This is a genomic window from Ruegeria sp. AL3, assembly GCF_056536065.1.
Genome location: NZ_JBQFJG010000002.1, coordinates 399473 through 514815, shown reverse-complemented (window position 1 = coordinate 514815; position 115343 = coordinate 399473). Strand labels below are relative to the sequence as shown.

The window sequence follows — 115343 nt, the reverse complement described above, 5'->3', positions numbered from 1 at the left end:
TGTCTGTGCGATTCCCGAAGCCACCTGATCGGGCAGCAGGCTGAGCCCATCAGTAGCAGCGGCCCGGATTGCCTTGGCGAACAAAGTCACATCGATGTCCGTGGCCACGAATGTTGCCCCCAGATCCAGGCATTTTCGCTGCATGACCGGGTCCAGTGACAATATCCCTGCCGGCTTGCCTGCCGCAACGATGCGCCGGATCGCATCAAGAACGGCCTCGATCACGTCCGGGTGCCCGGCATCGCCGATATGGCCCATATCTGCGGCCAGATCCGACGGGCCGACGAACACCCCATCGACGTCGGTCGCCAGTATGTCGTCCAGCGCCTCCAGCCCAAGCCTGTTTTCGACCTGCACCAAAAGACAGATCTGCTCGTCCGCCGTTTTCAGATAATCCGGGATAGCCGCAAAACGCGAAGCCCGCGCCAAAGCGGAACCTACGCCCCGAACGCCACGAGGTGGATACTGCACGGCCCGCACCAGTTCGCGCGCCTGATCGCCGCTTTCCACCATCGGCACCAGTATGTTCTGCACACCGGCATCAAGATATTGCTTGATCAACCAGGTTTCGCCAATCGGCAGGCGTGCGACGGGGGTACTGCCAGATCCTTCAATCACCCTCACCTGCTCGAGGATCGAGCGCAGATCGTTTGGTGCATGCTCTCCGTCAACCAGCAGCCAGTCAAACTGCGCCGTTGCGGCGATCTCGGCCGTATAGGCATTGGCCAGCCCAACCCAACACCCGATCAAAGGGGTTCCCGCCCTCAGCGCGGCCTTGAACGAATTGATTGGCGCAGGCATTGGCGCTCCTTTCAGGCGAAATTGATATCGACTGAGCCGAACGGCCCGAAATCCGCGTGGATTTCTGTTCCCAGGGGGCATTCGACCGGGCGGATGAAGCTGCCGGACAGAACGACCTGGCCCGGCGCGATGCTCTGACCGTATTGCGCCATGCGACGCGCCAGCCACACGACGCTTTCGACCGGATCGTTCAGCACCCCCGCACCCAGACCGGTTTCTTCGATCTCGCCATTGCGGAAGGTCAGCGCGCCAACCCATCGCAGATCAAAGGCATCCACCCTGTGGCGATCGTTGCCCAAAACGATACCGGCATTGGCGGCATTGTCACTGATCGTGTCAAAAACCGTGCGGACCGCGCCGGTTTCGGGATCCACCCGTTGAATCCGCGTATCCAGAATTTCGATGGACGGCGCGACATAATCCGTCGCCGCGATGATATCTGCGCGGGACACGTTTTCCCCGCCTATGGCCGATTTCATGACAAAGGCAATTTCGGCCTCAATCCGCGGCTGAATGAAACGCCCGGCCGGAACGGTGGCACCCTGTGCAAACACCATGTCGTCAAACAGAATTCCACTGTCAGGAATATCGATGTTCAACGCGTATTGCATGGCTTTCGAAGTCAGGCCGATCTTCCACCCGATCACCTTGCGCCCTTCGGACAGTTTCTGGCGAGAGATGGCGTTCTGCACCTCGTAAGCGTCATCCATGCCCATCTCGGGGTGGCGCAGGCTGAGCAGGCCAATCTGCTGATGCGTTCGTTCCGCCTGCAAAAGGTCAGCGGCCGCGCGCGCATGGTCTTCGGGCGTCATACTATTTCATCCTCAACCGTGTTTCGCAGAATACCGATACCGTCGACCGAGACCTCGACCACATCACCGGGTGCCAGGTATTTTGGCGGGTCGAACCGCGCGCCCGCCCCAGTCGGTGTACCGGTCACAATGATATCGCCGGGCTGAAGCGTCATGAAAGTCGAGATATATTCGATCTCGCGCCGGATCGGGAACATCATGCGGTTCAGCGTATCATCCTGTCGCAGCTCGCCATTCACGCGGGTTTGAAGACGCGCCTCATCCAGCTGAGCCACATCCGTGAACGGAACCAGCCACGGGCCAATGGCCCCGGACCTGTCCCAGTTCTTGCCTTGTGTGACATTGAACTTGGCGTGCCGAACCCAGTCTCGAATGGTTCCCTCATTGCACAACGTCAGCGCGGCGATGTGATCATACGCGTCTTCCTGTGGAATGCGGCGGCCAGCCTTGCCAATCACGATGGCCACTTCGCCTTCGTAATCCAGCGTGTGGTTTTCCGGCGGGCGGATCAGAGGCCGGTCATGGCCTGTAAAGCCACTGGCGAAACGCGGAAACAGGGACATGTATTTGGGTTGCGCGCTGCCATCTTTGTATTCTGCGTTCCGGTCAGGAAAGTTCACCCCGACGCAAAGGATACGTCGCGCGTCCGGCATCACCATGTCGTAGATGAAATCGGGATGGGTGACAGGTTTCCCCCCGGCCGCCTCTGCCAGTTGATCGAACGCCCCGGCCGCGATCACCTCATAAAGGCTGTCGTGTTCCGGGAATTCCTGGTTCAAGGCAATGGCACCACCGTCGGTGATTGCCCCGAAGAAACGTTCTTCGCCCGATACGAAAGTGGCAAACCTCATTTCATGGTCTCCCACACGTCCCGGATCACGTCCGCAGCCATCAACACGTCGTCGCGGGTGGTATCGAACTGCCCGACCTGAAAGCGGATGATCTTGCGGCCGTCGAACATGCCCTGCGTCAGGTAAATCCGGCCATCGTCATTCAGCGCGTCCACCAGACGCTGCTGCTGAGCATCGTCCCCTGGGCAGCGGAAGGAAAACAGGCTGAGGATAGGGCCGGTTGTGATCTCGAACCCCTCGATCGCACCGATCTTCTCCGCCAGTTCGCCGGCCCATGTCACGTGATTGCGGATGCGTTCGCGCAATCCCTCCAACCCGTATGACCGCAACAGGAACCAGATTTTCAACGCCCGGAACCTGCGGCCCAGCGGGATAGTCCACTCTGAGTAATTCGTCACCTCGGCTCCGGTCGTCTTGAGGTATTCCGGCTCGATTTTCAGCGTATCGAGCTGCGGCGTGGCGTCCCTCAGGAACTGGATCGCACAATCGAATTGCGCACCCATCCACTTGTGCGGGTTGAAGACGATGCTGTCATAGCGGTTGGCGCCCTGCCACAAAGCCCTGCGGAATTCGGGGCAGATCATGGCCGAACCCGCCCAGGCGGCGTCAAGATGGGTGTAGAGGTCGTATTTTTGGGCGATATCAGCCACGGCCATCAGATCATCGCAGGCCCCCACACCTGTGCCACCGGTAATTGCAACAATCCCGGCCGGGATATGTCCGGCGGCGACGTCATTCTTAATGGCGGCCTCAAGCGCCGAGGGAACAATCCCGAAATTCGACCCCTGCGTGGGCAACTTGACCAGATTGTCCTGACCGATCCCGGCAACCCAGCATGCCCGGTCAATCGACGAATGCACCTGATCGGAACAATAGATCCGCAACGCCCCCTTCGCGTTCAGGCCCTCCCGGTTGCCGGTAAAGCCGGTGGCCCGTTCCCGCATGGTCAGTACCGCCGACAAGGTGGCCGAAGAGGCGCTGTCCTGTATGACGCCGGTCATACCCTCGGGCAATCCAAGGGCCTGCCGCAGCCAGTCGACCATGACGCCCTCGACCTCGGTCGCGGCAGGCGAGGTCTGCCACAACATGCATTGGGCCGCGATGGTCGTCACCAGCATCTCGGCCAACATGGACGGGGGTGCAGCGTTGGCCGGGAAATACGCAAAAAAGCGCGGATGCTGCCAATGGGTGATGCCCGGCATCACGATCCGTTCGAAATCGGCCATGATGGCGTCCATCGGCTCGCCTGTCTCGGGTGGAGTTGCAACAAGCTGGGCCGCGATTTCCCCCGGCGCGGTCTGCGCCCGCACGGGACGTTCAGCAAGTGTCTTGTGATAATCCGCCGCCCATTTCGAGATGTGCTGACCCCAATACGAAAACGTGTCCCAGTTCATCTACTGATTTTCCTTTGTGACGGGATCACCGCCAAATCCTTTTGTTCCGTTGCGTGCGTCACACCGAAAAGCTGACATTGGCCTGACCGGTGCCAGAGCTGCCGAAATACGGGGTGTAGATGTCGATCTCACCCTTGTAGCTTCCCCACCCCAACGCACCAAACAGCAAAGCAGTGTCATTCATGGCGCATTCACCGGTGCATTTTTTTGCATAGTCCGGCAGCATTTCCAGAAACTCTTCAAATCGGCCCTGCTGCCACAGCTCCAGAACGCGCATGTCCATCTGGCGGTTGAACTCGCCATTCACGGCATTCAGCCCGTCGACCGAGCGTTCATTCGGCGTAAAGTCGTGGCTGAGCGAGCCGGACGCCAGAATGGATACATTGCGGTCCGAACGTCGGATACCCTCGGCAATGGCCTCGCCCCAGGCCCGGTTTTCCGCAATCGACGAGAATTGATTGACCGCCACCGGCAAAACCCGGGCATTCACGCCATCATTGATGAAATGCATCGGCAGCAGGGTGCCGTATTCCATGCCCATGTCGGGGTGCGAATGGCCCAGCGCCCGCTCTCCCCGTTCGCGCAGAACGTCAAGGATGGTTTCCCCAAGTTCATGATCGCCGCGATAGTCGAACTCCATATCCGCCAACATATGCGGCAGTTCGTGACTTATGAACCGGCCCTTGTGATGTTCCTTCGTGTTCAGGTGAAACCCTTGATTGGTGATCCAATGAGTGTCGAACACGATGAACGTCTCGACCCCGCGGTCGATCGCGTCCTGACGCAGGCGTGCATATCCATCAATGGCGGATTGCCGGATGCCCTTGTACTTTTGCATCGTGTGGGACATCCAGATGCTGGGTACATGCGTGATCTTTGCGGCCTGTACTATCTTTCCCATGGCAATTCCTCCTCGTGTAATGGGCTTGCCCCGGCCGGGATCGACCTGCGTGATCTATTTACCCAACTGCATGATCTTGTGCTGACCGGTGGCAAAGCCGATATGTTTCTGTTCCATATAGAATTCAAAGCTCCAGTCGCCGCCATCCCGGCCAATGCCGGACGCCTTGACCCCACCGAACGGCGTGGGCAGGTGACGCACGTTCTCGGAATTCACCCAGATCATTCCAGCCTCCAGCCTGTCTGTAAACCGAAGCGCGCGGGTCAGATCATTGGTCCAGACATAGCCGGTCAGGCCATATGGCGTGTCGTTGGCGATCTCCAGCGCCTCATCCTCGGTCGAGAACGGGATCGAGGTCAGGACAGGACCAAATATCTCTTCACGCGCAATGCGCATCTGGTTGGTGGCATTGGTGAACAGGGTCGGCCGGACGAAATAGCCCGCATCCCCCACCGTGACGCCGCCAGCGGCGACAGTTGCGCCATCTTCCTTGGCGATGTCGAAATAGCTCGTGACCTTGGTGTAGTGTTCTTCGGTCACCAACGGCCCGATCTCGGTCTCGGGGTCCAAGGGGTGCCCCACCTTGATGTTGTTGACGCGCTCAATCAATCTGGCTTCGAAGTCTTCCTTGATCGTGTCCTGCACCAAAAGCCGCGAAGACGAGGTGCAGCGCTCGCCATTGATCGAATAGATCATGAAGATCACGGCATCCAAAGCACGGTCCAGGTCCGCATCATCAAACACGACAACCGGGTTTTTTCCACCCAGTTCCAAATGGTTGCGCTTATGGGAATCTGCGCCTTGCTTGACGATCAGACTGCCGGTGCGGCTTTCGCCCACAAAGGCAATGGCCTTGATCAGCGCATGCTCGCACAAAGCCTTGCCAGCGTCGGGGCCAAACCCGTTGACCGTATTCAGCACACCTTTGGGCAGCCCTGCCTGCTCGGCGATTTCCACCAGAAGACGGGCCGTCAGAGGGGAATCCTCGGCGGGTTTGTGAACCACCGTGCAACCCGCAGCCAGGGCCGGTGCTATCTTCCAGGTCGACAGCATGAACGGCGTGTTCCACGGGGTAATCACGCCAACCGGGCCAATCGGCACACGGGTCGTCACATTCATCAGCGTCGGAGACTTCAGGTGCTGCCCATCCCGCGCCTGAATCACCTGATCCGCGAAATACCGGAAGTTCTCTGCCCCGCGCAAAGCTGCCTTTGACATGAAACGCAGGGTCTGCCCCGTGTCCCAGCACTCGCACAGTGCAATTTCCTCGGCGCGCGCTTCAATGGCATCAGCCACATTCAACAAGATGCGACGGCGTTGGGTGGCGGGCATGTCTCGCCACTCTGCAAAGGCTGCGTGGGCGGCCTTGGCTGCCGCGTCGATGTCATCTGCCGTGCCATGGGCAACATCACAGATCACGGATTTGTCGACGGGTGAGACCGACTGAAACACTCCGGCGGATCCGTCCCGGTCTTCACCCGCTATACGGTTGCGGATGCCCGTTTCCCGGAACCGGTCCAGAAAGCCGTTCAGCTTTTCGATGTTTGTGTCCAGTGCACTCATGCGTCAGGTCTCCTGCGTGGTCGCCGACAGGTGTTCGCGGATCGTACCGGCCTTGGGCGACAGCTTGGGGTCGATGTCACGCATCTCAAGCGAGAGCGCGATGGAATGCTGTGGAAAAACCGGCACCAGGTATGTTTTGACCGCCTCGAATATGCGCTGTGTCGCATCTTCCTTGACATCCGCGGATCGGCCCGCCCGCAGGCGGATCGAGATATCAATGAACCCGTGCGCCGGGTTGCCGTCCGCTATGGCGTAATGATCGACCCGTGTCGCGCGCACACGAATACCGGGCATGGGAAAGGTCTCGATCCCGGCCGCCGTTGACCGAATGCACTCGCACAGGCCATCCATGTCGATCCTGTCTTCAAGATTTCCGGAATATTCGACATGGAAGTGAGGCATGGTCTCTCCTTTATTAGTTAACATGTTTAGTTTTTAATGCGCCCCCTGTCAAGAGATTGCTTTGTTAATCTTTGCAATTCCCAAAACGGCGTTCTAGAAGGCCGCATGAACACTCAAAGCCACTCCAAAAGCACTGCCCGGTCCCTTCCGATCGCGTTGCTGCGTGCCCGCGAAACCGTCATGGCTCCGATCCGGGATATGCTGCAAGGCATTCAACTGACCGAGCAGAAATGGCGCATCCTGCGCGTTCTGGACGAGTTGGGCGAAGTGGAGCAAAGCACCATCGCGCACGAGGCGTGCCTGTTGCTGCCCAGCGTGACCCGCATTTTGCGCACGATGGAGGCTGACGGCCAGATTACCCGCCGTCAGGATAGCGAAGACAAACGCCGCACCATGGTCAAGATCACCGAAGCAGGCCGCACCATCCTCAGGGAAAACCTGGCCACTTCACTTGCGATCTCCAGCAATATCGAAGCGCAGATGGGCAAGGAGAAACTGGATCAGTTGCTGGACCTGCTCGAGGATCTGCAAGCTATCAAAGTCTGACCCCGCCAGGTTCCGAAGGGGTCGGTTGACCGCCTACAAAGTGGCAAGACCGGTATCCAGCGCCGACAGAATTTTGGCCACGTCTTCCGAAGTGACGATCAGCGGCGGCGACAGAATGATGTTGTTGCCAGACACACGCACCATCACGCCATCTTCATATGCGGCTTTCTGAACCTGAAGCGGCAGGTGTTTTGCGACAGGCGCCTTGGTCGCCCGGTCCGAAACCAGTTCCAATGCGCACATCAGTCCCTCGCCGCCCCGCACGTCCCCGATAGCGTCATGCTTGTCGGCCAGCTTTTGCAAGCCGTCAAACAACTCATCCCCACGCGCAGCAGCGTTTTCCCAGATCCTCAGCCGGTTGATCTCGGACAGGGCGGCCAAGGCCGCGGCCGCCCCGACCGGATGGCCAGAATAGGTGTACCCCTGATCCACGGATGCCAGGCCCGTGGTATCGCTTTCAAATACCTCTGCGACCGCACCGGAAATCATGGCCGCGCCAAAAGGGAAATACCCGTTGGTGATCGCCTTGGCCGTCGTCATGATATCGGGCTGAACACCCCAGTGCCGCGCACCGCTTTCGCTGCCGGTGCGACCAAAAGCGGTGATGATCTCGTCCGAGATCAGCAGGATGCCATGTTTCGAACAGACCTCGCCCACCATGGGCATGAAGCTCTTGTGTGGCGGGATCACACCGCCCGCGCCCAACACCGGCTCCATGATGAAGGCGGCAACAGTGTTTGCACCTTGAAAAGCGATCTCGGCCTCAAGCGCCTTGACGCAAAGCTGCGCCAGACGCTCGGGGTCGGTTTCGTCAAACGGGTTGCGATAGGTCCACGGCGCCGGCACGTGAAAACAGCCGGGCATCATCGGCTCATACACCGCGCGGAATTTCTGGTTGCCGTTGACGGAAGCGGCGGCAAAATGGGTGCCGTGATAACCCTGCTTCAGGCTGATGAACTTGGTGCGCCCTGCTTCACCCCGAACCTTGTGATATTGACGCGCAAGCTTCAGCGCAGTTTCGACGGAATCCGACCCGCCCGACGTAAAGAATGAACGGGTCAGCCCGTCGGCCTCGAAGAACTGGGCCAGCTCATAGGACAGCTCGATCGCCTTGTCGTTGCTGGTGCCGCGAAAGGTCGAGTAATAGGGCAGCGCGTTCAGCTGATCCGCTATGGCCTGTTTCACCGGTTCACAGGAATAGCCCAGATTGACGTTCCACAGCCCCCCTACGGCGTCCAGCGCCGTGTGACCATCGACATCAGTGATGTTGACCCCTTCACCACCGCTGAGAATGGTCGGCGGGTTCTTCCGGCTGTCGGCGGGGTGCGCCATCGGGTGCCAGAAATACCGGGCGTTGTTTTCCTTCAGAAAGTTGGAGTCTTTCATGTCGCGGGTCTCCGAGTATTGAATCCGCCCCGGGTCACGGGTGGAATCCGGTTGGAAAGGAGTCGGGCAACTGGCCGCCAAAACCAGCAGTCAGATCAACCGAAAGTGAATGCAACGTGGACAGTATTGCCGGAAGGCGGTCGCTGGTTGCCCGGGTTTCCGGGACAGCTATCGCGATGGTTCCCAATGCGACCTGATCGATGCCGAAGATCGGCGCGGCATATCCAAAAACACCTTCTTCGTAACTGCCACGGCTGTCGGCCCAGCCTGAAACTCTGATCTTTGCGACCCGTTCCCTGATAAGCTTCGGATCAGTAAGCGTCGCTTGCGTAAACCGTGCCTGCACGTGCTGATCCAACTGCTCCAAAAGGTGAGCCGGCCCGAAACTGAGCATGCAAAGACCTGATGCCGTTGCATTGAGCGGAAGCATCTCGCTGGGATCCAGACTGACGCGGACACTGTGCTGCGTTGTTTCCACCACAAGCGCCGTCTGCAACCCCGTTTTCTCAAGCAAAGACAGATGCAGGGATTCACCGACCACCTGCATAGCGGCCTGCATCTTTTGGCGCGCGCCCTCAATGCCGGGCCTGGCGATCTCTCGCAGCGCGGCCAAACGCAAAGCCGCCGGCCCGATCGCATAGGATTTCGTCATCGGATTCTGTTCGATCAACCCGAACTCCTCAAGCGCGCGCAGGTGACGCAATGCCGTTGCTTTGTTCAGCCCGGACAACCGCGCAAGGTGACTCAACCCGATCTCTGGGCGGGCATTGGAAAAGTAGTCCAGCATTTTTAAGGCGTTAAGGGCTGTACCCATGTGCGTGTGGTCCTCTTGCTCAGGTATTACTTGACAGAACTAACTTAACAAAGCAACATTATTATTGTTAACGCGGTTCAATTAATGAACCAGTATCGGGAGGTGTCAATGAAGAAATTTCTAACAGCCGCCGCTTTTGCGGCTTCGGCCACTGCCGCACTGGCTGAATACCCTGAAAAGCCGGTAAGTTTTGTCGTCCCCTGGCCTCCGGGTGATCTGGAAGATGTCCTTACCCGGATGATCGCCGACGAATTCCAGGCCATGTACGGTGTGCCTGCCGCTGTCGTGAACAAACCCGGCGGCGGAGGCGGCCCATTCCCCGGCGCGGTCGAGGTGGCAACCGCTCCGGCGGATGGCTACACCATCGGCTCATTCGTCATCGGCGTACCTGTCATCGGCCCCGAAATCGGAATTCCCGAACTCAACCCGAATCCTTTTGATCCAATTGGTATCTTCCTGACCTATCCCTTCGTCATCGCGGCCAGCAAAGACGCGCCGTTTTCAAGCTGGGAAGAACTGGCCGAACACGGCAAGGAAAATGACGTGGCGCTTGGCCATTTCGGATCGGTTCTGCCCCCCACTCAGGTCACATTTGCAGCTGCGGTCAGCAGCGGGTTCGACTTTGCCAGCGAAGCAGCTTTCGACGCCCTGGATTGCAACACGCTGGCCTCAGGTGACGTGGATGTCATCAATACGACGCTACAGCTTATCCTTCCCTGCCTTGATCAGGTGAACGTCCTTGCCAGCATCGGCGGCGAGCGGATTTCACTGGTTCCGGATACGCCGACGATCGTGGAACTCAATCCGGATCTGCCATTGGCCCTTTGGAACGGGCTGTTCGTGCACAAGGACACGCCCGCCGACGCGCGTGAAAAGATCTCGGCTGCCGCGCAGAAAGCGTTGTCCTCGGACAAGGCCAAAAAGCTGGCTGAGGAAACGGGCGCCCTGATCTACTGGCAGGACCCGGACGCTTCGAATGCTCAGATCGAGCAGGACAAAGCCTCTTTCGCCAAGATCGAAGAGATTCTGGGCGAATAATCCGAAACAGGCCCGGCCAGATCGAACAACGCCGGGTCTGTTTGATTCAAACAGGAGGCCAAGATGATAGCAAAGACGCTGCAAGACATGTTCCGACGGTATCGACGTCCTGGCGATATTGTCTTTGCCTTCCTTTTCTTCGGCTTCTCCCTGTTCCTTCTCAGCCAGATCGGCGCTGAGACTCAGGCCGTCAAACGAACCAAGTGGTTTGCCCAGCCCGCCCTTTGGCCCAAGATCGCGATCTGGGGCATGGTTTTGTTCAGCGGCCTCCACTTGCTGGGCTCCTTCCTGTCCCCACGCATTCCCGGACGGTTGCGAGAGGTGACGTTCTGGTTGATGTCCCTCGAATACGTTGCCTACTTCCTGATCTATGTCGTGGCGGTTCCGTGGCTTGGATACCTGCCATCGACCATGCTTTTTGCAGCCCTGCTGACGATACGATTGGGGTTTCGATTGCCCGGGGCTTTTTGCGTTGCACTTGGCTTCGGCGCGGTCGTGGCAGTCGTTTTCCGCGCGTTGCTTCAGGTGAACATTCCTGCCGGTCGGATATACGAATATCTGCCCGACGGGCTGCGCGCCTTTGCGCTGACCTACTTGTGAGGCCAAGATGGACAATCTGATTTCCGGCTTTGCAATTCTGGCACAGTGGCAGGTCGTCGTGGCACTGATCATCGGATCGGTGGGCGGGGTCATCATCGGCGCGTTGCCCGGCGTCGGCGCCGCTGTCGCAATTGCCATCCTGCTGCCCGCCACCTTCGCGTTCGAGCCCATCGTCGGCCTGACCCTTCTGTTGGGCATCTACGGGTCGTCCATGTATGGCGGCGCAATCCCCGCCATCCTGATCAACACGCCCGGTACGGCCGTCAACGCACTGACCACCTATGACGGCTATCCCATGACCAAGCGCGGCGAGGGCCACCGGGCCCTGTCGCTGGCCTATTCAGCGTCGTTTTTTGGCGGCATCTTCTCGATCCTCTGTCTGATCATCCTGTCGCCCGTATTGGCCTGGGTTGCCCCGCATTTCGGCAGCCGCGAGATTTTTCTGGCCGCACTCATGGGCATCCTTCTGGTGATCCTGGCCCATCGAGGGCAAACCTTCTCGGCCGCGATGCTGGCGTTCTTCGGCATCTTCCTCAGCACCGTCGGTCTGGAACCCGTCAAATACACCAAACGTTTCACCTTTGACCAAACCTGGCTTTCGTCAGGTGTCGATCTGATCGTGGTGGTTCTTGGGCTGTTCGCCATCAGTCAGGCGCTGCTGTTGCTGGTCGACAAAGAACACGCGCCGGGCCAAGCCCATGTGCGCGGCAGCATCTTCGCGGGCCTCAAAGAGCTGCTGGGCCTGAAACGAATAGCGACGGTTTCGTCATCGCTGGGTGTGCTCATGGGCATGATACCGGGCACAGGCGAATTCACATCACAGTTCCTGTCATACACATATGCACAGAAAACCTCTGAGGACCCGGACAAATTCGGCGATGGGTCACCCGAAGGTCTGGTGGCGTCCGAGGCGGCCAACAATGCCGTTCCCGGGGCCGCGATGATTCCACTGCTGGCGCTGGGTATTCCGGGCGAGGCGCTGACCGCGATGATGCTGTCCGTCTTCTACGTTCACAACGTGATCCCCGGACCGCAGCTTTTTGCCGACCAGATGGATTTTGTCATGGCGCTGTACATGTCGCTGATCCTGCTCAACGTGATCGTTCTGGTCTTTCTTTTGTTCTCGACCAACCTGCTGCTGAAGATCATTCAGATCCCGACGCGCTTTCTGGGGATCATGATCCTGACGCTGTCCTTTGTCGGGGTATTCAGCCTGCGCAACTCAGTCACGGACTGCGCTATTGCCGCCGGGTTCGGCGTGTTCGGGCTGATCCTGAAGCGCCTGAACCTGCCCATTGTTCCGATCATTCTGGGCATGGTTCTGGGCGGGATCATGGAAGTCAAACTGCGCAGCGCCATGGCGCGGGTGAAGTCGCCACTTGATTTCATCGACCGACCGATTGCAGCAATACTTTTCATCATGATCCTTGGGATCCTTCTGCTGCACGTTCGCTCACTGATCAAGGAACACAAGGAACGTATCAGACCGCAGCCGGTTCTCGACGAAGACTCAACTCAGCAAGGATAACCCCATGGACCAATCCTCGATTGATGCGCTGCGTGCGCAGGACATTGCTCCGCGCGGGCATTTCATAAACGGCCGCAGTCAGGATGGCGAAACCGGGGCCCGGCATCAGGTTCTGTCTCCGATCAACGGCCAACCTCTGGCGCTGATCGCCGAAGGCACACCGGCCGATGTCGACATGGCCGTGCGCGCGGCACGCAGTGCTTTCGAGGACGGGCGATGGTCGCGCATGGCCCCTGCCGGCCGCAAGAAAGTGCTTCTGAAGCTGGCCGACCTGATTGAAGCACGCGCGCTTGAACTGGCCGTGCTGGGCGTGCGCGACAACGGAACCGAAATCACCATGGCCTACAAGGCCGAGACGCTCTCGGCGGCTGCCACTTTCCGGTATTATGCCGAGGCGATCGACAAGATCTACGGGCAGATCGCCCCGACAAGCGGTGACGTTCTGGGTCTTGTGCATAACGCTCCGGTCGGGGTTGTCGGGACCATCGTGCCCTGGAACTTCCCACTGATGATCGGCAGCTGGAAAATTGCACCGGCACTGGCCGCCGGCAATTCCATCGTGCTGAAACCTGCCGAAAGCGCCTCACTCAGCCTGCTCAAGATTGCCGAGCTTGCCGCGGAAGCCGGAGTGCCCGATGGGGTGTTCAACGTCGTGACCGGGCGTGGCTCGGTCGTGGGTGAGGCGCTGGCCCTGTCGATGGATGTTGACATCATGGTGTTTACCGGGTCGGGTACAACCGGGCGGCGGCTGCTGGAGTATTCGGCGCGGTCGAACCTGAAACGCTGCTATCTTGAACTGGGCGGAAAATCCCCGAACATCGTTTTTGCCGACGCCCCTGATCTGGCCGAAGCGGCCAAGGTTTCCGCGGCGGGCATCTTCCGCAACTCTGGTCAGGTCTGCGTCGCCGGATCGCGCCTGTTGGTCCAGCAAGAGATCTACGAGGACTTCGTCGCCGAGATCAGCCGCCACGCCGAAGGCTTTCGCGTCGGCGACCCGCTGGATCTGAACAGCCAGATCGGTGCGGTCCACAGCCTGCCAGAGCTTCAGGCCAATCTGGATTTCGTCACCAAGGCCGAGGCCGAAGGCGCCGAGCGCCGTACCGGCGGAAACCGCATTCTGACAAAGACCGGAGGCTATTACATGGCGCCGACCGTAATGGCCAACGTGAAAGAGACCGACACCCTGTTCCAGAATGAGGTCTTTGGCCCTGTTCTGGCCGTCACACCCTTTGCGGACGAAGACGAAGCGCTGCGCCTTGCCAATGCCACCGTTTATGGGCTGGCCGGTGGTGTCTGGACCTCGAACCTCAGCCGCGCGCATCGCATGGTGGGCGGCATTCGCGCCGGCGTTGTGCATGTCAATACATATGGCGGTGCCGACCTGACCGTTCCGCTGGGCGGCGTTCGCCAATCCGGAAACGGGCACGACAAATCGCTGCACGCGATCGAGAAATACTTCGATCTGAAAACCGCATGGATAAAACTCTGAGAAAAGGCCGCCCGCATGACCCTTTCAGCGAAATCCGCGGAACTCATTGAACGCAGGGCCCGGTTGCTGGGGCCCAATGTATCGACCTTCTATGACGAACCCGTTCATTTCGTGAAAGGGGAAGGCGTCTGGCTGTGGGATGCGGACGGGCGCAAATATCTGGATTGCTACAACAACGTGCCTCATGTGGGGCATTGCAACCCGCGCGTGGTCGAGGCGATCTGTCGTCAGGCGCGCACACTCAACACGCACACCCGGTATCTGCATGACGGGATTCTGGACTATGTGGAAAAACTGACCGGAACGATGGACGAATCCCTGGATTCGGCCATCCTCACCTGTACCGGCTCCGAGGCAAATGACATTGCTCTGCGAATGGCCGAGGCGATGACCGGAAAACGAGGGATCATTGGCACCGACGCCACCTATCACGGCAATACCGCGCTGGTCAGCCAGTTGAGCAGATCGAACATCCCGACAGTCGGCTTCGGTCTGGGCCGGTACTTCCGCTTTGTCAGCGCGCCCGACAGCTATCGCCATCCCGACCCGGACGGGTCAAAATTCGCCGATGCGGTGGCGGAACAGATTGCGGAACACGAAAAGGCCGGCATTGGTTTTGCCGCATTGATCCTCTGCCCTTACTTTCTGAACGAGGGGTTTCCCGACAACCCGGACGGTTGGCTGGCACCCACGGCCAAGGTCGTCCGCCAGGCCGGGGGCCTGTTGATCTGCGACGAGGTGCAATCAGGCTTTGGCCGAACCGGCACCCACATGTGGGCGCATCAGAAGTTGGGCGTTGTGCCGGATGTCATGACCTTGGGCAAACCCATGGCCAACGGCCATCCGGTGGGCGGCGTGGTCACGGGTTCCGAGATCATTTCGGCATTCCGCAAGGGATATAGGTACTTCAACACGTTTGGCGGAAACCCTGTTTCCTGTGCCGCTGCGATGGCGGTTTTGGAAGAGATCGAAGACCAGAGCCTGGTCGCACATGCCAGATCCGTTGGCGACCACGCGCGAAAACGGCTGAATATTTTGAAAGAAAAGTATGACGTCATCGGAGACATACGCGGCTCGGGGCTGATATTCGGGGCTGAAATGGTCCTTGATCACGACACCAAGGAACCCGCCGGTGAATTCACTGACCGTATCATCAACGCCATGCGCCAGCGCGGGATCATTCACTCCAAGCTTGGGCGTCACAAGAATACTCTGAAAATTCGCCCGCCCATGACATTCTCTGTCGAAAACGCGGATCTTCTTTTCGACACGCTGGACGACGTGTTGGCGGAAACGCCACGGGTCGCATGAAGCAGATCGTGGAACATGCGCTGTCCCTTTGGGGGCTGGCTGATGGCCAGGCGTCTCTCGTGGCGGCTCGGGAAAACCGTGTCTATCGCGTTCAGGCAGGCCAGACCGTCTATGCCCTGAGACTGCATCGCAAGGGCTTGCGAACGGATGCCGAACTCCGGTCAGAGCTACAGTGGATGGCCGTTCTCGGCAAAAACGGGGTCCGGGTTCCAACGCCCGTCGCGGCCGCGGATGGGCGCTATCTGCATCTGGTGGACGGCATTCAGGTCGACATGCTCGACTGGCTGCCGGGCCGCCCTCTGGGTGCGACCGAAAAGGCTTTGACGCATCAGGACCGGACAGGCGTCTTTTGTTCAATTGGCCGGGAAATGGCACGGCTGCACCACATCAGCGACCAATGGGCACCCCCTCAGGGCTTCGTGCGTTGGTCATGGGATCGCAGCGGGCTGCTTGGAGCCGCCCCTGTCTGGGGTCGTTTCTGGGAAAACCCAACGCTTGGAAAAACGGACCGGGCCCTTTTCCTGGCGTTTCGGGATATCGCAGATCGTGACCTTCGGCGCGCGGAAAATCAGTTGGATTACGGGCTGATCCACGCCGATCTTGTCCGCGAAAACGTCATGGTTGACGGTGACAAACTGTGGCTGATTGACTTCGACGATGCCGGGTTCGGTTTTCGCCTGTTTGATATCGCAACGACGCTTCTCAAGAACCTGCACGAACCTGATTTCAACCGGCTGCGCGGTGCTTTGCTGGCGGGGTATCGATCTGAACGAACGATCTGTACCCAACAACTCGACCTGTTCATGGCACTGCGCGCCGTAACCTATGTGGGATGGGTTGCATCCCGACTGAACGAAGATGGATCGGGCTTACGCAATGAGCGGTTCATTGAAACCGCCCGGGCGTTGATGTCCCAATACCTTCAACAGCACATCTAGACAGGAGGCACCGATGGCCGAAAAGACAATCCTGCTGATTGGTACGTATGATACGAAAGAGCCCGAAATGCGGTTCATCGAAAAGGCGGTCAGAGCGCAGGGCGCTGACGTGCTGACCATGGATGTATCGGTTCTGGGTGATCCGTCCGAACCGACGGATATCTCGAAACACGACGTTGCCGCTGCCGGTGGCATGACAATAGAACAGGTCATCGCGCAAGGAGACGAGAACAAAGCCTTTCGCGTGATGTCCGCAGGGGCCGCAAAAGTTGTTGCACAGGCCTATTCAGAAGGTCGATTTGACGGGTTGCTGGCCACGGGCGGGACCATGGGCACAGACCTTGCACTTGATTGTGCACAGGCTTTGCCGATGGGGGTTCCCAAATATATCGTGTCAACGGTCAGCTTCTCGCCTCTGATCCCTCCGCACCGGTTGGCGCCGGATGTTCAGATGATCCTGTGGGCCGGCGGCCTGTATGGCATGAATTCGATCTGCAAATCGTCGCTCAGCCAGGCTGCCGGGGCCGTCGTGGGCGCAGCCAAGGCGGCGACCGCCCCCGATCGCAGCAAACCTCTGATCGGGATGACCAGCCTTGGTTCGTCCTGCCTGCGCTACATGAAAATTCTGAAACCGGCACTGGAAGACCGCGGCTTTGAAGTGGCCGTGTTCCACTCTACCGGCATGGGCGGCATGGCCTATGAAAAACTGGCGGGCGAAGGCGCGTTTGCCTGCGTGATGGACTTCTGCATGCAGGAATTTGGCAACCTGATGGCGGGCTCTGTCGTATCCAGCGGCGATGACCGGGTCACCAATGCCGGGCGCGTAGGAACGCCCCAGATGGTGGCGCCCGGTGCGCTGGATCTATTGGATTTTGCGGGTTGGCAGGACATCCCCGAACAATATGCCGATCGCCCGTTCCACGAACACAACCGCCTGATCAAAAGCTCGGTCTTCAACGGCGCCGAACGGCGCGCCTGGATTCGGGAACTCGCCAAACGGCTGGAAGCCGCAACCGGGCCGGTGCATTTCTTTTTGCCCGTTCAGGGTGTCGAGGCCTGGGACAGGGAAGGCGAAGAGGCGCATGATCCAGAGGCTCTGGCCGAAATGGTGGACGAGGCGCGCAAGGTCATGCCCGGCCGGGTGCCGATGACCGAGCTGGATGTTCACATCAACGACGCGGCTTTCTGTCAAGCTGTTCTGTCGCGATTTGACACGTGGGTGGAAACCGGCGTCATCCGAACAGACTGAACGCCATTGGCAGCATCGGGAAACGGAAAATCTCCCTGCGCTTTGTCTGACAGCGAATTGTGGCACCTGTCCGGGTTGTGCATGTCGGTTCCGTGAACCTTGGGCACCCAGTCTTCTGGCGGACGGTTCCAGAACGTGTTGGGGTTGTCTTCATCCATCCTGGCCCGGTGCAAGCTGCGCCACGCGGACCGGATCAGAATGACCGGTTCTTCATGCGGATGTTGCGTAAAAAGCGTCTCCACAACGTTTTGAACGATTGGATCATCGGCTTACCGCCACCCCCAAGACGATCAATCAGCCAAGGGCGTTTCTTGAACAATTGATCCATGCTTTAGCCGGGTACGGGCCCGTGTCCGTTGCCGGTGGAATTTTTTTATGGATGTTGGATCCAATATCCTTTATTCGTGATCGCATCTTTGATTCAGGGAGGATCACATGCTCAAGAAACTCGTCGCTTTGGCGGCCTTCACCACTTTCACAACAGGTCCTGCGATGGCGGACACGCTCGACGATGTCGTGGATCGCGGTACTCTTCGCTGCGGCGTTGTTCTGGACTTTCCGCCGATCGGGTATCGCGACGCCAACAACGAACCGGCGGGTTTTGACGTGGATTACTGCAATGATCTGGCCGCGGCGCTTGAAGTCGAGGCGGAAATCCTGCCTTTGACCTGGGCCGAACGCCTGCCGGTCATCGTGACCGGGCGCGCCGAAGTCGTGTTCGGCGCAACCTCGGACAGCCTTGAACGGGCGCGGACCGTGGGCTTTACCATTCCTTATGCAATCTACTATGCGCAGGGCGTCGTAAACGCGGACAGCGGAATCGAAACCTTCGAAGACATCCGCGGCAAACGCGTCGCCGCCGCGATTGGCACCGTGCCGGAACAGGAATGGCTGAAGATTGCCGCCGAATGGGGTGAGGAAGGCAATTATCAGGGCTATCAGTCGGAAAACGAGGTGTTTCTGGCGGTCGCGCAGGGCAAGGCCGATATCGGCATCACCACCAACACCGCTGTTCTGCCGATCACCCAGCAGTATGAAACGGTGCTGGCCGGCCCCCGTATGCCCTGGACGACCGACTATACCTCGGTGGTGGGCAAACGACAGGACGTCACCTGGCTGAATTTCCTGAACCTGTTTGTCACGCATCAGGTGCGCTCGGGCCGGTACCAGGAACTGTGGGGCAAATATGTCGGAGGCGAAGCACCCGAGCTGCGCATCCCCGGCGTGATGTACTGATTTCACCCCCCAGTGCTCTTTCGTCGGGTTTCGGCCGGGCGAAAGAGCCGGTCAATTCGGAAAAAACCTGTGTTCGATTACAACTTCCACTGGCGGCCGGTCATGAAAAGCCTGCCGGACTTGCTTGAGGCATCGCTGCTGACTCTGCAAGTCGCGGTTCTGGCGATGATCCTGGGCATCCTCATCGGCCTGTGCCTTGCACTGACGCGGCTGCACCTGAAGGGGCCGCTGTGCTGGTTCGCCTCGGCCTGGGTCGAACTGGCCCGAAACACGCCCGCCCTGTTTCAGCTGTTCTTTTTCGGCTTCGGGCTTGGCGCATTCGGCCTGCACCTGTCGCCATATTTCATCGTTCTGGCGGGTTTGACCTTCAATTGCGCCGGCTATCTGGCCGAGAACTTTCGCGGAGGTTTTCAGGCCGTCCCCGAGACGCAGTTACGGGCCTCTCGTTCCCTGGGCATGACCGCGTGGCAGGCTTACACACGCGTGGTGATCCCGCAGGTGTTTCGCATCGTCTATCACCCGATCACCAATCAGATGGTCTGGGCCGTGCTCATGTCCTCGCTGGGCATGCTGGTCGGTTTCCGCGAGCTGTCCGGCGAGACGCAGTTCTTTGCCTCGCGCACCTTCCGCATCTTTGAATATTTCGCCGTCACCGCGGTCATTTATTACGTGATCGTCAAAATCATCCTTCTTGCCTCGCGCCTGCTGGCGTCCCGGCTTTTCCGCTATTGAAGGAGGCACAGATGCAACCCACTGTCAGCTTTTTCAGCGGCTTCACCATCAATGATCTGTGGTTCCTGGGCGAAGCTGCCCTGCGGACACTCTGGATTTCGGTTCTGTCGATATCCATCGGAACGCTTCTTGGCGTGGTATGCGGGTGGATCCTGTACGAGGGCAAGCTGGCCGCAGCCCTGACAGTGGCCCCGTTTCTGGATGTCTTCCGATCCGTCCCGCTGATCATCCAACTGGTGCTGTTCTACAACTTTGCGCCCATTGTCGGGCTCAATCTGGACCCCTTCGCCTCGGGCGTGGTGATCCTGTCGATCTACACGGCCGCTTTGGTTGCGAATGTCGCACGCGGAGGGATCGAGGCCGTCGGTGCGCCGATGCGCCGTGCCGCGCGCAGTCTGGGCATGACCTATTGGCAGGATCTGCGCTATGTCGTCTTCCCGATTGGCGGACGCGCGGTGTTCCCGGCCTGGGTCGGTGTCGCACTGGGAGTGATGAAGGACAGCGCGTTGGTTTCGGTGCTGGGCTATGTCGAACTGCTCAAGGCCAGTCAGATCCTGATCACCCGGACGCAGGAACCTTTCCTGATCCTGACAATCGCGGGCGCGTTCTATTTCGCGCTCAGCTATCCGATTTCGCGCTATTCCGCGTCTCTTGAAAAAAGGTGGGCCCAATGATCGAAATTCGCGACCTGCACAAGTATTTCGGCGCGCTGCATGTGCTGAAGGGCATCGATCTGGATGTGCAGAAAGGAGAGGTCCTGTCGGTGATCGGCGCATCGGGCTCCGGCAAATCGACCCTGCTGTATTGCATCAACGGGCTGGAACCGATCCAGCAAGGCTCGGTCAGGGTCGATGGCACAGATGTTCATGCCAAAGGCGCCGATATCAACAAGCTGCGCACAAAGCTGGGAATGGTGTTTCAGCAATGGAACAGCTTTCCTCACCTGACCGCATTGGAAAACGTCGCGCTGGCCCCCAAGATCGTCAAAGGACTGTCAAAATCAGAAGCCCGCGATATCGCCGCCCGCCAACTGACCCATGTTGGCCTGGGCGAAAAGCTGGGCGTCTACCCATCTGCCCTTTCGGGTGGCCAGCAACAGCGTCTGGCCATCGCCCGCGCGCTGGCGATGGAGCCGGAATACATGCTTTTTGATGAGGCGACGTCAGCGTTGGATCCCGAACTGGTGGGCGAGGTTCTCGACACGATGCGCCTTTTGGCCGAAGAAGGGATGACCATGATCTGTGTCACGCACGAGATGGGTTTCGCACGCGATGTGTCGGACCGAGTTGCTTTCTTCCATCAGGGCGTGATGGAAGAGATCGGCCCGCCCAGGCAGATATTCGGTGCTGCGCAATCCGAACACACCCGTAAATTCCTGGCCAACGTGCGCTGAGTGCACTGGCCCCCAGAAACAACGAGGAAGATCACCTTCATGTCCAAGAATATCTTCACCGGCACCATGCCAGCCCTGATGACCCCGTGCAAAGCCGACCGGACCCCGGATTTCGATGCCCTGGTGAAAAAGGGCAAGGAAATGATCGAGGCCGGCATGTCGGCCGTGGTGTATTGCGGTTCGATGGGCGACTGGCCGTTGCTGTCGGATGCCGAACGTATGCAAGGTGTCGAACGCCTGATCGACGCCGGCCTTCCTGTCGTCGTCGGCACTGGTGCGATAAACTCGAAATCTGCCGTAGCGCTGGCCGCACATGCGCAAAAGGTCGGCGCGGCAGGGCTTATGGTCATCCCACGTGTGCTGTCGCGCGGATCGTCCATCCCGGCACAGCGCAACCACTTCAAGGCAATCCTGTCAGCCGCGCCGGATATCCCGGCCATCATATACAACAGCCCCGTCTACGGCTTCGCCACCCGCGCTGATTTGTTCCTGGAATTGCGTGCAGATCATCCGAACCTTGTCGGGTTCAAGGAATTCGGAGGCAAAGGCGACCTGCGCTACGCCGCGGAACACATCACCTCGAAAGATGATCAGGTCACGCTGATGGTGGGCGTGGACACCGAGGTTTATCATGGCTTCGTCAACTGCGGCGCCACGGGCTCGATTACAGGTATCGGCACCGCCCTGCCCAAAGAAGCATTGCTGCTGGCCGCCCTGTGTCAGAAAGCGGCGGCGGGCCATGCCGAAGCGCGCCTGCGCGCGCGCGAGCTTGAAGAAGCCTTTGGCGTGCTGGCCAGCTTTGACGAAGGCACCGATCTGGTGCTGTACTACAAGCACCTGCTGGTCTTGAACGGTGAAGAGGAATACCGCTTGCACTTCAACGAAACCGACGAGCTGACGGATGCCCAGCGCAACTATTGCGAACACCAATACAAACTGTTCCGCACCTGGTTTGCCGACTGGTCCAGCCAGGGCGGGGTCATCGCTGAATGCATGTGATCGACAGCCATACCGGAGGCATGCCCACGCGGGTCATCCTGAACGGCGGCCCCGATCTGGGGTCGGGCCCGCTGGCCGAGCGTGCGCAACGCCTGGCCACCGAGCACAAGGCTTTCTACAAATCGGTCCTTCTGGAACCACGCGGTCAACCCGGCATGGTCGGGGCGCTTCTGGTCGCCCCGGAAACGTCTGGCTGCGAAACCGGCGTGATCTATTTCGATGCCGACGCCGTTCTGGGCATGTGCGGTCATGGCACCATCGGCCTTGGGGTCACTCTGGCCCATCTGGGCCGGATCGGTCTTGGGACGCACAGGGTCGAAACGCCGGCCGGCGTCATCTCGGTTGACCTGTTGGACGCCAATACGGTGCGCGTCACCAATATCGAAAGCCGCCGGGTCAAGGCTTCGGTGTCGGTTGACGTCGAAGGCCATGGAAAAGTGACCGGCGATCTGGCCTATGGTGGCAACTGGTTCTTCATTGTCGATCCCAGCCCGATGGACGTGACGCCCGGCAACATCCGTGCCCTCACCGATCTGACCATTGCAATTCGCAAAGCCTGCATCGACCAGAACGTGCGTGGCGAGAACGGGGAACCGGTGGACCACGTGATATTGCAGGACAAATCCCCGGACAAAGACGTTCACAGCAGGAATTTCGTCCTGTGCCCGGACGATCAATATGACCGATCGCCGTGCGGGACCGGCAGTTCGGCGCGTCTGGCCTGTCTGGCGGCGGATGGGGTTCTGGTTCCGGGGCAAGAGATCGTGCAGGAAAGCGTGATCGGCAGCTCTTACCGGCTGAGCTATCAGCCCGGTCCCAACGGCGGCGTCATTCCGACCCTGACCGGGCAGGCGCATATCATGGCTGAGGGCACATTGATTTTCGCGCAGAACGATCCGTTTCGCGGTGGGATCCTTCTTTGACAAAATTATCGGGGACTGGCGCAATCCAGCCCCCGGAACCGAGCCACAGTTTGAGAAGATCTGGCCATGCTGCAAGACAACCCGACGGATATCGTTGTGATCGGTGCCGGTATCATCGGCATCAGCACCGCACTTGAATTGCAAAAACGCGGCCGGCGCGTGCTGGTGCTGGATCGCGAAGGCGTTGCAGCCGGGGCGTCAAAGGGCAACGCCGGAGCCTTTGCCTTTACCGACATCGTGCCATTGGCCACCCCCGGGATCATGCGCAAGGCTCCGAAATGGCTGTTTGATCCGCTGGGTCCGCTTTCAATTCCACCCTCCTACGCTTTGAACATCGCGCCGTGGATGCTGCGGTTCTGGCGGGCCAGTTGGCAGGATCGCTATGCTGCGGCCTTGTCTGCGCAGGCTGCTTTGATGGATCACAGCCGCACGGCGCTGGAACGCCAGATCGCGGATGTCGACGGCCAAGCGCTGATGCAACGCGACGGCCAGTTGCAGGTGTTCGAGGGTGAAGGTGAATTCCGCGCCAGTCTGCCCACATGGGACAGGCGCAAGGATCACGGCATCCCCTTTGACCTGCTGGACAGCCCCGACGCGATTGCGGAAATCCAGCCCGGGCTTGACCGACGATTTACCCATGCGGGTTTTACGCCCACCTGGATGAACACGGTCGATCCGGCCAGCTGGACAAGACATTTGGCCACCCGGTTCACCGCCCGTGGCGGTCAGGTCGAAATCGCGACAATCAGCGCGCTCACGCCCATGGATGCGGGCGTTCGCCTGACGACTTCGATCGGTGAAATTGATGCAAGACAGGTGACCGTGGCTGCCGGGGCGTGGTCTAATCACTTGGCGAAAACCCTGGGCGATCGCATCCCTCTGGAAACCGAGCGAGGGTACAACACGACCCTGCCCCAAGGGGCCTTTGATCTGCGCACCCATCTAACATTCGGTGGCCACGGCTTTGTGGTGACGCGGATCAACGGCGGCGTGCGCATCGGTGGCGCGGTCGAGTTGGGCGGGCTGGAACTGCCACCCAATTACAAACGCGCCGACGCGCTTCTGGCAAAGGCCGGGCGCTTCATGCCTGGCCTGAACTTGGAAGGCGGCACGCAATGGATGGGCTTTCGGCCGTCACTGCCCGACAGTTTGCCGCTGATCGACCGCTCGGCGCGTGCGCCACAGGTATTTTACGCCTTCGGACATGGCCATCTGGGTCTGACGCAATCCGCAGGCACGGCGGAACTGGTCGCGGATCTGGTCACGAACACAAAGCCCGCGCTCGACATGAAGCCTTTCGCATCCACACGCTTCTGATCAGGAGAAAACCTTATGAAAATCACTGCACTGAACGTATATCAGGTGGATCTGCCGCTGAAGGAAGGCCGCTACAGCTGGTCCAATGGCAACTATGTCGAGGTCTTCGACAGCACCGTTCTCGAGATCATCACGGATGAAGGTCTCAAGGGGTATGCCGAATGCTGCCCGCTGGGATCGGCTTATCTTCCGTCCTTTGCCCTGGGCGTCAGGGCCGGGCTGGCGGAATTGTCGCCACATCTGATCGGGCAGGATCCGCTGAATATCGGCCAGATCAATCGCACCATGGATGCAGCCCTGCGTGGCCACCCTTATGCCAAGGCGCCTGTTGATATTGCCTGCTGGGATCTGCTGGGCAAGGCGACCGGGCAACCCCTTTACACCCTGTTGGGCGGCGACGCGCAACAGGACGTGGTGCTGTATCGCGCGATCAGCCAGGAAGCACCGGAAATCATGGCGCAAAAGATCGAAGGTTATGCGGCCGAAGGCTACACGAAGTTTCAACTGAAAGTGGGCGGCGACGCCAATGACGACATCGACCGCATTCACGCCACCCGCGCGGTTCTGAAAAAGACCGACCTGCTGGTGGCGGATGCCAACACTGGCTGGACCCGGCACGAGGCCGCGCGTGTCGTAGGCGCCATCGCGGGCATGGATGTCTATGTGGAACAACCCTGTTTGACCTATGAGGAATGCGTGTCGATCCGCCGGCGCACCGCGCTGCCCTTCGTGATGGATGAGGTCATCGACACGCCCAACACATTGGTCCGCGGCATAGCCGAAGACGCCATGGACGTGATCAACCTGAAAATCTCCAAGGTAGGAGGTTTGAGCAAAGCAAGGCTGATGCGCGATCTGTGCGTCGCGCATGGTATCCCGATGACCATCGAAGACACTTGGGGGGGCGATATCACCACCGCCGCCATCGCTCATCTGGCGCGGTCGACACCGTCCGAGTTCACGTTCTCGGCCACCGATTTCAATTCCTATGGTACCGTGGACATCGCCGAAGGCGCGCCAAAGCGTGTCAATGGCCGGATGACCGCAGCAGATCGTCCGGGTCTGGGCGTGACACCGATCTTCGACGCGCTGGGTGCCCCCGTCGCGCAATATAGCTGAGGTAAACATGCGCAGCAGAAAAACCGTACATGTGATCTCGGCCCATGCCGAAGGTGAGGTTGGAGATGTCATCGTTGGGGGTGTCGCCCCACCGCCGGGCGACACTCTCTGGGAACAGCGAAGCTTCATTGCGCGGGACCAGACCCTGCGCAACTTTGTTCTGAACGAACCACGCGGCGGTGTGTTCCGGCATGTCAACCTTCTGGTTCCGCCAAAACACCCCGAGGCAGACGCCGCCTGGATCATCATGGAACCCGAAGACACGCCGCCCATGTCGGGGTCCAACTCGATCTGTGTCTCAACCGTGTTGCTGGATGGTGGGATCATTCCAATGCACGAGCCGGAAACCCACATGGTGCTCGAGGCACCGGGTGGGCTGGTCCGGGTACGTGCGGAATGCCGCGATGGCAAGGCACAACGCATCTTTGTCCAGAACCTGCCCAGCTTCGCCGACAAGCTGTCCGTCCCGCTTGAGGTATCCGGACTGGGCACGATCACGGTAGACACCGCCTATGGCGGCGACAGTTTCGTGGTCGTCGATGCGCAGGCGCTTGGGTTCACAATCCTCGACCACGAGGCCCGCGACATAGCCCGGCTGGGGGTAAAGATCACAAACGCCGCCAATGAGCAGCTTGGATTCTCGCATCCCGAGAACCCGGACTGGGATCATATATCGTTCTGCGCCTTTTGCGGCCCGTTGAATGAAACGGAAACCGGTCTGAGCGGCAAGTCCGCCGTGGCAATCCAGCCGGGTAAGGTCGACCGTTCGCCGACGGGCACCGCAGTGTCCGCGCGCATGGCCCTGATGGCGGCCAAGGGGGTGATGAAACCCGGCCAGACCTTCGAGGCTGTCTCGATCATCGGATCACGATTCACCGGGCGGATCATTGACACTGCGCAGGTCGGTGGCCGCGCGGCGATCGTTCCTGAAATCAGCGGTCGCGGTTGGATCACCGGAATTCATCAGCACATGTTGGACCCCGCAGATCCATGGCCCGGTGGATATCGCCTGTCTGACACCTGGGGTGTTTGATGTCAGTAGGCACGTTTTTCAAAAACGGAGAAGTCTGAAGATACGCGTCCTCGTTACGGTTTCATCATCAGATTCAGGCTTTTTCCAAATCTCGGACAGGATTCGAACATGGGTCGAAATCCAAGTTCGGCTTGGAAAAGTTGGTGATTACGGGTAATTGTATCCAAAAAACCGTGGCGGGATATTGGAAATGGCAGGAAAACGCGCGATCACGAAACAAAGCCTACCGGACGTCATCGCAAATGATCTGCGTGAACGTATCCTGAGCGGCGAACTCGCCGAGGGTGAAACGATCCGGCAGGAAGCACTGGCCGAGGAATATGATGTCTCTCGCATGCCGATCCGCGAGGCGCTGAAACGCCTGAATGCCGAAGGTCTGGTGCAATGGGCCAACAATCGCGGCGGCTCGGTGACCAAGCATTCCCTCGACGAAATCGGTGAAATTTTCGATCTTCGCATCCTGATCGAAGTCGATCTGTTCCGCCGGGCCATCCCGAATATGGGCCCAAGGGAATTTGCGCGTTGCGACGAAATCCTCAAGCAGATGGAAGCGTCATATGATGAAAATGACGTCGGCAAGTGGGGGATATTGAACTATCAGTATCACTCGGCGCTTTATGCGGCATCACAGCGGAAGCTGACCAACGAATTGCTGGACCGCGTCAACCTGCAATCGGATCGCTATGTCAGGATGCACCTGAGCGTGATGAAACAGCGCGAACCCGCAAAAAAGGAACATCGTGATCTGTTGCGGCTAGCCCGGGAAGGCAATGTGGACAAAGCCTGCGAGGTCTTGGCGCAGCATATTCGCCGGACCAAGGAACAGCTTCTGGAAATGATCGCCTCGAAGCGCGGGACAGACGAACCCTAGGGCGGTCTTGCATGTCCTGTCACTTTGGATACATTATCCATTAATCTGGATATCCCGAAATACGAGGCCCAAATGACCTTTACTCCGCATGGCAAACATCTGATCGCCGGCAACTGGCTTGCCGGTGACGATTTCTTTGCATCACAACCCGCACATGGGCCATCGCATGACTTTTCGAAAGGTCGAGTTTCAGACGTCGACGCCGCTGCGCAGGCCGCGGAAGAGGCGTTTTGGAGCTATGGCTATTCCACTCGGGAAGAACGCGCCGTCTTTCTGAACGCCATTGCCGACGAGATCGAAGCGCGCGCCGATGAAATCACCGAGATTGGCACTCAGGAAACCGGCCTGCCCGAGGCTCGGCTGCAAGGTGAACGGGGCCGCACGTCGGGGCAGCTGAGGCTGTTCGCAACGCATATCCTCAGCGGCGATTATCTGGACCGGCGCCACGACAGCGCGTTGCCGAACCGTGCACCCCTGCCCCGGCCCGATCTGAAAATGATCCAGCGCCCGATCGGCCCGGTCGCTGTGTTCGGCGCATCAAATTTCCCGCTGGCATTTTCCACCGCCGGGGGGGACACGGCCGCCGCACTGGCTGCCGGCTGCCCGGTCGTCGTCAAAGGCCACGGCGCCCATCCGGGCACCGGCGAGATCATCGCCGAAGCCATCCTTGCGGCCATCCGCCGTTGCAACATTCATCCCGGCGTTTTCAGCTTGATCCAGGACGGCGGACCGGCTGTGGGTTCAGCCTTGGTGCAGCACCCTCTGATCAAGGCGGTCGGGTTCACCGGATCGCTTGCGGGCGGTCGCGCCCTGTTCGACCTGTGCGCCGCGCGCCCCGAACCGATTCCGTTTTTTGGTGAGCTTGGATCGGTAAACCCCATGTTCATTCTGGACGCGGCACTGGCAAACCGGGGTGAAGATATCGCCAAAGGCTGGGCCGGCTCGCTGACGATGGGCGCTGGTCAGTTCTGCACCAACCCGGGCGTCGTCGTGATGCCAGCAGGTGAAGCAACGGACCGTTTCGCCGAGATCGCGCAGGCCGCATTGACCGAAGTTCCGGCGCAGACCATGCTGACCGACGGCATCGCCAAAGCCTATCGCAACGGTCAGGCCCGTGTTGCTGAAACCGCTGGCGTTCACGAGGTTCTGGCTTCGACATGCGATCAGCGCAATGCGACCCCTTTCCTTTACCGAACAAGCGCCGCAACCTGGCTGGCCAACACATCCCTCGCGGAAGAGGTGTTCGGCCCGCTGGGCATCATCGTGACCGCCGAGACACCCGACGAAATGCACGACGTCGCACGCGGATTGCACGGGCAGCTGACCTGCACCCTGCATATGGACGAGGCCGACATGGGTATGGCGCGGTCCCTGCTGCCGATCCTTGAACGCAAAGCCGGGCGCGTGTTGGCCAATGGCTTCCCTACGGGGGTCGAGGTATGTGACAGCATGGTCCATGGCGGCCCCTACCCGGCTTCGACCAATTTCGGTGCCACATCCGTGGGCACATTGTCGATCCGACGTTTCTTGCGTCCTGTCTGCTATCAGAATCTGCCGGATGCATTGCTGCCGGAACACTTCTCATAGGGAAATCAGTCGACACCCGCCGATACCCTGAAAGCACGACGCGCAGCAGGGTGTCGGCGGTTGCAACTGCGCAGTGTCAGGGGCATGAGGCACACGCCCCTGGATTCAATTGCACAGTTTCATTTGGGTAACAGTGCTTTTGTTCATTCGGTTCAGGGCAACAATCCCGGCCCGATCCGTTGGCACTTTGGTGAACTACCTGTATGAAATGACCCGTGTTGCCCAGTAGCAAAACCAATTCGCCACGACCCATGAGATGATCGCCCCATTCGAGATCAATTTCCTCGCTGCATGCACCTCTCTTTTCATATCTCAAGAAAGGTAAACCTGATGGCTAACCCTCTGTATGACGGCCTGTTCGGCATCCACGCCGGCAAAGGCACACCTTTTTTGCAGCTGCTGGACGGGACAACGATCTCTCACCAGGATTTCCTCGGCAAAGCGGCGCAGATTGCGCATGTGGCCAGGCATCTGGGCCTGAACCCCGGTGACCGCGTTGCGGCGCAGGTTGAAAAAACCCCCGAGGCGCTGGCGCTTTATGCTGCCTGCGCCCAGGCCGGTCTGGTGTTCCTGCCGCTGAATACCGCCTACACGGTCGATGAATTGACCTATTTCATCGAAAACAGCGGGGCCTCGCTGATTATCTGCGACACCGAAAGAGAAGGAAAACTCACCCCTGTCGGCGCGCAGCTGGGCGCCCGGGTTGAGACGCTGAACGCGGATGGCACCGGGTCTCTGACAGATTTGGCCGCGACCATGCCGACACGTTTCGAAACCGTCGCCCGCGATGGCGAGGATCTGGCAGCGTTCCTTTACACGTCGGGAACCACAGGCCGGTCCAAGGGCGCCATGCTGACCCAGAACAATCTGCTGTCGAACGCACGGACACTGGTCAAGGAATGGCGCTTCACCTCGCAGGATGTGCTGCTGCATGCCCTGCCGATCTTTCACACGCACGGGCTGTTCGTCGCGACCAATATCATGCTGGCCGCAGGTGGATGCATGATCTGGCTGCCGAAATTCGATCTGGACCAGATCATCGACAAATTGCCCAGTGCCACGTCGATGATGGGCGTCCCAACCTTCTATACGCGCCTGTTGGACGACCCGCGTTTTACCAGGGAACTGGCCACCCATATGCGCCTTTTCGTTTCCGGATCGGCACCGCTGCGGGCGGAAACCCATGTGCAGTTCGAAGAACGAACGGGTCATCGCATCCTTGAACGCTATGGCATGACTGAAACCAACATGAACACGTCAAACCCATATGACGGCGAGCGGCGCGCCGGAACGGTCGGGCACCCGCTGCCCGGGGTCGAACTGAAGATCTGTGATTCAGACGGCAATACCCTGCCTGCGGGCGAGATCGGCACAATTGAAGTGCGCGGGCCCAACGTCTTCAAAGGGTATTGGCAGATGCCTGAAAAAACCGCTGCCGAACTGCGCGACAACGGCTTTTTCATCACCGGCGATCTGGGCCGCATCGACGAGGATGGGTACGTCCATATCGTCGGTCGCAACAAGGATCTGATCATTTCGGGCGGCTACAACATTTACCCAAAAGAGATCGAGATGGTTCTCGATGATCAACCCGGTGTTCTGGAAAGCGCCGTGATCGGCGTGCCACATCCCGATTTCGGTGAAACGGTTGTTGGTGTCATCGTGGCAGAGCCCGGCCAGACCCCTGATCCGGAGGCGATATCGGGCGCGGTCCGCGAAGGTCTGGCCCGGTTCAAGCATCCGCGCAAGCTGATCGTTCTGGATGAACTGCCCCGCAACACGATGGGGAAGGTTCAAAAGAACATTCTGCGTGACCGATACAAAGATCTCTTCATGACCGTGTGAGCGAGGCTCGGCAAAGCGGGGATCAGCGGATGCACCCCCTGAAAAGAAAATCAGGCGAGGGTGTCCCCGCCTGATTTATTACATGATTCAGGCAACCAGATCGAACCGGTCGTTGTTCGTGATCTTGGTCCATGCCGCCACAAAGTCGCGCACGAACTTCTCGGCATTGTCGTCCTGGGCGTAGACCTCAGCATAGCTGCGCAGGATCGAGTTCGAACCGAAGACCAGATCTGCGCTGGTTGCGGTGAACTTGACCTCACCCGAGGCGCGGTCGCGCAGTTCAAAGGTGCCTCCGTCAACCGGATGCCAGCTCAGCGACATATCCGTCAGGTTGACGAAAAAGTCGTTTGTCAGTTGGCCCAACCGGTCGGTGAAGACGCCATGCGGCGATCCGCCATGGTTGGCACCCAGCACACGCAGACCACCGACCAGAACGGTCATCTCGGCCGCGGTCAGACCCAGCAGTTGCGCACGATCCAGCATCATCGCCTCTGGCGAGACCGCGTATTCCTTCAGCTGCCAGTTGCGGAACCCGTCCGCCAGCGGCTCAAGTACCGAGAAGCTGTCCACATCGGTCTGCTCGATCGACGCGTCGCCGCGACCGGCCGAGAACGGAACCGCCACGTCAAAGCCTGCGGCCTTGATCGCCTGCTCCAGCCCGACGTTGCCCGCCAGAACGATCACGTCGGCAACCGAGGCGCCGGTTTCCGCCGCGATCGGCTCCAGCACACCCAGCACTTTCGCCAGACGTTCGGGTTCGTTGCCCGCCCAGTCCTTTTGCGGCGCCAGTCGGATGCGCGCCCCATTTGCGCCGCCACGCTTGTCCGAACCGCGGAAGGTTCGGGCACTGTCCCAGGCGGTGGTGATCATCTCGGCGATGGTCAGGCCGCTGTCTGCGATCTTGGCCTTGACGGCATCTATGTCGTAATCTGTCGAACCCGCCGGGATCGGATCCTGCCAGATCAGATCTTCTGACGGCACGTCCGGGCCATAATAGTTGACGCGCGGACCCATGTCTCGGTGAGTCAACTTGAACCAGGCACGTGCAAATGTATCGGCAAAATAGTCCGGATCCGCCATGAATTTCTGACAGATCGCGTTGTAGGTCGGGTCGACCTTCATCGCCATATCCGCATCGGTCATCATTGGCATGCGACGAACAGTGGGGTCGGTCGGGTCGACCGGCTTTTCGTCTTCGGGCATGTCGACGGGCTGCCACTGATGGGCACCTGCGGGTGATTTTCCCAGTTCCCACTCGTAACCGAACAGGTAATCGAAATAGCCCATGTCAAATTTCAACGGCTCTTTCGTCCACGCCCCTTCGATCCCCGAGGTAAAGGCGTTGGCCGCTTTACCGTTCTGATCAGGGTTTTCCCATCCCATACCCTGGCTGGACACGGGGCAGGCTTCGGGCTCGGCGCCGATATTGTCACCGGGCATCGCACCATGGGCTTTGCCGACGGTATGACCCCCGCAGGTCAATGCTGCGGTCTCTTCGTCATTCATCGCCATACGCGCAAAGGTTTCACGGATATGCAGCGCGGTTTTGGCCGGATCCGGATTGCCGTTCACGCCTTCGGGGTTCACATAGATCAGGCCCATATGCACCGCACCCAGAGGGTTTTCCAGCGTGCCGGGGGTTTCCAGATCGCCATAGCGATTCTCGGACGGGGCCAGCCACTGGTTTTCAGAACCCCAGTAAACATCTTTCTCGGGGCCCCAGATGTCTTCGCGACCAAAACCGAAACCAAAGGTCTTCAATCCCATGGATTCATAGGCCACCGTGCCCGACAGAACGATCAGATCGGCCCAGGACAGCGCGTTGCCGTATTTCTTTTTCACCGGCCACAGCAGACGGCGGGCTTTGTCCAGGCTTGCATTGTCCGGCCATGAATTCAGCGGCGCGAACCGGATGTTGCCCGAACCGGCGCCACCTCGACCATCCCCCAGACGGTAAGACCCGGCCGAGTGCCACGCCAGACGGATCATCAGCCCGCCATAGTGACCCCAGTCAGCCGGCCACCAGTCCTGGCTGTCGGTCAGCAACGCCTCGACATCGGCACGAACCGCCTTGAAGTCCAGCCCCTTGACCGCTTCTCGGTGATTGTAATCCGCATCCATCGGGTTGGTGCGCGTGTCGTGCTGGCTCAGAATGTCCAGGTTCAGCGCATCCGGCCACCACTTGGTGACGGAATTGCCCGTACCAGTATTGCCGCCATGCATGACAGGGCAGCCGCCGGATTGATGATTGTGGGGGGTACCGTCCATTGTAAATCTCCTGAGTATTTACCTAGGGGTTCAGATATCTTGACTCGTACCCCACGGCTTCGATAATTGGAAATTTGTAATTACTATCGTTGTGATTAATTTTTCATATGAAGGCACTCACCCTCAAACATCTGCGCTATTTCGAGGCGCTCGCCACGCACGGCCACTTTGGCAAGGCCGCCGCGGCCAGTGCAATATCGCAGCCCGCGCTTTCCATACAAATCAAAGAGCTGGAGGCAATCATGGGGGGGCCGCTCGTCGAACGCGCGGCCCGGCAAACCCGCCTGACAGCACTTGGCGAAGACGTGCTGAAACATGGCCGCGAAATCCTGACCCGGGTCGAGGATTTGGGGAAATTGGTGCAATCTCCCTCGGGCGCCCTGTCCGGCCGCATCAGAATCGGGGTCATTCCCACGGTCGCGCCCTATCTGCTGCCCTCGATCATCAAAGCTCTGTCGCAGCGTTTCCCACAACTGACCATCGAACCCAAGGAAACGATAACCAAGACGTTGATCGGCGAAATTCTGGATTCCAAACTGGATTTCGGTGTCGTTGCCCTGCCCGTCTCGGAACCCAAACTCCGAGAGTTCTCGCTGTTCAACGAAGATTTTCTGCTGGTTCGCCCGGCGCAGGATGCCAACCTGCCGATGCCAAGTTCCTCGCAGCTCAGAACCATGCGCCTGCTGTTGCTGGAAGAAGGGCATTGCTTCAGGGATCAGGCCCTGTCCTTCTGTTCGATCCGCAACATCGAACCGCAGCACATCATGGAGGGCAGTTCGCTTTCCACACTGGTTCAGATGGTCGGCGCCGGCATCGGTGTGACCCTGATACCGGAAATGGCGGTCGGGCTGGAAACCCGATCCGCGGATGTGTCCATTGCCCGGTTTCAGGACACGCCGCCGACACGGACGATTGGTCTGATCTGGCGAAAGACCAACCCGCTCAGCGAAAACTTGTTGAAGATCGGTGCGATCATCCGCAAAACAGCCGAAGAAAACACGTGGGGCGTGAAACCGCCACAGCCTGAAATAACAGGCTGACCCGCCCGAAACGATGTTCCTCGGCACGAAGGCCAGACCCGGCGTAACCCGTCAGTCGTCACCTTTGTAATAGCCGATCACATCATTCTCGGTCGTTGCACCCAACCCGTTCAGCAACCGGTTTGAATAGTTGAAATAGGCGCAGACCTGATTGACCTCCAGGATCTCGCCATCCTCACAGCCTGCAATCTTGAGCGCTTCGAAGTCGGACTTGACCATTTTGCCAACATCCGTCGTCAGCTTGGCGGCATAGCGCAGCAGCGCCAGTTCCTTGCCCTCGAATTCATCCTCGGGCCGATGCGCCTTGAGCGCGACGAAAATCCGGTCGCTGCGCGGCTGGTCCTTCAGCAGGTTGCGCACGTTCATGAAGTGATGGGTCAGTGAATAGGTGCAATCGTTCAGGATCGAGGTATAGCTGGCGACAACCTCGAGAAACCAGAATGGCAACCGGTTGTCATCGGAATGCAGGACCGAACGGTACAGCGTCACATGCCCGTTCATCGTTTCGGGCCGCAATGAATGCACACGCATAACTGTGTCCACGGTGCCATGAGGGGTGCGGGCCTTGTCCAGCAGCTCTTTCAGGCGGCCGTTGGCCTTGTCGTCCGAGATCATCTCGATCCAAGCGCTCATTGCTGTGTCTCCTGTCCTGTTCGGGCTCAGCTTATGTACAAAGCCCACAGGCATGTCAGTTAATTTTTTTCTTAAGGTGAAATTTTTCTGGATCACAGAAACGTGAAAGATGTAAAATATCAGCGCGAGGGATTTGTTGAGGATCGACGCGAATGCACAGTCCAGAGCTTATGGCGGGTGCCGAAAACCTGTTGTTCAGATGCGGTGGCCTGACGGCGGGCGACCAGTTGCTTGTGGTCTGCGAAGATGCGGCCAACGGGTATTACGATGCCGAGATCACCGAGGCTATCGTGGACTGCGCCCGGGAAAACCGGATCAAGACCGCAGTTCGAACCCTTGCATTTGATCCCATGGGTTCATCGCTGCCAGCGGATCTGAAAACGGCGATGGAAACGGCGGATCGCACCTTGTTTCTGTCCCGCACCGGCGATCAGATTCGTTTCGACGCGGGAATGAGGGACGTTCGACCCATCATGTCATATGCGCTGGACGCCGGAATGCTGGCCTCGGGTTTTGGGCGCGCCAACTACACCGGGTTCGTTGAACTGAAAAACGCGGTCAACCGGCTGCTGGCCAGTGCCGGGCACATCCACGTAACCTGCCCATTGGGCACCGACTTCGCTGGCCCCGGCGCCGCCTTCCCCCCAGCAGGTGCCGCGGATGTCAGCGTGGCGCGTTTTCCGATGTCGGTCTTTGCCCCGGTTCCCGTACAGGGGTTTTCCGGAGTGCTGGTTCAGGACGGGTTTCTGGTCGGCACCGGTTCGAAATTCTACGAACCATACGGCTGTGATCTGCGCGAACCGCTGACCATACGGTTCGAAAACAACCGCCTGACCGGCTTTGAGGGCCATCCCATGGATGTGCATTGCGCGCAGATGCATTACGAAAAAGTCGGCAAGATGTTCGACCTTGACCCCCTGACCATGCATTCCTGGCACGCAGGCATCCACCCGGGCTGCGCCTACAAGACCCCGGCCCGAAGCAATTTTGAACGTTGGAGCGGGTCGGCCTTTGGCAATCCGCGTCTGCTGCACTTTCACACATGCGGGCATTACGCGCCGGGTGAGATTTCGCTGAACGTTCTGGACCCGACGATCCGGGTGGATGGCGTTGCGATCTGGGATGCCGGTGTTCTCCGGGCCGATCTGTTGCCCGGTGGGGCTGAAATTCTCGACCGGTATCCCTGCATCAAAGCGGTGTTCGACGCCCCGGCCCGACACGTGGGCCAGGGCGCGAACGGGCGCTTGTCGGCCTGATGATCAGCCGGCCTGCTGCGCGATCAGCTTTGCAACCCGTGCGCGAAACCGCATCGCGCCTGCGTCCAGCCCGAGGTTGATATAGCCGGTCTTGCGCCGCGCCATGCCGGTTTGAACGTGTTCCAGAACCTCTTTGTCCTCGTTGAAAGCCATGACCGCGCCTTCGAACATGCGCTGCGACATGGCTGTGTCATCCGCGTGCATGTTGCGGTGCTGGAACCAGAAATACCGAGATGTTTCCGCATCTACCGGTGTGATGAAGTTGTACGAAATATTGACAAAGGCATTGGGCGACATCGGCCGGTCCGCCCCTCCTTCTCCGGCCGGAGTGTAAATGGACATGTTGATCGCAGTGGACGGCAGACGGCATTCGTAATGCTGCTTGCGGTCGCAGCTTGGCCCGAACGGCAGTATCGGCGCATAGTAGGGCGGCGCGGGTTCATCCGCGATCCAGCGCGAAACAATGACGCCGCTTTCGGTTTCTTCAAGATCCAGCGGGCGGTTGTCGGTTCCCGCCCCGGCAAACGAGGTCAGATGCACCCAGGCCACATGGCTTGGATCCAGCAGGTTATCGATAATGTAAAGGTAGTGGCACGCCATCTCCATCGCACCGGTCCGGGTCCTGCCCCAAGACAGGCTGTCGAAATTGGGGATGTCGATGATATCGTCTGTGCTGGCTTTGTCCGAATCCCCCATCCAGAGCCAAAGAAATCCCCAGCGGTCTTCGGCCGGGTATGCATGCACGGCGGCGCGGCGCGGAGGATTGTCCAGCTGTGTCGGGGCGCTGACACATTCACCGCCGCAGCCGAATGTCAGACCGTGATAGCCGCAAACCACATGATCCCCTTCGATGGTGCCCCGAGACAGCGGCAGCTTTCTATGCGGGCAAGCATCCTCCAACGCGATCGCTTTGCCCGCTGTGTCACGATAGATTACGATCTCATCGCCCAGCATTCGCACGGCGCTCAGGCTGCGGCCAAAATCCTCGGACCGTCCGGCGACGTACCAGCTGTTGCGAATAAACCCCTCTGCTCCGGCCAGATCAGGACGCATGTTTCTTACTCCGAAAACTCATCAAAAGCCTTGAGCGCCTTGGCGCTGTAGGCATAGGACGGCCCCCCGCCCATATAGGTGGCCATGGCCAACGCCTCGCACATTTCTTCGCGGGTGGCGCCCAGCCGAACCAGCGAACGCACGTGGAATCCGATGCAGCTGTCGCAGCGGGTCGCGATCGCAATGCCGAGCGCCATGAACTCTTTGGTTTTCTCGCTCAGCGCCCCGTCAGTCTTGGCCGCCTTGCCCATGATGCCAAAGCCGCGCACGGTTTCCGGCACTTCTTTCGAGAAGGTTCCGATATTGGCCTCGGTCTCGGCCATGAAATCTTTCCAGTTCATTTCTTCACTCCTTATCCGCGCTCGTCCGCGCCCATGCGACGCTCCAGCCAGCGCACCCCGGCTGAGATGATCAAAACCAGGATCAGGTATTCAAAAATCAGCAGGGTATAGATTTCCAGCGGGCGGTATTCCGTCACCACCAGTTCATTCGCACGGCGGGTCAGTTCCTGCATCCCGATGACGCTGGCAAAGGCGCTCATCTTGACGATGTAGATGAACTGGTTTGCCAAAGGCGGCAGAATGCGCCGGATCGCCTGCGGCAGGATCACATAGCGCATGGTCTGCACATAGTTCAGCCCGATGGTCTGCGCCGCCTCGCGTTGTCCACGCGCAATGGATTGAATACCTGCGCGATAGATCTCGGCCGTAAAGGCGCTGTCTGAAATCGCCAGCGTTATGATTGCCCCCCAAAAGGGATCGATGGGGATGTTCAGACCCATCGACTGAAACACGATGGGCAAGCCGTAAAACACCCAGAACAGCATCGGCAACAGGGGAATGGCGCGGATGAACTCCACGTAAACCCGGTTCACAACCCGCCAGCCACGTTTTTCGGACAATCCCGGCAGGGCGACCAGCAATCCGATGACGATCGACAGAACGGCGGCGATCAGGGAAATCTGGATCGTCGCGCCCATCCCCGAGATCAGGAATTTCACATTGGTCCACCCCGAGGCCGTGGTCGGATCGATAACGTACCAGCCCCAGGTCTGTGACGACGAACAGCCTGCCAGCAGAAGCAGAGGCAATATGAGAAGAAGTTTTTTCATCGGCCGCTCTCAGTGTTGCAGGATCTGGGACAGGAATTTGCGACACCGATCGGACTGAGGATTGGTGAAGAAATGTTCGGGGTTGCCTTCTTCGACGATTTCACCGGCATCCATGAAGATCATCTTGTCGGCCACCTTTCGGGCAAACCCCATCTCATGCGTGACAACCACCATGGTCATCCCCTCATTGGCCAACTCGACCATCACGTCCAACACTTCCGAGATCATCTCGGGGTCCAGTGCCGAGGTCGGCTCGTCAAACAGCAGCACACGCGGCTCCATGCACAGCGACCGGGCGATGGCGACGCGTTGCTGCTGACCACCCGACAACTGAATGGGCTTTTTGTCGGCCTGATCGGGAATGTGCACCCGGTCCAGATAGTGACGTGCTTTTTCCTCTGCCTCTTTGCGGCCGAGACCGCGCGCCTTGATCGGGCCCAAAGTCAGGTTTTCCAAAACGGTCAGATGCGGGAACAGGTTGAACTGCTGGAACACCATTCCAACCTCGGACCGGATCCTGGCCACGGATTTCTCGTCATCCGTCAACTCGATCCCGTCTACGCGGATGGTTCCTTTCTGATGCTTTTCCAACTGGTTGATACATCGCACAACGGTGGATTTTCCTGACCCGGAAGGCCCGCAAATCACCACCTTTTCGCCGCTGTTGACCGTCAGATTGATGTCCTTGAGAACGTGAAACGTGTCGAACCACTTGTTCACGCCCACAAGTTCGATTGCGGCGTCTGGCATAAGATGAACTGCCCCTGTTTTAGTCCCAGTATAATATTTTCTTGAGGTTATCTTTCCCTTTGGGCTTAAATCAATGAAGAATACGGCCACAAGATCGAAACGCCACCAACGGGAGAAACCGATGAACACTTTTTGGAAAGCTGCGGCAGCCGCTGCGTTTGGACTTGTCTTGTCAGGCGCTGCGCAGGCGCAATCGGCACTGAACGAGGTGCTGGATTCCGGCGTGCTCAAGGTGGGCACCACGGGCGATTGGAATCCCATGTCGCTCCGCGACCCTGCAACCAACAGCTACAAAGGGTACGACATCGACATCATGAACGAGCTGGCCGCCGATCTGGGGGTCGAGGTCGAATATGTCCCCACCGACTGGAAAACACTGGTCAACGGTGTGGTGGCAGGCAAGTATCACCTGACCGGATCGGCATCGATTTCGCCGCCGCGCATGAAGGTCGCAGGTTTTTCCGACAGCTATATTTCGGTGGAACTCTTCCCCTATACGACCAAGGACAAGGCCGACAAGTTCGACGGTTATGACTCGATCAACCAACCCGGAGTAAAAGTCGCGACCACCCTGGGCACAACATTCGAAAAGCGCGTCCGCGAATGGTTCCCGAACGCAGAAATCAAGGTGGTCGAGGCCCCGGCCCGCGGTTTTCAGGAAGTAATCGCAGGACGCGCGGATGTCTTCATTACGTCGAACATCGAAGGTTCGACCCTCGAGGCGAAGTTTCCGGTGGTACGCGTGAAGAACGCAGGCCCGCGTTCGCCGTCACCCATAGCGATGATCCTGCCACAGGCCGATCAGGTGTGGATCAACTATGTAAACAACTGGATCGAAGTCAAAAAGGCGCAAGGGTTCTTCGAGGAAAATCGCAAGAAATGGGGTCTCTGACTCTTCTCGGATCACCTTGATTCCCAAACGCCCGGCCCGGTCGCCGGGCGTTTTTCAATTGTCGCCCGACACGGCCTTGGCAACCACGGTGACAAAGCTGACCGTGTCAGTTTTCAACTCCAACGGCCCATGAGTGGCGTTTGAATCAAAACTCAGACTGTCGCCCGGCCGCATGTGATAAGCGGCTTCACCGCAGCCATAGACCATCTCGCCGGCGGTGACGTGGATGAATTCTACACCCTGATGTTGGTAAAGCGGGCGTTCGTCCAACGGACCTTCCAATGTAACGCTGAAACTCTCGAAACTGACATGTTTCGCTTCCGCCCGACCGATCAGCTTATAACTGTGCCCGAAACCGGTGCCCAACCGTTGCACGGTTACACCTTCACCCGCAGCCACAAATGACACATCCGTGCGTTCAACCGTGCCGGCAAAGAAGTTGATCAACGGAACGCCGATTCCGCCGGCCAGGGCCTCAAGCGTCGCCAGTGAGGCTGACACCTGACCGCGCTCGATCTTGGAAATCATCGCCGTGGACACGCCGGACCGCTGAGACAGTTCGGCCAGAGTCAATCCGGCCAGCGCGCGATGCGTTTTCACTGCGGCCCCGACCAGGTGATCCAGCGGCGGTTTTTCGGCGGAAAGCACAGGTGAATCTTCCATTTGCGAAGCCTATCGACACGTATGAAAAAGGCAAAAGAAATGTCACCGAACCACTCGCACCAGTTCGGCGGCAAACTCTCAGCGTCCGTTCAGGATGTCTCCTGTAAGATCATTCAACTTTGCCAACCCGTTGCGCAGATGATCTTCGGGCAGGGCCGAGCTGAACCGAAAATGGTTCTCGACCCCGAACCGTGACCCCGGAATGACCAGCACATCTTTTTCGCGCAACAGGCGCATGCTGAACGCCTCGGATGCGATCGGTAGATTGAACCGCACGAACGACATGGCCGACGCCTGAGGTGGTACAACGGAAAACACCCCCTGATGCCGCGCCAGTTCTTCCGTCAGAACGTCGAACCCCGTGCGGATCAGACGGCGCGCGCGGGCCTTCAACTTGGACCGTGCCGGTTCGGCAAGCGCCTTGTCCGCCAGCTCCATCGACAACATGGATGCCGCGATCGAGGCATATTCGTGCCGCCGCCAACAGTGCTGAATGATGTCTTCGGGCCCAACCAGCCATCCCAGCCTCAGCCCCGGAAGCCCATAGGCCTTGGACATGGAATTCACCACAAGAACCCTGTCCGTACTTTCCCAGAACGAAGGGGTTTCTGTGTCACCTTCCCGCTCGGTTCCGGCATAAACCTCGTCTGAAACGATCCAGGCGCCAACGCGCTCGGCAGCCGATACGATACGGGCGCGATCCGCTTCGGTCAGAATACGGCCCGTTGGATTGTTCGGGTTCACCACATGGATGATGCGGGTCCTGTCATCGACCGCCCGCTCAAGCGCCTCTGCGTCTATGGCCCACTCTTCGGATTCGATCAGATCTACCCAACGCACTTCGTTGCCTAGATTGGCGGCGTTTCCTGAAATCTGTTCATAGGTCGGTCGGAAACACACAACATTGTCGCCGGGCTCCAACAAGGTGTTGGCCACCAGAGTGTTCGCTTCGGTTGCGCCGACCGTGACCAATACCCCATCTGCCGAGGCCCCCGGATACAAGCCTGCGACGGTGTCGCGCAGGGATTGCTTTCCATTGACTTGCGGATAGTCGATCATCGTCTTCAGCAGAGCGCCGAGATCAATCCCGGCCAGTTCTACCAATCCCTGCAACGACATGGGATGAACGCCGCTTTCCGAGAAATTGAAGACCACCCCGTGTTCCGTCTCGGACAGGAACTGTTCGACCCGAAATGGTTGAAAATTTCGGTTGATCATGATGCATCCTTTGCTGGGCCGTGCTGCGCACCTGACAGCCTCAATCGGCTGCGTTTACATGAACCGTTCTGATACTGGGATCGACGCGGCTATAGGCGGCCAGCAAACGTGCCGTCCACTTCTGTGCAATGTAATCAGCCATGAACCGCGAGGGGGCAACCAAAATGACGCGCCCCCCTGCCCTTTCCGACTCGGACAGATGCTGGAACCAACTTGCCCACAACTCGGGATCGCGCCCGTGAAGGATTGACTGCACCTGCGACCAGACATCCTCGGGCTTGGCTTCGGGGGTGTCGATTTCTGGCCCCTGGGGTTTTGCCGCGAAAGGCACGACATTTGTAACGGGCTCAGAATCCTCGGTCATCCGGGCCTGGAAATCGGAACCTATGATCGACCAGACCTCCTGTGTATCGATCATGATCTGTTTGAGGTCGATTTCATAGACCGCGACCCGACCCCGTGCAGCAGGCCGTTTGACCGTTACCCAACCTAATGCGCGAAATCTGGCCATTTCGCGCTTTACAGTCCTTTCATTCACTGACCAAAGGCGCGAAATTTCTTCGCGCCCAATCGATACTTCGTTGTTTCGCCAGTTATATCGTGTCGTAATCAATGCGATGATACGAAGTACGCTGCGTTGCCGATGCTTGTCGCCTGACAACGCATATATGGTGAGCGCAGAAAGTATATCGTATTTTAAGGCCGCCGCATTTCGCCCGACCGGTTTAGCCAGCTGCATACCCGTTCTCACCGCTCTGTCTGCCTCAGACGGGTGTGTCCCGCCGTTCTTGCGCTGTTTGCCAACGCTTTTCGTCATCTTGGCCTAATTAGCGTCCAAAGCTTCGATTCTGTCAAGAAGAGTCTGAAACAGGTCAGAAAATTGCGCCAATCCAGATCAAAAAATAAAAGAAATCTGGTGAAGTATTGGTGATGGGGGACATTCTGTATGACCCCTTATTTGCCTGTTATGTCCCCCTATATGTCGCCGGTCCTGGAAGAATGCCCCCCTAAATACGGTTGAGGACGTGTTGCGAATCGTCACCCTTCTTCTTCTGCACTGCCGAATCGGCGATGGCCTTGCAGGGCCTTGTTTTCTTACCCGTGGGTAAGATTTGAGTTTCATCATATTTTCTTTTGCGTAAAGCGCAAATCGGGCGTAAATAAGAAACGAACATAAATTTACGTTCCAAACAAAGAGACATGAGGCATGTACACGCACGAAGACCTGAATGCATTGCGCAATCAATCTCTCAAACTCCAGGGGTGGATTCGTCAGCAGACCTTTAGCCCGGAGATGGAGAAGACACTCCGCCGGTTTTCGAGCTGGGAAGTGTCCGAGCTGATCTTCCGGGTCAACCAGTCAACCTTTCGCGGAAAGCTGGCCGCTGATCCGTCTCTGCCCGGAGGCGAGGTTGAGCCCGAGGGGCGGCAGCGCTGGTTCAGCCTGGAAGAGGTGAATGAGTTGCGGCGGCGGCTCAAGGTGAACCGCAAGTCCCTCATGCCGCCGCGTCCCGAGGGCAAGCGGGCTATTCGTGCAGCCGTGGCGAACTTCAAGGGCGGGGCGGGCAAGTCAACGGTGGCATTGCATCTTGCGCATGCCGCCGCGCTTGATGGGTACCGTGTTCTTGTCGTTGACTTCGACCCGCAGGCCACGCTGAGCCATTCAATGGGCCTGACCGATGTCGCCGAGGATTACACTGTCTGGGGGATCATGGCGCGTGACCTGATCCGCGAGACCGAGCGCATGAACAACCGGCCTGCCGCGGCCGAGTCCGGCACCGCCCTGCCCCGCCGGGAATTGCCCCCGGCGATCACCGATATGGGGCTTGGAGATCTGCGGATCAGCGATTTCATCAGACGGACGTCTTGGTCCACCATCGATGCGATACCTTCCTGCGCGAACGCAGCCTTCGTCGAATTTGCCTCGGCACAGTATCGCCACTTGAACCCTGAATGGTCTTTCTTTGCCGCAGTGTCCCGGTATCTGGATCAAATTCCCGACGACGCCTATGACCTGATTCTGTTCGATTGCCCGCCGGCCATTGGGTATCAGTCCATGAACGCGGTGTTCGCGGCAGACATGTTGTACATCCCGTCCGGACCGGGATACTGGGAATACGACTCGACCACGTCCTTTATAGGTCAGCTGGCAGAAGCTTTGGAGGACCTGGCCTACGGGTTCGACAAAACCTTACCCACGGGTAAGATTGGTCTTCCCAAAACCTTCTGCGAGCTGCGGTTCCTGCTTACACGGTACGAGCCCGGAAACGCGTTGCATCTGGCGATGTTCGACGCGTTTCAGAAGGTTTTCGGAGACCACGTCGCCCAGCACCCTGTTGAAATGACCCGCGCGGTCGAACAATCCGGCCGTTTTTTGAGCTCGGTTTACGAGATGGATTACCGAGAGATGACCCGTGAAACCTGGCGTCGGGCCCGCTCGACATTCGACAATGTTTACGAAGAATTCCGGGGAGTGATGCTGTCTGCCTGGGACAAGCTGGAGGATGACGCATGAGCCGCAAGCGCAGAATGTTTGATATCGACCTGCCTGCAATGGATGACATTCCTGTCGGCAAGGTTCCGGACAAGGTTCTTGAAAAGCGGCGGGGCCCGATGGCTGCGGCCATTTCGGAAAATGCCGATGCGCTGCGCGACCAGCAATCGACGGAAGAAACCATTCGAGCAGAAAACGATCGTCTTGCGCATGAACTTGTGCGCCTGCGTTCCGAAGGTCTTGTGACCGAACGCGTAGCACTGGATGACATTCTGTTTGAAAAGCTGACGCGGGATCGCAAACCAGGGCCGGATCCGGAACTGGACGAGCTAAAAGCGTCAATTCAGGAAATTGGATTGTCCAACCCCATCCGACTTGAGCGACGCTCAGATGGACGATTTGAACTGATCCAGGGGATGCGGCGCCTGTCTGCCTATCGGGCGTTATATGAAGAAACGGGCGATGAGTCCTATGCCGGAATTCCAGCCGGAATTTCAGAGGCGGGCGATCTCGACAGCAGCTACCGGCGCATGGTGGATGAGAACCTGATCCGCAAGGATATCTCGTTTGCGGAAATGGGTGCTTTGGCACGCGCGTATGCCGAGGACCCGGCAAATGATTGCCCGGATGTAGACAAGGCGGTGTCCACGCTGTTCAAATCCGCCAGTTACACAAAGCGGAGTTACATTAGGTCATTTGCCAGTTTGCTGATGATGTTGGACAAGGTTCTGAAACATCCGAACGACATTCCGCGCAACGTAGGCGTAGAGCTGAAGCGCAAACTGGATGCAACGCCCGGTTTGGTGCGCCAGGTGAGTGCCGCGGTCATGAGCGAGCCGGACCGTGACGGAGCGCGTGAGGTTGCTATCCTCAGGTCATTTCTGGGCGCGCCGGAAACAAGCGTGGCGAAGAAGGCTCCGGTTGAAAGCGCCGATAAACCACGACGTGCAAAGACCACGTTTCAGGTATCAGGGCGGGCAGGGATCGCCAAGTGCTCGGCATCCAGTGGTCGAATTGAGTTGAGATATGATTTGGACTTTACGCGTGTTGATCGCAGCAAACTTGAGGCGGCAATAGCTGCTTTCATCGATGCTCTTCCCGAGGAAGACGATCTTACCCACGGGTAAGGTTTGGTTTGAAGGTCTGAGAAAAGGCGCCGGTCGAATCCGGCGCCGTTGTCTTGTCGCAAAAGCCAGGGCGTTCTCAGCAGTGGATTCCTGCCATATGTCTTCTTGCCTTGAAGCTGTGACCTGAAACCGGCGGGGCAGGGACTTGAGGTCGAGGCATGTGGAATCAGCCATTAACGTTGGTTCTGGAACAGTCGGTTTCGCGGAGTGCTGTCGGGGCCTAACATCACGGCGTCTTGTCCGGGTTCGTACGTTCAGGTCACGGTAGGAGCCGCGATTCTGGCTCGAGATTGCAATTTGCAATATGTGACGCGAGAACACGGGTGACATGGCGGCCACTCTGCGCGCAAATCGGCGGGAAATCAATAACACGTAATAAGGGATACTTATCAAGTGTAAAAGCAAATTTAAAAGGCGGCGGATGTAACGAGCAAAAAAGCAAAATTTTGCGCGGCGAGGGGGTAGGGACCTGCAACACATCCACTAAAACTAATCATTTTTTCGAGGAAAGATCAGCGTCGTTGCCAAAAACACTACAGCCGAGACACTAAACCCGGTGGAGGCCAAGCCTAGCGGCTGAAAAGGACTGTTTCCCGCGTAAAACACAAAGACCACAGCTGCCAGGCCACTAACTTGCGTTAGAATAACGCCGATGGCGCTCACTTTTGGCCAAACTGTACCGAGCAATGGCCACAGCGCCAGTGTCGCAATTGATGCGCTCAAGGTGACCAATGGAAGGATCGTTCGAGTACCAAACTCGGTCACAGCAATTAAAGTGGCCAGGGCCATAATAAGCAAAACCAGAACTCGCGAAATTGTGGAATTGCGCACTTCGTCGCCAGATTGCGTTGTTTGTGACAGAAAATCGCGCGACACGATTGATCCGGACGTCAATACAATGCTGTCAATCGTGCTCATGGCGAGAGCAAGAATAGCGACGATAAGAATAGTTCCACCAACTGGCCATAGCGCAGACAACGCGGCCGGTACCAAGCGATCCGGATCAATTTGAACATCGCCAAAGTGCACCGTCGCGGCCATCGCCGTAGCTAGAATGCAGAGTACGACAACGAAATAGGACAGACAGCTCATGGTAGCGACGCACCGGATGCGAGTTTCCTTTCGCGCCATCAACAGGCGCTGGAACATGTGCGGCCAGAGAAAGAACGCAAATGACCAGGACAGACAGTTATCTATGAAGGGCGGTAAATTGCTTGCGGAGAATACGATCTTGTCTGGCATTGACAGGCTAATTTGGGTGAGAACCTCAACTGCTCCCCCTTGCGCACTGATCAGAACAAAAGCGGCGGCGAGTAGGAATATGAGGATGATGATGCCCTGCAGAACATCGCTCGCGACGACGGCTCTTGCACCACCAAAGAAAACGTAGACCGCGATGCCGAGTGCACAACTCATCACTCCAGTTTCAAACGGGATTTGACCGCCGGAAACTCCGGCGAGAATTTTGCCGACGCCGACAATCTGCGTGGCCAGGAACGGGAGCAGCGACAGAAGTCCCAGCAGGGCGGCCAATAATTGAACGTTCCGGGATCCGTAGTGACGGCCGAAATACTCGGCCTGGGTGACACTTCCACCTTGGCGTCCCTGCTTGGCGATCGTTGGTCAAAAGGACCAAACGAGTGCTGACGTCACAAAAACTGCTACAAACATCTGCGAGAATAAAACACCACCAGTGTAGAATAGCGCTGGGGTTCCGGTGACTGCGAGAGCATTCACCGCGGAGGCAACGAGGGTGGCCGTCAGGGCAAACATGCCGATATCGCGGTCAGCGAGATAATAGCTCTCGATTGTTCCGCGGCGCTTCGATCTCGCCCAAATAGCAACGCCGATATGCGCTAAAAAATATACCGCAAGAGCGTAGCCAGTAGCTGCGTTCATAGAAGTTGACTACCCGAACGAGCATGTGTTTTACCAAATTGCTCCTTTCGGGCCCTCAAAATTTCATTGTAGTTACCGACCTCGCGTTCAAGCAAGATAACGGTTTGGGGTGCCTTAGGTATCCCGGTCGGGCGTTCGTGCGAACGATCCAAACGCCGGACGGGAAGAAGCCGTGTCAGATTGCAGTCTCGATTTGCTTTGAAGAGTTCGAACAATCTCAAAATACTGTTTCGTTGGTTTCGATGAGGCCTGTAGATGATCTTGGCTTAGTAAGATTGAAACTCATATCGTCCTTGGCGGTGTGCACGGTTCCAACTTAACTTACAAGAGGCTTGCATGGTTTCGGTCAGCCAAGAAACTTCCCGTCTCTTGGGCGCCATGCTGGTGTAACCGGTAAGACGATGGCTAAGGTGCGATATTTGTAGTCCGTCTCAAAGGTATATATCTGGTAAATCGACTTACTCCCCGAACTCCGACCGCAATATCTGCCAAAGCACATCCAAAGATTTGAAGCGGTGGTTTCTTCGGCGCGCGAAACAGATATTCCATTGAATTTCAGTCTGAGTGGCTACCTGTTTAAGGCGTTCAAGTTTTGCATGTTCCGCAAACGCTTCGGTCATACCGCCACAGACAATGTCGCATCGGCACGCCAAATCGATGAGCATTCCATAATCGTCGCATTCGATCTGAGGGAGTCGCTCCGCAAGTTCACTAGCTTCGGCATCACCTCCAAGGATTTCTGCAAACGTTGCCCGCCAATGCTTATGCAAAAATGGTGCCATCAGTGGCTGCCGAAAGAGTTTGTCTAAAGGCACCGGTACTTCTGCGTGAATAGGATGCTCTGGTCGCGCCCAGAATGAAACGGGCCTACGGTGTGCTACCTGGATCTCAAGGTCACTCAAGTCCGGTGTATGGGTAAGGTCGCATACGGCAATGTCGATGCGGCCGCTGCGCAGAGCTTCTAGCGGCTCTTTGGTGGCCCTCACATCGATCCGAACCCGCAGTCCGGGCATCTCAGAAAGGAGTTTTTCGAGGCTGGGGGAGATAATGGTTCGCGTCGTCAGTGGCCCACACCCGATCGCAAGAAGACTTGCGCCTTCATTGCGCAAAGCCGCGACGCCGCGTTCAAAGGCATTTCCGGCCGTGTCCAAATCGGATAAGAGCTGAAGAAACTTTTGCCCGGCATCAGTCAGAGTGGTCCCGTTTCGGCTGCGCTCAAATAGACGTTGTCCCGCATATTCTTCTGCTAGTGAAATCCGACGAGACAATGTGGCTGGCGAAACCCCGGCAGCTGCGGCTGCTTCACGAAAGCCTCCCAATCGCGCGAGAGCTTTAACGGCAACGGCCAACTTCGTGTCAATCATGTTTGTTGCCCTTCGACGGCCACGGATACTGTGGCGAGTTTCCATGCGACAATCTGGGCCGCAATATCAATTTCAAAATTTTACACACTCGTTCCAAAAAGTGAAACCTTGGCTGCAGGCTATCGCAACGACAGCTCTAATACGCAACGATAAGCTGTGTTGCGCTTCTAGAAGTGCGCTTAAAACGGCAATTGTTGTGAGTTTGGTATGAGACGATATTTCCCCCAGTTTTTCGCTTTGGCGGCGCTTGGTTTTTCATCTGCGGCTGCGCAAGAAGATAACCGCCCAAATTTCCTGATTCTGATTGCTGACGACATGGGTTTCTCTGACGTCGGTGCATTTGGCAGCGAGATTGAGACACCAAATATCGACCAACTCGCAGCACAGGGGATGTTGTTTACCAATTTTCACGTTGGTGCATCCTGTTCACCGACACGTACAATGCTCATTAGTGGTGTAGACAACCACCTGGCGGGTCTGGGCAACATGCTTGAGATCCAAGCCGACAATCAATTTGGAAAACCAGGGTATGAAGGGCACCTGAATGACGGCGTAGTGACTGTCGCCACATTGCTGCGTGACGCGGGCTACCACACCTATATGGCCGGGAAATGGCATCTGGGGCATGATGAGGACACCATTGCTTATGCGCGTGGTTTTGATCGATCCTTCATGCTGGGCGAAAGCGGCGCGGACAATTGGGTTGAACAGCCCTATGCGCCATTTTACGAGCGCGTTCATTACTATGAAGACAACGAACTCGTGTCTTTGCCCACTGAAGACTACTTTTCAACTGAGCACTACACCGACACCATTATCGACTACATCGACAGCAACATAGATGATGGAAAGCCTTTCCTGGCCTGGGTGGGCTATCAAGCGGTGCACTATCCCCACCAGGCCCCAAAGCCCTACATCGACAAGTATGACGGTGTCTATGACAGTGGTTTTGCCGATTTGCGTGAAAAACGGTTGGCCCGTCAGGTGGAACTTGGAATCGTTTCTCCGGAGGTCGCTCTCGACACTTCAATGGACAAAACCAGCTACGAACCTTGGCGGCTTGAGGATTGGGACGCGCTGTCCAGCGAAGAGCAGGCTTTCCATGCCCGTCGGATGCAGACCTATGCGGGAATGCTCGACAACATGGATGAAAACATTGGAGAGATTTTCGCCTATCTCGAGGAAAAGGGTGAACTGGACAACACTGTCATCCTGTTTCTGTCTGACAACGGACCAGATCCTAACCAACTGACGCTCTCACCCGACTACCGTGAGTGGTATGAGACCAATTACGAGACCGTTTGGATGGAAGACTACGAGGGCGACTTTTCGTCGATGGGACAGAAGGGTGTCTACGCAGACTATGGTCCGAGTTGGGCAGCAGCTGCAGCGACACCAGCCAGTTATTACAAAACCTTCTCTACAGAAGGGGGTCTGCGTGTCCCGCTGATTGTGCGTTACCCGGAAATGGTAGCCGCAGGCACAAAGATTGAAAGCTTCGCCTTTGTCCTGGACGTTGTCCCTACCTTGCTCGAGCTGGCAGGTGTTGAGACACCAGGCTCGACCTATGACGGTCGCGAGATCAACCCACCCAGTGGGATTAGCATGGTGCCAGTTCTAACAGGTGCGCTCGATACGGTCCGCAATGAAGACAACCCAGTCGGCTACGAGCTGGCCGGTTCCAGTGCTGTGTTCAAAGGACGCTACAAGCTGTCCCAAAATCCACCGCCAAAAGGCACAGGAGAATGGGAACTCTACGATACCATTGCTGATCCGTCCGAGATCAATAACCTGGCTGCTGAGATGCCGGACCTCGTCGCAGAGATGCAGGTGTTTTTTGATGAATACGCCGAAGAGGTCAATCTCGTCCCGGTGCCAGAAGGCTACAACCCGTTGGAGCAAACTGTAATCAACGCGCAACGCGGAGGTGGCTTGCACTGAAACAATAGCAGCGTTCCAAGTCGTTGGAATGCTGTGGCGTAAGATCGTCGATCTGGTCAGGTTCTGGGTGTCCAAGCCAGACCAGATGCGGCCAGCTTTTCAATCTTAACTCATCGACAAAATGGGACATATGTTTCGGCTATTCTCTAGTGTTACCCTGATTGGCTTCTTGCTTTTGGTCGGGCCGCTGCACGCGCAGGTACCGACCACGTCATCTACGGATTCACCCGCGGCGGTCTCAATTCCCGAAGACTTGACGCCCGAGCAAGTCGACGATCTGGTTGCACGCATGTCTGATGATCAGGCATGCGTCATGAACGCTCAACCAACACCACCACAAGGCTGGACCTTGGCGAATGCTCCAGTGCCCACTGCGGCACAAAATGACCCCCGTGCTTCCCAATCGACCCGCACATCGCCTTGAAATATGATACAAAAGATGGCCATCCGAAGTGTCCTTGAGCAGAACCGGGCCAAAGCGGAAGCAAGCGCGTGAGTTTTGCGGCGATGGCCAACCTTCCAAAAAGGACAGACGCGACACCGCCATTCACATCAACACGGGTCCCGTACGCGCCATCCTCTCGACGACAGATGCGCAGCCGCAACCAGCGAGTTTATGCCTGCTTCGACGATGATCGCGACAGGGTTCATGCCGCTTGGCCTTTGACCGCGAATGAAGCGACTGTTTTCAGCGCTCCGTCTAGCGCTGCGCCCTTTTCATCGCCAAGCGCGGCCTCTCGCAATCGCCGAACCCAGTCGGCAGCATCGTCGCGCCCCTTCAACATATCAATCGCGCCTATTACTCGGTCGAACTTGGAATTCGACCGCTTATGAGTATCCGAATACCCTTTGATCAGGCGACGGCAGCGCAGAACCTCTGCCGCCAGCCTGTAATCGCTCCCGGCAAGATTCAGCGCCAAACCGAGCCAGCTTTCCAGATGCTCCATCTCTTGTGCATGGCGCAGGGTTTTCAACCGCCATCCGCGCAATCCACCGAGGATATGCAGCATGAGGAACCCGCGGAAACTGTCCGAGCGTACTCGCCGGCTCTTGTTGAACAGCCGGTCAACCAAGGCCATACGACTTGGGTTCACCTCCCATCGGCGACCCATCCTGGCGGGTAAAAGCCCGACGATTTCTTCCGCCCTTGGATGCATGAACTCGGTAATTTGCAAGACCGAACCGGGAGCGGGGCGTATTTCGTTGCGCAGCCGGTCAAAGCGGGATGCCCGCGTTTTCAGGTCGGCCACTCGGATGACATCGTCATAGGCCATCGCTTTGGCGATGTACTTCGCAGCCTCATTGGAAAGTTCCCAGTTGTGTTCGGCACTGTCGATTTGATGCACGCGCATCAAGTGATCAAGGTAGTCGCTACCATAGCTCGGCCCCTGATAGTCCACGACGGCCTGCAATCCCACCGTGGCCATTGCGTGAACCGCTTGAGGAATTTCGCCAAGACGGACAATCAATTTGTCCCAATCGCGTTGCAGGCGACACGGAGAAGTTGCGCTCTTGAGTTTTTGGTCACTGCCTCGCCCCGTTCCAGCTGGGTGTTGTATGCTCTCAACGCTGGCAAGCGCATAGGCCTCATCAAATGCACGTAGACTGGCCTCGACTCCCTTGCCACCTCTGCGGATCGAAGCTTCAAAGGCTTCGCGCGGGAAGGGTAATGCCCGTGATCCGGCCAGTGCCCCAAGCAACGAGGCTGAAATCACTGAGCCATTTTCCACGGCAACCCGTTCCAGATCAAACAGGAACAGCCTGTTCGCTGCGATCTCGGCTGCCGCCAGCACCTGGTCTGGTCCGATCACCCCGTCTCCCGGAACGGTTTTCTCTGCGATTGAGATTACGCGATGCGTCGAGCCGATCAGAACGGTGCGGTCCGGAGTGACAAAGCCCCGCATGATCGCTCGGCCGGTTTCCATCAGTTCCGCCCCGACAACGATATCCAAATCTCCCTGCGACGGGGCCAGCGAAAAAACTGGGGTCTGTTCGCTTTGCGGCGCCATCTCTATGTAATAGACGGTTGAACCGGTGCGCTGAGCCACCCCCGCAACAGACGTCGCCTGGCAGACATAACCTTGGCTGCGTGCAGTATTTTCAATCCAACCGCCCAGAACGCCGCCGCCCTGACCGCCAACGGCCAAACAAGCCATCTTGATGATTTCCCCACGGGTTTGTACGTGGTTGTCGGCTGACAGATTGTTCATCACACTCATGCCTCGCCTCCCTTGAATTGGATCCGTTTTTTGTTGCGCCGGCTTTGAAGCCAACTGATGACACTGCTGCGCCAGTTGGCGATGCGCCGGTCCCAACCGCTTGGGTTATGGATGACATCTGCGCGATAAAAAGACGGACACAGAACGGCGGCATCTGCGACTTCGCCGCAATTTCCGCAGCCCACGCAGGTCTGATCAATCGACGCGACTGGATCATCGCGCAATGGATCATCCAAGTGTTTTAATGACAAGCTCGGGCAACCGGACAGCCGCATACAAGCGTGATCGCCTGTGCAAACATCTTCATCGACGCCAAAACGGGGAACTTCGACCCGTGTGCCGTCCTTGATCGCAGCGGCGCGAGCTGGTTTTTCTCGGCGCTGACGGTTCAACATGCATTCCGACGACATGATGATGACCTTTGGACCACTATAATCGGTCGTCAGCGCCTCTTTCATCGTGTCGCGTACTTTGCCGACATCGTAGGTCCGGTCAATTTCGCGCACCCATTTCACGCCAATCCCACGAACAGCATCCGCGATTGAATTATTGGTGGCGTTTCCAGTGCTATTGGCGCGCGAGGAGAGGACATCTTGTCCGCCGGTTGCGGCGGCATAAAAGTTGTCGACGATTACCGCTACGGTGTCGGACTTGTTATAAACCATGTTGCCGATGGAGGAGTTGAGCCCATTGTGCCAGAACCCGCCATCCCCGATGATCGAGATGGCGCGTTTCTCTCCACCGCCGCCAAAGGCCGCATTCGACGCCGGCCCAAGCCCATAACCCATTGTCGCTCCACCGATTTCAAACGGAGGAAGAGAAGCAAACAGATGGCAGCCGATATCACCCGAAATCTGGTGTTCGCCTAACTCGGCCTGAGCTAGTTTGATACCGGCAAAAATCGGACGCTCCGGGCATCCAGTGCAAAAGCTCGGGGGGCGTACGGGGATGGTTTTGGACAGGTCTGGAATGTCGTTCTCGGGTGCATTCGGCGCGCGTCCTTGTCCTGGTAACATATCTGGTGCCACGGACTTCAGATAGGCGGCAATTGAATCTAACATTACCTGACCAGTCAGCTCTCCTGTCTGGGGAAAGACATTCTTGCCATAAACCTTCAGGCCATTTTCAGCCCGATAAGTGATTGTCGAAAGCTCCTGTTCGATGAATTCCGGGCTGCCCTCCTCCACAACGAGAATGGATGACTTCCCTTCGCAAAATGCTGCGAATTCAGATTTCACGATCGGATAGGTGACGTTCAGGCAATATATCGGTACCTGGGTATCGCCATAGATATTGGCCAACCCCATTCGCTGAAGGGCTCTGATAACACCGTTATACATTCCCCCTTGGCACACGATCCCCAGCGGTGCCTTTTCAGGTCCGAATATTTCGTTGAGTTTGTTAGAGGAGATATGCTCTTCCGCAGCTGGCAACCGCTTGTTGATCTTGTCCTGTTCCTGGATGAAGGAAAACGGAGGAATGACTACGCGATTGAAGTCCTTACGAGGGTTCGATAGCGCCTGCCGCACACTGAGCTCGGGCTTGCGGTTGTTCTGTGCCTCGAAACTACCAGTAACGTGGCAGGCACGGATACGAACCATCATCATGACCGGTGTGTTCGAGGCTTCGGACAGTTCGAACCCGTCCCCAACAGCTTTGACGATGGATGGAAGGTTCGGGCGCGGATCCATCAGCCAGAACTGCGATTTCATCGCAAACGGATGTGTGCGCTCCTGCATAATCGAGGAGCCTTCACCGTAGTCCTCGCCCACGATGATCAGCGAGCCGCCCGTGACCCCAGACGACGACAGGTTGGCCAGCGCGTCTGAGGCCACGTTGACGCCAACCGCTCCCTTGAAAGCCACCGCGCCACGGATTGGATAGTGTACCGAAGCGGCCAACATGGCTGCAGCCGAAGCCTCGGAGGCATTGGCCTCGAATCTGACGTCGAGTTCGGCAAGTAGGTCACGCGCGTCTGACAGGACATCCATGAGATGGCTGATCGGGGCTCCCTGATAACCACCGACATAGCCGACACCGTTTTCCAGCAGGGCTTTGGTAATCGCCAGAATACCTTCGCCCGTGAAGATTTCACCCTCTCCAATCCGGAGATGTTCAACTTCTTTCTTGAATGATCTTTCGGCCATTTACGTTTTCCGGTCTTTCTTTTCAGGCACAGCTGCCAGCATGGAGTTCAACTAAGCGAGGCGTCAGGCGCCCAGTGACTTGGCGAGGTTGTAACCAGAACCACCGCCCAACCCTGGACCGGGATGGGTAGAAGCGCCGATGTGATTGAGGCCGCTGACTTTGGTCGCGGCGTTGCGGGTGGATGTGAAGCGGCGCCAGACAAAGAACTGGTCGATAGCGCAATCCCCGCCATAGTGGTTGCCATTCACAAGATTGATGTTCATTGCTTCTAGGTCCGCAGGAGAATAGTCCGTGCGGGCAAGCTTAGTTTTGTCATAGTTTCGGATGTATGCGCTCAGGATTGCTTCGATCCAGGCCGCAAAGGCAGCAACTGCCTGCGATGCTCCACCCTTGACAATCGGAGCGCCGGCGGAATGCAAAGCAAATGCAATGACTTTAGCCATCTGCTTGGAATAGGCCGTCTCCGGCGACAGGCCGGCATGCAAGGGCCAGGGCGCCAGAAGTGCCCGGGTCAGCGGGGCCTCAAAATCCTTCTCAAGCCATACCCGAGCGGGTCGCAGGCTTTCGCCGAACCACGACTTAAGGCCTAGAAGACCTTTGCGACGCCATTGACCCAAAAGCAGTCGGGTCGTCTTCCACGACCAAAGCGGCGCGCCGAGCAGTGAAAAGAGAAAATCTGCATCGGCATCAATTTTTCCGGTGGCGACTGCAAGGGTAGTGCCGTCGCCTTGTGCGTAGGTTTCTATGGCGGCCTTGTTCAGATCCGTGCCGGTGGTAAGAACAAGAGATGTTCCGTCTGGGTGCAGAACCGTGGTCGGTTGGGGTGTATGGCAAAGCTCAAGCCCGTGCCGCCCGAGCACCTCTCCCAACTCGCCGAAGGCGGGTGACGTCAGGAACAGCACGAAAGTTGTCGCCATGACGTCATGGTGAAACCCCGGCAGGGTGATCGGTTCGGATTTCAGGCACCCGCCAGGTGTGTCTCCGCGTTCCAGGACCGTCACGCGGTGTCCCTTTGCCGACAACAATGCCACCGCAACCAGCGCGCTGATCCCGGAACCGATGGAAACGTATCTGACAGCCGCCATGAGTGCGTCAGCCTTTTGAGACCAGCGCCATTGCGCGGATCGGGCTACCAGTGCCGTTCCTGATTTTGAGAGGGGCCGCAATCAGGATCGCGCCTTTGGGCGGCAACTCGTCGAGGTTGGCGAGCGAGGCCAGACCGAAGCGATCATTCCTGTGAAGCAGGTTATGAGCGGGGAACATGGGGTCCATATCGCCTGCACAGCCTGCATCAGTGCCAATGCACTGCGATCCCCAACCGACAATGCCTTTTTCAATCAGGTATTGAATGGCTTCTGCGGTCGGGCCCGGCCAATGAGGGCCGGTTTCGTTGACATTGAGGAACTCCGCCTCACTGCCTGCGCGTTTGTCCCAATCGGTACGCATGACGACCCACTCACCGGCGTTGATCTCACCGTGTTTGGCCTCCCAGGCTTTGATGTGCTCCACCGTCAGCAGGAAGTCGTGATCTTCTGTCGATTGCGCTGAACAGTCGATGCAGTTGACCGGAGCAACGACTCTTTGAAGTTCCAGTGTGTCGGTTGCGTTTCGCGGCAGATCCTTGCCGGTGAACCAATGTTTCGGTGCGTCGAAATGGGTCCCCGAGTGTTCGCCCAGAACCATCCAGTTCCACGCACATACCGGCCCATCTTCGTCGTATTCCGAGATCTTGTGGATCTTGACTTTCGGGGTGTTTTTGAACGGTGGTGGCAACTGCAGGATCGGTGTATCCGGTCCCAGATCGCCCGAACAATCGACTATGCGAATGTCACCAGACAGCAGCGCCGCCCCCAAATCCCTCATGATGTCGCCCATGACTGTCCTCCCTCTGTCATGTTTTCTTGTGTCTTGCGTTTCGTCCGGCAGGAGTTGGGCCCGATCCAACGGAACGGGCCCGAACCCATCAGACGCGGTCGTTGCCCTCCCAGGCCATCTTTTCGAGCACGCGGTCGAGCGGCGTGTCGAACATGCGCGAGAAGCTGTTGGAGAGTGCCTTCATCGAAACGCCAATCAAGACCTCCATTGCCTGGGTGCGCGAATAGCCGGCGTCTGTGAATGCCGTGAGGCCCGCTTCGGAAACCTTGCCACGTGTCTCCAGAACCGCCTCTACAAAAGCGCGAAGGGCCTGCATCTTTTCGTCTTCGGCGGGGCTGCCCGAACGCACGGCATCAATAGCCTGCGGATCAAGCTTGGCCATCCGCCCGCCCGAGCTGTGCGCCGCCACGCAATAGGTACAGCCGTTGCGGGCGCTTGCGGTCAGCAGGATGAGCTGCTGTTCGGCAGGCGAGAAGCTGGTCTTGCTCAGAATTCCCGTCAGTGTCAGGTAGGCCTCAAGCACCGCGGGCGAAGCCGCCATCTGCCGATAGAGGTTCGGCAGAAAACCACCCATCTTGGCCTGCACATCCGTCAGGAGCCCCTGGGATCCTTCCGGAGCGGTTTCCGGTGTGAACAGTTCAGTCATGTATTTGTCCTTTTTTGGCGATTTCAACAAGTTCACCGCGCTTTACCTTGCGCGTCGGCGTCATGGGGAGTTCGGCCAGGATCATCATTCGCTCCGGCCATTTGTATTTTGCGACTCCGGCAGACCTGAGCAGCTCGCACATTTCGGCAAGGGTTGCGGCGGCGTCATCGCCTGGCACGATGCAGAGACACCCGCGTTCGCCAAGCTCACGATCGGGAAGTGGGACTATGGCGCATTGTTGAATTGCTGGGTGACGTTGAAGGATTTCTTCGACCTCGATGGGGTTATATTTGACCCCCCCGCGATTGATGATCTCCTTTGTCCGCCCGGTGATCGTCAGAAACCCCTGGGCATCGAGTGTTGCCAAATCGCCGGTCCCGAACCAACCCTGATCGTCAAACGCAATTTCAGTTTCCTGAGGCTTGTTGAGATAGCTCTCAAACAGCGACTCACCGCGCATCTGCAAAGCGCCTTCCATGCCCGGCGCGACCATGCGGCCGTCCTCGTCGACCACACGCAGCTCGGCGCCGGGCGCTGCGCGGCCCGCCGTCGCGAACCGTTTTTCCGGCGGGTCATCAGGTCTGCCAAACGCTCCGGCCTGAAGTTCGCTCATCCCCCAAAGCTGGATAACCTTGCCCTGTGGCATCAGTGCATCCAGCCCGCTTGCCAGGTCGAAAGGAACTGCGGCACCAGACAGGCAAAGCAGTTGAGTGTCTGCAAAACATTCCGGCCCAAGTAGCCCGGCAGACAGGCCAGAAGCGAAATGTGCCGGCGCAGCAAAGACATGGGTGGGAGCAGCGGCTTTCAGATCATCCACCAGACTCCGTGGATTGAACGCTGGAATCAGCTGAATCGTCGCTCCGGCAGCCAGGGCCAGGTTCATTGTGAAGAGCCCGTAAAGATGCGTCATCGGTGCAAGCGAAAGAACTCTGTCGCCTTCACCTATCCCCATTTCATCTGCTGCCGTAACCGCATTGTTCAGAAAGCCCCGGTAGGAATGGGGCACGCCTTTGGGGGCCGCTGTCGTACCAGACGTGTATAGAAGCAGATACCGATCATCCGGGGATGAATGCACCTGATCGCTGGCCTCAGCTGGCGTATCTACAAGAACGTTCAAAGATGTGCAGCCTTCTGGCGCATCGCCCAGAACAATTAGTTCCTTGAGGTTAGGCAAACTCTTCCTGATGCTTTTGACGTCGTTTGCGCGGCTGTCTGCACCTTGGTCGGTGACAATCACAGCTTTGGCACCGGAATCCGCTAACAGCCCGGACAGTTCCTTGCTTCGATAGGGCATATGGAGTGTCTGGACGATTGCCCCACGCGTTGCGGCGGCCAGAAATGCTATCACAAAGGCGCGTATGTTTGGCAATTGCACGCCTATGACATCTCCGGGGCCGATACCCGCAGTTGCAAAACCCGAGCACAGGCGGGCCACCGCACCGGAAAGTTCGGCATAGGACATTGTACCTACGGCATCTTGGAAGGCCACGGTGTTCGGCTGTTCCTGCGAAAGCAGAGATAGCCACCCGCCTAGTGTCTGGTTTTTAGTAACGGGCATCGCTCGTACTTCCCCGATCAGACGTTTAGGTTGTGGCGCCCAGGCGCTGCTTTACGCTGAAGATCCTGCATTCTTTCGCGGGCTTTTTCTGCCTCTCGAAAGGCCTGTACGGCACCCGACATGTATTGTTTGGCCCATGCATCTTCATTGCGCGCCTGGTACCAAGCTGCCGCCTGGTGGGTGAAATACGGGTTCCACAGATGCGGACGCCCTAGCGCCACAAGATCGGCACGTCGCGTGTGCAGGATCGTGTTAACCTGCGCGGCTTCGGTTATTGCTCCCACCGCCATGGTGGCTACTTTGGGGACGTTGCGGACTGCCTCGGCCAGATGCGTTTGGAACATTCGACCGTAAACAGGTTCCTGTTCGGCGATGGTTTGACCAGCGGACACGTCGATCAAATCACAGCCTGCTTGGCTGAATGCTTCTGCAAAGCCGATCAGGTCTGCCTCGCTCACGCCCCCTTCTTTCCAGTCAGTACCTGAAAGGCGTACAGACATCGGCCGGTCGGCTGGCCAGATCGTACGCATGGCCTCGAAAACCTCCAGGGGGTAGCGCAAGCGGTTTTTCAGGCTGCCTCCATACTCGTCAGACCGCTGGTTGGTCAGCGGCGAGAGGAAAGACGCCAGCAGATAGCCGTGGGCGCAATGTAATTCCAGCATATCAAAACCCGCACGCGCCGCGCGTTCGGTGGCCTGAACAAAATCCGCCTTGATCCGGTCCATGCCTAGGCGGTCCAACTCGGACGGAACCTGGCTGACCCCGTCAAACCAGGGTAATGGCGAAGCCGATACCAATGGCCAGTTCTGCGAAGCCTCGGTAATTGGAAAGTCCATCTTCTCCCAACCCAGTTGAGTAGAGCCCTTGCGACCCGCATGGCCAAGCTGCATGGCTACCTTGGCGGCACTGTTGGCATGAATGAAGTCGACGATGTCCTTCCAGCGTGCTTCATGCGTGTCGGTCCACATACCCGGGCAGCCCTGCGTAATGCGCGCATCGGCCGAGGGGCAGGTCATCTCTGTAAAAATCAAACCCATACCGCCGGTGGCATGGCCACCGTAGTGAACCTTGTGCCAATCCGTGGGATTTCCATCCGTGTCAGCACAATACTGTGCCATTGGGGACATTACGACCCGGTTGGAAAGCGTCATCTCGCGCAATTTTAACTTCGAGAACATTGGCGTAGGACGACTTTCGCGCAAATCCTCACCGGTTTCGCGCAAATGGCGCGCATACCATTCGTCGTCGGCTTTTCTGACGAACTCGGGATCGCGAAGGATTAGGTTGTCATAGGTGATCGATTTCGCCCGGCACATAACAACCATGGCGAACTGATACGGTTCCATATCAAAGGACCGTTTCATGTGCTCGAACCATGCTAACGAGACATCGGCGTTGTGCTGAATGATCTGGCATGGGGTCCGGCGCGCATTGTCGTAGGCGCGAAACGCTGCCTGAACATCGTTTTCTGCGTGTTCGATCAAAGCATCGGCCAGCGCGATCCCGCATTCCATCGCGAGCTTGGTCCCCGAACCGATCGAAAAATGCGCACTCGCCTTTGCATCGCCCAGAATGACGATGTTGTCCGTGTACCAGTTCTCGCAAAAGATTCGGGGGAAGTTACGCCAGTTCGATCGGTTAAGAAGCAGCGGATGCCCCTGAAGCTCTTCTTCAAAGATTGCTTCCAGCTTGGCCTTCGACCCCTCTTCGTCGAACTCCTCAAAACCGTGCCCCTGCCAGGTCTCTTCGTCCATTTCAAAGACCCAGGTCGAGCGTCCCTTTTCGTACTGATAGCAATGGGCGACGACATGGCCGTGTTCGGTTTCGCGGAAGAAATAGTTAAACTCGCCCATTGGTCGGGTCGACCCCATCCAGCAGAATCGGTTTGTGCGCCAGGTTGTTGTCGGATTGAACCCATCTGCATAATGTTCGCGAATTGCCGAGTTGATCCCGTCACTAGCGACGATCACATCCGAGTCTGCGAATTGCGTTTTTAGATTGGCCGGGTCGATCACTGCGCTATAGGTCATATGGACACCCAGTTCTTCACAACGTTCCTGGAGGATGCGCAGCAAGGTATGACGCGAGGTCCCGCAGAACCCGTTCCCTGCGACACGCATCTCTTGCCCTTTGAAGCGGATTGCGACGTCATCCCAGTACGCGAACTCGTCCCGGATCTTTTCGAACACCGGTTTGTCGCGACTTAAGAACTCATCCAGAGTTTCATCTGAGAACACGACTCCGAAGCCGAAGGTGTCATCTGCCTTGTTTTGTTCAAAGACTTCCACTTCCCAATCTGGCCGCGCCTTTTTGGTTAGAAGAGCCGTGTACAGGCCGCCGGGGCCACCACCAATTATTGAGATTTTCATGACATTCCTCCTGGCGAATCAAGTGTTCGGCTCAATATGTGTTTTAGCACATATTGTGATTTGTTTTAAGTATAAAGCAATGTTCCTCATGGCCTTGCCAACGAAACAGAAACACCTTGCCCGACCCCGACACACATGGCGCAAAGCGCAGAAGTTTTCCCGGTTTCGGACAACTCGACTGCGGCGGTTCCCAAGATCCGAGCACCTGTCATGCCCAAGGGATGTCCTAAGGCAATCGCGCCACCGTTTGGGTTGATGTGACCTGAGAACGGGTCAAGGTTAAGCTCGCGCAAACATGCAAGCGCCTGGCTTGCGAAGGCTTCGTTCAATTCGATGACTTCAAACGCATCAGGCGTCGTCTTTTGCATCTCGCAAAGCTTGGAAATCGCAGGTATGGGACCGATCCCCATCATCCGTGGCTCCACGCCGGCCGACGCCGCACCCGTGATTTCTGCCATCGGGATCAATTGCAACCTGTCAACCGCGCGTTCAGAGGCAACGATCATTGCGGCAGCACCATCATTCACACCCGACGAGTTGCCTGCCGTCACGCTACCGCCATTTCGAAATGGGGTCGGAAGCGACGCAAGCTTATCCAAACTCGTCGGGCGCGGGTGCTCGTCATGCTCGACCAGTAATGGATCACCTTCTCTTTGGGGTATGGAAACAGGAAGGATTTCCCGACTCAAACGACTGTTTTCCTGCGCTTCGGCCGCTTTAGATTGGCTGCTTACCGCGAACGTGTCCTGCTCCTCGCGCGATATGTCAAAAGCTTCGGCCACATTTTCGGCCGTTTCGGGCATTGAATCGATTCCGTATTCCGCTTCCATCAGCTTGTTGACAAAACGCCAGCCGATCGTCGTGTCAAATATCTGGGCCTTGCGAGAAAAAACACTGTCCGCCTTGGGCATGACGAAGGGCGCTCGCGACATGCTCTCGACGCCTCCAGCAATGATCAACTGCGCCTCGCTCGATCGGATTGCGCGATAAGCGGTGACGACCGCGTCCATGCCGGATGCGCAAAGCCGATTGAGCGTCATGGCAGGTACCGTCACGGGCAAGCCAGCCAGCAGCGCGGCCATGCGTGCCACGTTGCGATTGTCTTCGCCCGCCTGGTTCGCACAGCCCAGAAGCACCTCATCAATCGCGTGGGCGAGTTCCGGGCGGTGCTCGATAAGCCCCCGGATGGGTATCGCAGCAAGGTCATCCGCCCGCACCTTGGAGAGAACTCCACCATACCGTCCAATCGGGGTGCGCAGGTAGTCACAGATAAAAACGCGCATGATGTCTCCTTAGTTCCCTGCAACGTTGGGAAGCCATGTCGCGATGGAAGGCCATCCAAGAACCATGGTCAGAACGATGACCTTAATCAGTACAAAGGGAATTACGGCTCGATAGATCGCCGGCATCCCAATCTGTGGAGGCGCGACCCCGCGCATCACAAAGAGCAATAGTCCAAAAGGTGGTGTCAGTAGCCCGATCTCCATCGTCATGAGATACACAACGCCCAGTATCAGTGGATCGATACCCACAGCCGCGGCCAATGGTACGAAAATTGGCACCGTAACCATCAACATGCTCACTTGGTCGACAAAGCAGCCCAAAGCGAAGAGGATCAGGATCATCAAGAGAATGGTCCCGAGTGCCGAAAGGTCGTACATTTCAATTGTGCGGATGAGCCCCGAAGTTGCCCCGGAAAAGGACAGGACCTGTGCAAATGTCTGCGACGACAGGATGATGAACAGGATCATGACCGACAGCTTCACCGTTTCCATCACGGCGGTTGTGACCCGCTCCACGCTCAAAGCCCGATACCCCAAACCAACGATGAGCGATGCAACGCACCCAAGGGCCGCGCTTTCCGTCGGCGTGGCCCATCCGATGAACATGGACCCGATCACTGCAACAAAAACAATCGACAGCGGCACCACATAGACGAGAAAGGGTGTGAACCGCTCTTTGAGTGTCATGGCCTGCATCGTATCAGGCGGCGCCAGGTCGGGCGAAAGCGACACGCGCACGACGATGTAGAGCACGAACAGAACCGTCAGAGTGATCGCTGGCAGAATTCCGGCAAGGAGCAACTCGGAAATTGAAATACCGGCAAGACTTCCCACGAGAACGGCCAACGCCGAGGGCGGGATCAGCATCGCAATCGCGCCCGATGCCATAATCGGCCCCATGGCAAGCGTCGGCGAGTATCCCTTTTTTAGCATATTCGGCAATAGGGTGGAGCCGAGCATCGCGGTATTGGCAATGGTCGAACCAGAAAGCGCCGCAAAGATCGTGCCGCCAAAGACTGTTACAACACTAAGCCTGCCGGGAATACGGGTAACAAGGCGGTCCACCGCATCTATCGCACGATGTGCAATCCCGGTCTGGAACAGGATCTCTCCCATCAGGATAAAAAGCGGGATCGGGGCAAGTTGGAAATTGGTGATGGTCGTCGACGCGTTGCGTGCCATCTGAACGACGCCTTTCTCGCCACCCAGAACGAGCCAGGCCCCCACCAGCGTCACCGTCAGAAACGAATAAGCGACGGGCAATCCCAGAACGAGCAGCCCCAAAAGGCCACCAACCATCAATAGCAGAATGAGCTCCCAAGCCATCATGTCAAAGCCCAGTCTGGTTAGGTCGCACATCCTGTTTCACAAGAAACTGGCGTACGAATTCTAGAGCAAGAAGAAGGAACGAGATGGGCATGACTGACAACACCCACCACTCTGGAAAGGTGAACGACGCGCGCACCACGGATCCGCGGTGAAACGACGATTGAGCCGCCTTAAAGGCGAACCAGCAGATCACGACGCTTACGAGGAACCCAAGAAAGGCCAGGATGCGGCCGTGGACATGTCGCGCCGAATGCGGCAAGGATGACGACAGGATATCAACCGTTACATGCGCGTGTTTCGACAAGACCCAGGGCGCGCCCATCAGGGCAACCAGCAAGAGCCCATATTCCACCAATTCGAGCAACCCGAATATCGGGGTGTCGTAGGCGTTGCGCAGCACGACATTCACCGTAATGCCGACCACGATGGCGCAGATTATAGCGCCAGAGGCAGCTGCGCACAGGCGCAACAGCTTGTCGAATATGTTCCAGAAGCCCCGCATCTTATCGGGTCAGGCAGGCTTTGAGATCTTTGGCTGTTACCGCATCAATACCGGCAACGGCGCTCCAGCCTTCCTGTTCCGCAGTCTCGAGCCATTTGGCCGCGCTTTCAGCGTCAAAGGTGATCGTCTGGATACCGGCTTCAGCCTGAGCCGCCTTCTCGGCTTCGTTCACGGACAGGTTTTTTTCGGATTGCTGTTCGGCCCAGATGGCTGCGTCTTCCAGTACCTGCTTGGCTTCGTCCGAGAGCCCGTCCCAGGTGTCGAGATTGACCAGCGCATTGGTGTCGGCCTGGTAAAAGCCCGGATCAACCCGGTATTTGGTCTGTTCCTGCCATCCAAGGTCCAGAACACCCTGAATCGGCCAGCCATAACCATCAATGGTGCCACGCTCCAGCGCCGAGTAAACCTCGCCGGGTGCGGTGCGCACCAGGTTTGCGCCCAGAGCTTCGAACATCGCACGATAGACCGGCGTCGTGCGGATGGTCAGACCATTCAGATCCGGGCCATCAATCGGCTTGGTCAGGTACAGGTGAAACGGGACATGATCGACAAGCCGCACCAGATACTTGACGTTCATTTGCTGCTGATGCAGTGCGTCGATCTTGTCCAGGCAGCCATTGGCACGCTGGTCAACCGCCGAATTGGTGTTGAGATGCAGCGCATCGCCGACCGGAAGCAGGTTCGTATAGAAGGCCGATGTCACGTTTGCCACGTCGATGACACCAGACGATACGGCGTTGCCGAGTTCGAAGGGCGGAACCGCCTCGGGGCCGCCCATGATCTGGATCTGAACAACGCCTTTTCCGGTTTCGTTCACCCGGTTGACGAAGGTTTCGAAAGGGCGCGAGAACGTCGTGCCGCTGGCGAAGGCGGTGACGCCGCGGAGCGTGACCTCCTCTGCAAACACGGGGCCTGACACCGCCACGGTGACCGCTGTTGCAATTATTTTGTTCATTTCAAGTCCTCCCAAAATTCCTGGCCGGTGGACCGGACAGGGTTATTTCCGGCCCCGTTCAGGCACCGGCTTCTTTCACAAAGTCACGAACATCGGCCCTCCGCGCCAACGCGGAAATCCGAAGCCGTTGATCATGACAACATCAATGACCCCGGACGAAGCGGCGATGCCCTCATCAAGGATCCGGTGGCCCTCTGACCTCATGGCCGCGAGCAGGCGGTCCATGATGACATCGGGGGCAAAGCTCTGGCGGATGATCCCATTGCGCTCGGCTTCCTCCTCGATCAACCGCTGCACTTCGGGATCCGGGCTCCCCATTTTTGAGGCCGAGTAGTCATACCAGCCCTTGCCTGTCTTTCGGCCCAGCCGGCCCATCTCGCAAAGCCTGTCGGCGATCTCGACATAGCGTTCATCTGCGGGGCGCGCTGCGGCCCGCCGCTTGCGCATGGCCCAGGCGATATCCAGCCCCGCAAGGTCTTGCATGGCAAAGACCCCCATCGGGAAGCCGAAATCCGTCATTGCCTGATCGACTTCCTGCGGCAGAGCGCCATCCTCGATCAGGTAGTCAGCTTCCCGCCGATAGGCCGACATGATCCTGTTGCCGATGAACCCGTCGCAGACACCCGAAGCCGCATAGGTCTTGCCTAGCCGTTTTGCTAGAGCCACGCCGGTCGCAACCGCCTCGGGCGTCGAGGCATCGGCAACAACGATCTCCAATAGCTTCATCACATGGGCTGGCGAGAAGAAATGGAGGCCGATAACACGGCCCGGATCGGCCACCGCAGAGGCGAGTTCGTTCACATCCAGATAGGACGTGTTCGTCGCCAAGATCGCATCTCTCCGCGCATGGGCGTCAAGCTTTTGGAGGACCTGCCGCTTCACATCGAGGTCCTCGAACACCGCTTCTATAATCAGGTCGCAATCGGCAAAGGCGGCATAGCCGGTCGCCCCGCGCAGAGCCTCGATCCGTTGTTGCAGGACCTGCCTCGTGATCTTGCCGCGCTTGACGGCCCCCTTAAGCGCGTCTTGGACGCGCGAAATGCCGACCGACAGCGCAGACTCGTCGCGTTCGACCATATTGACCGACAGGCCAGAAAGCAGGCAGGCCGCAGCAATGCCTGCACCCATCGTGCCGCCGCCGACGACTCCGATCCGCCGCAAGGGCAGCGGCGCGACACCTTTTGCCCGATCGATCCGCGCAGCTTCGCGTTCGGCAAAGAACACATGCCGCAGGGCAGCACATTGATCACTGTCTTTTAGCGACAGGAAATTTGAACGCTCAATGGCAAACGCCTCTGCGGCGGGAGACGTAACAGACTTTTCCACGGTCTCAATCGCAATTTTCGGCGCCAATGTTGCGCCGGCGCGTTGCAGCAGGGCGGCCTTGGCCGCGGCGAATGCAACCGGGCTTGAAGGTTTTTTGGGAGCCTGGCCTGACAACGCGCCCGGCAGGGCGTGATTGGCGACGCGACGGGCAAAATCCACCGCTGCTGCCATACCCGGGCCCTGCGCAACCGCGTCGACCAGTCCGATATTGCGGGCGGCTTCTGCAGAGACCATCACGCCGGTGGCGATCATCTCGAGGGCTATGTCGCTTGCCAGAAGCCGGGGCAATCGCACTGTGCCACCGGCACCCGGTATCAGCCCGAGCTTCACTTCAGGCAAGCCAAGCTTCGCCTCTGGGGTCGCGATGCGGTAGTGGCAGGCTAGCGCCAGCTCCAGCCCGCCTCCGAGGGCTATGCCCTCAATCGCCGCGACCCAAGGTTTCCCGGCCCGCTCAACCCGCGAGAGCACTTCGGGAAGAACGGGTTCGGCTGGCGGCGCGGCGAATTCGCGAACATCGGCTCCGCCGCAGAATTGTCCTCCATCTCCCAGAAGGACAACCGCGCGGACCGACGGGTTGCGCTCGGTTTCAACCAACGCATCCAGCAATCCTGCGCGGACGGCCTGTCCCAGAGCATTCACGGGCGGGTTCTTGATTGTTACAACCGCAACGTCGCTGGATATGTCGACGGTCACAGTCATGCAAAGGCCTGCAAGCCGGTCTGTGCGCGCCCGAGGATCAGCGCATGGATATCGTGCGTACCCTCATATGTGTTTACGGCCTCGAGGTTCATCACGTGACGAATGACGCCGTACTCGTCAGAGACGCCATTTCCCCCGTGCATGTCGCGCGCCTCGCGCGCGATGGTCAGCGCCTTACCACAATTGTTACGCTTCATGAGGCTGATCAGTTCCGCCGGAGCAGTGTGCGCGTCCATCATGTGACCCAGGCGCAGCGCGCCCTGCAAGCCCAGTGATATATCGGTCTGCATATCGGCAAGTTTCTTCTGGACAAGCTGCATCTGTGCCAGTGGCTTGCCGAACTGCTTTCGTTCAAGGGTGTAAGCACGTGCCGCATGCCAGCAGGCTTCCGCGGCACCCATCGCCCCCCAGGCAATACCGAATCGAGCGCGATTAAGGCAACCGAATGGTCCGGAAAGCCCCTCGACATGCGGCAGCAGGTTTTCTTCAGGCACAAAGACTTCATCCATCTGGATCATGCCTGTCACCGAAGCGCGCAGGCTGAACTTGCCTTCAATTTTTGGCGCGTTCAGACCCTTCATGCCCCGGTCCAGTATGAACCCCTTGATCTTTCCGCCGTGCGCTTCGGACTTAGCCCAGATGATGAACACATCCGCGACAGGCGAGTTTGTTATCCAGTTCTTCGCGCCCGAAAGCAGGTATCCGCCATCTACGGGTTTGGCGCGAGTCAGCATTCCACCGGGGTCCGACCCATGGTCCGGTTCGGTCAGGCCAAAGCAGCCGATCAGTTCGCCACTGGCAAGGCCCGGCAGGTATTTGCGGTGCTGTTCTGCAGTGCCATAAGCAAAGACAGGATGCATGACGAGGCTCGACTGGACCGACATCGCCGATCGGTAGCCGCTGTCCACGCGTTCGACCTCGCGTGCGACAAGCCCATATGAGACATAGTTCGCGCCGACACCACCAACCTCTTCAGGCAGAGTCGGGCCCAGAAGGCCGAGCTCTCCCATCTCGGTCATGATTTCGCGGTGAAAGACCTCATTTCGATTTCCTTCAAGAACCCTGTCCAAAAGTTTATCCTGGCAATACGCGTTTGCCGTATCGCGAATAAGTCGCTCCTCATCGGTCAACTGAGAATCGAGCAGGAAAGCGTCGTCCCATGTCATGGCCGGCATTTTGCTGCGCGCCTGGCGCGCTGCGCTGGATTGGCTCGTATCGGCAGACATCTTTCTCTTCATCCCTTTGGAATTGTGCTGTGTTTGATCCTGTGAGATTCGGGATTATATTTCAAGCATAAAATTTCATATTTAAAATACATTGAGATTGCGCTAGGTTAGAGAAAAGTCTGAATGAGGGATTCGATGGATCACATAGACGGCACCCATGCGGTAGTCACCGGCGGCGGCACAGGTACTGGAGCGGCGATCGCCGAAGCACTGGCTCATGCGGGCGCCAAGGTTACTGTGATGGGTCGGCGCGAGGCACCGCTGCGCGACGTGGCCAAGCTGCACAAGTTTATTGGTTGGGTCACCTGTGATGTGGCGGATCCAGCATCAGTGCACGCTGCCTTTCGGCGAGCGCGGGCTCTGAACGGGCCCGTGAGCGTGGTGGTTGCCAATGCGGGCACCGCTGAGAGTACACCGTTCAGAAAGATGACCGCTGAAGGGTTCCAGGCGATGTTGGATGTGAACCTCAAAGGTGTGTTCAACAGCTTTCAGGCCGGGCTGGCGGATATGGAACGCGCAGGAGGTGGCCGGCTCATTGCCATCGCCTCAACCTCCGGGCTCAAAGGCTATCCCTATGTGGCCGGCTATTGTGCCGCCAAACATGGAGTCGTGGGCTTGATCCGCGCGCTGGCGGTGGAATTAGGTCAGACCGGCATCACAGTCAACGCTATCTGCCCGAGCTTCATTGAGACACCCATGCTCGAACGGTCCATCGCAAATATCGTGGACAAAACTGGCCTCAGCCCTGAGGCAGCGGCAAAGTCTCTGCGCAAAGGCAATCCGCAAGACCGCTTCATTCAGGTGGATGAGGTGGCGGGTGCGGCCCTCTGGCTCTGCTCTGAGGCAGCCCGGTCGGTGAACGGCCATACCCTTACACTGTCGGGAGGAGAGATATGACAGCCGCTAATCCTCGCCACGAAACAGGACCGGACAGCAAGACCCGATTGCGCCTCTGGTTGAAACTATTGAAAGCCACGCGCGCAGTTGAATCCAGCCTGCGCGAGAACCTCCGCAATGATTTTGCCTCAACTCTACCACGGTTTGACGTGATGAGCGCTCTGGCGCGCAACAAGAGCGGGCTAAAGATGAGTGAACTTTCAAGCCTCCTCAAGGTTTCGAACGGCAATGTTACTGGCATCATCGAACGACTGGTTGAGGACGGGCAAGTGCTGCGCGAGTCGGTGCCGGGTGACCGCCGTGCCAACCGGGTTCGATTGACACATAAGGGCGAAGAGGAGTTCGCCCGACAAGCAAACCGTCACGAGGCCTGGGTGAATGAACTGCTGGGTGCGATTGACGCCGATGAGGCACGCATGATCATCGCTACGCTGGATCGTATTCTGACGGAGGGAAGATCATGACCGCCACCGACACCACCCATTTCTTGTGCACGGTCAAGGACGGCATCGCGCGAATCGCGCTGGACCGGCCCGAGCGCAAGAATCCGCTGACCTTCGAGAGCTATGCCGAACTGCGCGACTGGTTCCGTGATCTGCAGTACAATGACGATATTAAATCGGTGATCTTTGCTTCTAATGGCGGCAATTTCAGCTCAGGCGGCGATGTGCATGACATCATCGGGCCGCTGACGCGCATGAACATGAAGGAACTACTAAAATTCACTCGCATGACCGGCGATTTGGTCAAAGCGATGGTGAACTGTGGTAAACCGGTGATTGCCGCCATTGATGGGATCTGTGTGGGTGCTGGCGCCATTATCGCCATGGCATCTGATCTGCGTATCGCCACGCCCGAGGCTAAGGTAGCGTTCCTGTTCACCCGTGTCGGGTTGGCAGGTTGTGATATGGGTGCATGTGCAATCCTGCCCCGGATCATAGGTCAGGGCCGTGCGGCTGAACTTCTCTATACCGGGCGCGCGATGAGCTCCGGGGAAGGCGCCGCCTGGGGTTTTCATAACCGGGTGGTGAGCGCGGATGCACTGGAGGGCGAAGCCAAAAAACTGGCACAACAGATCTCGGCAGGGCCAAGCTTCGGCCACATGATCACCAAGACCATGCTGGCACAGGAATGGTCTATGTCAATCGAACAGGCGATCGAGGCTGAGGCTCAAGCCCAGGCGATCTGTATGCAAACCGAAGACTTCGAACGCGCCTATCATGCTTTTGTTGCCAAGAAAAAACCTGTTTTCCAGGGCGATTGAAGGCGACATTTTTTAGGATGGAATGGGCCGACGGTGCCCCTTGGAGGATAAGATGGCTGACCAAAGCTTCCTGACCTGGCCGTTTTTTGACGATAGCCACCGCACGAAGGCCGACGCGATGGAGGCCTGGTGTGCGGGTCTACAAGTGGATCACGGCGATATCGACGCGGCCTGTCGCAAACTGGTGGCTGAATTAGGTGCTGACGGCTGGTTGCAGGCAACAGCAGCCAAAAAGGGTGAGCGGTTGGACGTGCGGACACTGTGCCTGAGCCGTGAAATTCTGGCTCGTCATGATGGGCTGGCCGATTTCGCCTTTGCCATGCAGGGCTTGGGTACTGGGGGAATTTCTCTTTTCGGGACACCCACGCAGCAGGCCGAATGGCTGCCACTCACCCGCAGTGGCCAAGCGATCTCGGCCTTTGCGTTGACCGAACCGCAAGCCGGATCGGATGTTGCAAATTCCGCCATGACCGCCACCGTCGATGGTGACGATTATGTGCTGAACGGAGAAAAGACCTGGATCTCGAATGGTGGCATCGCAGATGTCTACACGCTCTTTGCGCGAACAGGGGAAGGTCCTGGGGCACGCGGGTTGAGCGCTTTTATCCTGCCTAGCGGTCTCCCCGGGTTCGAGGTGGTCGAGCGGTTGGAAGTGATGGCACCGCACCCATTGGCACGGCTCCGGTTTACAGATGTAAGGGTGCCTAAATCGGCGTTATTAGGTGCACCTGGACAAGGATTCAAAGTGGCGATGTCGGTACTTGACGTATTCCGTTCGACCGTTGCTGCAGCGGCATTGGGTTTTGCGCGTCGCGCGCTGGACGAGGCTTTGAAACGCGTCACCACCCGGCAAGTGCAGGACGCACCATTGTTCGATCTGCAGATGGTACAAGGCCATATCGCCGATATGGCACTGGATGTGGATGCCAGCGCGCTGCTAACCTACCGTGCGGCCTGGACCAAAGACATGGGGGCCCCGCGTGTCAGCCGCGAGGCGGCCATGGCCAAGCTTTATTCTACGGACCAAGCACAGCATGTAATCGACCGGGCAGTACAACTGTTTGGCGGGGATGGTGTGCGGCGTGGCGAAAAGGTCGAAGAACTTTACCGCGACATTCGAGCACTGCGGATCTACGAGGGTGCCAGTGACGTGCAGCGAGTGGTGATCGCCCGGCAAGCACTAGAGGCATACGTCGGGGCAAGCAGCCAAAAAGTAAAGAAACACCCATAAACTTCTGCAATGCAACGTCGGCAACCGAATATCGAAGAGGAACTCGGGCAGTGTCCAAACCATTCGTCCACCGTCAAAAAGTACTGTTTCGGCATTGTGATCCGGCGGGAATAGTCTTCTATCCGCGCTATTTCGAGATGGTGAATGACTGCGTCGAAGCCTTCTTCGGGGATGTGTTGAACTACCCATTCGAAGCGCAGTCGGCGAACCAAACAGGCGTTCCGACAGTTCAAATCGTAGCCACCTTCTCAGCGCCAAGCCGGCATGGGGACTCCTTGGAATTCACCCTCACTCCGGTCGCAGTGAGCACGAGCAGCTACAAGTTTAACATTCTGGTCACTTGCGGGGATCAGAAACGCGTGTCGGCAGATATTACGTTGGTTCACGTAAACAACGACCGCGCCGCGCCGTGGCCACCCTCAGTCAAGGAGCGCCTTACCCAGCTTACAGGAGAACAGCAATGAAAAACAAAATAATTCATCCGGAAGGTTGGCCAAAGGCAAAAGGCTATGCCAATGGCATCCTGAGCGCTGATGGTGTGCTTGATATCGGTGGCCAAATCGGATGGACACAAGATCAGGTCTTCGAGTCACATGACTTTATTGGGCAGATGGAGCAGGCACTACGTAACATCGTCTGCGTTGTCGAAGCAGCGGGCGGGCAAATTGAAGATATCACGCGGCTGACATGGTATGTCGTCGACAAGAATGAATATCTTGAAAAACAGTCTGAAGTCGGAGCGGCCTATAGAAAGGTCTTGGGCCGCCACTTTCCCGCGATGACGATGGTCGTTGTGTCCGCGCTCGTGGAAGACGAAGCATTGCTAGAGATCGAAGCAACAGCGAGATTGAGCATAAGTTAACCGTTTGATCGCGCACCAGGAGCGGCCGGGCGATCAATCGAAATGGTTTTCTCGAACCCTGGCGGCGTTCACGTTTAGCTTCCTGAGAGTTTCGATCACGGCGTCAATTTTTTCCTGGCCAATATCCTGCAACAGTTGCTCTCTTGCGTGGCGCAAATCCGGCTCGGCGTCACGCAAGAGTGCGGCGCCGTGCTCGGATAATGTTACCTGAACAAAACGACGGTCGCTGGCGGATAGTTCCTTCTTGACCAGCCCTCGTTCCGCAAGCTTGTCAACTGTCCGTCCGGTAAAAGTTCTTTCACCAACCACACGTTCGGAGAGTTCGCAGATGGTCGATGGTTTTGTTTTGTCGAGTGACTGGAGAACACGCCACTCAAAAGCCTTCAAACGGTGCGGCTCAAGCACGGCGTTCATTAGATCACGAATTTCGAAGTTGGCTTGAGCGATGTGGTACTCTACCGGTTTTGGCTTGCAGGAGCTTCTGAACTCTTCCTTTTGATCAGCTTCCATTGTCTAGCCTCCAGCAACGCCGAATGAATCCATAGCAATGCGAAACTACGTTTGCAAACAGTGCGACACCCAGTGCGCCAGAAGTCTGAGCACGAGAATAAGCCAAGTGGATTCATTCGCCGATTCCTCGGGTAAGGAGATTCGAACCGCAGGCAAGACGCGTACAGCCAGTCAAATCCTAATTTGATGCAATGGCGTTTCGGTTAAATTCGCTCTTCCATTGGAGGTTCTCGATCTCGACCGTATCTCAGGACCTTTGCTTCGAGCAGGCTGAAGGCGATGGATGATACCTCATTTGGCGGCGGCTATGGCTCTCGCCTCTGCCGTCATCTTCTGGCGTAACAATCAAGGTGTCTGGACGCTAGAACATCACCCCCGGCAACCATGTCGCAATTTGAGGGACGAACCAAATCAGCAGCACCCCGATGGCTTGCAGGCAGATGAACGGTATGACACCGCGATAGATCTGCCCGGTTGTGATCTCTTTTGGTGCCGCTCCACGCAGATAAAAAAGCGAGAAGCCGAAGGGTGGCGTAAGGAACGAGGTTTGGAGATTGATTGCCAGAATGATGCCCAGCCAGATCGGGTCATGGCCGAGCAAGATGAGCGTCGGAACGACAAGGGGGAGGACAATGACCGAGATTTCCACGAAATCGAGGAAAAAACCCATCAAAAAGACGATCAGCATGGTTACGATTAACGCGCCAACGGCGCCTCCCGGGAGATTTTGAAGCCAGTGCGCCACGCGCTCCTCGCCACCGAGCCCTATGAACACCAGCGAGAACATACCGGCTGAAAGGATCGTCGCAAAGATCATGGCGGTCATTGTCATCGTCGAGGTCAGGGCATCCTGGACCACTTTCTGACGGACCACGTTGATCAAGGCGGCAGCGATTCCGGCGACACCAATTACCGCAAGTAGAATGTAGACTACGCCGGCGACGAGGTCTCCGGTGGCTAGATCGCTGCGCTGGAAGCGTACCGGGAATACGCCCGCAGCAACGGCGAGGGCGACAAGCGCTGCGGCGCCGGCAAGGATTGCGCCGCGATAGCGGCCAAGCCTCGCGCCTGCCATAAGCAGCGCGCCTACTGCACCAACCCCTGCGGCTTCGGTCGGCGTCGCAACTCCCGAAAGGATCGAGCCCAGCACGGTAACAATTAGCAAAACCGGCGGAACTACTGCTTTTAGAAGTTCACTCAGGCCCGGGCGGGAGAAGCTGAGGTCAGCAGGCGGCATGTCCTGGGGGCGGGCTATGCCTCGCGCGAGGATGTAGAGCAGGTATAGCGCGACCAGAAGAAGACCGGGCAATAGTGCTGCCGCAAAGAACTGACCAACCGATAATGCTTCCACTGAGAATTTGCCCTGCTCGTATTGCGCTTGCTGGTAGGCGTTCGACATCACGTCAGCGAGGATGATGAGTAGGGTCGAGGGCGGGATAATCTGGCCAAGCGTACCCGCTGTACACACGATGCCGGATGCCACGCGCGGGTCGTATCCAGACCGCAGCATTGTCGGCAGGGCAATCATGCCCATCGCAACAACTGTCGCACCAACGATGCCGGTTGAGGCTGCCAGCAAGGCGCCGACCAACACAACCGAAATGCCTAGGCCACCGCGCAATTGCCCGAAAGCTCTACCCATCGTATCCAGCAGCTCTTCTGCAATGCGGCTTTTCTCCAGTAGTGCTCCCATTAGCACGAAAAGTGGGATGGCAATCAAAACCTGGTTGGAGATCAGGCCGAAGACGCGTTGACCGAATGCACCCAGAAGCGAAATATCCATGACGCCAAGTATCCAGCCGAGATAGGCGAAGATAACGGCGATACCTGCGATACTGAATGCAACCGGAAAACCGGACAGGACCGCCACGACTAGCGCCGCGAACATCAGCATATCGAGATTGGCGCTCATTCCGAGCCCTCCGTGAACAATCGGATCAAGATGGCAATGGATTGCAATGCGACCAAGATGCAGAAGAGCGGGATCAAAGATTTAAGAAGAAATACAGCCTCGATGCCGCCGACAGAAATCGGGCCTTCGAGAATTTTCCATGAATTTCGCACCGATGCCCAGGACCACCAAGCTAGCGCAGCCATTGACGGCAACAGCAGGAACAAGTGCCCAAATATATCGATGCGACGCTGAATGCTGCGGTTAACACCGGCATAGAAGATGTCGACGCGGACATGTTTATCGACAAGGAGGGTATAGCCCGCTGCCAACATGAAAAGCGCGGCGTGTAGATAGAGCACGCTTTCCTGCGCTACGATTGAGTTAACCCCGAACACATAGCGCCCAATGACGATTCCAAACTGGATAAGTACCATCAAAAGGGCAAACCACTTTAGAACTGCGCCGAGACGCGTGTTTAACTGGTCAACCAGGTCAGCGAAGCGTTTCATCAGAGCCCCCTGCTCGAAAGTGTAGCGGCGCGGGGAATTCGACCGCGCCGCCCTCGATTCAATAGCCCATCACAGACGCGCGGGCGTTCATTTGCCCATTGTCCGCAAAAGTCATATAGCCGCCGACACTGTCTCGGTAGGCAATAAAGCTTTCGGTGATGCGCTGAACAAGCTCGTCTTCGTCGCCACGAAGCTCTTCGATGACCTCGGCTGCCGCGGCACCCATTGCGTCAATGACATCCTGTGGGAATACGCGAACCTGGACGCCGTCCTCGTCGACCAGCTTTTTGAGTGCTAGCGCGTGCTTTGTCGTGTACTCGGTCCAGACCGGGTTATAGAGGCTTTCGCAGGCAAATCGGACGACCTGTTTCAAATCCTCTGGAAGTTCGGCAAAGACGCTTGTGTTGATACCGCATTCTTCGGCTGACGAAGGTTCACCGACACCGGGCCAGTAGTAGTTCTTGGCAACCTGTTGATAGCCAAGCGCGCTGTCGGTCCAAGGCCCGATAAACTCTCCTGCGTCGAGCGCGCCGGTCTGAAGGGCCTGGAACATGGCTGGACCGCTCATAGCTTCTGCGGCCATGCCGAGCTTACGGCACATCTCGGAAGCCAACCCGGTGGTGCGGAACTTCATACCTTTGAGATCTTCGACCGATTTGATCTCGTCGCGGAACCAACCACCCCATTGCGGGCCAGAATTGCCGCAAAGGAATGGCTGGATTCCAAAGCGACCATACATCTCATTGTAAAGCTCTTGGCCGCCGCCGTGGTACAACCAGCCAAATTGTTCATCCGCGCGTAGACCAAAGGGTTGTGATCCGAAAAGCAGTATGCCCTTGGATTTCGACCCCCAATAAGCTGGAACCGCGTGATACAGTTCGGCCGTGCCCTCGCTGACGGCGTCGAAAACGCCCGGTCCTGGCACAAGTTCACCAGATGCAAAAAGCTTGACCTCAATCCGTCCACCCGAAAGCGTCGTAATACGGTCCGCCAGCATTTGAGCCGCAACGCCGGGTCCAGGCAGATTTTTCGGCCAAGCCGTGACCATCTTCCATTGGCGCACGTCTTGTGCGATTGCCGGGCTTGCCAGCGCTGTCGCCGCCGCGCCGACTGCGCCAGCCGACAGAAACTTGCGTCGATCCATGATCTTTCTCCTCTTTGATGATCTCAGATGTTATGCCGCCATCGCCCAACGACGCACGTTGGGCGATGGGTTGGCGTCAGTTCCCCAATATTCCAGGCAACCTCAGACCGTGTTCACGCGCGCAATCCAGCGCGATATCGTACCCGGCATCGGCATGGCGCCAAACGCCCGAGGCCGGATCATTCCACAAAACACGTTCCAGCCGTTTGGCGGCTTCCGGTGTACCGTCTGCGCAGATTACCACGCCCGCGTGCTGGCTGAACCCCACGCCGACGCCGCCGCCGTGGTGCAGCGACACCCAGGTCGCGCCCGACGCGGTGTTGACCAGAGCATTCAGAAGCGGCCAGTCACTCACCGCGTCCGAGCCATCTTGCATCGCTTCTGTCTCGCGGTTGGGTGAGGCAACGGAGCCGCTGTCGAGGTGATCGCGACCGATCACGATGGGGGCTTTCAACTCGCCGCTGGCGACCATCTCGTTGAATTTCAGACCCGCGCGGTGACGATCCCCCAGACCAATCCACGCGATACGGGCGGGCAGGCCCTGGAACTCGATCCGGTCTTGGGCCATGTCCAGCCAGTTGTGCAGATGTTCGTTCTCGGGGAACAACTCTTTCATCGCCTGATCGGTTTTGTAGATATCCTCGGGGTCGCCCGACAGCGCGGCCCAGCGGAACGGGCCGATACCCCGACAGAACAGCGGGCGGATATAGGCCGGCACAAAGCCCGGGAAGTCAAAGGCGTTTTCCAGCCCTTCCTCAAGCGCCATCTGGCGGATGTTATTGCCGTAATCCACGGTCGGGATACCCTTGGCGTGGAAATCGACCATCGCCCTTACCTGTACCTTCATCGAGGCCCGGGCGGCCTTTTCCACGGCTTTCGGATCGCTTTCGCGCTTTTCGCGCCACTCTGCCATCGACCAGCCCTGCGGCAGATAGCCGTTGACCGGGTCGTGGGCCGACGTCTGGTCGGTTACGATATCGGGCCGGACGCCGCGCCGGATCAACTCCGGGTAGACATCAGCAGCATTGGCCAGAAGGGCAACCGACTTGGCCTCGCCCGCCTCAGTCCAGCGGCGGATCATCTCAAGCGCATCGTCAAGGCTGTCTGTCTTTTCATCGACATAGCGGGTGCGCAGGCGGAAATCGATGCTGTCGGGGTTGCATTCCACAGCCAGACAGCAGGCGCCCGCCATTACCGCCGCAAGCGGTTGCGCGCCACCCATCCCACCAAGGCCGCCGGTCAGGATCCATTTGCCCTTCAGATCGCCGTCATAGTGCTGGCGACCGGCTTCGGCGAAAGTCTCGTAGGTGCCCTGCACGATGCCCTGCGACCCGATGTAAATCCACGACCCTGCGGTCATCTGGCCGTACATTGCGAGGCCCTTGCGATCCAACTCGTTGAAGTGATCCCAATTGGCCCAGTGCGGCACGATGTTGCTGTTGGCAATCAGAACACGCGGCGCGTCCGAGTGGGTTTTGACGATCGCAATCGGTTTGCCGGATTGAACGACAAGCGTTTCGTCCTCTTCAAGGTCTTTGAGGCCGGCGACGATCCGGTCGAAGTCATCCCATGTCCGCGCCGCGCGCCCGATGCCGCCATAAACCACCAACTCATGCGGGTTTTCGGCCACGTCAGGATGAAGGTTGTTCATCAGCATCCGCAGCGGGGCCTCTGTCATCCAGCTTTTGGTATTCAGCTCGGGGCCCGTCGGCGGATAGATGTCACGGGTGTTCTTACGAGGGTCGTTCATGTCGGCCTCCAGGTTTTGAGGGTGTCTAGGATTTCTGAAAGTGCGCGTTGCAGTCTTTCCGCGCGGGATGAATCAAAGGCCCAGGGTGGGGCTTCGTTTGCCAGGTAAGTGCTTTGGGTAAGCTCCATCTGAAGGGCATGAACGCCCTTGGCAGGTTGACCATAGTGGCGGGTCGTCCACCCACCTTTGAACCGACCATTCACAACACTGGAATACCCCTTGGTCGTCGCGCAGATCTCTGCTGTTTTCTGCTCTAGCTCAGGATCGCAGCTTGTGCCGTCATTGGTGCCGAGGTTGAAATCGGGCAGGGTTCCTTCAAACAGAAACGGAATTTGTGAGCGGATTGAGTGGCAATCGAACAGTATTGCGAAGCCGTGTAGCGTGCGTACCCGTTCAAGTTCCGCCCAGAGTGCCGTGTGATAGGGCGAGTGATAAGCAATTTTACGTCGCGTAATTTCGGCCGCATCCGGCTCGTGACCTTCGCGGTAGATCGTTTTGCCGTCAAAGTCGGTCAGCGGGCACAGAGTGGTTGTATTCTGACCGGGGTAGAGGCTGACGCCGCCCGGATCGCGGTTCACATCGATGGCATAGCGGTGGATGGCAGTTCTGACCCGTGTCAGGTCGGTGCCGAGGTCCGCGTAAAGCCGGTCGATGTGCCAGTCGGTGTCTGCCAAGGCGCGACCGGTCTCGTTCAGTCCGGCGGCGATGTCATCCGGAAGGTCGGTGCCCGTATGCGGCAGACCCAGAACGATGGGGCTGTCACCGCGGTGGGTTTCGATGAAACTCATGGGGCTTCCTTTCCGGCGACAACCCTTGAGTATAGAGGGTTTATGCCGATGCCATAGGACAGTTCGGCCGGGTCGGTGACGTTCCAGACCGCAAGGTCAGCGCGTTGGCCCGGGGCGATTGTGCCCACATCGGACAAGCCAAGCGCGCGGGCTGCGTTGCGTGTGGTGCCCGCCAACGCCTCGGCTGGGGTGAGGCCAAACAGAGTGCAGGACATGTTCATGGCCAGAAGCAAAGATCCCAGAGGCGATGAGCCGGGGTTCCAGTCTGTTCCAACAGCCATGGGTACTCCGCACTTTCTGAAAGCTTCCACCGGTGGCGCTTGCGTTTCGTTGATCGCGTAAAAGGCCCCGGGCAGCAGAACTGCCACGGTGCCGGCCTTGGCCAGTGCGTCGGCATCAGCTTCGGTGGCATATTCGACATGATCCGCCGAAAGCGCCCCGTACCGCGCGGCCAAAGCGGTGCCGCCGATGTTCGACAGCTGTTCGGCGTGAAGCTTGACCGGCAAGCCCAATTCGACCGCTTTGTCAAATACGCGCGCGATTTGATCGGGTGAAAAGGCGATCCCTTCGCAAAAGCCATCCACCGCATCGACCAGACCTTCCGCATGGGCCTCTTGCAGGGTCGGCAGACAGATCGTGTCGATATAGGTGTCGGCGTCCATCTCTTTCGGTTCGGCATGGGCGCCAAGAAAGCTGGTCAACACCCGCACGGGACGTTGGTCGGCGATGGCACGCGCGACGCGCAGCATCTTGAGTTCGGTGTGGCGGTCCAAGCCGTAACCGGACTTGACTTCGATCGTCGTAACGCCCTCGGCAATCAACGCGTCAGCGCGCGACAGTGCGGTTTTGAGCAATGTCTCTTCTGATGCCTCCCGCGTTGCGGAAACGGTCGAGACAATTCCACCACCTGCGCGGGCGATTTCTTCGTAGCTGGCCCCTTCTAGGCGCATCTCGAACTCTCGGGCGCGGTTTCCGCCATGCACGATGTGGGTGTGGCAATCGATCAGGCCTGGGGTGACAAGCCGCCCATCAAGGCCACGGCGGCTGAAATCTGTGTACTCGGCTGGCAAGTTCGAGCGGAGCCCGACCCAGGCGACAGAGCCATCCTGAATTGCGATCGCGGCATCGGAAATCAGGCCGTAGCCACTGCCGGTCATTGTGGCTGCTGAAAGATCTGTCAGGATTTCGGGTTCCACTTTCGCCCCCTTGTTAAATCGCTACATATTGCTATTATGTCGCTACATAATAAGTCAAGGGCAATCTGAGATGTATGAAATCAAGGCAAAACAAGCGCTTCTGCCAGACGGCTGGGGATCAAACGTTACGATTGTCGTCGGCAATGATGGGCGTATCGATTCGGTCACACCTGGCGCGGCAAGTGGCCCGGCGACCCATGATTTGATCCTTCCGGCCCAGACCAATCTGCACAGCCACGCTTTTCAGCGGGCTATGTCCGGCCTGACGGAAGCACGCGGGCCTGATCCGCGCGACAGTTTCTGGACGTGGCGCCGATTGATGTACCGCTTTCTGGATCAGCTCAACCCGGATCAGGTGCAGGTTATCGCGTCGCTGGTCTATATGGAGATGCTTGAGGCGGGATATGCCTCAGTCGCTGAATTTCACTATCTGCACCACGATGTGGGCGGACGGCCCTATAATGACCTTGCTGAAATGGCCGTGCGCATCACGGCTGCGGCAAGCGAAACCGGAATTGGCCTGACGCTCTTGCCTGTCCTTTATTCCAACGGCGGATGCGACGGGCGCGCGCTGCTGGGTGGACAGCGCCGGTTCGGCAATGATCTGGACCAGTTTCTGGTATTGCATGACAAAAGCGCTGCCCTGATCGGAAAGGCTGCGGACGATTATTCGATCGGCATCGCGCCCCATTCATTGCGCGCTGTTTCTACCGAATCGTTGCGCGAACTGGTGACTGGATCGGCCGCAAAAGGCCCCATACATATGCACTTGGCAGAGCAGGTTGCAGAGGTTGAAGAAGTCGAGGCTCATTTGGGCGCGCGACCGGTTGAGTGGTTGTTGGAGAACCACGATGTAAATGACAGATGGTGCTTGATTCACGTCACGCAGATGAAAGATCACGAAACCTGCGGCCTTGCAGCCACCGGGGCGGTCGCGGGGCTTTGTCCGATCACCGAATCCAACCTGGGAGACGGCATCTTCGAAGGCACGACTTATCTGCCCGCCGGCGGGCAGTTTGGCGTGGGATCGGATTCCAACGTGCATATCTCGGTGTTTCATGAATTGGCAACGCTTGAGTATTCGCAGCGTTTACGAGACCGTAGCCGCGCTGCGTTGGCGACACAAGAAAAGTCGACCGGGCGTGTTCTCTATGAAACGTCTGCGCGAGGCGGAGCCCAGGCCGGAGGACGTATGTCTGGCCGGATCGAGGCCGGAAGCTGGGGTGACCTAATCGGGTTCACCACCCATACTTCAGCCCTTGCCGGGCGGCACTCCGACCAATTGCTGGACAGCCTCACATTTTCCGGGCAAGGCTTCGAAGCGATTACCGATGTGTGGAGTGCGGGCCGTCACATGGTTAGGAATGGTCGACATGTGCTCCGCGATAAGATTGTCGGGGACTATGTCACGCTTATGAAAACACTCCAGTTGGAGATCTGATGGCGAAACCAAAGACAACTTGGAAATCTGTCCGCGACCGTGTGCGAGATGACATCCTAGCCGGCCAATACAGGCCTGGGGACCGCTTGCCCCGTGATGCAGATCTTGCCGAAAGTCTCGATTGCGCACGTTCTACCGTGCAACGGGCGATGCAAGATCTCGTTGACAGCGGCTTGATCGAACGCAGGCGCAAGGGCGGGACGCATGTCCGGAGCGACCCCATTGCGCGCGCAACACTCGATATTCCAGTTGCCCGGCTGGAAATTGAGCAAAGCGGACGCGAATATGGCTATCAGTTGATCACCCTGGAAAAGGCCGTACCGCCAGCTTCTACTCTCGCAAAGCTGGGCATTCCTTCACCCCGGCCGCTGTTGCGCGCGGATGCGCTACATCTGGCGGACGGGCGACCGTACATTTTGGAAGAACGATGGATATGCGCTCAGACCACCCCCGAGATTCTGCAGGTGGATCTGACCCTGATCAGCGCAAACGAATGGTTGGTTAAAAATAAGCCTTACTCGCGTTACGAACTTCGCCTCTATGCGCAGAAAGCAAGTGGCACAACTGCGCAGCGAATGGAGATCGATCAGGGTGATGCGCTGCTTGTTATTGAGCGCGCGACATTCGAGGAAAATCGCCCCATCACATTGGTTAAATCCTTTGCGCAGCCAGGCTATCAGCTTCTTGCAAGCACTTGACCGAAGCGCCTCTTAGTCTCGTAGAAGGGCTTGCAGAATGTTTTTATCGCTCAGTTTGCCAACGATCCGGCCGCCATCGGAGATGTAGCTGTCACCGGTGCGCGCAATGTGGGACCGGATGAGTTCTTTGACGGGTGTGGAAATCGGATGCACTGCAGCGTGGGATGGGGCAGGACCCTCGGAAGGTTGCATAACTTCAGCAGCACGGAGCACGCCAAGCGGGTTCATTTCGGCAACAAATTTGCGCACGTAATCGGTCTGTGGACGCAGCACGATGTCTTGTGGTGTGCCGAGCTGAACCATTCGCCCGCCTTCCATGATGGCGATCCGATTACCCAGCTTCATGGCTTCGTCCAGATCGTGACTGACAAACAGGATAGATTTGTCGAGAACGTGCAAAAGTTCCAGTAACTCATCTTGCAGCTCATTGCGGATCAAAGGATCAAGCGCCGAGAAGGGTTCATCCATCAACAGGATCGGCGCTTCGGTCGCCAACGCTCGAGCCAGGCCAACACGTTGCTGCATTCCTCCGGACAGCTCTGAAATCTGCATATGAGCCCAATCTGCCAGATGCACGGTTTCAAGCTGCTTCATGGCTTTTTCAAGCCGCACCGTCTTGTCAACACCAGCGGCCTCCAACCCGAATGCGGTGTTTTCTAGCACGCTGCGCCACGGCAGTAGACCGAATTGCTGAAAAACCATCGAAATCTGCTTGCGTCGCACGTCGCGCAGTTGCCCCGCCGACAGATCGGCGAGGTCAACAAGCCCGTTTTCGGTGCGCACTTCGACCGTTCCGCGGGTCAGCGGATTGAGGCGGTTCGAGGCTCGCAAAAGGGTTGATTTTCCAGACCCCGAAAGTCCCATTAAGACAACAATCTCGCCTTCGTTCAGATCCAGCGTACAATCGTGCACGCCCAACACTTGCCCTGTTTCCTTGCGAATTTCCTCGCGTGATTTTCCCGCGTCCATCAGCGGCAGTGCTGACTTTGGGTTGTCTCCAAAGACAATATTTGCTGCGCTGAATCTCAATACTGGTTTGGTCATCTCAATTCTTCCCTTTGAAACGCAGAAGGCGATCGAGGACGATGGCGATGATGACGATGGCGATGCCGACTTCGAACCCTTTTGCAATGTTGACTTGGTTCAACGCTCTAAGTGTAGGCACGCCCAAACCGCTTGCACCCACCAGCGCTGCAATAACCACCATGGATAGCGACAGCATGATCGTTTGGGTCAGACCTGCCAGAATTTGCGGCATCGCCCATGGGATTTCGACTTTCCACAGGATCATGCGGTCAGAGGCGCCGAAGGCTTGGGCCGTTTCGATCAGCGCGGGTGGGGTCGAGGATACGCCCAGATAGGTCAGCCGGATCGGCGCAGGCACCGAGAACACAACGGTGGCGATCAAGGCCGGAACCGCGCCCAAGCCGAACAGTACCAGCGCCGGAATGAGATAGACGAAGGTCGGGATCGTCTGCATCAAATCTAGGATCGGTTGCAGGACTTTATAAAAGACCGGGCGGCGTGCGGCGAGAATACCGATGGGGACGCCGATGAGCATACAGGTTGTTGTCGCCGCTAGCACCAAGGCCAGCGTCTCCATTGTTTCCGCCCAGTAGCCGAGGTTGATGATCAAAAGCAGTCCGAAAACTGAAAAAAGCGCTAGCCAAATTGATCGGTGGAGATAGAGCGCGAGCGCCCCCACGAGAGCGACAAACAGCAATGGGTGCGGCAACTGCAGCAGCCAAAGCGCCGCGCCAACGATCGCTTCAATCCCGGCGGATATCGCTTCAAAGAAGCCCGACATGTTGCTTGTCAACCAATCGACGCCGGCTTTCGCCCAATTGCCGATAGGCAAACTGTTTTCTTCCAACCATTCCATGTCAGATTTCCTCAGTTCAAGTTGTCATTGGGCAGTAGCCACCCAAGAGCGGCGTCACACATTTCTCCGCTGATGACATGACCAACCCCGGGCAAAGTACGAAATTTGGCGTTCGGAATCTTGTCCGCCGCCGCCTTGCCGCGTCGATATGAAATGCAGGGGTCTGAATCGCCATGTAGCACCAGAGTTTTCGCCGTGATGTTGTTCAGTATTTTTGTGCGATCCTCTTCCGCCAGAACTGCGATAGCCTGCCGCGCAGAGCCGCCAAAACGATATCCGGCAGCCGTAATTCTGGCGATTTCGTCTTGTAGTTCTTTGCCGTCTTCCAGTTGCCCGGCACCATAATATAGCGTGTCGCTTAGCAGATAATCGTATTCTGCGCCTGGGAGTTCCGGTGCAGTAAACAGCCTGGCCATTCTGCGGATCGCGTCGGCTTCGGCGTCAATCTCGGCGGTTCCATCATTGCTGGCCAGTTGCACAAAGCGACCAACTCGCTTGCCAGCCGAAGCCGCAACCATCTGACCGATCATTCCGCCCATTGAGAACCCAACCAGATCGAATTTCTTGACGCCAAGCCCATCAACCATGCGAAGCACGTCGTCGCGCATATCCGATAGGCGGTAGGCGGCTGCGCGTTGCGCCGCCTCCTTGTCCCGTTTGAGCCATATTTCCTGCAGGATGGGCTCACTCTCCGGTCCAAAAACCGGAGAGTCACCCGAGTCGCGATTGTCGGGGCAAATGACAAAGCAATGGCGCGCGAGGTTTTCGACAAAGGTCGTCGGCCATTCTGACGCGTTCATGCCGAGGCCAATCAGAAGCACCACAGCTGGCGCATCGACCGCGCCGTAGGTGCGGCAGGCAAGGCCAACCGCATTTACGTTGCGGTCGTCACGTAGGGTGCTTGCGAATACCATCACGAACCGCTCGGCAGACCCAGGTGGCTTTGTACGGCAGCAAGGCCTGGCTTGCCATCGATGGTTTGCACGCCTTCAAGCCACGTCTCCAGCACTTCGGGGCGTTTCTTGAGGATCATCTCTGCGGCATCTTCGGGATCCTCACCGTCATTGATGATATAGCCCATGCCTTCGTTTTCCAGATCGACGTCAAATGTCAGTTGAGTGAAAAACTTGCCCATGTTCGGGCACTCTTCAGCATAACCCAGACGAGACTGGGTGTGGACGGAAGCTGCGCCGAAATCGGGTCCGAAATACGCGTCACCACCGGTCAGATATTCTATGTCGAACTCTACGTTCATCGGATGCGGCGCCCATGCGAGAAAGACAACCCAGTCTTCCTTGGCGACGGCGCGACGAACCTGCGCCAGCATCCCTTGTTCCGAGCTTTCCACAACGGTCCAATCGCCCAGTCCAAAGTCGTTTTGTTCGATGATGGACATGGTCTGGCTGTTGGCACCCGCCTCGATTCCATAAAACGAGTTTTCGAACTTGTCCGCGTGCTGCGCCAGATCGGCGAAATCTTTTACGCCTGCCGCGTGTACATAATCGGGAACCGCAAGTGTGTATTTTGCGCCGGAAAGGTTTTGGTTCAGCGTTTCGACTTTGCCGCCATCAACATAGGGCGCAAAGAACTGTGCCATTGCGGGATCCCAATATCCCAGAAAGACGTCCAGGTCGTCATTCACAAGAGATTCGTAAATGACCGACGTGCCAAGGACATTCAGCTTGGGTTGGTATCCCAACCCTTTCACGACAACCGAAGCAATTGCCGAAGTAAGAGCGAGATCGGTCCAGCCCGGCTCGGCCATGCGCACTTCTTCGCATGACGCATGCGCGATTCCTGCGCTTAGCAGGACCGCACCGATTCCCATTGACGTTGTAGATTTCCACATAACAAACCTCATAGTCGATTAATAGACCATACAGTCTAACTAAATTACTCTTGATAAATTTGCGGCGTTGAGTCAATAAAAATTTGACCCGCAGCGCATGAGGTGAAGAAATGGGGCGGAATAATCTGACACTGCTACGGCGTGCGGAATACTCGAAATCGGCCTTCGAGACGCTCAGCGAACTCGGCCTTTCCGGCACGACAGTTGACAAAGTGGCCGAGCGTGCGGGTACTTCAAAAACCAATATTCTCCATTACTTCGGCAGCAAGGCGCAGTTGCTTGAGATGGCGATGCGTTATGCCCATGCCGATTTCGCGAAGGACGTTCGCGAACTTTTGGTGCGGTCGGCAACACCATGGGAGAGGGTCTATTCCGTCGTTGAAGGGAACTTCTCCCGAGAATATTTCAGGCCTCGTCTTGCCCATGCCTGGCTGGCGCTGTGCGCCGAGGTGCCTTACCGTTCGGCTTATCAACGCATTCAAACTGCGACACACAAGCGAACAGCGTCAAACTTGATCCACGCACTTGGCCGTGTCACCGATCGCGAAACGGCGTGCCAGACGGCGTTTTCACTTTCAGTGATGATAGACGGATTATGGGTGCGCTGCGGAACGACTCCGGCTGGGATTTCCCGCGACACGGCGATTGAGCAGATCTCGCACTATTTGGAGGCGGTCTTTCCCGACGATGCAGAGCGGACCGCCGCCAAAGCACGCATCGCCGAGATCAACAGTATTCTGAACCCTCACTGATTTTCCCTGATCGTTGCCTCAGGGCTCTGGCGGTTGGGCCGCCCGATCAGGCCGCGGCAAGCAATCCTCGTGCGATGATCGTGCGTTGGATTTCCGAACTGCCTTCGTAAATCCGAAAGATACGCAGATCCCTCAGGTATCGTTCCAGCGGGAAATCCCTTGTGTATCCATAACCGCCATGGATTTGCACTGCCTTGTCGGCAATTTCCCAAGCAGCTTCGGATGCGAATAGCTTTGCGTGCGCAGCATCGGTCGAAAAACGCTGGCCAGTGCCCCGTTTGCCAGCAGCGATTAAGGCCAAGGCGCGCGCTGCAGCCAATTGATTGGCCATGTCGGCAATCATGAACTGAAGCCCCTGAAATTCGCCAATCGGGTGACCGCCGACATGGCGTTCCTTGGCATAAGAAATCGCAGCATTCATTGCGGCCTCGGCAATCCCTGTGGCCTGTGCGGCCACTTCGATCCGACCGTTGTCCAACACTTTCATCGCGGTTTTGAAACCAGTTCCTTCTTCACCAATCAGGTTTTCGACGGGCACTTGGCAATCCAGCGCAATGCCGAAAACATGCCCGCCCTTCAGGCCCATTGTCCGCTCGGCCGGGGCGATATCGACACCCTCGATCTTTTGAGGCTCGACAAGAAAGGCACTGATGCCCCGTGCCCCCTTGTCAGGGTCGGTCTTTGCATAGACGACGATAAAATCAGCGTCACCAGCATTCGAGATAAAGCACTTTGATCCCTTGATGTGATAGTGATCCCCGTCGCGCACGGCTTTGGTGCGCATATCCATGGGATTGGATCCTGCCATCGGCTCGGTCAGGCCAAACGCTCCGAGCGCCTCGCCACTGGCCGCCTTGGGCAGAAGCTGATTGCGCATGTCGTCGTTTGCGCCGATCAGGATGCTGTCTGTTGCAAGGAAATGCGCAGTCAACATCGACGCGGTCGAGCCGCACGCCCCCGCGACCAGTTCGACCGCCCGATACAGCGCCGGTCCTGAAAGGCCAAGGCCGCCAAGCTCTTCGGGCAGGTTCATCCCCATGATGCCCATTTCCGCCATGCTGGGCAGATTGCAGGTCGAGAAGGTCGAGGTTTCGTCAATCTCAGCAGCTTTCGGAGCCAGAACCTCGGCCGAAAAGCGTTCGATCTGGTCGATGACCGCCTGTTCGTCGGTTGTGAGTTGCGGCGTCATGATCAAACCTCCTTTGCGTGCTGTTCAGGAAAATAGTCGTGTTGATTGGCCCCAAGCGCTGGCGCTGGGTCTCGATTTCCGCGGGGCAGCCCCGCGAAATGCACGGGCTGTTCAAATATGTTGAGGCAGCCCAATGTCGGATGGTCAACCGGGGTGGCCAGCTGGCGCGCCTTTGTGCCGGGTGATGTCCAGGCTTCTTTCGCTGACCGAAGTTCGCTGGTGGGAACGCCTGCAGCATTCAACGCTTCGATCACATCGCGCAGAGGCAGGTGAGACGCCCAAGTTTCGATGTGGACCGCAAGTTCCGCTTCATTTGCCCTGCGGTTCTCGTCGGTGGAAAATCGCGGATCATGGATCAAATCCGGCGCCCCGATAACGTTCAGAAAACGTTCGAAGATCTGGTTGTTCAAAACCGCCAGCGCAAAGCTTCCGTCGCTGCAAGAATAGACCCCGAACGGGGCCGAGAGCGCGTGGCGGTTGCCGGTGCGGGTGGGATCTCCGTCTGCTGTAACTGTTCTGCACGCAACGATGGGCATCATGGCCATCAGGCTGTCCAACAGCGACACATCAATATAGCGACCCTTTCCGGTCCGCGTTCTGTCAAAGAGCGCGACCATCATCGACCAGGCGGCGAAAATCCCGCCTGCAACATCGCCGATCGCCTCGCCGGACATAGTGGGTGGTGCGTCTGGCTCGCCCGTCATTTCCATGAAGCCGGACAGGGCTTGCACGATCATGTCATAGGCGGGTTTATCGGCGTCAGGCCCTGTTTGACCAAATCCGGATATGCTGACATAGACCAGCCCCGGATTGATCGCGCTCAGCGCGTCATACCCCAAACCCAGACGTTGCATGACACCGGGGCGAAAATTCTCGACAACCACGTCGCTGGTTGCGACCAGATCTTTCAGATGGGTTAGGTCATCTGGGTCTTTGAGGTTCAGGACGACCGATTTCTTGCCTCTGTTGATGGACTGGAACAGTAAGCTTTCAACGCCCCTAAAGGGACCAATATGGCGATAGTCATCGCCGGACGCGCTTTCGATCTTGATGACTTCTGCACCGATATCGGCCAGCAGCGCAGTACAGTATGGACCTGCCAGAACGCGCGTGAAGTCCAGGATGCGGAGCCCGTTCAAAGGTTGTGATTGTGCTGGATCAGTCATTAGCGTTCCCACCGTTGTTTCAGGTAGGTTACGGCATTGTGGGATATATACAGAAATACTGTATTGGTATATACAAAATAAATGGAAACTATACCCATCACACTCAGCCAGATCAGGTTCATTCTTGCCGTTGCGGAAGAGGGAAGCACCGCGGCAGCAGCGCGGCAGTTGAACATTTCACAACCATCTGTCTCTCTTGCGATTTCTCGGGTAGAAGACGAATTAGGCTTCCCGCTATTTGTGCGTCGGCCAGGATTGGGTATGGAACCGACCGCACAGGGTGCGCGTAAACTAGTCGAGTTACGCGCGGCGTATCAAAATATGAGCCAGGTATTCTCGGGATGCAGGGATCAGTACGAACTTGCCGGATCATTGTCGATCGGGTTTATGACAACGCTTGGGCCGGTTTATGTGCCTCAACTTGTGCGTAAATTCCAAGAACTGCATCCATCTGTTCGGATAAAGCTGCACGAAGGCAACCTGAGCAGCTTGTCGAATTGGCTGGAAACAGGAAGGATCGAAACGGCAATTGTTTATGACTTCGGGCTTCCCACCGATCTGGAAATTCTGGCACTACAGGACGTCAGGCCCTATGGTGTCGTCTGGCAAGGACACCCGCTTGCAGATAGAGAAAGCATTGCCGTTCAGGATCTGTTGCCCGACCCATTGATCCTCATCAACTTGCCCGGAAGCAAAGAGTATTTTCAGTGGTTGTTACAGGGCCATGAATCCAAGACCCGGATCGCATTTGAAACAGGGTCGGTGGAATTTCTTCGGTCAGCCGTCGCCAATAAGCTTGGCGTTGGATTACTCGCGACTGATCTGCCCCATGATGTAACTTACGATGGCAGCAAAATAGTCAGACTACCGCTAAAAGGCTATAAGTCTCCGCACCGTGTGGCTTTGGCTAGGAATCCCGACTTTCTGGAAACTCAGGTCTTGCGGGCTTTCAGGACAGTCTGCTTGGAGGAATTCATATCCTGAAGTGTGGTGCAATCATCCCAAATTTGCGCTCAGGACTTCGGTAATGGGGCCACCCATGTCAAGCTGTTTTGCGCAGAATAATTGGTCTGTCAAGACGGTACAGCTCCACTTTGCCCTTGCCCGCCTTGCTCTCTATCGCGGCCTTTGGTTCATATCCTTCGGTTCGTGGTCAACGCTTTGATAGGCAACAGATGCTGGTTCGAATTAGCTCCGATGTGTCTATCTCATTGGCGTGCTTTTATTGAAGTCGGCGACGGTCCAGACGCCACATAACTTCGGACGGTCATCGACCACTGGAACTGCGACACTGCCCTCGACCTCAATCGGAAGAAAGCCAATGTCCGAATCCAGATCGTCTTCGAGATTCGGCTCAAACCTCGGGTCCCTTAACTATAAGTGATTTAGATTGGCATCTAGCGAGTACCGCCGCGCTATTTGCGCAACCGAAACTCCTTGCACAGTCGCCTGCGCAAAAATCGACCACTTCTCACCTTCCTGCCAGAAGAGATTCTTCTTACCTTTCTTGCCCGCAGTGCAGTGCCTCAAGATGTCCATTCCTGATCATGGACATTATCAAACCCATCCAAGCCGCGTCAGAACGGGTAGACCGGACGGGTGCCCGAGAAGGTAGCCTCTATCTGAACCACTTAGATGGATGAATTCGACAATGCTCCATTGGAAGGGTGATCAGCTATTCCGGATCAGCCTGAACGTTCTCAGCCAGCATTACAGCAAGAAAACGAGTACCATCGAAAGATCCAAGAACAATCGCAAGGATCGATGTCAGAGGGACGGCGAGAATTGCGCCTGCCAAACCCCAGAGACTGCTGAAAACAGAAAGGCTGAGCAGCACTACGAATGGTGACATGTTCAGCCGTTTTCCAAGCACGCGAGGCTCCAGAAAGTTTCCGACCCAGATTTGAGCCACCATCAATAGCACCAAGGTTAGAATGCTGGTTTGAACTGAACCAAACTGTGCGATGCTTAGAAGGACAGGTAGTGCAACACCAAGAGCGGAGCCGACGTAAGGGATATAGTTAAGCAATGCGATAAGTATCGCCCAAAAAACAGCAAAATCGACACCTAGAAAGAACAGAATAGCAAAGGACATAACGCCAAGCACGATATTGACAAGCGTTTTTGCTCCGAGATAGTCAGCAATTTTGCCGTTGATTTCGTTTATGATGCCAAGCACTCTTTCAGCCTGTTCCTTTGTTGTTGCCGCGTAGATTTTACTTACGAACTGTGCTCGCTCGCCCATCAAAAAAACGGTGTAGATAATGATCAAAAACAGCGTTCCACCAGCCGAGCTAATAGAAGACAGCGCGGACAAAGCGAAGCTTCTTAGATCCATAGCTCCGAAAGTCATGTCATACAGTCGCGTCCCGTCAAAGTTTGTCGAATGCCCAAAACTTGCAAGCACTTTCTGGATGACGGAAGTGAAGTTGTCTTGGTATTCTAGTTGCTTTTCAGCAAGACTTTGTGCTGTCACAACAATGATGCGGAAGAACGTGATGATCACAATAGTGAAGACTAATAAAACAAGGACCCTCGAGACCCATTGAGGTGACGCACGCATTACAGGAAGACTTGCTACAACACGGGACGCGCTCGTCAAAACATATGCGGCAATCGCCGCTATGAAGATTGGCACAATGGTGCTTTTGCCGACGACAAAAATCGAACCCAGCAAAACGACCAGCACCATTGCGTAAGTGAGTTTGGGCAAGCTGCTCAATTTCAATTCATCTGCTCCCATTATGTCGGACCCTGTCATTCAGTGGTTTGGAAAAATGTACTGAAAGTAGATACAAAACTAATCTAACAGGTCAGTTCCCGCATAACAGGGCGTATGATTGTTTTTTGGGTCAGAGAACTTTCTGAGAGAGGCTTATGTCCCCATGTTGAAGGCTTGGTAATTTTAAAGCTCAACCTCATCAACAGAAATAGGCTCATCCGCGAAAGCTTGGGGAACAATGATTGCAACATCGGCAATTTTGCCGTGTTGATTGCACGCTGATATCAGCAACTCAGCGCTGAACATTATAGCGAATCTCATACCGTCTTTCTCCAATTCGGATTAAAAGGCTATCCTAAAGGAACGATTTTCAGACTCGCAGCTGTGGTTTCTCAAAATGAAACCACAGCTGACCTGACTATTCTGCAACGTGAACTTCATGGCAGCCCATGCAAGCCGCGCCGACCTGGCCGAGTGCTGCGCCTAACGCTTCAGGACCATTGCCGGCGGTCGCTTCAAGATTGATGAAAGCTGCATTCAGGGACTGACCCTTTTCCGCGACACTTTCGAAATTGGTCCAGATATTGGGAAGGGCGCGGGTGCGATCAGGAAAATCGTCTGTCGACGTTTTGGGCGGATACAAGGTGACCGTCCCATACTGCTCCATCGTCAGCAGGTTATCCACATAGTCTTTGACCTGCTCAGCATCATAGGTTGCATCGCCTGACGCCATCGCGCCAAGGACAAGCATGTTATATTCCAGAATGCGATAATAGGCTTGCCGAGCATCTACGACATCAATTGACGCGGGCTCTTGCGCTACCGCGCCCAAAGGCAGGACAATCAGTGCAAATGCGGTAAATACCTTCTTCATTTCAAACTCCTCCACGTAGTGAGTTCCTTTAATAGGAGGCCTCACCCAGGATATGAGGGAGAGGCCTCCGGTGGCTTTTGGTGAGACCATATTGGGTGGGGCCGCAGACGTTCTGAAACTCTGAGGCCCGATGCGCCGCTGTGTCAGTCTCCTAGCGGCGCATTGTTGATCGCGCTCACGTCCTCCATGATATCAAAAACATAGTCAGATGTGACCGTGATACCGATGGAATTCAGACGCGGGATGTGCATGGCCTTGTATGCCTCGAGGGCCTCCCGGTTCCTGAACAGATATGTAGACCCATAGTGGGTTGTACCTTCTTCGACTGTCCAGATTTTCCAAATTACTCCCGGCTCTTCTGCAATGCTTTCGGCGAGTTGTTTGGTTCCAGCCAGGAATTCTTCCGTGATTGGACCATCGTAGGTCATATGAAGGTCCCAGATCTTAAGTGTACTCATGGTTAGTCCTTTCTTAGTGGTTGGTTGAATATGGATCAGGCCGCGTTTTTCTTGAGTTGCAGCACACACAAGACCGTCATGAGAGTGAAGAATGCTGGATCCGACCATCCGAAACCGGAAAACGCGCCGATCAGACAAGCGTAAAGGGTGATCAAAACGCCAAGAACATTTGTCCACAAAAGACCCTGGATGATCTTGCGCGCGGCATCGGTGTTGGCGTCAACATCGCGCCACATCCACGAGATTATGGCAATGCCCCCGAGAAAGATGCTGTTATGCTGTGACAGGAACTTTGCATACAGGTCATTAACCTCCAGGCCGTAGAGGGGCCACATGAGATTTGGCAGGAAAAACAATGCAAATGCGAAAATCGCATAGATGGCCGCGTGGAGCAGCAGCAGTGTCTTATTGGTCATGGTTCAGTACCTTTTGTTATTGAGGCAGTTTCTTTCGAAACAGGTTTAACTTTGTGATGAGGTGACGCTTCTCAGCCTCAGGAACCTCTCCGAAAATCCGGGCAAGCGCCTCGTTATGTACCGGAAAAAAAAATGTGACTTTTTCTTTTCCGGCTGGTGTCAGGCGCAGTACGCGCGCCCGTTTGTCGGTTTCATCAACAGTCTTCTCCACCCATCCAGCCTGAATCAGGTTCTTGACAACAACATCAAGGTTTCCCGAGGTGCCCAGCACCAAGGCCAGAAGGTCATTGATGGATAGCGGTCCTTTCTTATTCAGCGTCTCCAGGACGTCCCATTGTGCGCTGGTAAGGCCCGCTTCCTTGAAGGTTCGACCTATCGCGCGGTGAAAGAGTTGGGTGCTGCGCAAAAGCGCTAGGACCAGCGTTTGGTTATCTCTGTCATGAGTCGTGCGTGTCATGGCTTAAATATATCCCTACATAGGGATAATTTCAACACATAGGTCTTTCTGAAGTGGATGATCCGGATCATCTCGTTGAATTCACTACGGTATTAGAGAATGATAGACTACCCCGGACGACAATTTGAAACCCGGCTGGACCGGGCGCGTAAACTTGTGCATTCTAGGAGATAATAGAAAATCTGGAACATTCATGTAGCCTTCGGCATGGGATGACGAACTGCTGCAAGTTCTGCATCTATTGAGTTCACACGAGGCGTGGCTGTGAGCGATCTCTGAACTTCTGTGAGCGATACCTGAACTGCGACTCCTATTGACGAGCAGGGTAGGGTGGTCGGCCCATTTCCTCCATCATCTTTTCCCTGAACACCTCGGCGGGCGTCTTCCATCTCAGACATTTTCTGGGCGTCGCGATGAGGCGGTCACAGATCATTTTCAATTCATGATCTGAGACCGCCGTGATGTCGCGTTTACGGGGAAGCCAGCGCCTGACCCTGCGATTGGTGTTTTCGACAGTTCCTTTTTGCCATGGAGAAGATGGGTCGCAGAACCACGTTTGCGTTCCGATCTCGGCTTGAAGGTGCGGCCAACTGACGAATTCGGTTCCGCGGTCGAAGGTGATCGATTTGCGCGCCAGGTAGGGCAGGTCGCTCACCGCCTTCATGATCTTGCCCATCACCGGCTTCGTGCGCTTGTTCGGGTTCTTCAGCAGCACCGTGAACCGGCTGACGCGTTCGACCAGTGACGTGACATTTGACTGGCCAAGGCTCTGTTTGAACAGCATCAAATCTCCCTCCCAGTGACCAAACTGACGTCGATGCGCCACGTCATCCGGGCGAAACAGAATGCTAACGTCCCGATCAAATTTAGGCGGAAGACGCTTTCTGGCCCGACGCGGTCGGCGGTACATTCTGTGCTCGGGCAGATACCACCAGAGCTCGTCGGCCATGCCTTCTCCGGAATAAATATACCGATAGATCGTTTCCTGACACACGTGTAGCCTTGCGCCTTCATAGATCATTCGGTTGCCGATCTGCTCAGGCGTCCAGCCATTCTTTAGCCGCTCGACGACACGCTTGCGCAACTCAGGGTGTCGGATCAGTTTACGTTGCCGGGCGCGCCGATCCGCAGCTTTCCGATGCGCAGACGCGCCGTAGTAGCCATCACATTTCGGCAGACAAGGACCCGAGAAGAAGTTCCGCTTGATCTCTCGATGGATGGTGGCTTTCGAGCGCTTTAACACACGTGCCATCTCTCGAACCGGAACCTTCGCGTGCCTCCAGCGCTCAATTCTACGACGTTCTTCGATGCTGAGTTGCGAATACACTGTGCCCATGCCATGATCCCCTCATTAGATAACCCATTGGCTTCTAATAGGAGTCGCACTTGGAAATAGCGCGCACCCCTGCTTCAGGTGCGCGCGGCGTAAGCTAAATTATGTTGAATTATCCACCGGATCCGCTGATACTAGCAACACGTTGTTTTAATCTGAATGATTTACCCTGTGCATGTGATTTTAGGAACATATCTCATGCACAATATTGAACCATCCCGCTCCCAAACCGATGCCACACTAGTAGACAAGTTGAGCTTCTACCGTGGAGCGCATGAATCTACTAGACGTGCTCTATCCAGCACGACTTGGCCATCAATCGATTTTTCGACTTTCAAATGCGGCTTGCCGACAAGGTTTTAGCGGCTGATGAACATCTTGTACTGGGTGCTCATACATTGGATGCGGCAGAACAATCAAAGATCACTAATCCTGTAGAATTACAGCATGCTTTGACGTCGGCTTTGTCTGGGCCTACCCAAAGTCTCTGGATTGAATCTGAATTTGGATTTAGGTTCGAGGCTCTTCACAAAGTAATCGAACAACTTGGCCTACTACCAAATTATTATGGTCCGAACCCATCGCGCATCGGATTGCTCGCCAGCAAAGAAAAGGATCATAAGATCTTACTTCGAGCGGTTTGGTATGACGAGGAGACAAAATATGTACCAACTTTGGACCAAGGCAGTTCAATCAAAGACAGAGCATACCAAGAGCTGATGAACGTACATTCATTTCCAGCAGCCATGAGAATCGACGCTTCCGGAAATGTGGAACTTCCAACTCTAAGCGAGTTCAAGTTGCGTGTGAAAGATGGCGACCCATCTGTCTTGAAATACTACGCCTCAGACCGGCCTCGGAGTATTTCTTTAGCTATTGATTTACTGCGGCCCAACCGAGACTTTGCAGAATTTGCCTGGTGGAACTACTGCCTGGACCAAATGATCCAGCCAGAGCTTTACCATGACGAGTACGACCATCTCTATATCAACGAATTGATGAGAATTGGTTCCTCCAGAAGCCAAATCGAAAAGGAAGCTACTGTGTCTTTGACATCGGAAGTTGCTGGTTTGGCAGGGTTAACTGCTATCTTGTCAACCTGTGGGTATCTCACTCAATAGCCTTTGTCGTGGTGCCCGCCTACCTCTGACTTGCGCAATATCCGCCTAATGTTAGGGCAAGGGTTCGGCGTGCCCATGAAGCTCACCACGGCTTGAACGCCGTGAATCACCAGTGCTCCCATGATTGTTCGATCTCCTAGGTGGCGTCCCTCGCGACCCTGAACTGGTTCACGGATTTCCATGTCCAATGTGGCGCGACACCGTTGTAAACGCGTTGAATGCGATTGGCGGCATCAGTGTCTCCAACCCGAACGAGCGTTCTATGTTCACCCGAAGTGTGCCGTTCTGAAATCCAAAAAACTGGAAAGATCCACAGTTAAGAAGGTTTGCAAAATTATTTGTTTGCAACTACCTAGTTCCACATGGAGCTAGGGTCAGGACTCATAACCAATAAATGACGGTTGCGGCGAGGGCGATGGCGGAGAGGAAGACCTTCGGGCATCTGTCGTATCTGGTCGCCACACGCCTCCAATCCTTGAGCCTGCCGAACATGATCTCGATGCGGTTGCGGCGTTTGTAGCGGCGCTTGTCGTACTTCACCGGCTTCTTCCGCTGTTTCCTGCCAGGGATGCAGGCGCGTATCCCTTTGTCTTTCAAGGCTTCTCTGAACCAGTCGGCGTCGTAGCCACGGTCTCCGAGCAGCCAGTCGACATTCGGCAGACTGCTCAGCAATGCCCGTGCGCCGATGTAGTCGCTGACCTGACCGGCGGTGACGAACAGGTTGAGCGGCCGGCCTTGGCTATCGCAAATAGCGTGCAGCTTGGTATTCATGCCGCCTTTCGTCCGACCAATCAGGCGTGCACGCCCCCCTTTTTGACGCCCATGCTGGTCGCTGTCCGGTGGGCTTTGAGATAAGTCGCGTCGATCATTACGGTCTTCTTCTCGCCGTGTTCGGCGGCTAGACCGGCCATCATCCGGGCAAAAACGCCCTTGTCGCTCCATCGCTTCCAGCGATTGTAGAGCGTCTTGTGAGGACCATAGACAGCGGGAGCATCGCGCCATCGCAAACCATTGCGGTTGATAAAGATTATCCCGCTCAACACACGCCGGTCATCGACACGCGGCTTACCGTGAGACTTGGGAAAGAAGGGCTCAAGACGCGCCATCTGCGCGTCGGTCAACCAGAAAAGATCAGACATGTTCACCGCTCGTTTTTCAGCCGTGAATCATGCCGCTCGCTGAAAATCAATGAGTCCTGACCCTAGGGCAGATGCAGCTGAAGAGAAAGACTTGAAACCCAGCATTGGCCTGATCCGACGTTTTATGAAGCGATGGTCTTGTTCAATGATGTTGTTGAGATACTTCCGCCTCACCATCTCAATCGGTACCGGGCAACCAAAGCCTTTCAGCATCTTGTTTATTGCTTTGATGCCAGCTGTGTTTGCACCGCTTTTGTCGATGACAATTTTCCATGGTAATCCGTTTACCTCAAGCGCACGAGCGAAGAACTTGGTCGCAGCCGCATTATTTCGGCGCTTGGATAGCATGAATTCAAGGGTCTTGCCGTGTTTGTCGATGGCGCGATAGAGATAAACCCACTCACCCTTCACCCTCACATAGGTCTCATCCATGCGCCATGAACGGTCGGCAGGACGCTTTTTGTGCCGCGAAGCATCAGCGACAAGACCGGCATATCGGCTCACCCAGCGGTTCAAGGTCGCGTGATCGAGTTCAACGCCGCGTTCCGCCATGATTTCTTCCAGATCCCGGTATGAAACACCGTAGCGTAGGTAGAAGAAAACCGCGTACAAGATCACTTCTTTCGGAAAATATGCGCCTTTGAATGAGATTGTCACAGTCTGCTCCTGTCATTTAGAGCATGCGCTACCAAAACTAAGCTTGACCTGACAGGTGGGAACAAAGTTTGCGACAGAACCTTCTGGCTGAACTTATCCTGCTGAGCGGCATGGTTTGCGCGCACTTCTATGGAGGCCCTATAGGCTCAAGGACTGGAGGCGCGTAGCGACACGTTATGATCGCTGTCCCAAAGTCTTCCGCTCCGCAATCGCACTTGCAGCAACCGTCATCTATTGGTTATGAATCCTGACCCCAGGTCGCATTGAGACGTGCTTATCACCGCAGATTTCTCAGGGCAAAGTTGCTAAATATTGTGGGTGCCAGCGTCACAGACGTAGTACATGCACCGAACACTGAGCATGGCGAACAACGAGAGCAGCCGTGGAACCCAAAAAGAACTCTTTCATCCCAGGTTTATGTGAAGCGAGGACGATACAGTCGATGCCATGTTTGTTGGCGTATTCGGTGATTGCGCGACCTGCCGATTGGCTCTCGAGCAGGATAGACGACACGTCGGTCTCACTTGTTAGGCGCTCGGCCAAGCGCGCCTTTGCTTTCTGGAGAGATTTTTCTGCAATCCCCTCATCCATATAGTACATTATCTGTCTGTTCGGGGGCTCATGGATATGCGCGGCAGTGATTTTTCCACCTTCGGAAACAAGGGCATGTGCCGCCGCAAGCGCGTGTTCACTGATGCCATGCTCCAGCGACAGCGCGACTAGAATATTTTTGTACATTTTAAACCTCCGTGTTTTTGGTTTTCAGTTTTCTTCTGCGAACTGGCCTCTCCCACTTCATCTTTAGGAGGGCGCTCAGGCACCCCAGCCGAAAGTTGGGGTGCGTGCTATTTCGTCTTGGGCTTTTGCGCTTTCTTGCCACTACCGGCTGAGCAGGAGATCAGGCAGGAAGAGAGCCAACTCTGGTACAAAAGTCGTCAGCATCAGCGTCGGAAGCCATGCAAAGACAATGAAGATCAAAGTCGGCCACAGCATGCGCGAAACCGGCTCATCACAGACCTGAGCTCCAAGGTAAAGCAGTGGCGCAGTTGGAGGGGTGATGTTCGCCATACCCAGGTTCACGCCAATCACAGCCGCAAAATGGATCGGATCCATTCCAGTGCTCTGCGCGATGGGCAGCAAGATCGGTGTCGCCAGCAGCAAACCCGAGATATCGTCCATCAGCATCCCGATCAGGATCATCACGACGTTGATCATCAGAAGGATGACGACCGGATTGTCCGAAACGGAATAGACCAGATCTTTGGCCAACTGAGGGGCACCCTGCGAGATCAGGTTGTCCGACACGATCAGAACCATGAAGATCATGACCATGACCACACCAATCGTAACACCGGAATTCTGGATGGTCTGGGCCAGAGTTTTCCAGGTCAGGCCACGATAGAAGTAGATCGCGATTGGGATCGAGTAGACCACTGCGATACCGGCGGCTTCGGTCGGTGTCATGATACCGCCATAGATTCCGCCCAGAATGATCAGAGGCATCATAAGCGCAGGTCCGGCCAGGCGCGCCTGAACTCCGAATGTCGGCAGAAACGGTTTAGGACGTTCCGTCAGGTTAATGTCGTCATACTTCCGCAGCATGAACTGATTAACGATTATCAATAGCGTGATCAGGATGATCGCCGGAATGACCGTGGACAAGAAGCACTTTAGTACATGCTGCTGTGCGACCCAGCCATAAAGGATGTGCGACGAACTCGGTGGGATCAACAGACCTAAGGGGCTGGCCGCTACGATCAAAGCCGCAGATTGCCCACCCGGATAGTTGGCCTTTTTAAGGTGGGGCATCATGATGCCGCCAATACAGGTCAGCGTTGCGTTCGCACTGCCGGAGATAGAGCCGAACACACCGCAGGCCAGTACTCCTGCCGCGCTCAATCCCCCTTTGATATGGCCAATGAACATTTCAGCCAACGAGACAAGAGGGGCGGCAATTTTGCCTTTTTCCATGATGCCACCAGCGATCATGAAGAGCGGGATCGCCAAAAGCACCAATGAACGGATGCCTGTAGAGCCGGTCGGCAGGTAGCCGGTGATGGATTGATCTCCAACAATTGCGATGAAAATCAAGACCGATCCGAATGCCACGTAAACGCTAACGCCCAACAGCAGCATTAAGCAGACAATAAGGAGACTTCCTCCGATGATCATTGGGTTTCTCCTTTTTGCATTTCTGATCTCAGGGGAAGCCCGAGCCCCTTGCGGATGTGTACGTACAAGTATGCCGCCGTGAACGTTGCCATGAGGCCAAAGGCAATCATGATTGCGATCCGCCAGGTCACAAATGGAATGCGCAGCACCGGGGTTGCGCGCAACCGCGGAAATGAGAAGTCATCAAGCAGCGAAACGTAGCACGCATACATGAGAAACAGGATCACCAGCACCTCGACTGTCAGGACGACAAAGCCGCGCCACCAGATCAACCGGGGGTTTTGGATTACAATGCCCAGAATGTCCGCGTTGATATGCAGGTTGCGGGCAGAGGCCAGCACTGCGCCTGCAAAAAACCCGATGATGCTAATGCCCAAAAGCCACTCTTCGTAGGCAAACAGATCACCGCCAAATCCATAGCGAATGACAACAACTGCCCCAAATGTGAAAGCCATCAGGAAACCGGCAAACATAACGATCTGCCTCATGACAAAGGCCACTGCTTTCAGCGGATATCCTATAATAACCGGCAACTCGTCAGTGATTTTTTGCGAGCTCTTCTTTTCTGCACTTTCGACGACCAACGGACGTTCAGCTTCAGAACTAGACATCTTTCTCCCTCCCTTTGTTGCGCCAAAAACCAAAGAAGGGCCAGCTGATCTGCTGGCCCTTCTTCTCAGTGTTTATTGCTGTTCCTTTGCTGCCAGCAGGCGGTCGATGATGTCCTGACCGACGTTTTGTGCCATCGCGGGCCAGACCGTTTCCTGGACATGAGCGGCCATCGCAGCTTGTTCTTCGTCGCTCAGGCGCAGGATGGTGTAGCCTTTGTCGAGTAGTTTCTGGCCGAACACCTCGTCATTCTCACGGTTGTAGGCAAAGAAGTCTTCGGACGCCTTGGTCATCGCGGCCTGCAGCGCGGCACGCTGTTCGTCGTTCAACTTGTCGAGCGTCCGCTGCGACGCATAGAAAGTTGTCAGCTCTGAGATCGAGTTGTATTCGACAAAGTGAGTGCCAACATCCGACTTTGCGAAGATCGAGTAGGTCGCAGTCTTGGTGCAGCAGATGGCCCCATCGACAATGCCGGCCTGAAGTGCGGGGAAAATGTCGCCCCATGCCATGGTGGTCGCCTGGTAACCCAGTTCTTCGACCATCGACTTTACGACGCTGGACGACCAGACACGAATGTTCATGCCTTTGTCGTCAAAGGTATTCCAGTTGTCGGGCTCTTGCGAAGCAACGATACCGATGAACCCCTCCGGATTCTGTGCCATCACGCGAACACCGTATTCGTCGGTGATCTCTTGCAGGATGGTGTTGAACTCGGAATCCATGTTCAAAAGCGTGCTTTCCATGTCATCCCAGCCGCCCAGCAGGAACGGCATTGACAGGAATTCCAAACGCGGATCGGTATCGGCATAGATGAACGCCGATGCCAGGTCGATATTACCGCGCGCAACATCTTCGAACAGCGCCTCACCCGAACCCAGTTGGTTTGCCGGGAATACTTCGATCTTCAAGCCGACGTCTGCTGCCGCGACATCCGCTGCGACCTGCTCCATCATTTTCGTGCCCTGATGGTCAATCGGGAACACACCGGCAAAGCGCAGAGTCATGTCTTCTGCTGCGGCTTCTGTTGAGATTGTGGTCGCAGCAAGCAAAGCCGCGGCACCCATCGCGCCAAGGGCGCGGCGGTTAATCTTCGTAATCATTAGGTTTCCTCCTCAGTGGTGGGTCTCCCGCCGCATTGCGCGCGGCGGGACGTTTCTTTGCTTCAATTCAGCAAAGTTCCGGGGCGATGAACTCATATCCAAGATCATCGGCCACAGCTTTGTATGTCACCTTCCCGTGGGCCACGTTCAGGCCGTTCATAAGGTGACGATTGTCTGCGAGTGCTTGCTTCCACCCATTGTTGGCAATGGCCAGAGCATGCGGCAGCGTGACGTTATTCAGTGCATAGGTCGACGTTCGGGCGACTGCGCCCGGCATGTTGGCGACGCAGTAGTGAACAACATCGTCGACAACATACGTGGGCTCTGCGTGAGTGGTGGCTTTGGACGTTTCAAAGCAGCCGCCCTGATCGATCGCCACGTCCACGACGACCGCACCGGGTTTCATTTTCGAGATCAGCTCGCGCGTGACCAGCTTGGGTGCAGCGGCACCCGGGATCAGAACCGCGCCCACAACCAGATCGGCATTGGTGACTTCTTCCTCTAGCGCAGCCTTGGTCGAATAGACAACCTTGGCGGACGCCTCGAAATGGTTCTCCAACTTCTCAAGAACTGCCGGATTGCGGTCTAGAATGGTCACGTCCGCGTGCAAGCCAACAGCCATCTGAGCCGCATTGAACCCAACAACACCGCCGCCGATGACCACAACTTTGCCGGGCTTCACGCCGGGCACCCCGCCCAGCAATACGCCCAGACCGCCCTTTGCTTTCTCCAAAGCGCTGGCACCGGCCTGGATCGACATGCGACCGGCAACCTGGCTCATCGGTTTCAGCAGGGGCAGACCGCCATTATCGTCGGTGACTGTCTCGTAAGCGATGCAGACAGCGCCCGAGTTGACCAGATCTTTGGTCTGTTCCGGGTCGGGGGCCAGATGCAAATAGGTGTATAGGATTTGACCTTCGCGCAGCATGGCGCGTTCCACAGCCTGAGGTTCCTTCACCTTCACGATCATCTCTGCATTGGCAAAGATATCGGCTGCGGTTTCGGCGATCTCTGCGCCCGCGGCCCGGTACGCATCATCATCCGCGCCGATGCCGATGCCGGCATTGGTTTCCACGATGACGTTGTGACCATGAGAAACCAGTTCCGCGACGCTTTCGGGGGTCAGGCCAACCCGATATTCATGGTTCTTGATTTCCTTGGGAACACCAATGAACATTTTCTTCACTCCTTGGATCGGATGATCATTTTGCCGTTGGCATGACGAATTCGGCACCTTCCGAGATGCTCTCGGACCAGCGCTGCATGATGGATTTCTGCTTGGTGTAGAAACGAACGCCCTCTTCGCCATAGGCGTGCATGTCGCCGAAAAGGCTCTTCTTCCAGCCGCCAAAGCCGTGCCATGCCATCGGAACCGGGATCGGGACGTTGACGCCGACCATGCCGACCTGAACCTGTTTGCCGAACTCACGCGCAACGTTGCCGTCACGGGTGAACAGTGACACGCCGTTGCCGAACTCGTGGTCGTTGATCAGTTGAAGGCCTTCGGCAAAGTTCGAGACGCGGACGCAGGACAGGACGGGGCCAAAGATCTCTTCCTTGTAGATCTTCATGTCGGGCGTGACGTTGTCGAACAGGGTGCCGCCCAGGAAGAACCCTTCTTCGTGCCCTTCGACGGTATAGTCGCGACCATCGACTAGCAGGTCAGCACCCTCTGCAACACCAGAGTCGATGTAGCCTTTGATCTGATCACGCGCAGCGGCGGTGACAATCGGGCCCATCTCGGCGTCCAGTTCAAGGCCATTCTTGATCTTCAGAGTTTCGGCGCGCTCTTTCAGGACCGGCATCAGCTTGTCGGCGGCATCGCCAACCAACAGGGCAACAGAAATCGCCATGCAGCGTTCGCCCGCCGACCCGAAGGCCGCACCAATCAGGGCGTCGGCAGCCTTGTTCATGTCGGCATCGGGCATCACCAGCATGTGGTTCTTTGCGCCACCCAGAGCCTGAACCCGTTTGCCGTGCCGAGCACCAACTTCGTAGATATAGTTCGCAATCGGGGTCGAACCGACGAAGGACACGGCCTTGACGTCGTCGTTCTCCAACAACGCGTCCACGGCGACCTTGTCACCTTGTACGACGTTGAACACACCATCAGGGAAACCGGCCTTCTGCATCAGATTCGCGTACAGCAGAGAGGCCGACGGATCGGTCGGAGACGGCTTCAGGATAAAGGTATTGCCTGCGGCGATGGCGATCGGGAACATCCACATCGGCACCATGACCGGGAAGTTGAAGGGAGTGATCCCGGCGACAACCCCCAACGCCTGACGCGTGGTCCAGTTGTCCATGCCAGTGGAGACCTGCTCCGTGTAATCGCCCTTGAGGAGTTGCGGGATGCCGCAGGCAAACTCGATGATATCAATACCGCGCTCAACCTCGCCTTGGGCGTCGGTGAAAACCTTGCCGTGCTCGACGGTGATGGCGCGCGCCAATTCGTCCTTGTGCTCACGCACCAGAGCCAGAAAGTTGTTCATAAGACGTGCACGGCGGATCGGCGGAGTGTTCGACCACTTCGGGAACGCTGCTTTGGCGGCGGCCACTGCGTCGTCGACTGTCTGGACGTTCGCCAGCGACACCTCGCCGGTTTGCGCTCCGGTTGCGGGATTGAAAACCGGCTGAGTATTTTCACCGGATGGAGCAGTGATTTGGCCATTAATGTAGTGGCCGATCAAAGCGATCGGGGATGCATCTTTCATGATGTCAGTCCTTTTTGGGGTTAGAAGTCAGGGACTATGGCAGGTCAGCCAATACTTCTCCGAGTGTTTGACAGAGTGTCGTTATTTCGGGTTCCGAGATGATCAGTGGTGGCGACAAGGCGATGATGTCACCGGTGACACGGATCATTATTCCGGCATCCCAGGCCCGCTTCATTGCATCATAGCCCCGTGCACCCGGCGCGCCTTCTCGTGGGGCGAGTTCAATTGCGCCAACCAGTCCCAGGTTGCGAATATCGATCACATTCGGCAGCCCTTTAAGGCTGTGAAGCTGATCCTCCCAAGGCTGCGATAGCAACGCGGCGCGGCGGAACAGGTCGTTCTGTTCATAGCTCTTCAAAGCTGCCAGCGCGGCGGCACAGGACACCGGATTTGCGGAATAGGTATAGCCATGGAACAGTTCGATCGGCGCATCGGCGTTTTCCATCGCCGAGTCGTAGATCTTATCGGACACAATGACCGCACCCATCGGAATTACGCCGTTGGTCAGGCCTTTGGCGGTCGTGATGATGTCTGGCTTTACATCAAAATAATCTGATGCCGTCGCCGCACCCAGACGACCAAATGCAGTGATTACCTCGTCGAAGATCAGCAGAATGCCATGTCGGTCGCAGATCTCACGCAGTCGCTTCAAGTATCCTTTCGGCGGCAGAAGCACACCGGTTGAACCGGCCATTGGTTCGACGATCACAGCCGCAATGGTCGAGGCGTCATGCAAAGCAACCAAACGCTCCAGATCGTCCGCCAACTCTGCCCCGTGTTGCGGGCAACCGCGAGAGAATGCGTTTTTCTCCAGATCATGCGTGTGACGTAGATGATCAACACCGGTCAGGAGCGTGCCGAAATGCATGCGGTTCTTGACGATGCCGCCAACCGAAATGCCACCAAACCCTGTGCCATGATACCCGCGCTCGCGCCCGATCAGGCGGGTGCGCGCTCCATCGCCTCGCATCCGATGGTAATGCAGTGCGATCTTGAGCGCCGTATCGACGGACTCGGAGCCAGAGTTGGTGAAGAAGGCGTGATTCATTCCCTCAGGCATCATCGCGGTCAGCTTTGCCGACAACTCAAACGCCTGAGGGTGGGAGAACTGGAAATTCGGCGCATAGTCCAACTCGTGCACCTGCTTCTGCACGGCTTCTACGATCAGCGGATCCCGGTGGCCCGCGTTGACGCACCACAGTCCGGCGGTGCCATCCATGACCTTCCGACCATCGGAACTGGTGTAATACATTCCTTCAGCCGATTGGATCATCCGGGGCTCGCGAAGGAAATCACGATTGGCCGAAAACGGCATCCAAAACGATGACATTGTGTTGGGTTGATCGAGCACGTACATTCCTCGTGAAGCAGATTTTCATTTGATGACAGATCTTTGCAGAGTTCGCGCCTTCCGCATACCCGGCTTTGTTTTAATCTGTAAGTTATTGAAAAAAATCGTTGCGCCCTTAGAATGCTTTCGATCCAAAGCGGGAAAGCACTGGAGTAACGGTTATGTCATCAGATCTCGAAACAGCCCGTCGTCTAAAGTTGATTCGAACGACCAAAGGCCTCAGTCAACGCGAAATGGCGAAACGCGCAGGAGTGGGTAGCGGAACGATTTCTCAGATCGAGAGTGGATCAACTCAACCTTCCGTGGCGCTGCTAAAAAAGATCCTTGCCGCAGTCGATGTCAACTTGGGTTTTTTCTTCAGTTTCGAATTACAGAACGAGGAGTCGTTTTTTTATCCGCACGAAAGAATGCGCGACCTTGGTTCAACCGGAGTTTCCTATTTGCTTGTCGCAGGTGAGCGCCGAGACAGAAAATTACAGATGCTAATCGAGGAGTACGAAGTAGGTGCCGACTCGGGGCGAGCTGAACTGTCTCACGAAGGTGAGGAATGCGCGGTTGTGATAGAGGGCCGTCTTGAAGTCACGGTTGATGGGCAGTCGAGGGTGCTGGGGCCAGGTGATGCGTATTACTTCTCAAGCATTTTGCCACACAGGTTTCGGAATGCCGGTGATGCGCCGTGCAAGGTGATCAGCGCATGCACACCTTCGTCGTTCTGACTGAACCACAAGAGCTCTTTTGTGAGCGTTTTCAATATTTCGCGGAATGGTGAAATTCGACAGCCAACTCGTAATGTCGAGATGAAGTCGACATTCACAACCAGGAGCCAATTGTCGGTTTTCTTACGCGGTCCCGAACGGCGAATTCTTATCGGATTTCGCGCTTGCCGTGAATGGCCGGAATGCGTGCGCGGCTGCTGAAATCCAACGAAGTGCGCAAAGTCGGTTCTGGGCCGTTTTTAACGGCGAGGGCTCCGCATAGCCAGGACCGACTACTTGAATTCGAAACTTGTTCCGAAGCTTGTGCCCCTCCGGCACGATTCGAACCAGCCCTCACACCTCTACCATTTAGGCATTGTCGACCGAAAACAGAGCCGCAAGCGCTGCTTCGCGTCCGGCCAACGCGCCGTCGCGCACAGTTGCGAGAACCAGCTTTCTGGCCGAAGCCTTTGGAAGTTGGATACTTTTGACCTCTGCGGACCGATATCGGACAACGTCCGGTGCAGGCAGAAGCGTAAATCCCAGTCCCGCTGAGACACATTCCATGATGGCTTCCAGGTTATCGAGAACGATCGTCTCGGACTCCTTTGGTCGGTCATGCTTCAACATTTCGCCTGCGATGAGTTTCCCGATGCCCGTGTTGGGCATGAAGTGAAAGAAGGGCTGCTCACTCAGCAAACCCGTGAGGCCGTCCACTAGGAGGGTTTCATGGGCCGCAAAAACAAAAGGTTCTTCCTTCAGCACCAATTCTGACAGCGCATCAGGAACGCCTTCGGCATCCGTGACAAGCGCCGCGTCGAGTTGTCCATTCACAACCTTATCCTGCAGCACTTTTGAGAGCCCGGTCTCAAACGCGAAGGTCGCCTGTGGAGCATCGCGCTTGGCGTTCTTCAGAAAGTCAGGCAGCAGTCGGACGGCGGCGGAGGTCACAAAGCCGATCCGGAAATGTCCAACCAAAGTATCCGTGGGCCTGCACAGATCGAGAAGCTTGTCCTCGCGTTGCAGCAGCGGCGTCGCGGCCTCGACGATGGTTCGTCCGATGGGTGTCAAGCGCGGTGGCCGCACGGTGCGATCAAAGAGATCGACGCCGAGTTCCGTTTCCAAAGCCTTCATCTGCATGGAAAGAGCGGACAAAGTCATGTTCAGCTGCTCAGCTGCTTTAGCAAAGGAGCCGACCTTGGACACGCGGACCAGGGTTCTGAGAGAACGTGTCTGCATTACTTAAGAAACTCTGTATTTGATATCAAATCTTATTCGATTGTGTTGGACTTTAGCAAGAGTATTCTGACCAGAAGAGAATGAGGGACTTGCCATGACACATCCGCTTGTTGACGTCGCAAAAGAGTTGGTGCCGGGATTTGAGAAACGCGCTGCAGAGTGGGACAAATCCCGTGTCTACTGCTGGCAGAACGTTGGTGAACTCGCTGATGCCGGGATCATGGGGATGTCTATTCCGAAGGAATATGGCGGTCAGGGCGCAAGCTTTCTCGACGTGGCCATGGTGGTCGAAGAGATCGCCAAGGCCTGCACGCTTACGGCGCGCGTCGTTGTCGAAGGCAATATGGGCGGCATCAGCGCAGTCATGGGCTACGGCAATGATGAGCAGAAAGCCTTTTGCGCGTCCCATGTTCTGTCCGGCGACAAACCCGCGATTTGCATCACCGAACCTGAGGCCGGGAGTGCTGCAACTGAGATGCTGACCACGGCGCGCAAACAGGGTGATCGATACATCCTCAACGGCACCAAGCACTGGATCACCGGCGGCGGCGTGTCAAAACTCCACCTCATCTTTGCCCGCGTCCTCGATGAAGCGGGTGTCGAGCAAGGCATTGGCGGTTTCATCCTTCATGCCGATCCGCTCTCGGGCGAGATGCCAAAAGGGTTCGCCGTGGTGGGCCGCGAATATACGATGGGCCTTTGCGGGATGCCGGAAGCGGAACTTCGATTTGAGAATGTCGAGATCGAAGAAAAGTGGTTGGTCAAACCGCCATCTGGCCTCAAGCGCGGCTTTGCCGACCTCATGAATGCTTACAATTCACAACGCGTCGGCGCGGGTACCATCGCCATGGGTGTCGCCGCCGGGGCGCTCGAACATGCCAAGCGTTACCTCCATGAGCGGGAGCAGTTCGGGCGTCCGCTTGCGGAGTTCCAAGGCCTTCAATGGATGGTCGCGGATATGGACACGCAGGTCCATGCGGCGCGGCTGATGTTGCATGAGGCGGCGCGGTCGCGCGGCCCGAATGGCAGCCAATACCCTGACATGACAATGGCCGCCCGTGCCAAGCTCTTTGCCTCCGAGATGGCAATCAAAGTCGTCAGTGACGCGCTGCAGATGTTCGGTGCACGTGGCTACTGCGACCGCGAGCCGTTGGAGCGGATGTATCGGGATGTGCGCATGTTCACCATTGGCGGTGGAACAGCGCAAGTCCTGAGAACTCAAATCGCCGGGACCGTTCTTGGGATCAAAACACCACAGACGCGTGACGGATATACGCGCCTCACGACAGCAGCGCGCTTCGCGGCTGAATAGGAGACCCTATGAAAACTGAGAAAGACCTTCGGGCCGCCGACCTCGTCGCGCGGCGGCTCTACGAGGCTGGCTGCAGGCATGCATTTGGTATGCCGGGTGGCGAGGTGCTGACGATAGTCGATGCGCTCAATACGGCCGGTATCAAATTCATTCTGTGCAAGCACGAAAACAGTGCCGGCTTTATGGCCGAGGGCGCGCATCACATGACGGGCGCGCCCGGCATTCTGGTGGCGACAGTCGGGCCGGGGGCTGTCAACGGCGTCAATGTCGTCGCGAATGCACAGCAAGACCGCGTGCCCTTGATCGTCCTGACGGGCTGTGTCGATGCAACCGAAGCCCTGACCTATACCCATCAGGTTTTAGATCATCAGGCTGTATTCCGTCCCATCACCAAGGCGAGCTTCGTGCTGACTGCGGATGGAGCGGATACGATTGCAGACAAGGCCGTTGCGATTGCAACGGATGGCCGGGACGGTCCTGTTCACATCGACGTCCCGATCTCCGTGGCCGATGCAAAGCCTGGACCCGTTGAGTTGCGCCGCCGGGCCAAGGTCAGCGCGGTTGTTCCTGGGGAAGATGATCTCGCGCTGGCCCGCTCATGGCTCGCGTCTTCCAAGCGAGCCGTGATGATCGCTGGCCTGGATGCGCTCAAGGACAATGCGAGCGCCGCTGTTTTGCGTTTTTGCGAAGCGCATAACGTGCCGGTCATTACGACTTACAAAGCCAAAGGCATCATCGCGGAAGATCATCCGCTCTGCCTTGGCGGAGCGGGCCTGTCGCCAAAGAACGATGATATCCTACTGCCCTTTGTGAAGGAGGCTGATCTGATCATCTGTGCTGGCTACGACCCAATCGAAATGCGGGTTGGGTGGCGCGATGTCTGGGACCCTAAAATTGTCAATGTCATCGACATCGCCGCCGAGCCCAACACCCACTACATGCACCAATCGACCCTCCAACTCGTCAGCCATGTCGGACTAACGTTGGACGCTTTGTCAGATTGCATTGCGACAACGCCGAGCTGGTCGGGGGGCGGGATCGACGACGTGCGTGACAGCCTGACCAAGGCCGTTGCCGAGACGGAGGCGTGGGGACCTGGTGTGGTCATCGATACCTGTCGCGACGTGCTGCCAAAGAACACTGTCGCTACCGTCGATTCCGGCGCGCACCGGATTCTGCTATCCCAGAAGTGGTCTTGCTACGCGCCTAAGGGCCTGTTGCAGTCGTCTGCTCTCTGCACGATGGGCTGCGCGGTTCCGCTCGCAATGGGTGCCTCCCTGATCGAGCCCGAGCGAACCGTCGTGTCTTTTTCCGGTGATGCCGGCATGCTGATGGTCGCCGGCGAATTGTCGACAGCAGCGGAACTTGGGTTGAAGACCATTTTCGTGGTCTTTGTGGACGCCAGCCTCGCGCTGATTGAAATCAAACAGCGCGGCCGTCAGCTCAAGAACGCGGGCGTCGATTTCGACAAGCACGACTTTGCCCGATTAGCCGAAGCCTTCGGAGGCAGCGGGCATACCGTTGGCAACGCCGAAGAACTGAAGGCTGCACTCATGGCAGCTCAGAGCGCGGACAGTTTCACAGTCATTGCTGCGGTGATTGATCGGGGGGCATACGATGGACGGATCTGATATGCGTGCAGACCGCCTCGCGGCAGTCGCGCCCTCGATGATCATGGGGCTCGTCGCTAAGGCCCGCGCTTTGAAAGCGCAGCTCTCTGCTATTGCGGAGGTGTTGCGCCGCCACCCCCATGTCAGGGTTCTGAGTGACGACATTTACGAGCATCTGATGTTCGATGATTACCGTTTCGTTTCGATCCTAAACGTTGCTCCTGACCTGAAACCAAGAACTTTGCTGGTCAACGGCGTCTCGAAGGTCTTTGCAATGACCGGGTGGCGCATCGGCTACGGCGCGGGTCCGGCATCCCTGATCGTGGCAATGAATGTGGTCCAAGGTCAGAGCAGCACACATGCCTGTTCCATCTCACAAGCGGCGTCGGTTGCGGCACTTGATGGTCCGGCGGAGTTTTTTGCAGACCGCGCAAAAAGCTTCGAACACCGCCGCAACATCGTCGTTGATGCGCTGAACGGGATCGACGGCATCTTCTGTTTGCGACCGGAAGGTGCTTTCTATGTCTTCCCGCATGTTGGAGGCCTCATCGGTCAAACCACACGCGACGGCGCGGTTTTGAAAGACGACACTGCGGTCAGCGCTTGGCTTTTGGACAAACACCATCCGTCGACCGTTCCGGGCGCTGCCTTTGGGTTGTTGCCCCATATCCGTATCTCGACGGCTGCATCCGAGGAGGACCTTCGATCCGCGTGCGTCCGCATCAAGGCCACGGTCGGGTCTCTGAGGGTCGCGGCATGACGGGTCTTCTTTCGGGACTGAAGGTCCTCGATCTCATTGGCATTCTGGCCGGTCCCACATGCACGCAGCTTCTTGTGGATATGGGAGCGGATGTCATCAAGGTCGAAAATCCTCTCACGGCCGGGGATGACACCAGAAGCTGGGGGCCGCCTTTCTTCGATGAGTTGGAAAGTAATGTCGCGGACCTCAGCGCTTATTTTGATTGCGCCAATAGGAGCAAACGATCCATCGCCATCGATCTTGCAAGCGCCGAGGGGCAGGAGGCGATCAAGCAACTCGCAGCCGTGTCTGACGTTTTGGTCGAAAACTTCAAACCCGGCGCGCTGAAGAAATTTGGCCTCGACTATGAGAGCCTGTCCACGATCTCTCCAGGTCTTGTCTATTGCTCGATTTCCGGCTTCGGCCAGACGGGACCGAATGCCAGCAAACCGGGCTATGACCTTATGGCGCAAGCCTATGGTGGGATCATGTGTCCGTCGTCAGGGATTTTTGGGACAGATGGCGGCCTGAGCTAAGAGAGGATCAGGCGCATCTGTTTGGTTTGATTATGCGGCGGTTTTGCGGTGAAGCAATCGCCGGGTTTCGATTGTCTTCCGTTTGATCCTTTCTCGTTGTTTCAGAACGGTGTGGCCGCGCTCGAAGTAGACATCGGCCGGGGTGAGGTTTTTCAGGCTCTCGTGATAGCGCCGGTGGTTGTAGTGATCGACGAAAGCATCGATCTTTTGCCGGAGATCACCGGGCAGGTAGTAGTTTCCAGCAAGATGCGGTTCTTCAAGGTCTGGTGCCAGCGCTCGATCTTTCCCTGAGTTTGCGGATGGTATGGCGCCCCTCGGACATGATCCATTTCCTGATCTTCCAGCCATTCAACAAGTTCACCAGAGATATAACTGGATCCGTTATCACTGAGCAGCCGTGGCTTGTGGAAGACGGTCGCCTGGGCACAGCCCGAAGCCTGCAAAGCCAGGTCCAGCGTATCGGTGACATCACTGGCCTTCATCGTCGTGCAGTGCTTCCAGTCGATGATGTAGCGGCTGTAATCATCGAGGATGGTCGATAGATAGAACCAGCCCCAGCCGACCACCTTCAGGTAAGTGAAGTCGGTCTGCCAGAGTTGGTTCGGCCGAGTGGTTTTGTCCCGGAACTCGTCGGCCGCCGATGGAACCACATAGGCCGGGCTGGTGATCAGGTCGTAAGACTTGAGAATGCGATACCCGTTCGTCGGGTGATCCGTCCACTGGACGGATCACTGATCCTCCTTACCCTCTGACACAAAGTACTTTTCCGCGTCAGTGAACGGCACGGCCAGCTCCCGTGGCGACAGATCAGTTTCTTTCAGGGCCAGGTCCTTGACCTTCTCGCGCCCCGGTTCGGGAATGCGGTTCCAGACGCGGGATGGTTTCGGGCTGCGATCCTCAAGCGCCTCAGGGCCGCCAGCCAGATATCGGTCATACCAGCGATAGAAGGTGGTCTTCGGGATGCCCAGCTTCTCCAAAGTGCGCTTGGTCGGGAGATGCGAACCTTCGACGAGGCGGATGATCTCCAGTTTTTCGGATGCGGTCCTCTCATCGCTGCAGACAGCGACTGCCGGGTGACAGATATCTCATGCGTCGTCGTCCCCATCTGTCACCTGACAGGCGCATGTAAAGCATGCTGCCGAGAGGGCGCGATCATGCTTTTTTGAGCAGGCGAAGCTCCAGGGCCTGTTCTGCAACAACTTCTTTCAGATCGCGGGATTCCCGCCGTAGGTCTTTGACCTCGGTCGATGTCGCAGCACGTGCCGTGTCGCCGGCCAGACGTTTCTTGCCGGCTTCCAGGAACTCCTTGGACCAGCTGTAGTAGAGGCTCTGCGCTATGCCCTCTCGACGGCACAGCTCCGCAATGCTGTTCTCGCCCTTCAGACCGTCCAGCACGATCCTGATCTTCTCTTCAGCTGTATATTGCTTGCGCGTCGCGCGGCAGTTGTCTTTGACAACTTTCTCGCCGTGGCTCTGCTTGGTTCCGGTCATGCGCTACGTTTGATCCACTGGATCAAACGCTTAACGCTTTGACCTATCTCATCTTATGGAATGGACGCCCCTTGCACCCAAGCCGATAGTTTTCGGCGGACGTAGCAAGCAGAAGGAGTTCACAGAATGCAGTTACTTGCGATTGATTTAGGCAAACAGTCGTTTCACATCCACGGGATCACCAATGATGGCGAGGTGATCTCGAAGAAGGTGACCAGATCCAAACTCGAAGCCGCCGTTCAGGAGCATTCACCGGAAACCGTCGCCATGGAGGCTTGTGCCAGCGCTCATCACTGGGGCAGACAGTTTGAGGCGCAAGGGTATGCCGTACGCCTCATTCACCCGCGCTTTGTCATGCCGTTTGTTAAAGGCGCCAAGAACGACGCTGTTGATGCCGAGGCGATCTATGAGGCCGCACTGCGCCCGACTATGCGATTTGTCCCAGTGAAGACGACGGAGCAACAGGACTTGCAGATGCTGCACCGAACACGTGATCGTCTCATCACACAACGGACCGGATTGATTAATCACATTCGCGGCCTTCTGGGGGAGTATGGCGTTGTCATTCCAGTCGGTGCTTGTCGGTTCCGAAAGGATATCAGAAACGCCGTCGCTGAGGCCAAGTTGTCAGCGCTGGCAACGGAAAACTTCAACGCACTTATCGCCGAATTCGAAGCGTTGGACAAACGCGTCACTGAGCTCGACCGTAAGCTAATCGCGATCTGCCGGACCGATGAGCGGTGCAAACGTCTTGCAACCCTTCCCGGCGTCGGGCCTGTGATCGCCACCGCCTTGATCGCTGCCGTTGATGACGGTCGACACTTCTCGTCTGGCCGGGCACTCGCGGCATGGATAGGCTTGGTTCCCAGACAATATACGACGGGCGGCAAACGCCGGCTTGGTGGCATAGGTAAACGAGGCAATCAATACCTGCGCCGCCAGCTCATCCACGGTGCCAGATCTGTTCTGATCAGGATTTCCAATCGTGACGATCAACGCGCGAGATGGGCGCAGGGCTTGCTGGCACGCGCAGGTCACAACAAAACACTGGTCG

The 115343-nt window shown here is 56.9% G+C and carries 105 protein-coding genes and 3 pseudogenes (2 of these 108 running past the window's edge); 44 read left to right on the top strand and 64 right to left on the bottom strand.

Annotation, left to right across the window (positions count from 1 at the left end; translation table 11 throughout):
• The 7 genes in view from ACR3E6_RS18850 to ACR3E6_RS18820 are tightly spaced (at most 58 nt apart) and all read right to left on the bottom strand, a layout consistent with a single transcriptional unit that may run on beyond the window.
• Window positions 1–801, bottom strand: partial view of an aldolase/citrate lyase family protein gene (locus ACR3E6_RS18850; protein ID WP_480488724.1) — the 5' portion only. It extends 255 nt beyond the left edge of the window; the window shows 801 of its 1056 coding nt (coding positions 1–801); the start codon lies at window positions 799–801; its stop codon lies off the left edge, out of view.
• 11 nt (window positions 802–812) lie between these two features.
• The gene (gene hpaH, locus ACR3E6_RS18845) at window positions 813–1613 is read right to left on the bottom strand and encodes a 2-oxo-hept-4-ene-1,7-dioate hydratase (RefSeq protein WP_210093467.1); all 801 of its coding nucleotides are present in this window, start codon (window positions 1611–1613) and stop codon (window positions 813–815) included.
• Window positions 1610–2464 carry a fumarylacetoacetate hydrolase family protein gene (locus tag ACR3E6_RS18840; RefSeq protein ID WP_171636520.1) on the bottom strand — a complete coding sequence of 285 codons (855 nt, stop codon included), beginning with the start codon at window positions 2462–2464 and terminating at the stop codon, window positions 1610–1612. Before ACR3E6_RS18840 ends, hpaH begins: the two co-directional genes overlap by 4 nt.
• Entirely contained in the window at window positions 2461–3858 is a 1398-nt protein-coding gene (locus ACR3E6_RS18835) for a pyridoxal phosphate-dependent decarboxylase family protein (RefSeq protein ID WP_480488722.1), read from the bottom strand. Before ACR3E6_RS18835 ends, ACR3E6_RS18840 begins: the two co-directional genes overlap by 4 nt.
• Before the next feature lie 58 nt (window positions 3859–3916).
• On the bottom strand, window positions 3917–4759 hold the full coding sequence (gene hpaD, locus ACR3E6_RS18830; protein ID WP_171636524.1) for a 3,4-dihydroxyphenylacetate 2,3-dioxygenase: 843 nt from the start codon (window positions 4757–4759) through the stop codon (window positions 3917–3919).
• A 54-nt stretch (window positions 4760–4813) separates the two neighbouring features.
• A complete protein-coding gene (gene hpaE / locus ACR3E6_RS18825) occupies window positions 4814–6322 on the bottom strand; it encodes a 5-carboxymethyl-2-hydroxymuconate semialdehyde dehydrogenase (RefSeq protein ID WP_480488720.1) in 1509 nt (502 codons plus the stop codon).
• Between the two features lie 3 nt (window positions 6323–6325).
• The gene (locus ACR3E6_RS18820; protein ID WP_480488718.1) at window positions 6326–6724 is read right to left on the bottom strand and encodes a 5-carboxymethyl-2-hydroxymuconate Delta-isomerase; all 399 of its coding nucleotides are present in this window, start codon (window positions 6722–6724) and stop codon (window positions 6326–6328) included.
• A 105-nt stretch (window positions 6725–6829) separates the two neighbouring features.
• Here ACR3E6_RS18820 and hpaR point away from each other — a divergent pair, with 105 nt between their 5' ends.
• Window positions 6830–7270 carry a homoprotocatechuate degradation operon regulator HpaR gene (hpaR, locus tag ACR3E6_RS18815; RefSeq protein WP_171724623.1) on the top strand — a complete coding sequence of 147 codons (441 nt, stop codon included), beginning with the start codon at window positions 6830–6832 and terminating at the stop codon, window positions 7268–7270.
• A gap of 33 nt (window positions 7271–7303) precedes the next feature.
• On the opposite strand, the gene ACR3E6_RS18810 is transcribed toward hpaR, so the two are convergent.
• Together ACR3E6_RS18810 and ACR3E6_RS18805 are read right to left on the bottom strand one after the other, a co-directional pair.
• Entirely contained in the window at window positions 7304–8656 is a 1353-nt protein-coding gene (locus ACR3E6_RS18810) for an aminotransferase class III-fold pyridoxal phosphate-dependent enzyme (protein WP_171636530.1), read from the bottom strand.
• 34 nt (window positions 8657–8690) lie between these two features.
• Window positions 8691–9470, bottom strand: coding sequence for an IclR family transcriptional regulator (locus ACR3E6_RS18805; protein WP_171636532.1), 780 nt, complete (start codon window positions 9468–9470; stop codon window positions 8691–8693).
• A gap of 108 nt (window positions 9471–9578) precedes the next feature.
• Here ACR3E6_RS18805 and ACR3E6_RS18800 point away from each other — a divergent pair, with 108 nt between their 5' ends.
• The 19 genes from ACR3E6_RS18800 (at window position 9579) to ACR3E6_RS18710 (ending at window position 30678) form a co-directional block, all read left to right on the top strand.
• Window positions 9579–10508 carry a tripartite tricarboxylate transporter substrate binding protein gene (locus ACR3E6_RS18800; RefSeq protein WP_171724625.1) on the top strand — a complete coding sequence of 310 codons (930 nt, stop codon included), beginning with the start codon at window positions 9579–9581 and terminating at the stop codon, window positions 10506–10508.
• A gap of 63 nt (window positions 10509–10571) precedes the next feature.
• On the top strand, window positions 10572–11108 hold the full coding sequence (locus tag ACR3E6_RS18795) for a tripartite tricarboxylate transporter TctB family protein (RefSeq protein WP_152460588.1): 537 nt from the start codon (window positions 10572–10574) through the stop codon (window positions 11106–11108).
• Between the two features lie 7 nt (window positions 11109–11115).
• A complete protein-coding gene (locus tag ACR3E6_RS18790; protein ID WP_480488715.1) occupies window positions 11116–12636 on the top strand; it encodes a tripartite tricarboxylate transporter permease in 1521 nt (506 codons plus the stop codon).
• 4 nt (window positions 12637–12640) lie between these two features.
• Window positions 12641–14125 carry an aldehyde dehydrogenase gene (locus ACR3E6_RS18785; protein WP_480488713.1) on the top strand — a complete coding sequence of 495 codons (1485 nt, stop codon included), beginning with the start codon at window positions 12641–12643 and terminating at the stop codon, window positions 14123–14125.
• Window positions 14126–14140: 15 nt separating this feature from the next.
• A complete protein-coding gene (locus ACR3E6_RS18780) occupies window positions 14141–15436 on the top strand; it encodes an aspartate aminotransferase family protein (protein ID WP_480488711.1) in 1296 nt (431 codons plus the stop codon).
• Complete coding sequence (locus ACR3E6_RS18775; RefSeq protein ID WP_480488709.1) at window positions 15433–16374, top strand: phosphotransferase enzyme family protein; 942 nt, start codon at window positions 15433–15435, stop codon at window positions 16372–16374. The genes ACR3E6_RS18780 and ACR3E6_RS18775 overlap by 4 nt, the downstream gene beginning before the upstream one ends.
• 13 nt (window positions 16375–16387) lie before the next feature.
• Window positions 16388–17623, top strand: a complete 1236-nt coding sequence (locus tag ACR3E6_RS18770; RefSeq protein ID WP_171724630.1) for a Tm-1-like ATP-binding domain-containing protein — start codon at window positions 16388–16390, stop codon at window positions 17621–17623.
• 435 nt (window positions 17624–18058) lie between these two features.
• Entirely contained in the window at window positions 18059–18859 is an 801-nt protein-coding gene (locus ACR3E6_RS18765) for a transporter substrate-binding domain-containing protein (protein ID WP_480488706.1), read from the top strand.
• Window positions 18860–18928: 69 nt separating this feature from the next.
• Window positions 18929–19591 (top strand): amino acid ABC transporter permease, encoded by a 663-nt coding sequence (locus ACR3E6_RS18760; protein WP_171724631.1) that lies wholly within the window; start codon window positions 18929–18931, stop codon window positions 19589–19591.
• An 11-nt stretch (window positions 19592–19602) separates the two neighbouring features.
• Entirely contained in the window at window positions 19603–20265 is a 663-nt protein-coding gene (locus ACR3E6_RS18755; RefSeq protein ID WP_171636552.1) for an amino acid ABC transporter permease, read from the top strand.
• Window positions 20262–20984 carry an amino acid ABC transporter ATP-binding protein gene (locus ACR3E6_RS18750; RefSeq protein WP_480488704.1) on the top strand — a complete coding sequence of 241 codons (723 nt, stop codon included), beginning with the start codon at window positions 20262–20264 and terminating at the stop codon, window positions 20982–20984. The genes ACR3E6_RS18755 and ACR3E6_RS18750 overlap by 4 nt, the downstream gene beginning before the upstream one ends.
• Window positions 20985–21023: 39 nt before the next feature.
• Window positions 21024–21983 carry a dihydrodipicolinate synthase family protein gene (locus tag ACR3E6_RS18745; protein ID WP_480488702.1) on the top strand — a complete coding sequence of 320 codons (960 nt, stop codon included), beginning with the start codon at window positions 21024–21026 and terminating at the stop codon, window positions 21981–21983.
• Window positions 21974–22906 carry a 4-hydroxyproline epimerase gene (locus ACR3E6_RS18740; protein ID WP_171724633.1) on the top strand — a complete coding sequence of 311 codons (933 nt, stop codon included), beginning with the start codon at window positions 21974–21976 and terminating at the stop codon, window positions 22904–22906. Before ACR3E6_RS18745 ends, ACR3E6_RS18740 begins: the two co-directional genes overlap by 10 nt.
• Before the next feature lie 66 nt (window positions 22907–22972).
• Entirely contained in the window at window positions 22973–24223 is a 1251-nt protein-coding gene (locus tag ACR3E6_RS18735; protein ID WP_480488700.1) for an NAD(P)/FAD-dependent oxidoreductase, read from the top strand.
• A gap of 15 nt (window positions 24224–24238) precedes the next feature.
• A complete protein-coding gene (locus ACR3E6_RS18730; RefSeq protein ID WP_171636560.1) occupies window positions 24239–25342 on the top strand; it encodes a cis-3-hydroxy-L-proline dehydratase in 1104 nt (367 codons plus the stop codon).
• Window positions 25343–25349: 7 nt separating this feature from the next.
• Complete coding sequence (locus ACR3E6_RS18725) at window positions 25350–26375, top strand: trans-3-hydroxy-L-proline dehydratase (RefSeq protein WP_171724636.1); 1026 nt, start codon at window positions 25350–25352, stop codon at window positions 26373–26375.
• A gap of 190 nt (window positions 26376–26565) precedes the next feature.
• The gene (locus ACR3E6_RS18720) at window positions 26566–27246 is read left to right on the top strand and encodes a GntR family transcriptional regulator (protein ID WP_171636564.1); all 681 of its coding nucleotides are present in this window, start codon (window positions 26566–26568) and stop codon (window positions 27244–27246) included.
• A 72-nt stretch (window positions 27247–27318) separates the two neighbouring features.
• A complete protein-coding gene (locus ACR3E6_RS18715) occupies window positions 27319–28833 on the top strand; it encodes an aldehyde dehydrogenase (NADP(+)) (RefSeq protein WP_480488697.1) in 1515 nt (504 codons plus the stop codon).
• 330 nt (window positions 28834–29163) lie between these two features.
• Window positions 29164–30678, top strand: a complete 1515-nt coding sequence (locus tag ACR3E6_RS18710) for a malonate--CoA ligase (RefSeq protein ID WP_480488695.1) — start codon at window positions 29164–29166, stop codon at window positions 30676–30678.
• An 87-nt stretch (window positions 30679–30765) separates the two neighbouring features.
• Here the strand turns inward: ACR3E6_RS18710 and katG are convergent, their stop codons facing one another.
• On the bottom strand, window positions 30766–32946 hold the full coding sequence (gene katG / locus ACR3E6_RS18705) for a catalase/peroxidase HPI (RefSeq protein WP_480488694.1): 2181 nt from the start codon (window positions 32944–32946) through the stop codon (window positions 30766–30768).
• Window positions 32947–33053: 107 nt separating this feature from the next.
• Between katG and ACR3E6_RS18700 the strand changes: the two genes are divergently transcribed.
• Window positions 33054–33986, top strand: coding sequence for a hydrogen peroxide-inducible genes activator (locus ACR3E6_RS18700; protein WP_171724640.1), 933 nt, complete (start codon window positions 33054–33056; stop codon window positions 33984–33986).
• A 51-nt stretch (window positions 33987–34037) separates the two neighbouring features.
• On the opposite strand, the gene ACR3E6_RS18695 is transcribed toward ACR3E6_RS18700, so the two are convergent.
• Window positions 34038–34619 (bottom strand): carboxymuconolactone decarboxylase family protein, encoded by a 582-nt coding sequence (locus ACR3E6_RS18695; protein ID WP_171636574.1) that lies wholly within the window; start codon window positions 34617–34619, stop codon window positions 34038–34040.
• Window positions 34620–34771: 152 nt separating this feature from the next.
• On the opposite strand from ACR3E6_RS18695, the gene ACR3E6_RS18690 reads away from it, so the two are divergent.
• Window positions 34772–35875, top strand: a complete 1104-nt coding sequence (locus ACR3E6_RS18690; RefSeq protein ID WP_480488691.1) for a hypothetical protein — start codon at window positions 34772–34774, stop codon at window positions 35873–35875.
• A 3-nt stretch (window positions 35876–35878) separates the two neighbouring features.
• On the opposite strand, the gene ACR3E6_RS18685 is transcribed toward ACR3E6_RS18690, so the two are convergent.
• Genes ACR3E6_RS18685 through ACR3E6_RS18670 form a run of 4 tightly spaced genes read right to left on the bottom strand, consistent with a single transcriptional unit; the run spans window position 35879 to window position 38789 of the window.
• Window positions 35879–36928, bottom strand: coding sequence for an aromatic ring-hydroxylating dioxygenase subunit alpha (locus tag ACR3E6_RS18685; RefSeq protein WP_480488690.1), 1050 nt, complete (start codon window positions 36926–36928; stop codon window positions 35879–35881).
• 5 nt (window positions 36929–36933) lie between these two features.
• Window positions 36934–37269: a carboxymuconolactone decarboxylase family protein gene (locus tag ACR3E6_RS18680; RefSeq protein ID WP_171636580.1), complete on the bottom strand. Its 336-nt coding sequence runs from the start codon at window positions 37267–37269 to the stop codon at window positions 36934–36936.
• An 11-nt stretch (window positions 37270–37280) separates the two neighbouring features.
• On the bottom strand, window positions 37281–38039 hold the full coding sequence (locus ACR3E6_RS18675) for an amino acid ABC transporter permease (protein WP_171118222.1): 759 nt from the start codon (window positions 38037–38039) through the stop codon (window positions 37281–37283).
• A 9-nt stretch (window positions 38040–38048) separates the two neighbouring features.
• Complete coding sequence (locus ACR3E6_RS18670) at window positions 38049–38789, bottom strand: amino acid ABC transporter ATP-binding protein (RefSeq protein ID WP_171614720.1); 741 nt, start codon at window positions 38787–38789, stop codon at window positions 38049–38051.
• 121 nt (window positions 38790–38910) lie between these two features.
• On the opposite strand from ACR3E6_RS18670, the gene ACR3E6_RS18665 reads away from it, so the two are divergent.
• Window positions 38911–39681, top strand: coding sequence for a transporter substrate-binding domain-containing protein (locus ACR3E6_RS18665; RefSeq protein WP_480488687.1), 771 nt, complete (start codon window positions 38911–38913; stop codon window positions 39679–39681).
• 54 nt (window positions 39682–39735) lie between these two features.
• Here the strand turns inward: ACR3E6_RS18665 and ACR3E6_RS18660 are convergent, their stop codons facing one another.
• The 3 genes from ACR3E6_RS18660 to ACR3E6_RS18650 form a co-directional block, all read right to left on the bottom strand.
• The gene (locus tag ACR3E6_RS18660) at window positions 39736–40344 is read right to left on the bottom strand and encodes a helix-turn-helix domain-containing protein (protein ID WP_171636584.1); all 609 of its coding nucleotides are present in this window, start codon (window positions 40342–40344) and stop codon (window positions 39736–39738) included.
• Between the two features lie 78 nt (window positions 40345–40422).
• The gene (locus ACR3E6_RS18655) at window positions 40423–41562 is read right to left on the bottom strand and encodes an aminotransferase class I/II-fold pyridoxal phosphate-dependent enzyme (RefSeq protein ID WP_480488685.1); all 1140 of its coding nucleotides are present in this window, start codon (window positions 41560–41562) and stop codon (window positions 40423–40425) included.
• Between the two features lie 40 nt (window positions 41563–41602).
• Window positions 41603–42073, bottom strand: a complete 471-nt coding sequence (locus ACR3E6_RS18650) for a DnaA N-terminal domain-containing protein (RefSeq protein ID WP_480488683.1) — start codon at window positions 42071–42073, stop codon at window positions 41603–41605.
• 696 nt (window positions 42074–42769) lie between these two features.
• On the opposite strand from ACR3E6_RS18650, the gene ACR3E6_RS18645 reads away from it, so the two are divergent.
• Complete coding sequence (locus ACR3E6_RS18645) at window positions 42770–44077, top strand: AAA family ATPase (protein WP_171118234.1); 1308 nt, start codon at window positions 42770–42772, stop codon at window positions 44075–44077.
• Window positions 44074–45183 carry a ParB/RepB/Spo0J family partition protein gene (locus tag ACR3E6_RS18640; RefSeq protein ID WP_171636590.1) on the top strand — a complete coding sequence of 370 codons (1110 nt, stop codon included), beginning with the start codon at window positions 44074–44076 and terminating at the stop codon, window positions 45181–45183. Before ACR3E6_RS18645 ends, ACR3E6_RS18640 begins: the two co-directional genes overlap by 4 nt.
• A 489-nt stretch (window positions 45184–45672) precedes the next feature.
• Here ACR3E6_RS18640 and ACR3E6_RS18635 read toward each other — a convergent pair whose 3' ends face one another.
• The 3 genes from ACR3E6_RS18635 to ACR3E6_RS18625 all read right to left on the bottom strand — a co-directional run bounded on the left by ACR3E6_RS18635 (window position 45673) and on the right by ACR3E6_RS18625 (window position 48446).
• Window positions 45673–46800, bottom strand: coding sequence for a sodium:solute symporter family protein (locus ACR3E6_RS18635; protein ID WP_480489158.1), 1128 nt, complete (start codon window positions 46798–46800; stop codon window positions 45673–45675).
• Window positions 46801–46806: 6 nt separating this feature from the next.
• Window positions 46807–47082 carry a hypothetical protein gene (locus ACR3E6_RS18630; protein ID WP_480488681.1) on the bottom strand — a complete coding sequence of 92 codons (276 nt, stop codon included), beginning with the start codon at window positions 47080–47082 and terminating at the stop codon, window positions 46807–46809.
• 458 nt (window positions 47083–47540) lie between these two features.
• Window positions 47541–48446, bottom strand: a complete 906-nt coding sequence (locus tag ACR3E6_RS18625; protein WP_480488679.1) for a LysR family transcriptional regulator — start codon at window positions 48444–48446, stop codon at window positions 47541–47543.
• Window positions 48447–48653: 207 nt separating this feature from the next.
• Here ACR3E6_RS18625 and ACR3E6_RS18620 point away from each other — a divergent pair, with 207 nt between their 5' ends.
• On the top strand, window positions 48654–50387 hold the full coding sequence (locus ACR3E6_RS18620; RefSeq protein WP_480488677.1) for an arylsulfatase: 1734 nt from the start codon (window positions 48654–48656) through the stop codon (window positions 50385–50387).
• Between the two features lie 647 nt (window positions 50388–51034).
• On the opposite strand, the gene ACR3E6_RS18615 is transcribed toward ACR3E6_RS18620, so the two are convergent.
• The 13 genes from ACR3E6_RS18615 to ACR3E6_RS18555 all read right to left on the bottom strand — a co-directional run bounded on the left by ACR3E6_RS18615 (window position 51035) and on the right by ACR3E6_RS18555 (window position 68471).
• Window positions 51035–52606 (bottom strand): indolepyruvate oxidoreductase subunit beta family protein, encoded by a 1572-nt coding sequence (locus tag ACR3E6_RS18615; RefSeq protein WP_480488676.1) that lies wholly within the window; start codon window positions 52604–52606, stop codon window positions 51035–51037.
• The gene (locus ACR3E6_RS18610) at window positions 52603–54753 is read right to left on the bottom strand and encodes a thiamine pyrophosphate-dependent enzyme (protein WP_480488674.1); all 2151 of its coding nucleotides are present in this window, start codon (window positions 54751–54753) and stop codon (window positions 52603–52605) included. The genes ACR3E6_RS18615 and ACR3E6_RS18610 overlap by 4 nt, the downstream gene beginning before the upstream one ends.
• Before the next feature lie 63 nt (window positions 54754–54816).
• A complete protein-coding gene (locus tag ACR3E6_RS18605) occupies window positions 54817–55839 on the bottom strand; it encodes a phytoene desaturase family protein (RefSeq protein ID WP_480488672.1) in 1023 nt (340 codons plus the stop codon).
• 7 nt (window positions 55840–55846) lie between these two features.
• Entirely contained in the window at window positions 55847–56629 is a 783-nt protein-coding gene (locus ACR3E6_RS18600) for a cyclase family protein (protein WP_480488670.1), read from the bottom strand.
• An 88-nt stretch (window positions 56630–56717) separates the two neighbouring features.
• Window positions 56718–57275 (bottom strand): carboxymuconolactone decarboxylase family protein, encoded by a 558-nt coding sequence (locus ACR3E6_RS18595; protein ID WP_480488668.1) that lies wholly within the window; start codon window positions 57273–57275, stop codon window positions 56718–56720.
• The gene (locus tag ACR3E6_RS18590) at window positions 57268–58833 is read right to left on the bottom strand and encodes a class I adenylate-forming enzyme family protein (RefSeq protein ID WP_480488666.1); all 1566 of its coding nucleotides are present in this window, start codon (window positions 58831–58833) and stop codon (window positions 57268–57270) included. Before ACR3E6_RS18590 ends, ACR3E6_RS18595 begins: the two co-directional genes overlap by 8 nt.
• Before the next feature lie 17 nt (window positions 58834–58850).
• On the bottom strand, window positions 58851–61202 hold the full coding sequence (locus tag ACR3E6_RS18585) for an oxidoreductase (protein WP_480488664.1): 2352 nt from the start codon (window positions 61200–61202) through the stop codon (window positions 58851–58853).
• A gap of 86 nt (window positions 61203–61288) precedes the next feature.
• Entirely contained in the window at window positions 61289–62488 is a 1200-nt protein-coding gene (gene pcaF / locus ACR3E6_RS18580) for a 3-oxoadipyl-CoA thiolase (protein ID WP_480489156.1), read from the bottom strand.
• A 6-nt stretch (window positions 62489–62494) separates the two neighbouring features.
• Window positions 62495–63811 (bottom strand): TRAP transporter large permease, encoded by a 1317-nt coding sequence (locus ACR3E6_RS18575; RefSeq protein ID WP_480488663.1) that lies wholly within the window; start codon window positions 63809–63811, stop codon window positions 62495–62497.
• A gap of 4 nt (window positions 63812–63815) precedes the next feature.
• Entirely contained in the window at window positions 63816–64316 is a 501-nt protein-coding gene (locus ACR3E6_RS18570; RefSeq protein ID WP_480488662.1) for a TRAP transporter small permease, read from the bottom strand.
• 1 nt (window position 64317) lies between these two features.
• On the bottom strand, window positions 64318–65271 hold the full coding sequence (dctP, locus tag ACR3E6_RS18565) for a TRAP transporter substrate-binding protein DctP (protein WP_480488661.1): 954 nt from the start codon (window positions 65269–65271) through the stop codon (window positions 64318–64320).
• Window positions 65272–65346: 75 nt separating this feature from the next.
• Window positions 65347–67296, bottom strand: coding sequence for a 3-hydroxyacyl-CoA dehydrogenase NAD-binding domain-containing protein (locus tag ACR3E6_RS18560; RefSeq protein ID WP_480488659.1), 1950 nt, complete (start codon window positions 67294–67296; stop codon window positions 65347–65349).
• Window positions 67293–68471: an acyl-CoA dehydrogenase gene (locus tag ACR3E6_RS18555; protein ID WP_480489155.1), complete on the bottom strand. Its 1179-nt coding sequence runs from the start codon at window positions 68469–68471 to the stop codon at window positions 67293–67295. The genes ACR3E6_RS18560 and ACR3E6_RS18555 overlap by 4 nt, the downstream gene beginning before the upstream one ends.
• 186 nt (window positions 68472–68657) lie before the next feature.
• Here ACR3E6_RS18555 and ACR3E6_RS18550 point away from each other — a divergent pair, with 186 nt between their 5' ends.
• From ACR3E6_RS18550 to ACR3E6_RS18525, 6 genes are read left to right on the top strand one after another with little or no spacing between them, the layout of a single operon-like run.
• Entirely contained in the window at window positions 68658–69419 is a 762-nt protein-coding gene (locus ACR3E6_RS18550) for an SDR family NAD(P)-dependent oxidoreductase (protein ID WP_480488657.1), read from the top strand.
• Window positions 69416–69883: a MarR family winged helix-turn-helix transcriptional regulator gene (locus tag ACR3E6_RS18545; RefSeq protein WP_480488655.1), complete on the top strand. Its 468-nt coding sequence runs from the start codon at window positions 69416–69418 to the stop codon at window positions 69881–69883. Before ACR3E6_RS18550 ends, ACR3E6_RS18545 begins: the two co-directional genes overlap by 4 nt.
• Complete coding sequence (locus ACR3E6_RS18540; RefSeq protein WP_480488653.1) at window positions 69880–70683, top strand: enoyl-CoA hydratase family protein; 804 nt, start codon at window positions 69880–69882, stop codon at window positions 70681–70683. Before ACR3E6_RS18545 ends, ACR3E6_RS18540 begins: the two co-directional genes overlap by 4 nt.
• 52 nt (window positions 70684–70735) lie before the next feature.
• A complete protein-coding gene (locus ACR3E6_RS18535) occupies window positions 70736–71914 on the top strand; it encodes an acyl-CoA dehydrogenase family protein (RefSeq protein WP_480488651.1) in 1179 nt (392 codons plus the stop codon).
• 50 nt (window positions 71915–71964) lie between these two features.
• On the top strand, window positions 71965–72378 hold the full coding sequence (locus ACR3E6_RS18530) for an acyl-CoA thioesterase (protein ID WP_480488649.1): 414 nt from the start codon (window positions 71965–71967) through the stop codon (window positions 72376–72378).
• On the top strand, window positions 72375–72776 hold the full coding sequence (locus tag ACR3E6_RS18525) for a RidA family protein (protein ID WP_480488647.1): 402 nt from the start codon (window positions 72375–72377) through the stop codon (window positions 72774–72776). Before ACR3E6_RS18530 ends, ACR3E6_RS18525 begins: the two co-directional genes overlap by 4 nt.
• A gap of 33 nt (window positions 72777–72809) precedes the next feature.
• On the opposite strand, the gene ACR3E6_RS18520 is transcribed toward ACR3E6_RS18525, so the two are convergent.
• The 7 genes from ACR3E6_RS18520 to hutI form a co-directional block, all read right to left on the bottom strand.
• Window positions 72810–73286 carry a MarR family winged helix-turn-helix transcriptional regulator gene (locus ACR3E6_RS18520; RefSeq protein ID WP_480488645.1) on the bottom strand — a complete coding sequence of 159 codons (477 nt, stop codon included), beginning with the start codon at window positions 73284–73286 and terminating at the stop codon, window positions 72810–72812.
• 361 nt (window positions 73287–73647) lie between these two features.
• Complete coding sequence (locus ACR3E6_RS18515) at window positions 73648–75198, bottom strand: TRAP transporter large permease (protein WP_480488643.1); 1551 nt, start codon at window positions 75196–75198, stop codon at window positions 73648–73650.
• Entirely contained in the window at window positions 75195–75689 is a 495-nt protein-coding gene (locus ACR3E6_RS18510; RefSeq protein ID WP_480488641.1) for a TRAP transporter small permease subunit, read from the bottom strand. The genes ACR3E6_RS18515 and ACR3E6_RS18510 overlap by 4 nt, the downstream gene beginning before the upstream one ends.
• 58 nt (window positions 75690–75747) lie before the next feature.
• Entirely contained in the window at window positions 75748–76833 is a 1086-nt protein-coding gene (locus tag ACR3E6_RS18505; RefSeq protein ID WP_480488638.1) for a TRAP transporter substrate-binding protein, read from the bottom strand.
• A 76-nt stretch (window positions 76834–76909) separates the two neighbouring features.
• Window positions 76910–78583 carry a urocanate hydratase gene (gene hutU / locus ACR3E6_RS18500; RefSeq protein WP_480488636.1) on the bottom strand — a complete coding sequence of 558 codons (1674 nt, stop codon included), beginning with the start codon at window positions 78581–78583 and terminating at the stop codon, window positions 76910–76912.
• Complete coding sequence (hutG, locus tag ACR3E6_RS18495; protein ID WP_480488634.1) at window positions 78580–79371, bottom strand: N-formylglutamate deformylase; 792 nt, start codon at window positions 79369–79371, stop codon at window positions 78580–78582. The genes hutU and hutG overlap by 4 nt, the downstream gene beginning before the upstream one ends.
• Complete coding sequence (hutI, locus tag ACR3E6_RS18490; RefSeq protein ID WP_480489153.1) at window positions 79368–80528, bottom strand: imidazolonepropionase; 1161 nt, start codon at window positions 80526–80528, stop codon at window positions 79368–79370. The genes hutG and hutI overlap by 4 nt, the downstream gene beginning before the upstream one ends.
• Window positions 80529–80637: 109 nt before the next feature.
• Between hutI and ACR3E6_RS18485 the strand changes: the two genes are divergently transcribed.
• The gene (locus ACR3E6_RS18485; protein WP_480488632.1) at window positions 80638–82008 is read left to right on the top strand and encodes a formimidoylglutamate deiminase; all 1371 of its coding nucleotides are present in this window, start codon (window positions 80638–80640) and stop codon (window positions 82006–82008) included.
• Window positions 82008–82706 (top strand): GntR family transcriptional regulator, encoded by a 699-nt coding sequence (locus tag ACR3E6_RS18480; protein WP_480488630.1) that lies wholly within the window; start codon window positions 82008–82010, stop codon window positions 82704–82706. Before ACR3E6_RS18485 ends, ACR3E6_RS18480 begins: the two co-directional genes overlap by 1 nt.
• A 12-nt stretch (window positions 82707–82718) precedes the next feature.
• Here the strand turns inward: ACR3E6_RS18480 and ACR3E6_RS18475 are convergent, their stop codons facing one another.
• Genes ACR3E6_RS18475 through choX form a run of 4 tightly spaced genes read right to left on the bottom strand, consistent with a single transcriptional unit; the run spans window position 82719 to window position 86437 of the window.
• On the bottom strand, window positions 82719–83750 hold the full coding sequence (locus ACR3E6_RS18475; RefSeq protein WP_480488628.1) for a quaternary amine ABC transporter ATP-binding protein: 1032 nt from the start codon (window positions 83748–83750) through the stop codon (window positions 82719–82721).
• Window position 83751: 1 nt separating this feature from the next.
• Window positions 83752–84588: a choline ABC transporter permease subunit gene (choW, locus tag ACR3E6_RS18470; protein ID WP_480488626.1), complete on the bottom strand. Its 837-nt coding sequence runs from the start codon at window positions 84586–84588 to the stop codon at window positions 83752–83754.
• Window positions 84589–84599: 11 nt separating this feature from the next.
• Window positions 84600–85502, bottom strand: coding sequence for an alpha/beta fold hydrolase (locus tag ACR3E6_RS18465; protein ID WP_480488624.1), 903 nt, complete (start codon window positions 85500–85502; stop codon window positions 84600–84602).
• Window positions 85502–86437, bottom strand: a complete 936-nt coding sequence (choX, locus tag ACR3E6_RS18460) for a choline ABC transporter substrate-binding protein (RefSeq protein ID WP_480488622.1) — start codon at window positions 86435–86437, stop codon at window positions 85502–85504. The genes ACR3E6_RS18465 and choX overlap by 1 nt, the downstream gene beginning before the upstream one ends.
• 110 nt (window positions 86438–86547) lie before the next feature.
• Between choX and betI the strand changes: the two genes are divergently transcribed.
• Complete coding sequence (gene betI / locus ACR3E6_RS18455) at window positions 86548–87189, top strand: transcriptional regulator BetI (RefSeq protein ID WP_480488620.1); 642 nt, start codon at window positions 86548–86550, stop codon at window positions 87187–87189.
• Window positions 87190–87235: 46 nt separating this feature from the next.
• Here the strand turns inward: betI and ACR3E6_RS18450 are convergent, their stop codons facing one another.
• Together ACR3E6_RS18450 and ACR3E6_RS18445 are read right to left on the bottom strand one after the other, a co-directional pair.
• A complete protein-coding gene (locus ACR3E6_RS18450) occupies window positions 87236–88378 on the bottom strand; it encodes an acyl-CoA dehydrogenase family protein (RefSeq protein WP_480488618.1) in 1143 nt (380 codons plus the stop codon).
• Between the two features lie 2 nt (window positions 88379–88380).
• Window positions 88381–89544, bottom strand: coding sequence for a CaiB/BaiF CoA transferase family protein (locus tag ACR3E6_RS18445; RefSeq protein ID WP_480488616.1), 1164 nt, complete (start codon window positions 89542–89544; stop codon window positions 88381–88383).
• 81 nt (window positions 89545–89625) lie between these two features.
• On the opposite strand from ACR3E6_RS18445, the gene ACR3E6_RS18440 reads away from it, so the two are divergent.
• Window positions 89626–90528 (top strand): LysR family transcriptional regulator, encoded by a 903-nt coding sequence (locus ACR3E6_RS18440; RefSeq protein ID WP_480488614.1) that lies wholly within the window; start codon window positions 89626–89628, stop codon window positions 90526–90528.
• Between the two features lie 691 nt (window positions 90529–91219).
• Here ACR3E6_RS18440 and ACR3E6_RS18435 read toward each other — a convergent pair.
• The 6 genes from ACR3E6_RS18435 to ACR3E6_RS18410 all read right to left on the bottom strand — a co-directional run bounded on the left by ACR3E6_RS18435 (window position 91220) and on the right by ACR3E6_RS18410 (window position 95807).
• Window positions 91220–92287: an AI-2E family transporter gene (locus ACR3E6_RS18435; RefSeq protein ID WP_480488612.1), complete on the bottom strand. Its 1068-nt coding sequence runs from the start codon at window positions 92285–92287 to the stop codon at window positions 91220–91222.
• Between the two features lie 397 nt (window positions 92288–92684).
• Window positions 92685–93155: a c-type cytochrome gene (locus ACR3E6_RS18430; protein ID WP_480488610.1), complete on the bottom strand. Its 471-nt coding sequence runs from the start codon at window positions 93153–93155 to the stop codon at window positions 92685–92687.
• Between the two features lie 128 nt (window positions 93156–93283).
• Window positions 93284–93598, bottom strand: a complete 315-nt coding sequence (locus ACR3E6_RS18425; protein WP_480488608.1) for a monooxygenase — start codon at window positions 93596–93598, stop codon at window positions 93284–93286.
• Between the two features lie 35 nt (window positions 93599–93633).
• Window positions 93634–94014: a hypothetical protein gene (locus ACR3E6_RS18420; protein ID WP_480488606.1), complete on the bottom strand. Its 381-nt coding sequence runs from the start codon at window positions 94012–94014 to the stop codon at window positions 93634–93636.
• A 16-nt stretch (window positions 94015–94030) separates the two neighbouring features.
• The gene (locus ACR3E6_RS18415) at window positions 94031–94471 is read right to left on the bottom strand and encodes a MarR family winged helix-turn-helix transcriptional regulator (protein WP_480488604.1); all 441 of its coding nucleotides are present in this window, start codon (window positions 94469–94471) and stop codon (window positions 94031–94033) included.
• 310 nt (window positions 94472–94781) lie between these two features.
• A complete protein-coding gene (locus ACR3E6_RS18410; RefSeq protein WP_480488602.1) occupies window positions 94782–95807 on the bottom strand; it encodes an IS30 family transposase in 1026 nt (341 codons plus the stop codon).
• Window positions 95808–96112: 305 nt separating this feature from the next.
• On the opposite strand from ACR3E6_RS18410, the gene ACR3E6_RS18405 reads away from it, so the two are divergent.
• Entirely contained in the window at window positions 96113–96925 is an 813-nt protein-coding gene (locus ACR3E6_RS18405; protein WP_480488600.1) for a hypothetical protein, read from the top strand.
• Between the two features lie 381 nt (window positions 96926–97306).
• Here the strand turns inward: ACR3E6_RS18405 and ACR3E6_RS18400 are convergent.
• Both ACR3E6_RS18400 and ACR3E6_RS18395 read right to left on the bottom strand, forming a co-directional pair.
• A protein-coding gene (locus tag ACR3E6_RS18400) for an IS5 family transposase (RefSeq protein WP_480488598.1) occupies window positions 97307–98064 on the bottom strand; the annotation gives its coding sequence in 2 pieces (ribosomal slippage) (window positions 97307–97743 and window positions 97743–98064; 759 coding nt in all).
• A gap of 27 nt (window positions 98065–98091) precedes the next feature.
• Window positions 98092–98721, bottom strand: coding sequence for an IS6 family transposase (locus tag ACR3E6_RS18395; RefSeq protein ID WP_480488596.1), 630 nt, complete (start codon window positions 98719–98721; stop codon window positions 98092–98094).
• Window positions 98722–98863: 142 nt separating this feature from the next.
• Between ACR3E6_RS18395 and ACR3E6_RS18390 the strand changes: the two are divergent.
• A pseudogene (locus ACR3E6_RS18390) lies at window positions 98864–98965 on the top strand (IS5/IS1182 family transposase); the annotation flags it as partial.
• 83 nt (window positions 98966–99048) lie between these two features.
• On the opposite strand, the gene ACR3E6_RS18385 reads toward ACR3E6_RS18390, so the two are convergent.
• From ACR3E6_RS18385 to aptA, 7 genes are all read right to left on the bottom strand, one after another.
• On the bottom strand, window positions 99049–99459 hold the full coding sequence (locus ACR3E6_RS18385) for a universal stress protein (protein WP_171176310.1): 411 nt from the start codon (window positions 99457–99459) through the stop codon (window positions 99049–99051).
• Between the two features lie 141 nt (window positions 99460–99600).
• Window positions 99601–100893: a TRAP transporter large permease gene (locus ACR3E6_RS18380; RefSeq protein ID WP_171725186.1), complete on the bottom strand. Its 1293-nt coding sequence runs from the start codon at window positions 100891–100893 to the stop codon at window positions 99601–99603.
• On the bottom strand, window positions 100890–101537 hold the full coding sequence (locus ACR3E6_RS18375) for a TRAP transporter small permease (RefSeq protein ID WP_245218091.1): 648 nt from the start codon (window positions 101535–101537) through the stop codon (window positions 100890–100892). The genes ACR3E6_RS18380 and ACR3E6_RS18375 overlap by 4 nt, the downstream gene beginning before the upstream one ends.
• Before the next feature lie 39 nt (window positions 101538–101576).
• Window positions 101577–102566: a TRAP transporter substrate-binding protein DctP gene (gene dctP / locus ACR3E6_RS18370; protein WP_171636643.1), complete on the bottom strand. Its 990-nt coding sequence runs from the start codon at window positions 102564–102566 to the stop codon at window positions 101577–101579.
• 103 nt (window positions 102567–102669) lie between these two features.
• Window positions 102670–103779: an alanine dehydrogenase gene (ald, locus tag ACR3E6_RS18365; protein WP_171636599.1), complete on the bottom strand. Its 1110-nt coding sequence runs from the start codon at window positions 103777–103779 to the stop codon at window positions 102670–102672.
• Window positions 103780–103804: 25 nt separating this feature from the next.
• Window positions 103805–105316, bottom strand: a complete 1512-nt coding sequence (locus ACR3E6_RS18360) for a CoA-acylating methylmalonate-semialdehyde dehydrogenase (protein WP_480488593.1) — start codon at window positions 105314–105316, stop codon at window positions 103805–103807.
• 34 nt (window positions 105317–105350) lie between these two features.
• Window positions 105351–106646 carry an omega-aminotransferase AptA gene (aptA, locus tag ACR3E6_RS18355; protein WP_480488591.1) on the bottom strand — a complete coding sequence of 432 codons (1296 nt, stop codon included), beginning with the start codon at window positions 106644–106646 and terminating at the stop codon, window positions 105351–105353.
• Window positions 106647–106828: 182 nt separating this feature from the next.
• Between aptA and ACR3E6_RS18350 the strand changes: the two genes are divergently transcribed.
• Window positions 106829–107383: a cupin domain-containing protein gene (locus ACR3E6_RS18350; protein ID WP_171636604.1), complete on the top strand. Its 555-nt coding sequence runs from the start codon at window positions 106829–106831 to the stop codon at window positions 107381–107383.
• 348 nt (window positions 107384–107731) lie between these two features.
• Here ACR3E6_RS18350 and ACR3E6_RS18345 read toward each other — a convergent pair whose 3' ends face one another.
• Window positions 107732–108601: a LysR family transcriptional regulator gene (locus ACR3E6_RS18345; RefSeq protein ID WP_210093922.1), complete on the bottom strand. Its 870-nt coding sequence runs from the start codon at window positions 108599–108601 to the stop codon at window positions 107732–107734.
• Window positions 108602–108695: 94 nt separating this feature from the next.
• On the opposite strand from ACR3E6_RS18345, the gene acdA reads away from it, so the two are divergent.
• The 4 genes and pseudogenes from acdA to ACR3E6_RS18325 form a co-directional block, all read left to right on the top strand.
• Window positions 108696–109913: a 3-sulfinopropanoyl-CoA desulfinase gene (gene acdA, locus ACR3E6_RS18340; protein ID WP_209834459.1), complete on the top strand. Its 1218-nt coding sequence runs from the start codon at window positions 108696–108698 to the stop codon at window positions 109911–109913.
• An 8-nt stretch (window positions 109914–109921) separates the two neighbouring features.
• Window positions 109922–111544, top strand: coding sequence for a thiamine pyrophosphate-binding protein (locus ACR3E6_RS18335; RefSeq protein WP_480488589.1), 1623 nt, complete (start codon window positions 109922–109924; stop codon window positions 111542–111544).
• A complete protein-coding gene (locus ACR3E6_RS18330) occupies window positions 111531–112283 on the top strand; it encodes an aminotransferase class I/II-fold pyridoxal phosphate-dependent enzyme (protein ID WP_480488587.1) in 753 nt (250 codons plus the stop codon). Before ACR3E6_RS18335 ends, ACR3E6_RS18330 begins: the two co-directional genes overlap by 14 nt.
• Window positions 112280–112753, top strand: a pseudogene (locus ACR3E6_RS18325) (CaiB/BaiF CoA transferase family protein); the annotation flags it as partial. The gene ACR3E6_RS18330 and the pseudogene ACR3E6_RS18325, both read left to right, overlap by 4 nt.
• A 75-nt stretch (window positions 112754–112828) precedes the next feature.
• Here the strand turns inward: ACR3E6_RS18325 and ACR3E6_RS18320 are convergent.
• Window positions 112829–114289, bottom strand: a pseudogene (locus ACR3E6_RS18320) (IS3 family transposase).
• A gap of 126 nt (window positions 114290–114415) precedes the next feature.
• Here ACR3E6_RS18320 and ACR3E6_RS18315 point away from each other — a divergent pair.
• Window positions 114416–115343 carry the 5' portion of an IS110 family RNA-guided transposase gene (locus tag ACR3E6_RS18315; RefSeq protein ID WP_480488585.1) on the top strand. The gene runs 32 nt beyond the window's last position, so only the first 928 of its 960 coding nucleotides appear in the window; its start codon is at window positions 114416–114418; its stop codon lies off the right edge, out of view.

Bases quoted from the DNA above. Each gene is read 5' to 3' on its own strand.
- hpaH (WP_210093467.1), bottom strand. From the start codon at position 1,613: ATGACGCCCGAAGACCATGCGCGCGCGGCCGCTGACCTTTTGCAGGCG.
- ACR3E6_RS18840 (WP_171636520.1), bottom strand. From the start codon at position 2,464: ATGAGGTTTGCCACTTTCGTATCGGGCGAAGAACGTTTCTTCGGGGCA.
- ACR3E6_RS18835 (WP_480488722.1), bottom strand. From the start codon at position 3,858: ATGAACTGGGACACGTTTTCGTATTGGGGTCAGCACATCTCGAAATGG.
- hpaD (WP_171636524.1), bottom strand. From the start codon at position 4,759: ATGGGAAAGATAGTACAGGCCGCAAAGATCACGCATGTACCCAGCATC.
- hpaE (WP_480488720.1), bottom strand. From the start codon at position 6,322: ATGAGTGCACTGGACACAAACATCGAAAAGCTGAACGGCTTTCTGGAC.
- ACR3E6_RS18820 (WP_480488718.1), bottom strand. From the start codon at position 6,724: ATGCCTCACTTCCATGTCGAATATTCCGGAAATCTTGAAGACAGGATC.
- hpaR (WP_171724623.1), top strand. From the start codon at position 6,830: ATGAACACTCAAAGCCACTCCAAAAGCACTGCCCGGTCCCTTCCGATC.
- ACR3E6_RS18810 (WP_171636530.1), bottom strand. From the start codon at position 8,656: ATGAAAGACTCCAACTTTCTGAAGGAAAACAACGCCCGGTATTTCTGG.
- ACR3E6_RS18805 (WP_171636532.1), bottom strand. From the start codon at position 9,470: ATGGGTACAGCCCTTAACGCCTTAAAAATGCTGGACTACTTTTCCAAT.
- ACR3E6_RS18800 (WP_171724625.1), top strand. From the start codon at position 9,579: ATGAAGAAATTTCTAACAGCCGCCGCTTTTGCGGCTTCGGCCACTGCC.
- ACR3E6_RS18795 (WP_152460588.1), top strand. From the start codon at position 10,572: ATGATAGCAAAGACGCTGCAAGACATGTTCCGACGGTATCGACGTCCT.
- ACR3E6_RS18790 (WP_480488715.1), top strand. From the start codon at position 11,116: ATGGACAATCTGATTTCCGGCTTTGCAATTCTGGCACAGTGGCAGGTC.
- ACR3E6_RS18785 (WP_480488713.1), top strand. From the start codon at position 12,641: ATGGACCAATCCTCGATTGATGCGCTGCGTGCGCAGGACATTGCTCCG.
- ACR3E6_RS18780 (WP_480488711.1), top strand. From the start codon at position 14,141: ATGACCCTTTCAGCGAAATCCGCGGAACTCATTGAACGCAGGGCCCGG.
- ACR3E6_RS18775 (WP_480488709.1), top strand. From the start codon at position 15,433: ATGAAGCAGATCGTGGAACATGCGCTGTCCCTTTGGGGGCTGGCTGAT.
- ACR3E6_RS18770 (WP_171724630.1), top strand. From the start codon at position 16,388: ATGGCCGAAAAGACAATCCTGCTGATTGGTACGTATGATACGAAAGAG.
- ACR3E6_RS18765 (WP_480488706.1), top strand. From the start codon at position 18,059: ATGCTCAAGAAACTCGTCGCTTTGGCGGCCTTCACCACTTTCACAACA.
- ACR3E6_RS18755 (WP_171636552.1), top strand. From the start codon at position 19,603: ATGCAACCCACTGTCAGCTTTTTCAGCGGCTTCACCATCAATGATCTG.
- ACR3E6_RS18750 (WP_480488704.1), top strand. From the start codon at position 20,262: ATGATCGAAATTCGCGACCTGCACAAGTATTTCGGCGCGCTGCATGTG.
- ACR3E6_RS18745 (WP_480488702.1), top strand. From the start codon at position 21,024: ATGTCCAAGAATATCTTCACCGGCACCATGCCAGCCCTGATGACCCCG.
- ACR3E6_RS18740 (WP_171724633.1), top strand. From the start codon at position 21,974: ATGCATGTGATCGACAGCCATACCGGAGGCATGCCCACGCGGGTCATC.
- ACR3E6_RS18735 (WP_480488700.1), top strand. From the start codon at position 22,973: ATGCTGCAAGACAACCCGACGGATATCGTTGTGATCGGTGCCGGTATC.
- ACR3E6_RS18730 (WP_171636560.1), top strand. From the start codon at position 24,239: ATGAAAATCACTGCACTGAACGTATATCAGGTGGATCTGCCGCTGAAG.
- ACR3E6_RS18725 (WP_171724636.1), top strand. From the start codon at position 25,350: ATGCGCAGCAGAAAAACCGTACATGTGATCTCGGCCCATGCCGAAGGT.
- ACR3E6_RS18720 (WP_171636564.1), top strand. From the start codon at position 26,566: ATGGCAGGAAAACGCGCGATCACGAAACAAAGCCTACCGGACGTCATC.
- ACR3E6_RS18715 (WP_480488697.1), top strand. From the start codon at position 27,319: ATGACCTTTACTCCGCATGGCAAACATCTGATCGCCGGCAACTGGCTT.
- ACR3E6_RS18710 (WP_480488695.1), top strand. From the start codon at position 29,164: ATGGCTAACCCTCTGTATGACGGCCTGTTCGGCATCCACGCCGGCAAA.
- katG (WP_480488694.1), bottom strand. From the start codon at position 32,946: ATGGACGGTACCCCCCACAATCATCAATCCGGCGGCTGCCCTGTCATG.
- ACR3E6_RS18700 (WP_171724640.1), top strand. From the start codon at position 33,054: ATGAAGGCACTCACCCTCAAACATCTGCGCTATTTCGAGGCGCTCGCC.
- ACR3E6_RS18695 (WP_171636574.1), bottom strand. From the start codon at position 34,619: ATGAGCGCTTGGATCGAGATGATCTCGGACGACAAGGCCAACGGCCGC.
- ACR3E6_RS18690 (WP_480488691.1), top strand. From the start codon at position 34,772: ATGCACAGTCCAGAGCTTATGGCGGGTGCCGAAAACCTGTTGTTCAGA.
- ACR3E6_RS18685 (WP_480488690.1), bottom strand. From the start codon at position 36,928: ATGCGTCCTGATCTGGCCGGAGCAGAGGGGTTTATTCGCAACAGCTGG.
- ACR3E6_RS18680 (WP_171636580.1), bottom strand. From the start codon at position 37,269: ATGAACTGGAAAGATTTCATGGCCGAGACCGAGGCCAATATCGGAACC.
- ACR3E6_RS18675 (WP_171118222.1), bottom strand. From the start codon at position 38,039: ATGAAAAAACTTCTTCTCATATTGCCTCTGCTTCTGCTGGCAGGCTGT.
- ACR3E6_RS18670 (WP_171614720.1), bottom strand. From the start codon at position 38,789: ATGCCAGACGCCGCAATCGAACTTGTGGGCGTGAACAAGTGGTTCGAC.
- ACR3E6_RS18665 (WP_480488687.1), top strand. From the start codon at position 38,911: ATGAACACTTTTTGGAAAGCTGCGGCAGCCGCTGCGTTTGGACTTGTC.
- ACR3E6_RS18660 (WP_171636584.1), bottom strand. From the start codon at position 40,344: ATGGAAGATTCACCTGTGCTTTCCGCCGAAAAACCGCCGCTGGATCAC.
- ACR3E6_RS18655 (WP_480488685.1), bottom strand. From the start codon at position 41,562: ATGATCAACCGAAATTTTCAACCATTTCGGGTCGAACAGTTCCTGTCC.
- ACR3E6_RS18650 (WP_480488683.1), bottom strand. From the start codon at position 42,073: ATGGCCAGATTTCGCGCATTAGGTTGGGTAACGGTCAAACGGCCTGCT.
- ACR3E6_RS18645 (WP_171118234.1), top strand. From the start codon at position 42,770: ATGTACACGCACGAAGACCTGAATGCATTGCGCAATCAATCTCTCAAA.
- ACR3E6_RS18640 (WP_171636590.1), top strand. From the start codon at position 44,074: ATGAGCCGCAAGCGCAGAATGTTTGATATCGACCTGCCTGCAATGGAT.
- ACR3E6_RS18630 (WP_480488681.1), bottom strand. From the start codon at position 47,082: ATGAACGCAGCTACTGGCTACGCTCTTGCGGTATATTTTTTAGCGCAT.
- ACR3E6_RS18625 (WP_480488679.1), bottom strand. From the start codon at position 48,446: ATGATTGACACGAAGTTGGCCGTTGCCGTTAAAGCTCTCGCGCGATTG.
- ACR3E6_RS18620 (WP_480488677.1), top strand. From the start codon at position 48,654: ATGAGACGATATTTCCCCCAGTTTTTCGCTTTGGCGGCGCTTGGTTTT.
- ACR3E6_RS18615 (WP_480488676.1), bottom strand. From the start codon at position 52,606: ATGAGTGTGATGAACAATCTGTCAGCCGACAACCACGTACAAACCCGT.
- ACR3E6_RS18610 (WP_480488674.1), bottom strand. From the start codon at position 54,753: ATGGCCGAAAGATCATTCAAGAAAGAAGTTGAACATCTCCGGATTGGA.
- ACR3E6_RS18605 (WP_480488672.1), bottom strand. From the start codon at position 55,839: ATGGCGGCTGTCAGATACGTTTCCATCGGTTCCGGGATCAGCGCGCTG.
- ACR3E6_RS18600 (WP_480488670.1), bottom strand. From the start codon at position 56,629: ATGGGCGACATCATGAGGGATTTGGGGGCGGCGCTGCTGTCTGGTGAC.
- ACR3E6_RS18595 (WP_480488668.1), bottom strand. From the start codon at position 57,275: ATGACTGAACTGTTCACACCGGAAACCGCTCCGGAAGGATCCCAGGGG.
- ACR3E6_RS18590 (WP_480488666.1), bottom strand. From the start codon at position 58,833: ATGCCCGTTACTAAAAACCAGACACTAGGCGGGTGGCTATCTCTGCTT.
- ACR3E6_RS18585 (WP_480488664.1), bottom strand. From the start codon at position 61,202: ATGAAAATCTCAATAATTGGTGGTGGCCCCGGCGGCCTGTACACGGCT.
- ACR3E6_RS18575 (WP_480488663.1), bottom strand. From the start codon at position 63,811: ATGGCTTGGGAGCTCATTCTGCTATTGATGGTTGGTGGCCTTTTGGGG.
- ACR3E6_RS18570 (WP_480488662.1), bottom strand. From the start codon at position 64,316: ATGCGGGGCTTCTGGAACATATTCGACAAGCTGTTGCGCCTGTGCGCA.
- dctP (WP_480488661.1), bottom strand. From the start codon at position 65,271: ATGAACAAAATAATTGCAACAGCGGTCACCGTGGCGGTGTCAGGCCCC.
- ACR3E6_RS18560 (WP_480488659.1), bottom strand. From the start codon at position 67,296: ATGACTGTGACCGTCGACATATCCAGCGACGTTGCGGTTGTAACAATC.
- ACR3E6_RS18555 (WP_480489155.1), bottom strand. From the start codon at position 68,471: ATGCCGGCCATGACATGGGACGACGCTTTCCTGCTCGATTCTCAGTTG.
- ACR3E6_RS18550 (WP_480488657.1), top strand. From the start codon at position 68,658: ATGGATCACATAGACGGCACCCATGCGGTAGTCACCGGCGGCGGCACA.
- ACR3E6_RS18545 (WP_480488655.1), top strand. From the start codon at position 69,416: ATGACAGCCGCTAATCCTCGCCACGAAACAGGACCGGACAGCAAGACC.
- ACR3E6_RS18540 (WP_480488653.1), top strand. From the start codon at position 69,880: ATGACCGCCACCGACACCACCCATTTCTTGTGCACGGTCAAGGACGGC.
- ACR3E6_RS18535 (WP_480488651.1), top strand. From the start codon at position 70,736: ATGGCTGACCAAAGCTTCCTGACCTGGCCGTTTTTTGACGATAGCCAC.
- ACR3E6_RS18525 (WP_480488647.1), top strand. From the start codon at position 72,375: ATGAAAAACAAAATAATTCATCCGGAAGGTTGGCCAAAGGCAAAAGGC.
- ACR3E6_RS18520 (WP_480488645.1), bottom strand. From the start codon at position 73,286: ATGGAAGCTGATCAAAAGGAAGAGTTCAGAAGCTCCTGCAAGCCAAAA.
- ACR3E6_RS18515 (WP_480488643.1), bottom strand. From the start codon at position 75,198: ATGAGCGCCAATCTCGATATGCTGATGTTCGCGGCGCTAGTCGTGGCG.
- ACR3E6_RS18510 (WP_480488641.1), bottom strand. From the start codon at position 75,689: ATGAAACGCTTCGCTGACCTGGTTGACCAGTTAAACACGCGTCTCGGC.
- ACR3E6_RS18505 (WP_480488638.1), bottom strand. From the start codon at position 76,833: ATGGATCGACGCAAGTTTCTGTCGGCTGGCGCAGTCGGCGCGGCGGCG.
- hutU (WP_480488636.1), bottom strand. From the start codon at position 78,583: ATGAACGACCCTCGTAAGAACACCCGTGACATCTATCCGCCGACGGGC.
- hutG (WP_480488634.1), bottom strand. From the start codon at position 79,371: ATGAGTTTCATCGAAACCCACCGCGGTGACAGCCCCATCGTTCTGGGT.
- hutI (WP_480489153.1), bottom strand. From the start codon at position 80,528: ATGACCGGCAGTGGCTACGGCCTGATTTCCGATGCCGCGATCGCAATT.
- ACR3E6_RS18485 (WP_480488632.1), top strand. From the start codon at position 80,638: ATGTATGAAATCAAGGCAAAACAAGCGCTTCTGCCAGACGGCTGGGGA.
- ACR3E6_RS18480 (WP_480488630.1), top strand. From the start codon at position 82,008: ATGGCGAAACCAAAGACAACTTGGAAATCTGTCCGCGACCGTGTGCGA.
- ACR3E6_RS18475 (WP_480488628.1), bottom strand. From the start codon at position 83,750: ATGACCAAACCAGTATTGAGATTCAGCGCAGCAAATATTGTCTTTGGA.
- choW (WP_480488626.1), bottom strand. From the start codon at position 84,588: ATGGAATGGTTGGAAGAAAACAGTTTGCCTATCGGCAATTGGGCGAAA.
- ACR3E6_RS18465 (WP_480488624.1), bottom strand. From the start codon at position 85,502: ATGGTATTCGCAAGCACCCTACGTGACGACCGCAACGTAAATGCGGTT.
- choX (WP_480488622.1), bottom strand. From the start codon at position 86,437: ATGTGGAAATCTACAACGTCAATGGGAATCGGTGCGGTCCTGCTAAGC.
- betI (WP_480488620.1), top strand. From the start codon at position 86,548: ATGGGGCGGAATAATCTGACACTGCTACGGCGTGCGGAATACTCGAAA.
- ACR3E6_RS18450 (WP_480488618.1), bottom strand. From the start codon at position 88,378: ATGACGCCGCAACTCACAACCGACGAACAGGCGGTCATCGACCAGATC.
- ACR3E6_RS18445 (WP_480488616.1), bottom strand. From the start codon at position 89,544: ATGACTGATCCAGCACAATCACAACCTTTGAACGGGCTCCGCATCCTG.
- ACR3E6_RS18440 (WP_480488614.1), top strand. From the start codon at position 89,626: ATGGAAACTATACCCATCACACTCAGCCAGATCAGGTTCATTCTTGCC.
- ACR3E6_RS18435 (WP_480488612.1), bottom strand. From the start codon at position 92,287: ATGGGAGCAGATGAATTGAAATTGAGCAGCTTGCCCAAACTCACTTAC.
- ACR3E6_RS18425 (WP_480488608.1), bottom strand. From the start codon at position 93,598: ATGAGTACACTTAAGATCTGGGACCTTCATATGACCTACGATGGTCCA.
- ACR3E6_RS18420 (WP_480488606.1), bottom strand. From the start codon at position 94,014: ATGACCAATAAGACACTGCTGCTGCTCCACGCGGCCATCTATGCGATT.
- ACR3E6_RS18415 (WP_480488604.1), bottom strand. From the start codon at position 94,471: ATGACACGCACGACTCATGACAGAGATAACCAAACGCTGGTCCTAGCG.
- ACR3E6_RS18410 (WP_480488602.1), bottom strand. From the start codon at position 95,807: ATGGGCACAGTGTATTCGCAACTCAGCATCGAAGAACGTCGTAGAATT.
- ACR3E6_RS18385 (WP_171176310.1), bottom strand. From the start codon at position 99,459: ATGTACAAAAATATTCTAGTCGCGCTGTCGCTGGAGCATGGCATCAGT.
- ACR3E6_RS18380 (WP_171725186.1), bottom strand. From the start codon at position 100,893: ATGATCATCGGAGGAAGTCTCCTTATTGTCTGCTTAATGCTGCTGTTG.
- dctP (WP_171636643.1), bottom strand. From the start codon at position 102,566: ATGGGTGCCGCGGCTTTGCTTGCTGCGACCACAATCTCAACAGAAGCC.
- ald (WP_171636599.1), bottom strand. From the start codon at position 103,779: ATGTTCATTGGTGTTCCCAAGGAAATCAAGAACCATGAATATCGGGTT.
- ACR3E6_RS18360 (WP_480488593.1), bottom strand. From the start codon at position 105,316: ATGAAAGATGCATCCCCGATCGCTTTGATCGGCCACTACATTAATGGC.
- aptA (WP_480488591.1), bottom strand. From the start codon at position 106,646: ATGTCATCGTTTTGGATGCCGTTTTCGGCCAATCGTGATTTCCTTCGC.
- ACR3E6_RS18350 (WP_171636604.1), top strand. From the start codon at position 106,829: ATGTCATCAGATCTCGAAACAGCCCGTCGTCTAAAGTTGATTCGAACG.
- ACR3E6_RS18345 (WP_210093922.1), bottom strand. From the start codon at position 108,601: ATGCAGACACGTTCTCTCAGAACCCTGGTCCGCGTGTCCAAGGTCGGC.
- acdA (WP_209834459.1), top strand. From the start codon at position 108,696: ATGACACATCCGCTTGTTGACGTCGCAAAAGAGTTGGTGCCGGGATTT.
- ACR3E6_RS18335 (WP_480488589.1), top strand. From the start codon at position 109,922: ATGAAAACTGAGAAAGACCTTCGGGCCGCCGACCTCGTCGCGCGGCGG.
- ACR3E6_RS18330 (WP_480488587.1), top strand. From the start codon at position 111,531: ATGGACGGATCTGATATGCGTGCAGACCGCCTCGCGGCAGTCGCGCCC.